The organism is Nocardia kruczakiae NBRC 101016 (assembly GCF_001612965.1).
In the GTDB taxonomy this organism is placed as follows: Bacteria; Actinomycetota; Actinomycetes; order Mycobacteriales; family Mycobacteriaceae; genus Nocardia; species Nocardia kruczakiae.
In genome coordinates this window covers 113895-228625 of sequence record NZ_BDBL01000006.1, presented here as the reverse complement: position 1 = coordinate 228625, position 114731 = coordinate 113895, and the positions used below count along the sequence as shown (strand labels likewise).

Below are 114731 nucleotides of genomic sequence, written 5' to 3'. Positions count from 1 at the left end.
GCGGTGCCGCCCGCCCGTCGAATCTGCTCGGCCGCGGCCGCCAAACCTGTTTCGCCCCTGGCGAGCAGCGCTATCCTGTCGCCTCGCCGGCCGAAGGCCACCGCCGTCGCGCGCCCGATACCGCCGCTGGCACCGGTCACCACAACCACCCGCGACCTATGTTTGCTGTCGGTCATGACACCTCCGTTCTGCCCACCGCCTACCCGGCACCCCGGACAACAAACATCAGCGCGCAATATTTGCGTAAGCGCACGCAAAAGTGGGAACGTCTCCCTCGTGACAGCGCGCGAACCAGACGAACCCGGGGCAGAGCTCGACGCTCAGGTGCACGCGGTCATGCGCGCCGCGCAGGCGCTGGTCGGCATCGCCGTACGTTCGCTCGAGGAGGTCGAAAACCTCCTCTCTATGCAGCAACTGCGGGTCTTGGTCATCGTCGCTACACAGGGCCCGATCAATGTGAACGCCCTCGCCGACGCCGTCGGCATCCATCCCTCCAACGCGACCCGCGCCTGCGACCCCCTCGTCGCCCGCGAACTTCTCAGACGTCAGGAGTCATCCACCGATCGCCGCCAAGTGCAACTGGCCATCACCGAGCACGGCCGCCACCTCTTACAGTCGGTCATGCGACGCCGACACAACGCGATCACCCGAATCCTCGCCCAAATGCCACCCACGCACCGCGGAGACTTCGTCGGCGCCATGGAGTCGTTTGCCGCGGCCGCCGGTGAAGTGGTCGACGACGGCCTCTGGCAGTAACCGCGCCCCAAGCACCTACCAGCACAGCGAATCACCGGCCGCACTCGACGCTGCTGCTGATCAGGCGGCCGGCTCCAAGCCGCAGGCGCCGAGCGAGTCACCGACGATATGGCATGTGTGCCAGCCCGATCGTCGAGACGGGATCCGCGTCGGCTTCGGCGCACGGGCGGTTGCCTCGCTCGCGGGATGTCCGGTGCGAGCCGAATCCCAGTGGTTATCGGCTCGCACCTCATCGTTGGCGGTTCGCGCTCATCCAGTCCAGCGCATGCCCAGTGCCATCGAGCTCAGTCCGTGCAACACGGCGACCGCACCGGCGACCACGTTGCTCCAGATCGTCGCGGGATGGGCGACATTGCCACTGACCACCCAGGGGCTGATGATCATCCACCCGCCGATCAGCGGAGCGGCCCAGACGATGCCGTGTACGCATCCGTACATCCGGATTTCAGGATTGCGGTCCCAGGTGCTCAGGGAGCATCAGCGCAGACAACGCTGACACGCGGTCATTTGGCGGTTCGGCCCAGCGGAATGCCTTCGTTGCCGACGTCGGTGATCTTCCACTCTGCGTTCTTGTCCACCGTGATCTTGTAGGTCACGGTGGTCGTCCCGCCCTCGGGTGTCTGGGCACTCGTGGAGTCGACGGTGAGAAAGGCGTTCACGACGTACACGCCGTTGCTGTCCGACATGACCCTGGCGGCGATGGGTGTGGCGGTAGAGGTCCATCGCAACGGTGTGAGCAGGTCGCGCAGTTTGGGTGCGGTGGCGTCGAATTTCGCCGCCAGCTCGGGTGTGGTGCCGGCCTTCAGCTTGCCGAGCCAGGCGTCGAAATTCCGGTAGTCGATGGTGGACGCGCCCAGCGCGTAGTCGGTGGCCACCTGTTCGGCGCGATGTCCGTCGGCGGCCGCGGCGTCGCGGTCGGCGAGCTCGCCGCGCGCCAGCGCCCACAGCACTCCGACCGTGATCAAGGCCGCGACCAGCAGTGCGCCGACCGCGGCGACGATCAACGTCGACACTCGCACCCCCACGGTCCGGGGGACGGCGTCCGGCTCGCGTCCGGCGGCCGCAGCGGGCGCCTCGGTGGTGGCCTTCTCGTCGACCGCTGATGCCATGGGTGTCTCCTCGTGGTGCTATTTGACGGCGATCCGCAGGTGCAGCGCACCGTCGGCGGTGGTTGCGTGCAGGGCTTGGGATATGAGAGTGCTCAAGTCGATTCGCCCCGCGGCGGCGGTGGCGGATTCGGCGAGCGGCCGCAGCGCCGGCGCGAGCTGTTGCAGCTGCGGGCCGGATTCGTGCAGAAGATCGACGAGCCGATTAAGAAAGGGCAGGATGCCGTCGCCGTGCACATAGTCCTCGGGCATGGTGCCGCCCTCGTGATTGCGGATCATCACGTTCTCGACGACTCCGACCACCTCGCTGACCTTGCCGCCGAACAGCCCCCAGTACGGTCCGCTCGCGGCGACCGCCGGGCCGATCCACTCGCTGTCGGCGGCAACGCGCTGCAGTTGGTCGAGCAGGGTGCGCATTTCGCCCGAGCGCGACATGAGGGTCGCCGCCAGGAGTCCGGTGGACCGGCCGAGTTCGGGAATGATGCGGTCGGTGCCCGCCAATCCCTGCGACAGGGTGTCGATCAGCTCGCTCAGGGCCTGGGGATCGAACTGCTGCAGGAGGCGGGTCACCGCATCGGCCATGTCCGGGATCGAGACCGGCATGCGGATCTGCTTCGCGTCCAGGCGTTGTCCGTCGGTGAGGTACGGCGCCCCGGCCGCGGCGTCGGGCCGGAATTCGAGATACGGTTCACCCATCGCCGACAGTTGTTCGATCACGACCGAACTCGAGGCGGGAACCAGGTAGTCGTGTTCGATACGCAGGTCCACCACGACGCCGCGATCGGCCGGACGCACCGCCGTCACATCACCGACCCGCACCCCGCGATACAGCACCGGCGACTTTTCCAGCAGCCCGGACGAGTTCGGCAGCGCCATGCTGACCCGCAGGTAGTCCCGCAGCCAGTCGACGCGGACCACACCGAAGGCGAGATAGCCGGCGCCGAGTACCAGGACGATCGCGATCGCGCCCAGCGAGGCCGCCGTTTCGCGTTTCATCGCACCATTCCGATCATGCGCAGTGTGTCGAGCATTCGGCCCACCTGCTGGTCGGCGGGCAGCGCGGGAGCGTCGGCGCGGTCGATGCCGGTGATGTTCACCTTCGGCCCGTGTTCGAAGTAGGGAATGATCTTGTCCCGCAACAGCGCTACCAATCGGTTCAGATTCGAGGGTGCGTGCAGATCGAAGGGCCGGCTGCCGAAGACCAGGGGCACGAACGCTTCGGCCGCCACGTCACCGGAGGCGGCCAGCGGCGCCAGCCATTCGATGCTGTGGGCGATACCGCCCAGCCCGCCGATCACGCCCAGCAGTTGGACCACCGAGGCCGAGGCGGCGGTGACCTGTGCGGCCGATTCCGGGGTGAGGAGGTCGGTCAGCTGCGCGGCATTGTCCTGCATGGCCTGGATATCGGTCCGAATTCCATCGCCCAGACTGCTGAGCGAATCGAGGTTCGCGGCGACATCGGCGAGGTCGGCGCCCAGGACACCGGCGACGCGCGACGTCTCGGCCGGATCGCTCGGCATGGCGGCGTTGACCTGGGCGACGATGTCCTGGAATTGGCCTACCGCACCGGAGCCGGTGAACGTCGCCACGCCGGAGAGGATGTCCTCCACCTGCAATGCGGGTTTGCTCTGCGCCAGCGGTATCACACCGTCGGGCGCGACAGTGCGGCCGTTACTGCCTGCGGGAGTGGATAATTCGATGTAGATGTCGCCGAGAAGAGTGTTCTGCCGCAGCTGTGCCGTCGTCGCGGACGACAGCCGCACGGACCGTTGAATCTCCACGTCGGCAACGGCCATACCCGGCGTACCAGCGCCCGGGTTCGTCACCCGGACCGCGGTCAGGCTGCCGACGCGCACACCCGCCGACATCACCTTGGCCCGCGCGGGCAGATTCAGCGCGTTCGCGAACTCGATGCGCACATGGTAGGTGTCCCCCGACACCCCCGTTCCGGGCACCGGCATCGAGCCGGGATCGAGACCACAGCCCGCCGACAGCGCCGCGGCCAGCGTGAGCGGGACGATTCGCCACACCCAGCGGATCCGGCAGGTGCGCCCCGGGCGCGGCGGGCGGAGCCGGTTCATCGCGCCCCTGTCGCCGCTAGGAGGAGCTGCGCGAGGCCGATCGTCGCCGGGTGATCGCCGGATTCGGGACAACCGCCCGGGGTGAGCGCGTTCAGCGCGGCACACACCTGTGCGGAATCCGCAGGCGGCAGCGCCACTTTCGGCGTGGTATAGGTCAACGCCGCATCATTCGGACCGGGGTCGGCGACCCGTCCGAAGGCGGACACGATCGGCGGAATCATGGTGATGATCTCCTTCAGGGATCCGACGCCGGCGGCGAGCATGCGCAGGGAGGGTGCCGCTGCCTTGAGTCCGTCGAGAACGGGCCCGCCGAGGGGGCGAACGATGCTGTTGGCCCAGACGAGCAACTGCCCGACGCGGTCGATGATCGGAATGGCCAGGCCCATGATCGAGTTGTCGATGAACTCGAAACCGGGGCCGAGCCGCCCGATGGCGGCCTTGACGTCGTCCCAGTCGACAGCCAGAGTCTGTGACAGCGCGGAGATCGCGTCGATCAGGTCGCCGAGGTGGCGGGTCGCGGCGTCCGGAGAACGCAGCGCCGCGCCGAGCTCGGTGATCAGTGTGTTGATCGCGGGGCCCGTGCCGGCGGTCGCCGCGCGCAGGGCCGCCACACCGGCGTGGATCCGTGTCGCCGCAGCGGGATCGCCCTTCCCGTCGAGCTCGCCCGCAACTTTGGATACGGCATCGAGGGTTTCGGTGATGCTCTTGGGGGTCAGCGTGCGCGTGATGCACCGGTGCGGATCCCAGGTCGCCGACGCGTTCCCGTCGAACAGAATCGCGAGATCGCGATCTGCCACGAGACTGTCGGATACGGTCGCGGCCGCGACATCACCGCGCAGCGGATGGTCCGCCGCCATCCGGAAATCGACCCGCACACTGCTGGCACCCGGAGTCAGCGCGGTGACCGTGCCGACCGGGATGCCGCGCACCGTCACGTGACTGCCCACGTAGAGCCCGATGGCGTCGGGCATCGTCGCACAGTATGCCCGTGTCTTCTCGACCGGCGCGACGACGAGAAAATAGCCCGCCACGACGACGACGGCCAGCAGCAGCACACAGGCGACGGACATGAATCCACGTCCGGCGAGTAGACGCTTCATCTCAGCACCCCGCTCCCGGCAGCGGAACACAGATCGGGCCGCCGTCGACGACCTGCGCGGACCGGTCGACCGCGACGGTGCCCTGCGGAGAGATCAGTTGGTTCAGCCGTTCCAGCGTCTGCTGGACCGCCGCCAGCGACGCACCGGTGTCGGCGCCGAACCGGCGCAGCTGCGGCACGATCCCGGCGATTTCGTCCACCAGCGGTTTCAGCGAGCTGTCCCACACCGGGCGCAGGGCGGTCAGGCGCGCCAGCAATCGGTCGGTGATGGTCAGACCGGCGATGATCTCGTGATGCTTGGCGAAGACGGTGTCTTCTACGCGACGCAGCGACGAGATCAGGTGGAACGCCTGCTCCTTGTTCCGGTCCATCGCGGTGAGGTACATGTCGGCGACCTTCAGCGCCTGCGAGATGTCGTCGCGCTGGCTGTTCATGATGTTTACCAGTGAGTCCACCGCCTGTCCCAGCCGCCGCACGGCGTCCGGACTGTTCGGCACCGCCGAGGCGAGTGCGGCGAAGTTCGTGCGCAGGGTGTCCCCGTCGATATCGCCGATCGGGTGGGCGGCATCCTGGAATACCTGCATGAGGCTGTAGGGCAGCCGCACTCGGTCCGCCGGAATCACGGTGTTCCCCAGCGGTTTCCGGCCCGCCGGCAGGACTGCCAGATAGTGGCCGCCGATGGCGGTCAGCATGCGGACATCGAGGGTGGTGGCGTCGCCGACGAATACGTTCTCATCGACGGTGAAACTCAACCGCACCCGATCGGCGAGCAAGTCCAGCCCGCGCACCGTTCCGACCGGGATACCCGCCACGCGCACGCTGTCGCCGACAGTGAGTGCGCCGGCTTCCGACAGGTCAGCGTGATAGGTGTGCTTGCCCAGCGGAAGTTCGTAGGTCACCACCGCCGCGGCCAGCAGCACCACCACCAGCGCCAGCCCGAGCAGGCCGAGGCGGACCTCTCGCCGACGGCTGTCACCGGAGGCGAATGCGGCCCGCAGGAGCGCGCGGACGCGGTGCCGCCTCATCGTCTGCACACCGAGATGCGCGTGCCGTTCAGCAGAATCGCGAGTGCGCCGGGAACGTCGGCGTTGCCGTGTGAACAAGTTCGGTCCACCTCCTGACCGGTACGGGGAACGACGGCATCGAGTGATTGCAGTAAGCCGGGAAGCCGGGCGAGGACGTCCGCGGCGGCGTGCGGGTCGGGGAAGGCGGTGCGCACCGCCTGTTCCAGATCCGGATTGTCGCCGGGCGTCAGTCCGAGGGTGGCGGCGAGACTGTCGATCGGGGTCAGCACCGACGGCGCGGTGACCACGAAATCGACCAGTCCGTCCAATTTCTGTTCCAGAGCGCCGAATACGTGATCGATCCCGTCGAGCAGCACGATCGCGTTCTGCGACCGGCCGTCGATGCGATCGGCGACCTGCCGAAGATTGGCGACCAGCACCGCCAGCACCGATTGCCGGTCTTTCACATACGAGGACACCCGCTCGATCGAGTCCAGGGCGGGCCCCAACCCGCTGCCGCCGCCGTCCAGTACCGCGAGAATCGTTTCGGCGAAATGATTCACAGCCGACGGTGACAGCTCGGCGAGGACCGGCTGCAAGCCGTTGAACAGCGCGGTGATGTCGAAGGATCCGAGGGTGCGCCCGATGGGGATGTCCACGCCCGGCGGTTGCGACGCGCCCGCCGAATTCGGTTGCCGCACATCGATATAACGCTGCCCGATGAGAGTCTGGAACCGAATGGCGACGGTGCTCGTGAGATACACCGGATGCCGGGGCTGGACGGTGAAGCGCACCCGTGCGCGGTAGTCACGGTCCAGCGAGATCGACTCCACCTTGCCGACCGCGACGCCGAACATACGTACGTCGTCACCGGTTTTGAGCCCGTTGGCGTCGGTGAACACAGCAGTGTACGTGACATCGGCGTCGGCGACGGGGCGTTGGATCGCCTGCACGACGACGGCCAGCAGCCCGGCCATGGCGAGCGCGAAGGCAACCATGCGCCAAGCGATGGAGGCGACACTTTTCATCGCCCCTCCGCTCCGGCCGGGCCCAGCAGAATCGACGACAGCACGGGAGTCGCGCTGAGGGTGAGGGTCAGATTCAGCACCGGTCCCGCCGGTCCGTCCGGCATGGCCGCCTCCAGCCTGGTCAGCAGTTCGTGCAACTGCGCGCTGGACTGCTCCGGCGTCGAGACCGTGTGCCCCAGAGCCGCCAGCAGCGGAGTCAGGAATCCGGCGTAGACGCCCAGATACTGCTGTGCGGTCGCACTGGTGCGCGAGACGCCGGGAAACAGGTCGTCGGTGATGGCGGCGATGGTCTTGTCGAAGACCGCGCGGTCGCTGCGCAGCGCCTCGATGTGGTTGAGGTTGTACAGAAGCTGGATCGTGCCGGTGAGAAAGGGAGGCAGGCCGCCCAGGATCGCGCCGTACTGGCGGAGCAGATACGACGGGGCGTACCGCTGGGTGTCGGCGATATCGCGCGCGGTGGTCACCATGGCTTGGAAGATCGGCGTGAACGCCTTCAGATCGGTACTCACCTGCCGCAGCGTGTCGGCCAGTTGCGGCGTCAGCACCTGGGTGGTGGTCCGGCTCAGTTGCCGCAGCAGCGCACCCATGGTGGCATCGGTCATCCGGTCGGCCGCGGCGCCGGTCAGTTCGAGTACGGCGCCCGATCGCAGCGCGCGGCCTCCCGTCCCTCGCCGCAGATCGAGTTCACCGATGCCGAACAGGTTGCCGGGCGCGGCCCGCAGCGACACCGTATCGGTGACGCCGCGCAACCGGGAGTTGTTCAGCGCCAGCGTCATTCGAAGCCGATCCGGACCGGCGCCGACGATGTCCTCGACCGAGCCCACCTTCAAGCCGTCGAGCCGCACGTCGGAGCCGGTCACGATGCCGTCACCCACCTGCGTGGCGATCACCTGCACGCGCAGGGTGTCGTCGGTGCGCACGCTCCGATAGCCGCACCACACCACCAGCGCGAGCGCGACAATCACCGCAGCCGCAGCGCCCGTGCGGCGCGAGCTTCGCGAATCCATTGCCACACCGGGCATTCCGTATTTCGGCACAACCCCTCATCCTGTGAATTCGATCGACGAGTGCAGCCCCCACAGCGCGAGCGACAGCACCATGTCCAAGGCGATGATGGCGACGAAACTCGCCCGCACGGCCCGTCCCGAGGCGATCCCCACGCCCTCGGGACCTCCGGCCGCGAAAAAGCCCTGGTAGCAATGGATCAGGATGATCGCGGTGGTGAACACGACCACCTTGATCACCGCCGCGATTACATCCCAGCCGGAGACGAACTGGAAGAAATAGTGGTCGTAGACGCCCGCCGCCTGGCCGTGCAGCGTCACCACCACCATCCGGCACGAGAAGTAGGCCAGGATCAGCGCTACCAGGAAGGTCGGCACGATCGCCACCGCGCCGGCGATCACCCGCGTGGTCACGACCAGCGGAATCGACCGCAGGCCCAGTGATTCGATGGCGTCGATCTCCTCGGAGATGCGCATGGACCCGATCTCCGCGGTCATGCGGCATCCGGCCTGTGCGGCGAAGCCGATACCCGCCGCGATCGGCGCGAGTTCGCGGGTGTTCGCGAAGGAGGACACGATCCCGGTCAGCGGGCCCATACCCAGCATGTCGAGCGTGGCGAAGGATTCGATGCCGACCCCCACCCCCATGGCGACCCCCAGCACCGCGAGCATCGGCACGGTGCCGCCACCGACGATCACCGAATTGCGTCCCCACGTCATATCGGTGATCACGCGCATGGTCTGCGATCCGTAATGGCTCACCGTCAACGGGACGGATCGCAAGACCTGCCAGACGAACCCGAGCACGAAACCCCATTCCTCCAGCACGATCCAGAAACGCTCACGCGACCGGATCAGGCGGAAGAACCAGCGCAGGCCCTTCGGGGCATATTCGGTCGCCACCATCAGGCCAACCTCACCGGCAGGAACATGGCGGTCAGCTGAGTGAGCGCCACATCGGCCACCACGATCCCCAGGACCGAAAGCACCACCGCGGCGTTCACACCGTCGGCGACACCGCGCGGGCCGCCTTTGGCCTCCAGCCCGCGCTGGCACGCCACGATCACCACGATCAGTCCGAACAACACCGATTTGCCCAGCGACACAACCACATCCGCGACAACGGTGAACGATCCGAAGGTCAGCCAGTAGCTTCCGGAAGTCACGCCCTGCGCCGCGACCAGGTAACCGGCGAAGATACCCACGAACATGATCAGGATGTTCACCAGCGGAGCCACCAGCACCATGGCCACCAGCCGCGGAATCACCAGACGGTGGACCGGGTCGACACCCATGACCCGCAGGGCGTCGATCTCGTCGCGGATCGTGCGTGCGCCGAGATCGGCCGCGATGGCCGAGGCCGCCGCGCCGCCCAGGAGCAAGCCGGTGGCCGTGGGCGCCCCTTGTTTGATCACCCCGAGGCCGCCGGTGGCGCCGAGCAGTGAATCCGCGCCGAGCTGATGGATCAGATTGCCCACCTGCACCGACACGATCACCCCGAACGGGATCGCCATCAGGACGGCGGGGACCGCGGTGGCGGTGACGAAGAACCAACTCTGCCGCACCGCCTCCGGCCAGCTCAGCCGCATCCGCACGATATCGGCGACCGCGCCGCCACCTGCCCGCCCGGCCAGCTCCACGAAACGCCCCAGGGTACGCAGCGACGAGACGACCGTGTCGGAGAAGTTGGCGCGAAGTATCCGCACCACGGAGGGTTCCGCGGGCGCTGGCGCGATCCGGGTCACCGGCATGCCCTCGGTCGGCTGGCGCCGATACGGGTGCGGGACGCCGCATCGCGGGCGTCGTGGCCGGTAGGAGTCGTCATCGGCATGCCTCATCGTCGAGTCGTGTACAAGGAAAGTCGTTCGGCCGCAGGCGGTCTCGGGGCGGGTGTGGGCTCGGTCAGGCGGCCGTCGGAACGCGGATGTCGATCAGCTTCCGGAGCTCGGCGGTGACGATCTCGGGATATTCCAGCGGGGCACAGTGACCTCCCGGGACCTGCACCAGACCCGCCGAGTTCGGGAATCTGCGCACCAGGCGTTCGGAGGCCGCGAAGCCCAGCAAACGGTCGTCGGTACTGCCGATCACCAGCGTGGGTACGGTGAGCCACGAAATCCCGAACCGGCCGTCGCGCAGGGCGAGCAGGGTGCGGAAGAACCGTCCTCGGGTGGCGGGCGGAGTCGTCAGCAGCAGTTCCTGGATCAGCGCCCGCGCGGCCGGCGGCGCGCCCGCCCCGATCGCTACCGGCGCCATCATCGCCGTGCGCAAGGGCATGCGTCGCGGGATGGGCACGCCGCCGAACGCGCTGAGCCCGAGCGGACCGAACCGGTCCAGCAGTGTCGACAGCGGCGGTCGCAGACCGCCCCCGGACAGCGTGGAGGCCACGTCCATCGCGATGTCACCCGGGCTGGAATTGATCAGAGCGAGCGAGTCGACACAGCGTGTGACCTGCTCGGGATGCCGGTGTGCCCACGACTGAATCGTGATGCCGCCCATGGAATGTCCCGCGACGAGCGCGCGCTCCCCCGGGCGGATCGTGGCGCCCACCACGGCGGCGAGGTCGTCGGCCAGGCAGTCGACTGTCCATCCGGCACGACCCGGACGCCCGCTACGTCCGTGCCCGCGATGATCGAAGGCGATCACGCGGTAATGCAACGACAGGGCGGCGATCTGATTGGCCCAGAAGCGAATCGCGCAGCAGATGCCGTGGGAGAGCACGATCGGGTAGCCGTCGTCCGGGCCGAACACCTCGGTATGGATCGCGGTCCCGTCGGCCGACCGGACGGCCACGACCCGGCCCGCCGGAAAACCCTCGTACAGCCGAAATTCCCCCGATCCGCGCAACCGTGCGCGATCACGGCGGCTCAACGTACGCCATGCGGCCGACATCGGCTACCGCCTCGTTCCCGGTTCGGCGCGACCGGCGTCCACGCCGACAGCGGCGACGGAAAGCGTGCCGGGGCCGACCCGCGCGCGGACTGTGGTTGCGACTCTCATCATTCCTTCTCCCAATACCGTTCTCTCTGTTCTACTTGCTCCCTCGAGGCAAATGCTTGGCCACTGAGGGTGAACTCGGCGCATCGTTCATACTGAGGGTGTGAATACGCGGTTACGCTCCAATCCTGTGGTTCCCCCGGACATCGCCCCGGCGCTCTACGACGAGTTGCCGATCGCCGAGGACGAAATCTTCGAGACCGTCGCGCGCGAGCTACCGGTGTTCGCCGAGGTATTCGAGGGCGCGCTGGGTGAGCGCGCCCGGGCGGACGTGAATACGATGCTGGCCGGATTCTTGGTACTCGCCTGCGGCGACGGTCCAGGTCGGCGAGCGGTCGACCTGGCCGCCGTGGAGCGCGCGGCCTACGATCTGGGACGGTTCGAGGCGTATTCCGGACGCTCGATCGACGCGCTCAACGCGGCCTTCCGGCTCGGCGCGCGCATCGGCTGGCGGCATTGGAGCAGCACCGCGCAAAACCACGGGATGAGCACTGCGGGGATCGCGCGCCTGGCCGAACTGAACTTCGACTACATCGACAATCTCGCCGACGCCGCCGTCAGCGGGCATGCCGCCGAGCTGACCTCCGCCGGGCAACAACGCCAGCGACGCCGGGAGCGACTGACCGAACATCTCTTGACCGGCGCGGCGGACGACGAGATTCGGGTCGCGGCCGGACTTGCCGCCTGGCACGTACCCGAGACGATGGTCGCGGTCGTCCTCCCGCGCAGCGACGCGCGCAATGCCGTTCCGCTCGTCGATCACCGCACCCTCCAGGCCGACGACGATCTCGTGCCCGGCCCGGCCGGTTCCGGGCTCGCGGTCCTGCTGGTGCCGATCAGCGCGACGACGTCACGCACCACCCTGGTCCGGCGACTCACCGACCTCCGGGCCGCTGTCGGACCCGAACAACCGTGGCTGGAAGTGCGATATTCGGCCGAACTCGCCGCGCGCGCATGGGAATGTCACATCGACGGGCCGTGGCCCATCGATGCCGAGAAGTCGCTGGCGCACTTGGTCGTTCACGCGGATCCGCGCACCAGGCAGCTGCAGCGCGCGGCGGCGCTCGCGGCCTTCGATCATCTGCGCCCCGACACCCGGCAGAGATATGAACAGACTCTGCGGGCCTGGTTGTTGCACCAGGGCAGGCGTGAGGACGTGGCCCGGCATCTGATCCTGCACCCGCAGACCGTGCGTTATCGGATGGACCGGATTCGCGAAATCCTCGGCGACGACCTGAACGACCCCGAGCGCGTGCTCGACCTGGTGATCGCACTTGCCTGACGACGCGACCTCAGAGGTATCACCCAGTGACGCACACCTTCTCGCTGTTCAGTGAGCTCGATCAGGACTCGCCTTTCCGGGCCGCCTCTCGCCTGCCCGGCCGCCAGGCGGATCGCGCGTCGAGCAGATATGCCAGCTGCATCTTCGTATTGGCGTTGACCTCCACCAGCGCGTCGGGATCGTCGCGCCGAGCGGGTTCCGACAACACGTCGAGCGAACTGTCCAGCGACACGATCAGGACGGTGACCAGCAGTGTCGCCAGCATCTTCGTATCCTTGATGGGCCAGTGATTGACCGGCTCGGTCCGGGCGAGCACGGTGGCCATCTGGTTGATCATGACGCGGATCTCGGTACGGATCACGCGCCGCATCGTCGCGCTGCCGGCGATGCGCTCCCGGGCGACAAAGGCGATGTAGCTGTACTCCTGCCGGGTGTAGTCGCCGACGACGTCGACCAGACCGGACAGCAGCGCATTCGCTTCGCCCGGCGCCGGCGGGTCCATACTCGCGAGAAGTTTCTTGAGACGCCGGAATGATTCCTCGATGATCGCAATACCCAGTGCGTCGAGCGATTCGAAGTAGCGATAGAAGGCCGAGGGAGCCAGTCCCGCCGTCGTCGCGATCTTGCGCAGACTCAACGCTTCGAAGGCTTCACCACCCCCGATCAGCTTCAGCGCCGCCTCGATGATCGCCGACCGGCTCTCGTGCCGACGTTGCGCCTGGGTCCGCGGCGCGGTCACCGCGCGGGGCCGCTCACCGAAACGCCCATCCCCCTCTTCAAGTGAACGCTTGTTCCGCTTTTCCTGTGTGCGTCTACTCACATAATCTCCAGAAAACTTGAGTTGATCGACCATTATCCGCCAACATTCGGAACATCTGTTCTCTAAGTTGGAGGAGCATATGAAACTCGCGACCAGGTTACCAGGGGAACGACACCTCGAACGCGCCGACGCGGACCGGATTGCGCAGATCAGAGGGGCGATAATCGCGATCGGCGACTCGTGGCGCGCGCGGCACCCGTGGATCACCGCGCACCAAAATCACATCGGATTTGCGATCTTCCTAGTCGCCATCGCGGGCGTCGTCGCCGACGGTTGGCTGTACTACGACGGCGTCCTGCCGTGGTGGGTGACGATCCCGCTGACCGGCTTCTGGCTCTCGTTGCTGCACGAGCTCGAGCACGATCTGATCCACTCGATGTACTTCCGGAACAACCGTTTCGTTCACAACCTGATGATGTTGGGCGTGTGGTTCTTCCGGCCGAGCACCATCAACCCATGGGTACGCCGTCGCCTGCACCTGCACCACCACGAGGTCTCCGGGACGGATTCCGACCTCGAGGAACGGGCGATCACCAACGGTGAGGGCTGGGGCGCGCACCGGCTCGTCAGCCTGCTCGACTCGGTGCTGGGCATGTACGCCAAACCGTTCCGGATGCGGCGGATCGTGCAGAACTACATCGAACACGAGGCGCGCAGCCCACAGGAGGCTCGTCAGCTGGCCACCGTCAACGCCCTGTCCTATTTCCCGCTGGGCGCAGTCCATTACACGCTGTGGCACCTGTTCCTGGGTATCCACGCCTACCAGCTGGTGATGGGCCCGGCCTCGATTCCCGGCCAGGGAATCCTGGACTTCCTGGCGGTCGCCATTCTGGCACCGAATGCGGTCCGCACGTTCTGCCTGCATTTCGTCAGTTCCAACATGCACTACTTCGGTGATGTCCAGGCGCACAACGTGCTGCAGCAGACGCAGGTGTGGACGGCGAAGTGGCTCAAGCCGTTCCACGCGCTGTGCTTCAACTTCGGCGAGACCCATGCCATTCACCACTTCCTGGTCCGCGACCCGTTCTACATCCGCGAGGCCATCAAGCACGACTGCCAGGCCGTGCTGCGCGACAACGACGTCCGGTTCAACGACTTCGGCACGTTCCGGCGCGCCAACCGCTTCGCGCTCACCTCGGCATCCGTCGAGCCGTAATTCACCCGAGCCCCCGAAATGGAGACGAAATGACCACCGCCACCACAACACAGCTATGGATCTGCACGCGGTGCGGAATGATCTACGACCCCGCCGAAGGCGACCCGGACGGCGGGATCGCGCCCGGCACCGCGTTCGCCGATATCCCCGACGACTGGGTCTGCCCGGTGTGCGGGGCCCGCAAGGTCGACTTCATCCCCTACGAGGACTGATCATGGCCGGCAAACCCGTCGACGGCCAGCACGTCGACATCCTTCTGGTCGGCGGCGGGGTCGCCGCCGCCAACGCGGCCGAGGAGCTGCGCCGCAATGGATTCGACGGCACGATCGCCGTGGCGACGCGGGAAAGCGATCCCCCCTACTACCGCTTCTACCTGACCAAGGAATATCTGCGCGGCAAGGTGAGCCGGGAGGATCTGTTCGTCCACTCACCGGAATGGTGGCAGGACAACGACGTTGCGCTCTGGCTGCGCGCGCCGGTCGCCAACCCGGACCTGGATGCGCACACCGTGCGGGTGGGACGCCGAACCGTGTCCTGGGGCAAGATGCTGCTGGCCACCGGATCCACTGTGCGCCCGCTGATCTGCGAGGGCGCGGGCCTGCGCGGCGTGCACTACCTGCGTACCACCTGGAATGCCGCAGATCTGCGGGACGGGGCGCGGTCGGCGACCCGGGCGGTGGTCGTCGGCGGCTCGTTCATCGCCGCGGAGGCCGCCGCCTCGCTGGCGGCACTCGGCCTCGACGTGACGATTATCTTCCCCGAGAATCTGCCCTTCGCCCGCACACTCGGGGCCCCGATCGGTGCGCTGGTGGCCGACGAGCTGGCTCGGCTCGGTGTGCGAATGGTCCCTCATACCACGGCTGCCGCCTTTCAGGGCACCGAACGGGTGGACGCCGTCACATTGTCGACCGGTGTCCACCTTCCCGCCGACCTCGTCGTCGTCGGCACCGGATCGCGGCGCGAGACCACGCTGGCCACGGCCGCCGGTCTCCCCCTCGGACCGGCCGGCGGCATCCTGTGCGACAGCACTCTGCGCGCTCACGACGCGGTCTGGGCCGCAGGGGACGTCTGCGAATTTCACAACGTCCACCTCGGCCGGGCGACGAATATCGAGCACGACCGCGTCGCCGCGGCCCAGGGTCGTCATGCCGCGCGATCGATGCTCGGAGCGAAGGAGTGCTTCGACGCGCTGCCGTATTTCTGGACCTCGGTCGGTGAGGAACTCCGGATCGACGTCATCGGTTTCCACGGCCCCGGACGACAGCCGCAACCGTTGAACTTGGCACACCACCCCGACCTCGCGGCGCGGTTCACACCCTCCTCCGGCGGTCTTGTTGCCGCACCGGCGGCGTTCCGCTATTCGGCCGAGGGCAGCACCGTCGGGTACGCCTCGGTCAACGGCGCACTCCACCTGCGGGTGGCCGGCCACCACCTCGCACAGACTTCCGCACCGCAAAGTCGCCGGACGCACGGCGGAATCGCGGAAACCGGCGCCGGGATGCGCTGAGCGGACGGAACGCCGCTACCTGCGGCAGCAACGGGACCGGGCACCGCCAACGAGGTCGGTGCCCGGTCCTGTTGTGCCGCACCATCATTCGAGCTGATCCGGGCGCGCGCTGTCGTAGGCGATCAGGGCGGCGCGCAGACGGAACTGCTGCGCCGGATCGCGGGCGTCGAGTCCCGTCAGCCTCTCGATCCGTCGCAGGCGGTAGTCCAGTGTATTCAGGTGAATGTGCAGCAACTCGATCGTCCGTGGCCGGCTGAGCCCGGTGGCCAAATGCGCACGCAACGTGTCGAGCAGGTAGGAGGATTCGACCAACGGCGCGATCACCGCGATTAGACGATCTCGCTCGATGCCGGGGCGGGCGAGCAGCCGCTCGACCGCGAGATCACCGAAACGATACAAACCGCCCGGATAACCGTTGCGGCGGGCCAGTCGAACCAGTTCGTGGCCGGTGTTCGCGGTTCCGCGCAGCGCACGCCGGTCGGCATCCTCGACCACGGCGTGAATCGGGCGGCCGAGCGTCTGTGAGATCAGTTCGGCGACACCCCGGGTATCCGGCTCGGCCAGCTGCGAGGTGGGAACCAGCACCGTCGCGAGATCGCGCCCGACAACGGCCAGTGGGTCCCCGCCGCCGCGCAGCCGACGTTGCCGTACGAGTTCGTGCCGCGTCGAGCGCCACCAGGTGCGGATGCGAGCGCGACTGCCCAGCGGCTCACCGAACGCGATGGCGAAAACCCAATAGTTGTTCGCGAGCGCGATGCCGGCGTCGCGGGCCGCCGCTCGCATATCGCGTCCGGCGAGCACAGCCGACGCGATGCTGTATTCCGCCCCTTCGGGATTGTGCGGACCGCGTGTGAGTTCTCCCATATACGCACTGGAGACGGTGACACTGAGCGTTTTCAGCGCGGAGAACAATACGAAGAGGACGCGCGCGTTGGTCTGTGCGTCGAACGCCGCCGACAGTTCGTCGATGACCATGCGCATGCCCCTGTGCAGACAGGGGGTGATCGTCGACAACTCGACTCCCTGCCGCGCCCACCGCGCCGCGGACTGTTCCAGCGCGCCCAGCGATTCCACGCAGCCGCGGCCGCCGATCACGGCACTGGTGTAATCCAGCGCGATCGCGGTCGCCGCGACGATGGCGCGATCCGATCGGCGATCACGGTCGAGCCGCATCGCGATCAACCGGTCGGATATCGCGCCCGTCAGCCGGGGAAGGTAAACAGCGACCTCACCGAGATCCCGAACCGGCTGATTGCGCAAAGGGGACTCAGTCATTCGGATACTGCTCCTTCTCGCCCGGATTCTGCTACACCCGCCCTCGGTGACCGCCGACCACGGCGGCATCACTCCATATTAGAGAACAGTTGTTCCGTAATAATTTAGTCCAGGCATTATGCACACAAGTCTTCGCACGGAGATGTGACCAACACCACGACATATCGAGAGAACAGGTGAACACTGACTCGCAACCCACGGCAGACTCCGGCGACCGCCACGCGATCCCAGCCACGACCCCGGTTCGGTAGGTTGGTGTCGATGTCGTCATAGTCGATACCGAGGGTGGCCAGCTCGTCGAGCGTCTGTTGGGCTTGCGGTCAGGTGCCGTCGCTGGTGCATCACCAGCATGGGCCTGAACTAGGCCCAAAGCTGGCCCAATCGACCTGCGCCGCACCGGCCGGATCCAACTCTCGAACCGGTCGAAGTCGACGCTCAGTACCGCACCGCTCGAGCTCGGCTCGTACCTCCCTGGCCAAGGCGCTCACCATAGCCCCCAGCATTGCGCAAGCGCGGAGCCACCTGGGTCGAAATGCCGCGTTCGCAGGGATTCGGCAGAGCCGAATGGGCGTCGGCGGATCGGCTACGCCCAATCCGTCGGCAATCTCGTGACGCATACCCGGCGAACAGTGGTAGCAGCGCTCCCAATGTCCGCATACAGACAACGGATGACGGTCGATCGGCACGAAAACCTCGAGCTCGCAGGTGTCAGACCGTCGGGCGAAGTGACACTTGCCGGGGGCGAGCCGGACGCTCCGAGCACAGTGAGGATCGGTATGCGAGCGGGACGGCGGAGAGACGTGCGCTCCTAACCAATGCGTTCGCCGGGTGACCGTACGAGCGGCAGGTAGATGGTGTCGAGTATCTCGATGATGGTGGCATCGGGAATGGTGGTGACGCCACGAACGAGATATTCGTTGCGCAGAAGGTCGACGGCCAGGGTCGCGATACGGGGGGAAAGCGATTCGGGGCGGGCCTCACCTCTGGCGACAGCGCGCCCGAGGACGGTCAGCCAGCGCGTGGCGCCGGTGTCGACGAGCTCGTCTCGAACCTCGCGGAGCAGTTCGGGCTGGTTGCCCATCTCGGCAGCCAGCACTTGCAGAAGTTCACCTTGACGGGACGCGATTCGCCCGGCAGCGGCGCGCAGCATCGTCAGCGCATCCGTTCGCAAATCGCCGGTATCGGGCAGATCGCCGGGCAGCGCGGCATCACGGAATGCCGCGATCGCCAGGGCGGTTCGGCTCGGCCACCGGCGGTAGATGGTGGTTTTGTTCGTGCCGGCGCGCATCGCGACCCGATCGATGCCGAAGCCGCTGTAACCGACCTCTGCGAGTTCCTCGGCCGCAGCCTGCAGAATCGCCCGCTCCAACACCTCACCACGCCGACGCGGTGCCTTACGGTGATCGCCCGCTCGGTCCGGCCCACTCAACGCATCCACTCCTTCAATAGAGGACTTTAAGTACCTTAACACGCGACAATGCCGTATCCTTTCCGATTCATAGAGGACAAACAGTCCTCTATTTATATCGGAAGGGTTTGACCATGGCTTTTACCGAATCAACGGATGAACCGCTGCGGGGAATTCGTCTCGGCGTGACACGGGGCACCACGTACGGCCTCTTCTGTCCGCCGGATCGGTTCGTGCCCCAGGCACGCGAGACGGGCGCGGGCATCGTGCGGGTGAACATCTACTGGTCACAGGCGGAGCCGGAACCGGGGCGGTTCGTCTGGGACGCGGTGGACGCACTGGTCGACCAGCTCGAGGACGACGACGAGGCGTGGGTGACGGTGTGCTCCAGTTCGCAATGGGGTACGCGACATCCCACCGCCTGGCTGCCCGCGTCACCGGCGCTCGACACAGACCGCTATCACAACTTCGTCCGGGAACTCGCCGCGCATCGGCCGGGCCGAATCCGGTTCTGGCAGTGTGAGATCGAACCTTGTTTGCCGCTGTTCTGGGTGGGCACCGCCGGTGAGTACCTGACTCAGCTGCGAAGCTTCCACGACGCTGTGCGGCAGGCGGATCCCGCGGCGCTGGTAGTGCTCGGCGCAGCGGTGCCGGGGGCCATGCTCGGCGACGGACCGGCGGGTGCACATACCTGGGCGCAGTTCTTCGGTGAGGTATTGCGCGACGGCGCAGAGTATTTCGACATCTTCGATCTCCACCCCTACGGCGATCCGTACACGGTTCCGGAACTCGTGCGGGCATGCCGGGGACAACTGGCCGCGCACGGCCACGACAAGCCGGTCGTCGCCAGCGAACACAGCGGACCAGTGCCGACCGAGTTCCCGGAGAATCTGCCGTATCTGGCGGATGTGCTCGCGGCCCATCAACGGCAGTTCCTCGGGCAAGAAGCACTGCCGGACACGTTCGAAGATCTGGTGGCCGCGTCCGACGCGCCGGTGGTCGAACTGTACGAGCGAATGGACGAATTGCCACCGAACCTGCAGATGTTCATGAACGGATGTCCCCCCGAGCTGGAGCAGCGCCGCCACCGGCTGGCCTGCCGGGATCTGGTGATGCGCACCATGTTCGCGCTCGCCGAGGGCATTCAGCGTAACCTGTACTACCCGATCGCCCCCGAGTGGGATTTCTACCGCGACAGCCGAGTCACGGGCGCCCTGATGTTCGGCAAGCTCCAGCTTCTCGACACCGCGCACGGCACCATCGGTCCCCGGCATCCCGCCGCGAACACCTTCGAAGCGATGGCGCGCCTGCTCGACGGCGCCACCCGAGTCCGGCAACTCGACGACACCGGTCATCCCGACCTGTATCTGTTTGCGATCGAACGTTCAGGGAACACATCGGCACTGGTGGTCTGGCAGCGCTGCGACGGAGCCGGCCGGGACCGTCCACCCTACGAATTCGTTCGGGACTGGCCGTATTCGAGGGCGGAGGCCTTCGATGCCGACTGTGCTCGGGTGCCCGTCACTCTCGCGGAGGGCACGCTGCGAGTATCGGTCGGCTCGACACCGCTGTTCATCGACAGCGCCACCGATAACCACACATCGGCGAACGGATGAAGAACGGTCCCGGAACCCGTGGGTTCCGGGACCGCTTCCCGTGGCCGCGTCGCCACGCCGAGACAGATCGAGCGATGGGCACCGGGCATACCAAATCATCTCGGCGGCATCCCGAGCATATTCCCTGCGCGTTTGTACTGGTGAATGATCGGAGCCGTTTCCATGTGCCGCACGGCCGGGATAGCCCCCAGTCGTGCCTCGATGTAGTGGTAGAGATCGTCGATGCCGCGGCAACCGACGATCGCGGCGAGGTTGGTCGCACCCGTGGTCGCCGCCGCGAAGGCAATTTCCAAGTGCCCGGCCAATTCTGTTCCAACAGTTGCCAATTCGGATGGCGGAACCGACAGCCACAGCATCGCCTGGGTGGGGTACCCCAACGCCGCGGTGTCGATGTCGACATCGAAATACAGCGCCTTCGCCGCGCGGAGATGTTCGAGGCGACGCTGCACCGCAGACGTCGACAATCCGGTGGCCTCGGCCAGCACCCGCAGGCTGCTTCGCCCGTCGACCGCCAGCACCGCGAACAACGCCTTGTCGACATCGTCCGGGACGAGGTGTGCTTCAGCGTCGGTGGCACGGTCCGGACGCAGTCGGGCGACCTGTTCCGCGCTCAGCACGCTGGCGCGAGGGCCCCACCCGGTGGCGCCACCGAAAAAGGTGCGGAGAATGCAGTGGGCCGACACCGCCTTCACCTGTGCCACACGCGGCAGGCCGGCGAGCAGGGCGGAATCCTGCCGGCGGTGCCCCGCCGCCCTGGCGAAACAGACGATTTCGGTGCCGGCCGAGGTCAGATTGACCCAGGAGGTTTCCGGCCGATGAGCAAGCCTTTCGGCCAGCGGCGCCGCTGATTCGGGAACGCACTGCAGACGCAGTAGCCACAGCACCTGACCGATTCCTGCGGTATCCGGTAGGCCGACCACTCTCAGCACGCCGCTGGACCGCAGCCGGTTGTACCGCCGGGCCACCGTCTGATCGGAGACTCCGAGTACTTCGGCGACCTGCGCGAACGACACCCGCCCATCCACCTGGAGAGCATGAGTGATCTTCCTGTCCAGATCGTCGATTTCAACGGAATTCACCGACCGGACGATAGCGGACATCGAATTCATGCAAGCACTGCCGCGCGAATGGAACCGGCAGGCCGCACGCGGCACCGTTGGCACCGTTTGCACCGTTTGCACCGGCCACGACACCACGTCCGGCGCGAAACGAAGGGACCTCATCATGACCGAAATCCACTCCGACACCGACTATCTCGATCACTCCGTGGTCATCAACCGCGACTACGCCACCGTCTGGGACGCTTACGAAAGGCTCGGCTTTCTCTTGAGCCCGGAATCCCGGCACAAGGTGACCGTCTCCGACACCGGGGACATGGTTCCGAGCATGACGGGCAATCGCTGCGCCTACTTCGGTGAGTCGTACATCGAACTCATCGGTATCGTCGACGACTCCTGCCCCGACCTATGGGGCGTGCTCTCCCTGATCGACGGCAAGTACGAAGGACTCCGCGGCGTGTCGTTCGGCTTCGGATCCTCGGAATCGGCTCTACAGCGCCTCCGCGACGCCGATCTGGAGTCCGGCGCCGGCATCACCGAGCTACAGCGCCCCGTCGACACCGAAGACGGCTCCCGGCTGCTCCGGGCAAGGGTTGTCCACGTCGCCCGTTCACGTACGCCGGAAGGGATCATGCACATCTCCGAGCACCTCACTCCGGAGTATGCCCACCAGCCCCGCTACCTGTGCCACCCGAACGGCGCGCAGTCGTTGGACGCGATCCTGCTCGCAGTACCCGACAGCGAACTGGATTCCTACGTCGATCGGTATGCCACAATCCTGCGCCGCAGGCCCATCGTGGACGGCGATCGGCGGCGATTCCAGCTTCGAGCGGGCTCGGTCGAAATCATCGCCGGTTCGGCACTGCAGTCCGTCCTGCCGAGACATGCTGCCCCAGTCCTGCCGTTCTTTGCCGGCCAGGCAGTGGCCGTGCCGAACGTCGGCGATACGCGAGATTTGATCGAAGACAACGGCTTTGCCACGATCGACTGCTCCGGTGGCTTCTTCGTCGATGTGGCAGGCAGCGCCGTCATCTTCCGCCAGGCCGCGTGATGATCGTCGAGACCTCCTCCGGACGGATCCGAGGCATCAGTGTCGACGATGTACACCGATTCCTCGGAATCCCCTACGCCGCACCACCGGTCGGCGAATTGAGCTTTGCCGCACCGGTAGCGCCGCGGCCGTGGACCGGGGTGCGCGACACGCTCTCCCCCGGTGCTGCCTGTCCGCAACCGTCCTCACGTCTGGAAGCCATTCTCGGGCCGATGCGTGTGCCGCAAGGTCCCGACTGCCTGAATCTCAACGTGTGGACCCCAGGGCTCGACGACTCCAGGCCGGTGATGGTGTGGTTGCACGGCGGCGGGTTCTCCAGCGGCTGTGGCGGTCAGGACTGGTACGACGGCGCACGACTCGCATCCCGCGGTGACGTCGTCGTCGTCACGATCAACTACCGGCTCGGAGCCCTGGGGTATCTGCACCTGGGAGATCTCACCGATCACATGGGAGAGGGCAACTTCGGATTGCTCGACATCCTGGCCGCGCTGAACTGGGTGCGTGAGGAAATTCATCGGTTCGGAGGAGACTCCGACCAGGTAACCATTGTCGGTCAGTCGGCCGGCGCCCTGTGCGGATTGGTTCTGCTGTCCGCCGACCCCGCCCGTGGTCTCTTTCGGAGGGCCATCCTGCAGAGCACTCCGACAGCGGTCTCCCCCGCGATGCCGGACGAGGCGACCGAGGTGTGCGGGCGATATCTCGCACAACTCGATCTGTCTCCGGATCAGGCGCACAAACTCCGGGACGAACCGTTCGGCCGCCTGTTGGAAGCACAAACCGTTCTCGCCCGGCAGTTGGCAAAACCGCTGCGACTCGCCCCGCCGTTTCAACTCACGGCGAAACCCGGTCTCGTCGTGGCGGATCCGATTGCCTGTATACCGCCCGATATCGATCGTTTCGCCGGTTTCACCGCCCATGAAGCGACGGCTCGGCCCAGCCCCGCCGATATCGACCATCACACGGCCGCGGCGGTGACGGAAGGATTCGGTGGACAGTACGCACCCGACGCCTGCGGCGAGGATGCTTCGCAGGTGCTCGTGCGGGCAGCGACGGACCACTACTTCGCATCAGGAATTCCACGCCTTAGACCGTGTCTTACGTGGTGGTGATTCGGTTGTCCTGCGTCGTATCTGATTGTGCTGCATGATGTTCGACTTGTGGTCGATGAGCTGTCGAAACGCCTTGTCCCGGACGAGTTGTGGGCTTTGGCCGAGCCACTGTTGCCGGAGTTCACTGCGCGTCCGCAGGGTGGCGGCACCGCACCGGTCGATGAGCGGGCGGTGTTTACCGCGGTGGTGTTCGTGCTGACCAGCGGCTGTGCGTGGCGGATGCTGCCGCCCTCGTTCGATGTGACCGTCCCGACCGCGCACCGCCGGTTCACCGTGTGGACCGAAGCTGGGCTCTGGCGGCGATTACACCGCGCTGTGCTGGATGAACTGGGTAGTCGAGGCTTGATCGACTGGTCGCGTGCAGTGATCGACGCGGCGTCGGTGCGAGCGAAAAAGGGGGCGCCATGACCAGGCCGAGCCCGGTCGCCCGCGGCAAGTCGGGCTCGAAGATCCACGTTCTCTCCGATCGTGCGGGAATCCCTCTGTCGGTGGGTATTTCGGCCGCCAACACCAACGACGCACAAGCGCTGCGGCCACTGGTCAAAGCGATCCCCGCAGCCCGGTCGCGGCGCGGCCCACGCCGACGCAAACCCGCCAAACTGCACACCGACAAAGCCTACGCAGTCGCCGATCTGCGGGAGTGGGTGCGTGATCGCGGCATCGGCGTCCGTATCGCCCGCAAAGGGATCGAATCTTGCGACCGCCTCGGCCGTCACCGGTGGGTGATCGAGCGCACGATGTCGTGGATGACCGGCTACCACCGGCTCAATATCCGCTACGACCGCAAGGCCAGCCACTTCCTCGCCTTCCTCACCCTCGGCGCCGCACTGACAGGCTTCAAGAAGCTCGCGAAATCACCCACATGAGACACGGTCTAAGCCTGCCGAGAAGTTCTGCCTATTGGCGCCGGATCGCGGCCTAGCCAAGGTTGAGCAAGTTCGCCGCCGCGCCTATCAACAATTCTCTGGGTACCTGTTACCGCAGAGCAGAACGGCTGGAACACCGCATCGCGGTTTCAGCAACGGAGCCGTGAATTCACGACTCACCTTTGATGGCCGCTTGCCGCTAACGGGAATCGGGTTAATCGACGGAGGTCGAGTTGGCATACGGCGGTCTGGAAGTCCCGTAGTATGTGTTGGTCTCGGTCAACGGCGTTGACTCGACCACTCGTGCGCAGCGAGGTAGTCGGCCCACTCGCTCTGAGCAAAGCGTGCCCACCGCTCGGCTGTGCCGGGATGGATTCCGAGCAGGTCGCTGACTACAACCGATGGCAGTTCGGAGATCGTAGTCATCATCGCCGTGTTGCGCGCAGTGAGGCTGGGCAGTCCGTTGTCGGAAAGCATTTGACGCAGGGAACGCGTGTGGCGGGGCCGGGTGGGCGGAGTGCCAGGGAACAGATACAGCGACTCAGCGTCGGCGGGTAACAGCGCTCGTGTGGCAGGTTGGGCGATCAACTGTTCGATGAGCCGAGCAAGACTGGGCGGCAACAAAACTGGATATTTGTCGATGGTCAGGTACGCGTCGTGCTCGTCAGCGCGTTGGAATCGGTTCTTGGTGAGTTCGACGATGTGGTCTAATGACATGCCGTACAGCCGTATCAACGCCCCGGCGACGCGGACGTCGAGGGGGCTGCTGCACGAAGAGGTGACACCTTGACCTGCCCCACCTTTTAGGTTCCAGGCTCGGTGGCTAACTGACAGCGGGAACGGGTGTCTTCTCGGAGAGTAGTTCGAACTCGATCGGGGTGCGATAGCCCAGGGAAGAGTGGCGGCGTTGCCGGTTGTAGAAGATCTCGATGTAGTCGAAGATCGCGTTCGCGAGTTCGAGGCGGGTCTTCCACTTCTTACGGTCGAGCAGTTCGATCTGCATCGAGGACCAGAACGATTCCATCATCGCGTTGTCCAAGCCATCACCAACGGTGCCGAACGACGGCAGCAGTCCGGCAGATCGAATCTTCTCGCCGAAAACCCATGAGGTGAACTGAGTTCCGTGATCGGCGTGAACAATGCCACCTGCTGCCGGGCGACGGTTGCGGATCGCCATGTCCAGCGCGTTGACGACGAGTGTTGAGTCTTGGCGGGAATCGATGGACCAACCAATGATCTTGCGGCTGAAGGCGTCCAGGACCGCAGCGCAGTAGACCCGGCCTTCCCTTGTGTTGTGGACCGTGATGTCGGTAACCCACAACTCGTTCGGTTTGCCACGATCGAATTTGCGGTTCACCAGATCTCCGGCGGTCACCACACCGCGGAGGTTCTTGCCCCGCGACGAGGCCGGCAGCCCCCGGATGCCGGCCAAGGTCATGAGAACCGACACCGTGCGAGAGCAGACCTTGACGCCCATCGCCATGGTCAGTTCGGCGTGGATTCTGCGGTAACCGTAGGTGCCTCGTGATGCGACATGGATCTCGCGGATCAATCCGGTCAACCATTGGCGCCGCAATTGTGTCGGAGTGGTCGGACGCCGTTTGGCCTTGTAGTAGTTCTGTCGGGCGACTCCCAGGATGCCGCAGCATCGGTCGACCGGTGCTCCAGCTGCGACAAGGCTGTCGATCACCGGGTAGAACCGTCTTTTGGGCCAGAAACGTCCTCCCCGAGGAACTTCGCGGCGTGGCGGATGATCGCGAGCTCGGTTTCGAGTTCTCGTATCCGGCGTCGAGCAGCACGCAATTCTGCCGACTCCGCCGACGGTTTTCCGGGACGTAGTCCGTGGTCGATGTCGTCCTGGCGCAACCATTTCGACAAGGTGACCGGATGGATGCCCAGCTCGACAGCTGTCTGCTTGGCTGGTTTGCCTGCTCGGACCAAAGCGATTGCCCGGGTTCGGAACTCGGTGGGATAGGCGCGTGGCACGCGGGTCAGCCTTTCGGTAAGGCTGTCAGTTAGCAACCGGAGTTGGAACCCAACCGGTGGGGCAGGTCAGTCACCCATGCCACTTCGCCACGCTTTTCGTAGATGACCTTCTCGTCCATCATTTAATCCCTTGCCGATCGGCGATTTTCCGCAGCTCCGTCTTCCTGACTTTCCCGGTCGGTGTCACGGGCAGCGATTGTTCGATATGGATGACCTTGGGCACTTTGTATCCCGCAATGAGTTCTCGGCAGTGGGCGCGCAGCGCCTCCGGATCGGGGATGTCCCGGGCACCGGGACGACGAAAGCGGTGACAGCTTCTCCCCATCGCACACCCGGCGTGCCGATGACGGCGACCATGGCGAACTCGGGGTGGGACTGCAACGCGTGCTCGACTTCGACCGAGTACACGTTCTCGCCACCGGTCACGATCATGTCCTTCGCGCGGTCGACCAGGTAGTGGTGACCGTCGTTGTCGCGGTAACCGAGGTCTCCGATGGCGTTACAGCGCCTCGGGCATACCCGGCACGAACACGATCCTGCGGCCGGCCAGCTCGGCTGTCATGACACTCCATCCTCGGTCGAAAACGCCCTCCTCGACCGCACAGTACAGCCCCGTCGACAACAGGCCCCTTGCATGCGGCAGTCGATTAAAGCTACTGTTATGCAAATGGTCAGTCCTAATGACCACAAATCTGATCACTCACCCCGGAAGGACACCGAAGTCTGATGGCCGAATTCACCGACATCACCTACGAGGTCGACAACGGACTGGCTTGGATCACGATCAACCGCCCCGAGCGCTACAACGCGTTCCGGGCGCAGACGGTCGATGAGCTGGTCATGGCGTTCAAGCGCGCCTGGGCCAGCAGCGAGGTCGGGGTCATCGCGCTGACCGGCGCGGGCGACAAAGCGTTCTGCGCGGGCGGCGACCAGAAGCAGCGCATGGAGACCGGCGACTACGGTCCGTCCGCGAGCGGCCTGTTCGAGGTCGAGGCCCTGCACCGCGTCATTCGCGACGCCCCCAAGCCGGTCATCGCCGCCGTCAACGGGCTCGCGATCGGTGGTGGCCACGTGCTGCACGTGTTGTGCGACCTGACGATCGCCGCGGACACCGCCCAGTTCGGGCAGAACGGACCTCGCGTCGGTTCCTTCGACGCCGGTCTCGGCTCGGGCTATCTGGCCCGCGTGGTCGGCGAGAAGCGCGCCCGCGAGATCTGGTTCATGCTGCGCCGGTTGTCCGCCAAGGAAGCCCTCGACTGGGGCCTGGTGAACAAGGTCGTGCCGGCCGCCGACCTCAAGGCCGAGGTGCGGGCGTGGGCGGATCAGATGCTCGACTTCTCCCCGACCGCGCTCAAGGTCCTCAAGCAGTCGATGAACACCGACACCGAGCACTTCGTCAGCATCGGCACCATGGCCTACTCCACGCTGGCGATGTTCGGCGAGACCCCGGAGGCACAGGAGGGTATCAACGCCTTCAATGAGAAGCGCAAGCCCGACTTCACGCCGTACCGGGGCAAGTGAGTTGCGGTTCGACCGAAACAGCGTGAGTTCCCGGCGGCTGCCGTGCAGCCGCCGGCACGAACCGACGAGGTGCAGTGAATGACCGACACGACCTTCGCACCGACACTGTTGTCCGGCAAGCGAATCCTGATCACCGGCGGCGGGACCGGGCTCGGCCGCGGCGTCGCCCGGCATCTGGTCGAGCACGGCGCCGAGGTGCACCTGTGGGGACGGCGTGACGCGGTGCTGGCCGAGGCCGCCGCCGAGGCCGCGGCATCGCGCCCCGGGGCGGCCCACCACCAAACCGTCGATGTGCGCGACTACGACAGCGTGGACGCGACGATGGACCGGATCTGGAACGACCACGGCCCGCTGACGGGCGTGATCAACAACGCGGCCGCCAACTTCATCGCGCAGACCAAGGACCTCAGCCCCCGTGCGTTCCAGGCGATTACGAGCACGGTGATGAACGGCTCGTTCCACACCACGCACGCCGCAGGCAAGCGGTGGATCGCCGAGGGCCTGCCCGGAAGCGTCCTGTCCACACTCACGACCTGGGTCTGGACCGGATCGGCTTTCGTCGTGCCGTCGGCGATGGCCAAGGCCGCGGTCCACTCGATGACCATGTCGCTGGCGGTCGAGTGGGCCAAGTACGGCATCCGCGTGAATGCGCTTGCCCCCGGGCCGATTCCGACCGAGTATGCCTGGGAGATGCTGAATCCGACCGATAAATCGTCGGTCGGTGCTACGCAGGTCGACCAGATTCCGGCCGGGCGCAGCGGAACGATCGAAGAGCTGGCCAATCTCACGATGTTTCTGCTGTCGGACGCGTGTGACTACCTCACCGGGCAGACCATCGCCATGGACGGCGGCCAGATGCTGGCCGGCCCCGGCACCTTCGCCGGCCTGACAAGTCTCACCGACGCCGACTGGCAGCAAATCAAGGAAACCAGCAAGGCGGCATCGGAGTCCAGCAAGGCTCAGCGAACCGTGTGAGTCCATCCGCGCTCACAGCGACGAAGAGGGCGCGCATCCACAAGATGCGCACCCTCTTCTGCTTTGTGAGCCCAATGACATGGTCGCGCCGCGACCCAACGGAACGTCCGCTCTGGCAGCCACATTCGCGGCGCCGGCAAAGAAATGTCCCGGCCCATCACGGGTCGGGACATTCATCGCGGCAAGGCAGTGCCACCCACGGCCGGACCGCTGCAAGCGTGCGCGCTGGTATCACACCCAGCACCGCCCACGGTGAGCGCATCCGCGCGAACCGGCGGCCGTCGATCAGATCGACGGGCGGTAGTGATACTTGTTGCTGCGCGTGAGAGCGAATTCGAAGATTCCCGACCCGCGGACGTCGCCGAGGATGAAGCCGCACAGCCGGTCGGTCAGTGCCGAGTCCAGCGAGCGCGGGGTCACCGAGCCGTCGAGACGATAGCGGTCGGATTCGATTCGGTCGGCCCCGGACGAAGTGCCGTGGTGGCCGCCGTATCCGGCGCCCGCCATGAAGCCGCCGCCAGCTCGCGCGTCGGCTTGCACGACGTAGTGCTCCCCCGCCGCGGTCTCGACCCGGATTTCCCCTTCGACCAGATCGAGATCCGGCGTGAACACCAGGGCGTGCCGGACATCGGTGATCGGATCGAGCCGGCCGCTTTCGTGCATCACGGCCCCCTCCAGGAGAAGCCGCTCGTGCGAACGGGTTTCGACCAGGAGGAAACCGATGGAGAAGTCCGGGAATTGGGCTTGATACCAGATGTGCAGGCCCTGTCCGCCCGCCATGGTGCGCACGCCGCGGGAGCGATCACGCTGCCCGTACCAGCCGTCCACCGAATGCCGGCGGCCGTCGATGGTCAGCGTGCCCTCGTAGCGACCGGACTGGAAGAGGTGGTCGAACGAGGTGCGCGCCGCCGACGCGTTCGTGACCGCGATCTCGCCGAACCAGGCGGGTGTGCGTGCCCGCCAGGTCAGATCGAATTCGGTGTCGATCTCGTTGGGCCCCAGCCGGAGTCGCCACGTTCGGTTCGGCTCGAGCACCTCGAATCGGAAAGGTCCGGAACCGTCCCGGTTCGTGGCGCCGAGCGGCCCCGAGTAGCGGAGGTTTCGCTGCTCGTGCTCGCCACTGACCACCACGAACCCGTCGACGGTTCCCTTGGGCGGGTAGATACCGAAGCCCATGATGACCGACGGTGCGGTGGCATCGACCGGGTGCGCGTTGAACATGAGCCGGTCGAAGAAGCCGTCCGGTAGATCGGTGACGTCGGGTCCGACCAGCGGATCCCAGAATGTGGTGCCGGATGTGTTCACCATGCGAACTCCTTGTGGTTCGGGCGCGAAGGCCGTGCAGCGCCTATACTTCGGCGCCGACTCCCGCCAGTCCGGCGGCGCGGCGCGCGTCGTCGAGGAAGCTCCGCACCAGCGCGGGGTCGGAGTAGTAGGGGTCGCCGATCCCGTCCAGAACGCGCCGGCGACTGTATTCGTACAGCACCGCCAGCTTCCACAGCGCCAGCGTCGTATACCAGGCGAGAGTGTCGAGATCGCGGCCGGTGCGCGCACTGTAGCGCTGCGCCAGTTGGTCTTTGGACGGATATCCGGGTTCGAGCATCGCGGCGCTCAGCTGTGCGGTCGGGTTCATCGGGCGGCCCGGCTCGGGAACCGTCGCCAGCAGATAACCGACGTCGAGCAACGGATCGCCGATCGTGGCGAGCTCCCAGTCGAGGACGGCCGCGACCCGGCCCGGCGCGGTGGGCGCGAGGACGACATTGCCGATCCGGAAATCGCAATGGATCAGCGTCGCGCCCGATTCCGGCGGGATGTTCGCCTGTAACCAGGCGTCCACGTCGGCAAACTCCGCCGGCGGATTCCCCTCGTCGTCGGCGACCAGGCGGCGCAACCGTTGCAGATGCCGGGCATTGAATCCCTCGGGCCGGCCCATGCGGTCCAAACCCACCGCGCGCCAATCCACTTCGTGCAGATCGGCCAGCGTGTCGATCATGCTGTGACCGACGGCCCGTCGTTGCTCGGGCGCGTCGAGCGGCGCGGGCGTGCGGGTGGTCACCACTGGGCCGGGGGCGAAGCTCATCACGTAGAACGGTACATCGAGCACCTCGTTCTCCTGCGCGACGGCGAGCACCTCCGGTACCGGCACCGTGGTCGGCGACAACGCCTGCAGCAGTGTCGCTTCGCGCAGCATGTCGTTGGCGCCAGGGGGAATCGGCGGTGGTGGCGGGCGCCGCACCACCACACTGGTGGTGCCGTCGCTGACCAGGAAGGTCAGATTCGAATGGCCGTCACCGATCGCCTTCGTGGTGATCGATCCGGATACGATTCCGCGACCTGCCAAGAACTCCGCCAACGCGTTTCGTGTTTCGCGGTCCCACTCCCATGCCATCGCGAGGCTCACCGACCGGAGAACTGTGGTGCGCGCTTCTCCTTGAAGGCAGCCAGCGCTTCGGGCATGTCCTCGGTCCTGGTCAGCAGCGCCTGCCCGCGGTTCTCCAGTTCCAAAGCTGCCTCATAGGAACCGATTTCGGCGTTGCGCTGGATGGCCCGCTTGGACATCCGCACCCCGCCGGGGGAGTTCTGCGCGATCACACGCGCCATCGTGAGCGCCTCGTCCAGCAATCGCTCCGACGGGATCACCTGGTTCACCAACCCGATGCGTAGTGCCTCGTCGGCCTCGAGAATGCGGGCGGTGTACCCGATCTCCGCCGCCCGCGCCGGGCCCACCAGGCGAGCCAGATTGAACGAGGTGCCGAGTTCACCGATCGACAGGCCGACCTTCACGAAGGCCGCGCTCATCTTGAGAGTCGGTGCCGCCAGGCGGATATCGGCGGCGAGCGCCAACGCCAGCCCGCCGCCGGTCGCGGGACCGTGGATCGCGGCGATCACGGGAAACGGGAGATGCCTGATGGATTGAATGCCACCGGTGGCGACCTCCTGGAACTTGAGGAATTCACGCACGCCCATCTCGGTGATCACGTGAATCTCGTCGAGGTCGAAGCCGGCACAGAAGGCGCGCTCACCGGCGCCGGTGACGATGAGCGCGCGCAACCGGATGTCGCGCAGCGCCCGCCCGGCTGCCAGATATTCGTGGAACATCCGCACGGTCTGGGAGTTCATGCGCTCCGGACGATTGATTCGCAGGATGCCGATTCCGGGCTCGGCCTCCTCGAAGGTCAGTGTCTGCAGATCGGGAAAATCGATGGTCATGTGGGCCTCGCCTCGTCGTGTCCAGCCGTGCTATTTGCCCTGGAAAACGGGCGCGCGCTTGTCCTTGAAGGCGTTGAGCGCCTCGGTCATGTCCGGACTGCGCGTCAGCAGCGCCTGTCCGCGGTTCTCCAGCTCGATCGCCGCGGCATAGGAGCCGACCTCGAGATTGGCTTGCAGGGCGCGTTTGGACAGCTGCACACCGCCCGGCGAGTTCGCAACGATCTGTTCGGCGAGGGCGAGCGCATCGGCTACGACATCGCCGGCGCTGACCGAATTCACCATGCCCAGCTCGCCCGCTTCGGTCGCGTCGACAACCCGTCCGGTGAAACAGATTTCGCTGGTCTTCGCGGGTCCGATCAATCGGGTCAGCAGCCAGGATGTGCCCAGATCACCGGCGGAGAGCCCGATGCGAACGAATGCGGCGTTGAATTTGGCCGCGGCGCCGGCCAGGCGGATATCTGCGGCGAGCGCCAACGCCAGACCACCACCGGCGGCCGGACCGTTCACCGCGGCGATGACTGGGACCCGCAGGGAACGAATCGCGGTGAGTGCGCGTGCGGCACGTTCCTGCTGATCCAGCATGCCCAGCGCACCGAGGTTCGGGAGATCGTCGGCATCAGCGAGGTCGTATCCCGAGCAGAACGCCTTGCCCGCGCCGGTGAGCACGAGCACGCGGCATGAGTCCTCGGTTTCGAGGCCCCAGGCCAGTTGCTCGAGTTCGACGAACATGGTGTTGGTCATCGCGTTGTAGCGGTCGGGCCGGTTCAGCGTGACCACGACGATGCCCGGTTTCACCTCCTCGGCGAGGAGGGTTTCGAAACGGTGTTCCAGGGTTTTCATCTGGACTCCTAACGTGAGCGGCCGGGCGATCAGCGGAACTGCGGCTTGCGCTTGCCGACGAAGGCGCTGATGCCCTCGGCGGCCTCCCCGTCCTCGAACAGCGCCTGGATCTGCTCGACCTCGTACCGGGCGCCCTCGGCCAGAGGCAGGTCGAAGGCCGCGTCCACGGTGCGGACCACCGACAGCTGGGCCGGCAGCGAGGGGCCGAGCAGTTCGCGCGCGAAGTCCAGCGCCGCCGCGGTGGCGTCGCCATCGGTGAGGCGGTCGACCAGGCCGATCCGGTAGGCCTCCTCGGCGGCCACCTGGCGGGCGGTCAGCATGATGTCCAGCGCTCGTCCTCTGCCGACGAGTCGCGGAAGTCGTTGCGTCCCACCGGCTCCCGGGATCAGCCCGAGTTTGACCTCCGGCAGCCCGAACCGGCCGCCGGGGCCGGCGACCCGCAGCGTGCACGCCATCGCGAGTTCGAGACCGCCGCCGAGGGCGACCCCGTCTACCGCGGCGACCGACAGCCACGGTGAGGCGGCGAGGCGATCGTTGACCGCACGCATCCGATCGCCGTACGCGGTGAACGTCTCGGCGTCGATCGTCGACAGGTGTTTGATGTCCGCGCCCGCCGCGAAGAATCCGGGCAGCGCGGATCCGATGACCATGACCTTGACGTCACCGGCCTTCTCGGCGGCATCCATGGCGAGGTGCATCCCGTCCAGCAGCGGAATGCCCAGCGCGTTGGCCGGCGGCCGCCGCAGCGTCACCGCCGTGATTCCGGGTTCGACCGTCTCCCAGGTCACCACATCCTGCGCCCGCTCTGCCACGTCGTCCTCGCATTCAGCACATCGTCGACACCGCTGCGGCCGACTTCCTCTTCATTGGAAGCTATCCACCACAGCGCGTCAAGTCAACCATTATTTTGGTACGACCAAATTACCTAACCGTTTCCAGCCACGCAAACTCGCATGGCAGGACTCTTTACTGATAGATTAGGTACGACCAAATACACAGAAGGTAGGTAACTATGCCCGAGTCGCCCTCGTCGAGCACGGTTGCGCGACACCCGGTTCAGTTGCAGCCGATGCAGGTCCCCAAGGCCTCCGACGTTCTTGCCAACGACCTGCGCGAGCGCATCCTGCGCGGCGAGTTCCCGTCGGGTACCGCATTGCCGCCCGAGCGCGAGTTGGTCACCCAGACGCAGATGAGCCGGACCACCGTCCGGGAGGCACTGCGCATCCTCGAGGTGCAAGGGCTTGTCGTCATCAAGACCGGCCGCTCCGGCGGCGCGTTCGTCCAGCAGCCCGGAGGCGCCTCGGTGGCCTCGTCGGTGAGCCTGCTAATCCGCGGGCAGCAGCTGCGCTTGTCCGACCTGCTGGAAACCCGCGAAACCATCGAGCCCGCGTGCGCCGGCCTGGCGGCGAAGTACCGCACCGACGACGACATCGCCGCGCTCGACGCCGCGAACGCCAAGCTGGGCGATCTCGACATCCCGCTCGAGGAATTCCTGCGGGCCAACGTCGACTGGCACCTCGCGGTCGCGGTCGCCAGCCACAACGAACTGCTGACCGGGTTCATGACCGCGCTGGCGAACGCCATCTACAGCTCGACGGAGAACAACGCGTTCGTCGACGACGAGGTGCGCAAAACCACCTACAAGGCGCACAAGACGATCACCGACGCCATCCGCGCCGGCGACCCGGCGGTGGCGACGCGGCGGATGAGCAAGCACGTCCACGGGTACGCCGAGGCCGTCGTTCAGGTCGAGGAACGCACCGAGATCGAGCTGCGCGAAGCCTGAGGCCCCCGCGCGCGTCACACCGCCACCGTGTGCGTGAGATGGGTGCGCAGGCCGGCCAGTATCTCGGCGTTGATCGCCCGGGTTTCGTGATCGCTGAGTCCCCACGGGGGCGCGATCAGGTCGAGGTGATCGAAGCCGTCCGGAATCGCCGCCAGCGCCGCCGGGAACTCGGCCGGGCGGCAGGCGATGGCGATGGTGTCGATCATGTCGTCGGTGACAGCGCTGATCAGCGCCTCGCTGTCGCGGTTGCGGGCCGCCTCGCGAATCCGCTGTTGCGCGGCGCTCCAGCTGTGCAGCGCGAAGAGGCGATCGTAGACCCGCGATGCCGCGTATTGGCCGATCGCGTATGCCGCTTGCCGCCGGGCCAGCTCGACATCGTCGTTGATCGCGCACATCCGGATACCCATGATGGTGACCTCGGCCGGATCGCGGCCCGATAACGCTGCGCCGGTGGCGATTTCGTCCGCGACCGGGCCGCGGACGTACTCGGCGGTGTACATCGGATGGCCGACGAGCCCGTCGGCGAGCTCGCCGGCCGTCCGCAGCATCAGCTTGTTCACCCCCGCGATCCAGATCGGGATCTCCGGCCGGATCGGTTCCGGCACCTCCGAGGTGGGGGCAATGTGCACGTGGTAGAAGCGCCCGTCGTGATGGACCGGGCCCTCGTGCAGGCGCCACAGCGCCTTCAGCACGGTGAGCAGTTCGGCCATCCGGGCGGCCGGCGCTTCACCGGGGACGCCGTGCCAGGCCTCCATCATCTTCGGCGTACCGTTCCCGATGCCGAGAATGATTCGGCCACCGGACAATTCGTCGAGGTCCCGCGCTTCGGCCGCCCACATCAGCGGGCTGCGGCCCACCCCGTAGGCGATATTCGAACCGATGCGGATGGTGCTGGTGCCGGCGGCGAGCGCGGCCATCGGCACGGTGGCCGAGCGGCTGTACAGCTCACTCGTCCACACCGCCGTACAACCGATGTCCTCGGCCTCGCGCGCCAATTCGGTCATGGTCGCGAACCGCTGTGGTCCGCGGCCGACGCCGAAGGCATTGACCCCGAACGTCGTCATCTCGGTGATCCTCTCGCTCTGTCAGGCCCGGCGCGGAAACCGATCGAACTCCGGCCGCCGCTTGGCTTTGAACGCCTCCCGGCCTTCCTTCGCCTCCTCGGTGGCGTAGAACAGCAGATTGGTGTCGTGTGCGAGCTGCTGAATTCCGGCCAGGCCGTCCTCGGCAGCGTGGAAACTCGCCTTCATCAGCCGCAACGCCATCGGTGACAGTTCCATCATCCGCCGGCACCACGCGAGCGTCTCCGACTCCAGGTCGGCGAGGGGCACGACGGTGTTGACCAGGCCCATCTCCAGCGCCTGCGCGGCGTCGTACTGACGGCAGAGAAACCAGATCTCCTTGGCCTTACGCACACCGACCATATCGGCCAGCAGTCCGGCGCCGAATCCGCCGTCGAACGAGCCGACCTTCGGCCCGACCTGACCGAGACGCGCATTGTCGGCGGCGATGGTCAGATCACAGACGATCTGCAACACGTGCCCACCACCGACGGCGTAACCGGCGACCATGGCGACGACCGGTTTCGGCAACCGGCGAATCTGCACCTGCAGATCCGTCACGTGGAAGCGGCCCACCGCGCCCGGATTCTCCGGATCGGTGAGATAGCCCGTATCGCCGCGCACGCGCTGATCGCCGCCGGAGCAGAATGCCTTGTCGCCCTCTCCGGTGAGGACGATGACTCCGATCGACGGATCCTCGCGGGCATGGGTGAGCGCGTCGGAGATCTCCACCAGGGTCTGCGGCCGAAAAGCGTTGTGTACCCCCGGCCGGCAGATGGTGATCTTCGCGATGCCGTCCGCAGTCCGTGAGTAGTCGACATCCTCGTAACGACGGACCGTCGACCACTCCCCCGTGGTGTCGCCCACCGCGGACCTCACGCCATGGTCAGGCCGCCACTGACCGATAGGGTCTGGCCGGTGATGTAGCCGGTCTCGTCGGAGGCGAAGAACGCGACGGCCGCGGCGATGTCGGACGGCAGCGCCAGCCGCTTCATCGGCACCGCACGGGTCATGCCGCCCAGCACCTTGTCGGCGTCCTGACCGGAGTTGTTCGCGAATTTGCGCAGTGCCGGGGTGTCGGTCGGCCCGGGGCACACGGTGTTGACCGTGACGCCCTTGGTTGCGACCTCGCGGGCGAGGGTCTTGGTGAAGGCGATGATGCCGCCCTTGGCGCCCGAGTACACGGCCTCGAGCGACGACCCGACCCGGCCCGCATCGGAACCGATATTGATCACACGACCGAAGCCGCGCTCGATCATGCCCGGAACCACGGTGTGGTTGACCCGCAGCGCGCCCTTGAAGTTGATGTCGAGGATCTTGTCCCAGAACGATTCGTCGGTGTCGAGGAACTTCATGAAGTCGTCCCAGCCGGCGTTGTTGACGGCGATCTCGACCGGTCCGAAGCTGTCGGTGACCTGCTGCACCGCGGCCTTCACCGAGTCGGTGTCGGTGACGTCGATCGGCACCGCGATCGCCTGGCCGCCGGCGGAGACGATTTCCTTCGCGGTATGCTGTGCCACTTCATGATTGAGATCGGCGACGGCAACGCGGAAGCCCGCCTCGCCGAGTTTGCGCGAGATGCCCTCGCCGATTCCCTGGGCGCCGCCGGTGACGAGCGCTACGCGATTGCTCATGGGTGTCGATCCTTTCGATGAAAGATGTTAGATGACAGTTGTTTTCGATGACCTCAGGACGCCAGGCGCGCCGCGCTCGCGAGTTCGTCGCGAAACTCCGGAGCGGCGACATCGATCAAGCGGCGCCGGCGCTCCGCCAGCGGTTGCCCGCGCAGATGTGCGACACCGTGCTCGGTGACGACGCAGTCGACGTCGGCGCGCGCGGTGGTGACCACACCTTCATCGAGCCCGAATTTGATCGACGAGCGTCCGCGCATGGTCGAGCGCAGCGCGATGATCGATCGCTTCCCGGTCAGCGCGGCGGCGCGGGCGAAGTCGACCTGACCGCCCACCGCGCCCAGATACGTGCCGCGGCTCATCTCCGCGCCGACCTGCCCGGTCAGGTCCACTTCGATCGCGAAGTTGACCGCGACGAGCGCGTCGAGCTGCGACAGCACCTGCGGCGCATGGGTATAGCTGGTCGGCCGGAACCGCACGGGCAGTTCGGCGATCCGGGCGTACATGTCGGCCGACCCCAAAGCGGTTCCGGCTACCGACAATCCGGTATCGATCGGCTTGCGCCCGCCGGTGATCACGCCCTTGTCGATGAGCGTCAGCACCCCGTCTGTGATCATGCCGGTGTGCACGCCGAGATCGCGGTGACCGGCCAGCGCGTCGAAAACAGCCGCCCCGAGGGAACCGATGCCCACCTGCAGTGTGTCGCCGTCGTCGACCAGTCCGGCGATATGCGCGGCGATGACGCGGTCGGCATCGCTTGCGGGACGGCGCGCCTCCTGCTGCAGCGGACGGTCGGTCTCACACGTGGCCGCGAAGCGGCTCAACGGGATTCGCGGTGAACCGGGCACGGCGGGCATCTGCTTGTTGATCTCCGCGAACAGCAGCGGCGTATGGCCGATCGCGTCGGCCATGTAGTCGACGCCGATGCCCAGCGAACACATGCCGTCGCGGTCCGGCGGTGATACCTGCACGAGCCCGGCATCGCACGGCAGCCGGTGCTCGGCGAACATCCGGGGCAGTGCCGAATAGTGACACGGTACGACCTCGAGCTGGTCGGTGGCGCCGAGTTCGCGCAACGCACCCAAGCCGCCGTAGGACACCATCGTGTCGGTCGGCGAGATCGCCTGCGCCAGTTGGTCGTTCCAGCTCAATCCGGTGAACAGGCGCAGCGGCCCGAGTGCGGGAGCCTGGGCGAGCAGCTGATCGACGAGTGGGCGTGGCTCGGCGGCGGCCTGGCTCCACCACACCCCCATGTCCCGTCGCAGCAGCCCGCCGAAGTCGACCATCAGTTCTCCCGCTCGATGAGCGTTCCGGTGCCCAGCCCGCCGCCGCAGCACATGGTCACCAGGCCGAGCCGGCTGTCGCGGCGTTCCATCTCCGCGAGAATGGTCGCGATCAGCCGAGATCCGGTGGCGCCCACCGCATGTCCCAGCGCGATCGCGCCGCCGTTGACGTTGACACGGTCCATATCGGGCTTCAACTCGCGCTGCCAGGCGAGCACGACGGAGGAAAACGCCTCGTTCACTTCGAAAAGATCGATATCGGCGACGGTCAGGCCGTTTCGCTCCAGCAGCTTGCGCGTCGCCGGGATCGGGCCGGTCAGCATGATGATCGGATCCACTCCGACGGTGGTCTGATCCGCGATCCGCGCACGGATACGCAAACCGTGCCGCCGCGCGGCCTCGCGCGTGCACAGCAGCACCGCCGCCGCGCTGTCGCAGATGGGACTCGACGTGCCGGCGGTGATCCTGCCGTTCTCGCTGCGGAAGACCGGCTTCAGCTTGCCCAGCGTCTCGAGCGAGGTTCCCAGCCGGACGGTCTGGTCGCCGGTGCGGATCTCACCGTCGAGTTCCAGCTTCACCATCTCGTCGTCGAATCGTCCGGCGGCGATAGCCTCGGTGGCGAGAGCATGCGACCGTACCGCGAATTCGTCCATCTCGGTACGCGAGATGTCCCAGCGTTCGGCGATCAGTTCCGCGCTCTCGCCCTGGGCGACGAAGTCGTAGCGCTCGCGCAGCGCGGCAGGCCAGGGGTCACCGTAGAGTTCGCTGATCTTGGCGGGCGAATTCATCGGCACATGTCCCATATGCTCGACGCCGCCCGCGATCACGATGTCGTGCACGCCCGAAGACACCAGGGCCGCGGCGAAATTCACGGCGGTCTGCGCGGATCCGCAGCGACGATCCAGGGTGGTCGCGGGAACCTCGGCCGGATAGCCGGCCTGCAACCACGCATTGCGGCCGATATTGCGGGACTGCTCACCGAACGGCGCGGTGCACCCGATGACCAGATCCTCCACCGCCGCCGGGTCCAGACCGGTGCGTCCGATCAGTTCCTGGTAGCAGGACGCGAGCATCGAATTGGGATGGATGTCGCGGAACCATCCCTTCTCGGGATGTGATCTGCCGATCGGGGTGCGTACCGCCTCGGCGATGACGACCTCGCGCCCCGACGTCGCGAACGGACCGGATACTCGTGCACTCATCTCAGATCACCGTTCCGCCGTCGACCGGCAGCACCTGGCCGGTGATGTAGCCGGCCGCGCTCGACGCCAGGAATACGAAAGTGGGCGCGATCTCGTCGGGATAAGCCCAGCGCCCCAGGGGAATTCGCGCCAGTGTCGTCGCGGCGAGTTTCTCGTTGCTGCGGATGTTCTCGGTCATCGCGGTCGCCGCGAGCGGCGCCACCGCGTTCACGGTGATCGACTGCTTGGCCAGCTCGCGGGCCAGTGATTTGGTGAGCCCGACGACGGCGGCCTTGGCGGCACCGTAGTTCGCCTGCCCGATCGTTCCGGTCAATCCCGCGGCGGAGGTCACGTTGATAATGCGGCCGGTTCCGTCCTGGGCGAGGTAATCCAGCGCCGCGTGGCTGCAGTGATAGCTACCCATGAGGTGGGTGTCGAGCACCTTGCGGAAGCGGTCCTCGTCCATGTTGGGGAACATCGCGGGTGCGATCACCCCGGCGTTGTTCACCAGGATGTTGAGCTTTCCGTTGCCGAGGCGGGCAGCTGCGGCGACCGCGTCGCGGGCGTTGTCACCGTCGCACACATCCAGCGTGAACGGCTCCGCGACGCCGCCGGCCTTCGTGATGCGCTCGCTCACCGCGGCGGCCGCGTCCTTGTTGATATCGGTCACCAGGACCGAGGCTCCCGCCGCGGCGAATGCCTCGGCGACGGCTGCTCCCACCCCACCGCCCGCGCCGGTCACCAGAGCGGTACGGCCGTCGAGGCCGAACACCTCGATACCGGGTGCGGCGGTGGGGGTTTCGACTGGCTGGTCGGTCATCAGTAGCTCCTCGGGAGGCCGAGCACGTGGGAACCCAGGAAGTTCAGGATCATCTCCTGACTGATGGGTGCGATGCGGGTCAGACGCGCTTCGCGGAAGTAGCGGGCCACGTTGTATTCTTCGGAGTAGCCCATGCCGCCGTGGGTCTGCAGGGCACGGTCGGCCGCTTCGAAACCCGCGTCGGCGCACAGGTATTTGGCGGTGTTGGCCTCGCGGCCGCACGATTTGCCGTTGTCGTAGAGCCAGGTGGCTTTGCGCAGCATCAGTTCCGCCGCGTCGAGGCGGGCGAGCGAGTCGGCGAGGGGGAACTGGATGCCCTGGTTCTTGCCGATCTGGCGGCCGAACACCTCACGGTCGTTGCCGTAGCGCACACCGGCGCGCAGCGCGGCCCGCCCGATGCCCAGCGCTTCGGCCGCGACCAGCATCCGTTCGGGATTGAGCCCGTCGAGGATGTAGGTGAAACCTTTACCCTCTTCGCCGACCCGGTCCTCGACGGGGATCTCGAGATTGTCGATGAAAAGCTCGTTGGAGGTCACCGCATTGCGGCCCATCTTCTTGATGGGACGGATGTCCACCCGGTCGCGATCGAGATCGGTGAGAAACAGCGTCATGCCGTCGGTTTTGCGTGGCGAATCCTCGAACTTCTGGGTGCGGGTCAGCAGCAGAATCTTCTCCGACTCCACCGCCTTGGAAATCCAGACCTTGCGTCCGTTGACGATGTACTTGTCGCCCTCGCGCCGGGCGAAGGTGGTGATCTTCGTGGTGTCGAGGCCGGCGCCTGGTTCGGTCACGCCGAAGCACACGTGCAGATCGCCGCTCACGATGCGTGGCAGCGTGCGCTGCTTGAGCTCTTCGCTGCCGTGCACGATCACCGGATGCATACCGAAGATCGACAGGTGCATCGAGCTGGCGCCGTTCATCCCGGCACCGGAGGCGGCCACCTGTTCCAGCAGAAGCGAGGCCTCGGTGATGCCGTATCCGTGTCCGCCGTACTCCTCGGGCGTGGTGATCCCCAGCCAGCCGCCCTGGGCGAACGCGTTGTAGAACTCCGTCGGGAATTCGTGCTTCTCGTCCTTCTCCTGCCAGTACTGGTCGTTGAACTTGGCCGCCAGTTCGGCGACCGCGTCACGAATCGTGACTTGATCCTCTGTCAGTTGGAAATCCACGCCCGTACTCCATCCATCAATTAAGCCAACTATACCAATGGACTGACCAAAAGTTGCAAGTGTCAGCCTTGCCGGACCGGCTCGTCCAGCAGCGCCGCCGCGATGCGCTCGTTCCAGACCGGCGGCGGGCCGAACAGCGTGCGGTCGAGTTTGGCGCGCTTGTAGAACAGGTGCAGATCGTGTTCCCAGGTGTATCCGATCGCGCCGTGCACGGTGAGTGCCGATTCCGCGAGGTCGGCCACCGTCCGGGTCACCTGAGCCTTGGCGACCGCGGCGATGGTCGCGGCGTCGTCGATTCCCGCGTCGAGCGCGGCCGCGGCGTACAGCGCTGTCGAGTACGACGCCTCCACCGTCACCAGCATCTGCGCCGCCGCATGCTTGACCGCCTGGAACGAGCCGATGAACTGCCCGAATTGCTTGCGCTGCTTGCTGTATTCGACGGCGAGTTCGAGCATGCGCTCGGCGCTGCCCAGCGCATCGGCGGCCACCAGCACCCCGGCCAGCGTCGTGGTCCGCGACAGCGACGCCTCGTCCGCGGGAACGGTGTCGAGGATCGGTGCGGCGGTGAACTCGACGGTGGCCGCGTCGCGCGAACGGTCGAGCAGACGGTCTTCTCCGATTGCGGCACTGGCGGCCGAAACACGCGCTAAGCCGAGCCCTTCCGGTCCTGTCACCGGTACAACGAACACATCTGTCCCGCGGGCGCCGACGACGTGGCGGACGGTTCCGGTGAGCCTAACGCCCTGCGCGACCAGCGGCTCGAAGGCCGGTACACGGTCGGCACGGATTGCCAGGGTGAATCGCTTCGCGCCGGCAAGCTGGTCGCCCAGTTCCTGCCGGGTGAGCGACGGCGCGACGAGGGCGGCCGCCAGCCACCGCGAGTCGGGCACCGCCGCGCGGCCGAATTCCCGTGCGGCCAAGGCCAACTCGAGGACTCCGCCACCTTCTCCCGAGACTTCCTCGGGGTAGCCGACACCCCACCAGCCCTCTTTGATCAGAGCTTCGGTGAACCGATCCGGATCCTCGCCGGCCTGCAGTTTCCGCACGGCCTCGGTCGGGAATTTCGCCGTGAGCCACTCGCGCAGGGATGCGGCGAACAGTTCCTGTTCCTCGGACAGTTCCCAATGCATCGCTTGCTCCTCAGTTGGTCCTCGTGCGATGCACGACATCTCGTATGGCGGTCACGGCCTCGGGATTCTCGGCGCTCGAGAGGTCGCCGGGGTCGGTTCCGATGGCCGCGGCACGCACCGCGCGCCGCAGGATCTTGGCGGAGCGGGTCTTCGGCAGGGCCTCCACCGTCCACACCTTCGCCGGGGCGAACGGTTTCCCCACACCTTCGGCGACGAGTGTGCGCAGCTCGTCGGACACCCCTTCGATGTCGGCGCCCTTGCGCGGAACCCAGAACGCCCAGACGCATTCACCCTTCTTGGGGTCCGGGATGCCGACGGCGGCGGCCTCCGCGACCGCGGGGTGGGTGGTCAGCACGGACTCCACTTCGGCCGGTGCCAGCCGCTTGCCCGCGACGTTCATCACGTCGTCGGAGCGGCCGAGGATGTACCACTGGCCGTCGTCATCCACGCGGGCGTAGTCGCCGTGGCACCAGATGCCGGGGAAGGTGGACCAGTAGGACTCGAGATAGCGCTCCCGGTCGTGCCACACGCCGCGGGTCATCGCCGGCCACGGTTGCCGGCAGACGAGCTCACCGATGCTGCCGCGCAACGAGTTTCCGGTGTCGTCGACGACATCGACATCCATGCCCAGCGACGGACCGCCGAGTGAACAGCTCGGAATCGGTTCCACCGGGTAGGGCGCCAGGAACGAGCCGCCGACCTCGGTGCCGCCGGAGAAGTTGATCACCGGGACCCGGCCGCCGAAAACCGTCTCGGCGAGCCAGTCGTAGGAATCGGGATCCCACGGCTCACCGGTGGATCCGAGAACGCGCACCGAACTCAGGTCGCGGGTCGCGATCTCGGCGGGCGATGTCGACTTGAGCGCACGGATCAGGGTCGGCGATACGCCGAGCATCGTGATGTGGTGGCGCTGCACGAGATCCCACAGCCGGCAGGTGTCCGGTACATCGGGGGAACCCTCGTAGAGCAGCAGCGTCGCGCCGTTGGCGTGGGTGCCGAAGGCCGCCAGCGGACCCATCACCCAGCCCATGTCGGTGATCCAGCAGAAGGTGTCGCCCGCGTTGATATCGAAGGAGTAGGCCACCTCGGTGGCGACCTTGATCGTGAATCCGGCGTGCGTGTGGACCGCGCCCTTGGGCTTGCCGGTCGTACCGGAGGTGTAGCCGAGCATCAGCGTCTGCATGGTCGGGAACGGGCGGAACTCGTACGGCGCGACGTCGGGTCCGACCAGCGAGCTCCATGCCGTGGCCGCGATATCCATACCGGCGAAATCTACTGTGCCACCGATATTTTCGACCGTGATGACCGAACGCACCGACGGCGTCTGTGCGAGCGCCTTGGTGAGCTCGTCCGCCATGCCGACCTTGCGGCCGCGGCGAATCGTGCCGTCCGCGACGAAGACCGCCTTGACCTGCGCGTCGTTCAGGCGCGAGGCGATGGCGGGCGCGGCGAAGCCGGAGAACAGCGGGACGATGATCGCTCCGATTCCCGCCGCGGCATAGCAGGCGACCACGGCCTCGGGGATCATCGGCAGGTAGATGGCCACCGCGTCGCCCTCGCCGATGCCCAGCTCGGTCAGACCGGTCGCGACCCGGCCGACCTGTTCGGCGAGTTCGCCGTAGGTGATCGTGTGGACCGACTGGTCCTCGGCCTCGTGCACGATCGCCGCCCGGTCGGCGTTGTCACCGAGCCAGCGGGTGATACACGCATGGACCGCGTTGAAGGTGCCGCCGACGAACCAGTCCGGGAATTCGACCCCGTTCGACAGGTCCAGAACCGAGTCGTACGGTGTCGCGAACGGGATGCCCAGGTCGGTCACCGCTGCATCCCAGTACCAGGACACATCCGCCGTCGATCGCCGCCGCAGTTCGTCGATCGAATCGATGCCGTGCCCACGCGCCAATCGCAGGACGTTCGCGTGCTCGAGGTAGTCCGGTGTCGGATTCCACACGTAGGTGCTCATCGTGCAGCCTTTCTCAACCGCGGGGCATTCCGAGCACACGCTCGGCAGCGATGTTGCGTTGGATGAACGTCGATCCGCCGGCGATGGCGGTTCCGCGTGCCTGATAGGCCAGCCGCAGCCAGCGCTGCTGGTCGGCGTCCGCGTCCTCGTCGTCCTCGGCCAGGCCGAATTGGCCACCGAATTCGGTCAATTCGAGGCCGAAGTCCGCGATGTCCTCGACCAAGGGGCAGAAAAACAATTTCCCGATCGAGGTGACCGGCCCCGGGGGTTGTCCGGACGCGGCGCCGGTGATGACTCGCTGGCCGATCAGATAGTGGGTCAGCGCGCGGCCGTAGAGGTCGGCGATGCGGTGGCGGATCTCGGACTTGCCGCTCAGCGGATTGCCATCGTCATCGGAGTTCCGCTTGACCTGTGCGATCAGGTCCTCGACCGCGCGCGTGGTGTTGACTCGTCCGGTCGCGATGCCGACGCGCTCGAACGCCAGCGTCCCCATGGCGACCTTCCAGCCGCCGTCGACCGCACCGACCACCGCCTCGTCGGGGAGGAAGACGTCGTCGAGGAACACCTCGTTGAACTCCGCCTCGCCCAGCATGTGCGCGAGCGGGCGCACCGTCACACCCGGCGACGACATCGGCAGCAGGAAGTACGTGATGCCCCGGTGCCGATCGCCGCCGCCGGTGCGGGCCAGCAGGATCGCGTTGTCGGCGATCTGCGCGCGTGAGGTCCAGATCTTCTGTCCCTGAATCTTCCAGCCGCCCTCGACCTTGGTCGCCTTGGTGCGCAGGGAGGCCAGGTCGGATCCGGATTCCGGTTCGGAGAACAGCTGGCACCAGATCTCGTCGCCGGTCAGAATCGGCTCCAGGTACCGCCGCTTCTGCTCGTCGTTGCCGAAGGCGACGATCGTCGGGCCCGCGAAGTCCTCACCGATGATGTTCAGCCGCTCCGGCGCGCCCGCGCGGTCCATCTCCTCGTTGAAGATGGCCTTGGTCTTGGCATCGGCGCCCGCGCCGCCGAACTCGGCCGGCCACGACAGACCGGCGAAGCCGGCGGCGAAAAGCTTGCGCTGCCACACCGACCAGAACGCGCGCTTGTCCTCGAGCCGCGCCGGTTCCGGCCACGGCAAACTCGGCAGGGTCTCGGTCAGCCAGTCACGAATGCGCGTTCGGAATCGCGCCTCGTCCGGCGAATCACTCAGATCCATCTGCACCTCCACGTGTTTACGGACCAACGTTACAATAGGTCAGACCAAAAAATCCAGGAGGTACCCCATGACGAGCCCCACGGCTCGGCAGCTACCGGCCGGCAGCGTCCTCGACGTCGCGTCGTTCGAGGTGGAAGCCGGGAAGATCAGGGAATTCGCCACAGCCACCCACGCGCTCGATCCGGTCCACACCGACACCGAGGCCGCGACCGCAGCCGGATTCACCAACCTCCCGGCGACCCCGACCCATGTGGTCGTCGCCGGCCATCACCGAAACCAGCAACAATTCGTCCGCGACCTCGGACTCGCGATCGAACGCGTGGTGGTGGGATCAGTTGAATGGCACTACATCCGCCCGCCGGTCGTCGGCGACCGCCTCACCGGGACGCGGCGCGTCGTCGACGACACCACGAAGGAGGGCAAACGCGGCGGCACGATGCGCCTGGTCACCCTGGAAACCGAATGGATCGACAGCGCGGGTGACCGCGTGCTCACCCAACGCGAAGTCCTGATCGAAAGAGGCGCATGATGACCCGCACCCCCGTCACCCTGCTACCGGGCGCGCAACTGGAATCCCGCCGCATCGGCCCGATCACCCAGACGGATATCGTCCGATTCGCCGGCGCCGGTGGGGATTTCAACCCGCTGCACCACGACCCCGACTACGCGATCCGAGCCGGCCTGCCCGGAGTCATCTCGATGGGCCAGATGCAGGCCGGCATGCTCGCCGCCTGGGTTTCCGACCTGGTTCACATCGAGCACCTGATCTCGTACTCCGTGCGGTTCGCCTCCCCCTTGCGCATCGGAGAAACGATCGACCTCGGAGGTCAGGTCGATTCGATCGATGCGGCAGCTGGCGTCGCGACGCTGTCTCTGCACGCGAAATCCGATGAGCGGGTGGTTGTCACGGGTGTTGCTCGCGTGCGAACCACAGTGTCGTGATCCGCTGTGCCTGAACTACTCCGTTCGTCTTGTGCTCAATCTTCCCGATGAGCGGCGCACTCCCCCAAGGAAGTCGAGCACCGAAACGCCTTGGGGGACACAGCGGCCCCGGGCCGTGAGGGCTCTGGCGTCGGAGCCGCCGTTGCAATGGCCGATGGTGAACCTCGCCCGGTGTGGTCTCGGATAGCGGGGGTCGGGTTGTCGGAACGCGATTCCATGGGCCAGCTCACGCGCTGCACAAACTTTTCTTGCAAACTTCCACGAAGAATGCGGGAAGCGGGCTGTTGCAAAATGCGCCGAAGGCTCGATAGTGACGTCACAGCGGGACACCAAACGACCTTCCTTGGGACGCGATATTGCGTCTGCTGGCCGGCTGTACCTGTGCTCCAAGTCATGGCAGAAACCCGCCCGTATTTTGCAACAGCCCGGAAGCCTCAAAAGTCGGCGAGGTTTGCACAATTGATTCGGCGATACCGGTCCGACAAGTTCGCCCGCAAAGCAGCGCCAGAACCGCGGCGCATTGCTCGGGCCGTGCGCCCGCTGGCCGGCCGAGGTGCCGACCGCCGCCAGTAACTCACCACGCGGTTGCCTCTATGGAACCAGCACGATTTTGCCGATTGCGTCGCCCGCCTCCAGATGACGATGGGCCTGTGCGGCGTCGTCCAGCGAATAGGTGGCGGCAATGGTCGGCGCGGACACGGCGCCGGTGGAGACGAGGTTCAGCAGACCGCGGAAATCGCCCGGGCCGCCCATGGTCGTGCCGAGGAGGCTGTATTGGCCGAAGAAGAAGCGGCGGACGTCCATGGTCACGTGTTCGGCGACGTTGGCGCCGAGAACCACCACACGCCCGCCGGGCCGAAGGGCTTCGACCGACCTGTCCCACAGGCCGACCGGGTCGAGGATGACGTCGAACCCATTTCCGTCCGGGGACAGCGCTTTTGCCTCTTTCGGCCAGTCGTCGCCGGTATGCAGAACCCCGCCGGCGGCGCCGCTGTTGCGGGCTCGGGCCAGCTTCTCCTCCGACGATGCCGTCACGAATGTCTGGGCGCCGAGGGCCGTCGCCAGCGACAATGCCATCGTCGCGACTCCGCCTCCGGCGCCGATGATGAGCAGCGATTCCCCGGCGCTCAGGCCGGCCCGGGTCACCAGGGCACGGTAGGACGTCACGCCCACGAGCGGTAGCGCAGCTGCCTCTTCCCAGGAGTAGCCTGTCGGTTTGGGGGCCAGGCATTGCTCGGGGACGCAGACCCGTTCGGCATAGGTTCCCGGCACGTGGTCGCCCAGGATCTCGAAATCGGCCGCGGGTGCGTCGTGGCGATCGCCCCAGAACAGCGAGGGGAGGATGACCACCTCCTCGCCGGTGTCAGTGCGTACGCCGGCGCCGTCCGCTCCAGGAGTGTGTGGCAGCGGCGAACGATACTGCCCGCGACGTACCAGCACGTCGTGCCAGTTGAGCGCGCTCGCACGCAATTCGACTGTGACCCAACCTTTGCGGGCGGTCGGCTCGTCGACCTCACCGAACACCAACTGCTCAGGACCGCCGAAGTCCGACATCACGATCGCTTTCATCAGATCTCCCGCTGTACGGTCACGGTCGCCTCGGCGCACGTCTTGCCCGACGCGTTCACGGCGACCACTCGAACCACCGCGAGAGAGCGACCGCGGTGGACTACTTCGGCACGGAAGGTCGTGGTGTCATTCGCGTCGCCCGGCCGGACGAAGACCATATCGATGCTTGTGGTCCGCAGACTTCCGTCGGCTTCGAGCGCCGACATGGCGACGAATTCCGCTCCGCAGAGCAGGATTCCGCCGTGCACATTGCCGATGCCGTTGGCAGCGAAAGCCGACGCGGGCAATTCCATGATGCCGCAAGCCGTTTCACGAACGCCCAAGGCATCGCGGATAGAGACACCGTCCACGGGAGCATCGAACTCCACGGCGGGGTCCGTGGGCGGCCCGTCGACCGTCAGCAGGTGCGAGCGTTGGGTGATCAAGGCGATGACCGTGCCGGCAGCGTCGGTCACCATGCCACGAGTCGTCCCGCCGCGATCGTCACTGCCGATCAATTCACCCGTCACCGCGAGCAGCGATCCGTCCATCGGCGGATCAGCGAGCAGATCGAGCCGGATCCCGAGACTCACGGGCCATCTATCCCACGCCGATGCCGCCGCGACGATGTATCCCGTGACATCATCGAGCGGCACCGCAAGCGCGGCCCGGCTGACACCGCCAACTGGATCCCGCAACCAGGGACCCGACTCGACCGCCATTTCCGCGCGGTCCGACGACAGACCGATCGGCCGCACACGCACCAGCGCCTCAGCGCCACTGATCAGAAATTCGGGCGTGCAGGCCGAACTCAACGGGCACCCGCGGCTGTCGGCTGGTTCAGCTCGGCGGCGACCCGCATCCGCAGCAGGTGCTTCTGGATCTTTCCGGTCGCGGTCATCGGCAGCTCGTCGATGGCGATGACCCGTTCGGGCGTCTTCTGAATGGCGACGCCACGATCGGTGAGATAGGTGCGCAACTGCTCGACGGTCGGCGGGGTGTGCCCTTCCTTGGTGACCACATAGCAACACACCTTCTCACCCAGCTTCTCATCCGGCATCCCCACCACGGCGAGCGCGAGCAGATCGGGGTGGTCGGCCAGCTTGTCCTCGACCTCGCGGACACTGATGTTCATGCCGCCGCGAATCACGATGTCCTTGGTACGGCCGGTAACTCGCACATAGCCTTGTTCGTCCATCACCCCGAGATCGCCGGAACGCGAGAACCCGTCGGGAGTGAACAGCTCAGCTGTCTCCTCCGGGCGATTGAGGTACTCGATCATGTGTTCCGGACCGCGATAGGCGATATCACCCTCGGCTCCGCGCGGCAGCTCGTTCCCGTCGGGACCGACGACGCGAACCTCCGAGCCGGGCAGCGCGGTGCCGTCGGAGGTGATGGCCCGCTGCGGATCTCCATTGATGCGGCACGTCGTCGTCGACAGGTTCTCGCTGCGACCGTACAGCGAGAGCACATTCGTACTCGGCAGCTTGGCCTTGGCGTTCTCGACGACCGCCGCCGGGATCGGCGAACCGGCGCATACCCACACCCGCAGCGACGACAGGTCGAACTCTGGGTGTTCCTCGGCTGCCGCGACCAGGGTCTGCAGGAAAGTGGTCGCGGTGACCGCCGCTGTGCAGCCGAACTTCTCGATCTCGGCCAGGCCCCGTTCCGGATTCCACTCCGCCATCAGGTGCGAGGACGCACCCGCGACCAGTGGGATCAGCACACTGGTCACCAGACCGGTCGTGTGCGTGATCGGTGAGGGCCCGAACTGCACATCCGCCTCGGTGTGCCCGAACGCCACACACAGGGCGCGCGCGCCGGAGGCGTAGGTGTTGAAGGTGTGCAAGCAGCCTTTCGGGCGCGAGGTCGTGCCCGAGGTGTAGACGATGAGGAACGGATCGTCCGGGTGCACGCGCAGATCGAGGGCCGCGTCGACGCTCGCGCAATCATCAGCGGCGATCAGGTCCTCGAGCACCGTGATTCCGCGTTCGGCCAGCGCGTCGCGCGCGTCCTCGGGGGCGCGCACGGCGACGATCGACTCGAGGGTGTCGGAATCCTTGCGGATCTCCTCGAACATCGACAGATAGTCGAACCCTTTGAACTGCGCCGGTGCGATCGCCATCCGGATCGAGGCGTCCGACACCACATGCGACACCTCGTCCTTGCGGTAGATCGGCATGATCGGCACCATCACCGCACCGATCCGCGCGAGCGCCGCCGCGACCAGCACGAAGGCGGCCCAGTTCGGAAGTTGAACCGCCACACGGTCGCCCGTGCGGACACCCCGGCGGTGCAGGCCCAGCGCCAGGCGCTGCGAGGTGTCGTAGAGCTCGGCGAAGGTGAGGGCGTATGTGCCGTCGGTGATGAACACCTTGTCCGGATTCGCCTCGGCGCGTGAGCGCAGCAACTCGGTGAAGTTGACGTCGGCCCACTGCCCGGTCGCGTAGAACTCCTCGATCTGCGCCTGGGTGTATCGGCCGAGATTCCGCTCGCTCGTCATGGTGTCCATCCTCTATCAGTATGTCCCGCGCTTCGTCCAAAGGTTAGAATGGTTGGACCGAATAGCGCAAGCATTTATCATAGTGAAGGTCTCGAATGAAGGACTGTTTTCGCTGCACAGCGCAGGTATCCAACCGAAGAAATAGGCAAAACGGTCACAGCGACGCTCCGCGCCCAGCCATGGAACGCATGATGATGCCGATCACACCGGGGTCCGCTGCCGCGGTGTGATCGGCTCGCATGTTCGCTGCCGGCAAGACGGTGAAACGGCGGCAGCGGTGGGGCGGAGGACATGCCGCCGGCGACCGACCGGGCTCAGGATTCTCGGGTGTGGCCCGCCAGAGCGAGCACTCGCTCGGCCTGCTTCAGATGCGGCAGATCGAGCATCTTTCCGTCCAGCGCAACGGTTCCCACATCCTCGGCGAACGCGTCCACGACCCGCCGGGCGTGGTTCACCTCGTCGCTCGTCGGAGTGAACGCGGCATTGATGGCGTCGACCTGGCCCGGATGGATCGCGATCCTGCCACTGAATCCTTCGGCGCGGGCGCGACGGCACGATTCCGCGAGCCCCTGGGTGTCGCGGATGTCCACATACAGCGTCTCGACGGCCTCGACATCGGCCGCCCGCGCGGCCATCAACGCCAGCGAACGCACGATTCGATAGGTGACCGCCCACTCCCCGGTTGGCTCGAGATTCGTGGAGGCGCCCAACGCCGCGCTCAAATCCTCTGCACCCCAAGTCAATCCGTACAACCGCGCGATCCCGGCGTCGGCGAAATCGCCCAGCCGGAACGGCGCGCGGGCCGTCTCGGTGGCCACCGGCAGCAGCCGGATACTGCCCGCCGGAAGTCCGTGGGCGCACTCGAGCGCCTCGAGGTAGTGATGGACGCGTACGACGTCGGCGGGTCCGTCGATCTTCGGAATCATGATCCCGGCAGGCCCCGCGGCGACGACCGCGGCCAGATCCGCCAGCGCATGCTCGGTTCCGAGCGGATTCATCCGCACCCATAGTTGCGGCCCGTGTGCGGAGCCGGATTCGGCGCTGAGGAATTCCGCGACCAGCTGCCGGGCCATCGGTTTCCGGCTCGCGCTGACGGCGTCTTCGAGGTCCAAAATCACCGCATCGGCCGGCGAATCGGCGATCTTGCCCATCTTTCGCTCGCTGTCGCCGGGGACGAACAGGAACGATCGGATCGGCGCGTTCACTGCGGCTTCCTCCGTTGCAGACCCGATCGCTTACACGAAGCGACCAGTTCGTCGCGCTGGTTGAACGCTTGATGCAAGAACACGACGATTCCCTGATCCGGTCGCGACTTGGAGTCGCGCAGTTCCAGGACTTCCGTCACCACGTGCAGGGTGTCGCCGTGGAATACCGGCTTGGGAAAGCGCACCTCGTCCCAGCCCAGATTGGCGACCGCCGTCCCCAGCGTGGTGTCGCCGACCGAGATCCCGACCATCAGCCCCAGCGTGAACGCGCTGTTCACGATCCGCTGACCGAACTGCGTCCCCTGCATGTACTCCTCGTCGAGGTGCAGCAGCGCCGGATTGTGCGTCATCGCCGTGAACAACACGTTGTCCGTCTCGGTGACCGTGCGCCGAATCGCATGCTCGAACCTCTGCCCCACCGACAACTCGTCGAACCACACACCAGCCACGTTGCCTACCTCCATATCGCCGTAACTGTTATATGGTACGACCATATTATTGGAAGGGTCAATGCCCCGCGTTCCAGCACTCGAGTAGAGGGGCGAAGGCCGACCGAATCTCGGAGTCGACGCTCCCCACATTGGATCAACCGGCATATTCGGACATACCATATACATGGTATTTTGTGCTTTGGGTCACACGGCGTCGTCGTCGACGAATACCGCCGCACGTCGGTGATCTCATTGCGCAAGGAGTGACAGTGACTGTGCAGTCAGCAACGACGCGGACTCGCCCGGGAAGCGACGCCCATGTCGCCGAACAAGCCTTCACGCGACTACTGGAGTTGCTCGGTCCGGATCCCGAGCTGCTGCGGTTGCAGGACTTCAATCCGAGCCTGTCGCTGGTGCGCGACTACGCCAGTCGTGCGCTGCGCATCGGCTTGCCCGCCCCCGAGGTGACCGCCGAGGTCGCGACGATCCTGATGACGGTCGACAAGGCCATACGGGCGGACATCGCCCGCCGCATTCACGTGCACAGCAAGCAGTTCGGCGGCCTGACTCGCGTGGTGCGGGCGATCGACAGTGCTCGCGATGCGTCGCTGTCGAGCGTGCTGACCAGCGAGTTGTGCACCGCCTTGGGCTACGGCAAGGCGATGTACTCGGTGGTCTCGGGGTCGCATTGGTCACCGGTATCGGTCTCGGTGAATCCGGAACTGGGTCATGACTATGATCCGCTGGTCGCCGCGGTCGACGGCCGGTCGATCCCCTTGCGCGATGCGCCTCGGGAGGCGGAGCTGGTCCGGCGCCGTCGCTCGTATTCGGTGGGGCCCGCCGAGGTCAACCGGCACACGTATCGGCCGCTGCTGGACCTGAGCCGCCCGGCGGGCTATCTCGCGGTACCCGTCGTAGTCGCGAATCGAGCGGTCGCGATCGTCCATGTCGACCGTCACGACAATGACCTGAACGAGGCGGATTTCCATCTGATCACCACCTTGGCGCAGGCGTGTGCGCTGTCGGCCGAATCGGCGCAATTGCGTGCGTCGATCACCGAACAGAATCGCCGCACCACGGAGGATTTGAACAAACTTCAGCGCGCGCTGCGCGAGCTAGAGGACACGAAGGTCGCGTTCGACGACCTCGAGGGCAAGCCTGTCGCGCGTTCGACGGAACTCGAATTTGCCACGCGCGCAACACGTTACCCCACAGCGCTCACTGCCCGTGAGCGCGATGTGCTGGCACTGATCGCCAGTGGCGCCACCAACGGCGCGATTTCGCGACAATTGTGCATTTCCGACGGCACCGTGAAATCGCATGTGCAACGCATCTTCAAAAAGATCGGCGTCAGCACCAGAGCCGAAGCCGCCGCCCTCTACGCCGGCCACCGGTCGCCGCCAGGACTTTCGGCATGAGCGGATCCGGGCCGCAGGAGGCGGCGGAGCGTGACCCCGCAGGCCGGGACGCGCAGGATGTCGAGCCGACCGCCGACGCACTCATCGCCGCGATGAGAACGGCGTCAGGCCCTCGCTTGACCGAACTCGGTAGCCAACTCGCCGAGCGCCTCGAACGAGAACAAGCGTTGCGCGACAACGAGATCGACGAGCTTCGCCGCGCGGCTCAGCGCCTCGACCGGGCGGTCGCGGACCTTACCGATGCCTCGTCGGGCACCGTACTACTTCGACGTGCATGCGCGGCATTGGCGGATATCTGCTCCGCCGAGCGGGTGCTGGCCTCCAGTATTGAGGCCGATCGAGCCGTGCCGGTCGCGACGTACGAGTCCGGTGACGCGGCGGCGATCCCGGCGGACTACCCGCTGCTTCCCGGATCGGCGGAGTCGCGCGTCGTCACTGGCGGGGGCGCACCGCTGACCGGCCGGCCGGTGGCGGCGCTGAGGCATCTGTTCCCCCAGGACTGCACGATCATGGCCGTCACCGTCGGCGACACGCCCGCTCTGATCGTTCATGTGGCGGGAACATTCGATGCGGCACAGCATGATTCGACCACGCTGTTGCTGGAGGTGCTCGGCGGATGCCTGCGACGGCTGGGCCTGGCCGCGCGCAGAACCCGGCAGCTCGAGCTTCTTCGATCGAGTGTTGTCGCACGCGAGGGTCACACCGATGTCCCGGCGGGGCAGGCGGTACGAGAGTCCACACCGCCCGCTCCCCCATGGATGGAACCGTTGACCGAACGGGAGAGCGAAGTATTGCGACTGATACTCACGGGCTCGTCCAATACCGCGATCGCCAACGAATTGGTCATCACCGTCGATACAGTGAAATCGCATGTCAAACGGATACTGCGAAAGTTGGGGGCGACCAACCGCAGTGTATTGATCGCCCGCCATTCCGCTGGATCTCTCACGAACCATTCGATTGCGCCACCGTCACGGTGATCGGCTCCATCTCCGCATTCAGCACCAGCTGACAGGCCAGCCGGGAGCAACTGCGCGCCCCGTCGAGGAATTCGAGCAGATCCTGCTCCTCCATGGACGGCTCGCCGAACGCCGCGGCGGACTCATCCTCCACATATACATGGCAGGTGGCGCACGAACAGCTTCCGCCGCATTCGGCGACGATGCCCGGCAGGTTGTTTCGCACGGAGCCGTCCATCACCGTCTGGCCGGCGGGAACGTCGACCGAATGGGCCGTGCCGTCGGGCAGTCGATAGACAACGGTGGGCATGGGGTCCTCCTCCGAAAGGTGAAACGCTGCTTACCAGCGATTCCAGTCTGCGAAGCGCGAAGGTGGGCAGACATCCCCACGACGGTCGATCAACATCGGCCATCGGGGTGATTCCCGCGCCGCAAATCCCCCTTTCTGCCGACACTGTTCCGGCATCGGTGTGATGTGACTCACCTGTCCCGCTGCCACGCTGGGTACCACTTCCCGATCGAGCGAGGAGAGACAATGAGCACCACGGAGCAGGCCACCGAGTTGATCCCGGACACCATCGCCCGGCAGATCGTGCTTCCCGAGGGCCACCGTGACAACGACGCGCTGTTCGAGGCCTACCGCTGGCTGCGGGAGAACAATCCGCTCGGCCGCGCGGTCGTCGAGGGCTACGACCCGCTGTGGCTTGTCAGCAAGCACGCCGACCTCATGGAGATCGAACGCCAGCCCGACATCTTCACCAGCGCGGGCGGCGAGGACAAGGGGTCGGTCAATCCGATCCTGGCCAATCAGGCCGGCGACGCGTTCACCAAGAGCATCAACAACGGCAGTCTGCGGATCCTGGAAACCCTCACCTACCTCGATCCGCCGGAACACACCGAGATCAAAGATATTGCGCTGGACTGGTTTCGGCCGCAGAACCTGGCGCAGTGGGAATCGGTGATCCGTGAGCTGGCCAAGTCCGCGGTGGCGCGGCTGCTCGAGACCGACGGGCGTATCGACTTCGTCAAGGACTTCGCGCTGCAGTATCCACTGCACGTGATCATGAGCCTGTTCGGCGTGCCGGAAAGCGATGAGCCCAAGATGATGTCGCTGACTCAGGAATTTTTCGGCACCGCCGATCCGGACGCGGCCCGCACCGATGTCGAACCGCTGAGCCCGGATGCCGCAGCCCGCCAGTGGGTGGCGACGATTCAGGACTTCTTCGCGTATTTCGAAGCGCTGCTTCAGGATCGGCGCACGAATCCGCGCGACGATCTCGCGACCGTGATCGCATCGGCCCGCAATGCCGACGGCGAGTACTACAAGAACGAGGTCTACTACGGCTATTTCATCGCCATCGCGACCGCCGGCCACGACACCACCTCCAGTACCCTCGCAGGCGGTCTGCTCGAGTTGGCCCGTCACCCGGACCAGCTCGAACTCGTCCGCAACGATCTGTCGCTGGTTCCGCACCTGGTCAATGAGTCGCTGCGGTGGGCCTCGCCGGTGAAGCACTTCATGCGCATGGCGACGCAGAATTACACCCTGCGAGGGCGCGAGATTCACGCCGGTGACCGCTTCATGCTGCTGTATCAGTCCGGCAACCGGGACGCCGACGCCAACCCGGATCCGGACCGCTTCGACCTGACCCGGCGGCCCAACAGGCACATCGCCTTCGGCTACGGCCCGCACATGTGCATCGGGCAGCATCTGGCCAAGCTCGAACTGCGCGTCATGTTCGAAGAGCTACTGCCGCGGGTGAAGTCGATTACTCCGACCGGAGATACGCGGTTCATCCAGACCAATTTCGTCGGCGGGCTCAAGAATATGCCCGTGGCGATCGAGTTCGACCGGTAATGGCCATGTACACCGATCTTCCGACTCACACCGTGGTGATCGTCGGAGCGGGACAGGCCGGCGGCACGCTCGCCGGTCTGCTCCGGCAGCAGAAATTCACCGGTCGCGTGGTGATGTACGGAGCCGAGCCGGTCCCGCCGTATCATCGGCCGCCGTTGTCGAAGAAGTACGACAGCGACGACTACGTGCAGTGGTTGCGGCCCGAATCGTTCTACGCCGACAACGACATCGAACTTCACCTGGCCGATCCGGTCGTCGGTATCGATCGCGCGGCACAGACAGTGACCACCCGGTCTGGACGGACCGTCCGCTACGACACCCTGGTACTCGCCACCGGCGCCGGTCCCCGCACCCTCCCGGTTCCCGGAGCCGATCTCGCCGGCGTGCTCGCGCTGCGGACCCTCGCCGATGCCACCGAGTTGCGGACCGCTGTGCTCGCCGGCGCGCGCATCGCCATCGTCGGCGCCGGCTATGTCGGTTTGGAGGTGGCCGCAGCCGCCCGAGCACGCGGATGCGAGGTGACCGTGATCGAACGTGAGGACCGAGTACTGGCGCGCGTGGCGAGCCCTGAATTGTCGCGCATCCTCACCGACAGTCATCTCGCACGCGGTACCCGCATCGTCACCGGCGCCGACGTGCGCGCAATTCTCGGCCGCGACGGAAGAGTCCGGGGAGTGCGGCTCGGCGACGGCACCGACATCGATTGCGACACTGTGGTTATCGGCATCGGCGCGGCTCCCGAGGACGGTCTCGCCCGCGATGCGGGGCTGGACTGCATGGCGGGCATCGTGGTCGACGCGGCCGCCCGCACCAGCGATCCGAACATTCTGGCCATCGGCGATGTCACCCATCGGCTGCACGAGGGTCTTGGGGCACTGGTCCGGCTGGAGAGCATTCCGAGCGCCACGGAACAGGCAAGACAGGCCGCCGCCGTGATCACCAGCGAACCGGTCCCCGCGCACGAGGTGCCGTGGTTCTGGTCGGATCAGTTCGACCTGAAGATGAAGATGGCCGGAGTACCGGCACCGGGCACCACGGCGGTGCTGCGCGGCGATCCCCGCACCGGTTCCTGCGCACTGTTCCACCTGGACGCCGACGGGCGCGCGCAGTGCGTCGAAACTGTCAACGCCGCAGCCGACTTCATGGCCGGAAAGAAGCTCATCGGCACCGGCGCGCAGCTGGATCGTGCCGCTCTGGCCGATTCGACCACCTCCCTGCGTCATGCCGCGCAGGGCAGCGATCACACACCGGTCGCCGCGAGCGATCGCGCCGAAACACGAAGGATCTGATCATGCAAGCATTCGCCGCGGTCGCCCGCGCCCCGCACAGCGACTTCTCGCTCGAGACCATCACCATCGACGGACCGAAGCCGGGCGAGGTGCTGGTGAAGATCGAGGCCGTCGGAATCTGCCACACCGATCTGGCCGCTCGCGACGGAGCGCTGCCGGTCGCACTGCCCGCGGTGTTCGGTCACGAAGGCTGCGGTCTCGTCGAAGCGATCGGCGAAGGCGTCACCAAGGTGGCGCCGGGCGACCGAGTCGCGATCACCTTCGCCAGCTGCGGATCCTGCCCGGCATGCCGTGCCGATTCGCCGTCGTACTGCCACAACTTCATGCATTTGAACTACGCCGGTGTGCGCGCCGACGGCACCGGCCCGCTGTCGGCGGGAGCCGAGGCGATCACCGGGCTGTTCTTCGGGCAGTCCTCGTTCGCCACCCACAGCGTGGCGTTGGAGCGCAATGTGGTGAAGGCGCCGAGCGACCTCCCGGCCGAGATAATCGCGCCGATCGGTTGCGGCATCCAAACCGGAGCGGGTGCGGTGCTGCGTTCGCTCACGTGCCGGCCGGGCTCGTCGCTGCTGGTCGCCGGGGCGGGATCGGTCGGCCTGGCCGCCGTCATGGCCGCCGCGGTGCGGGAGTGCGCGACCATTATCGTCATCGAGCCCCATGCCTCGCGCCGCGAACTCGCGATCGAACTCGGCGCGACACACGCCATCGACCCTGGCGCGGGTCCGGTCGCGGAGCAGGTTCGTGCCATAGTCGCCGCCGGTGTCGACTACGCCATCGACACCTCGGGCATGCCGGCGGTGATCGACGGTCTGGTCAAGTCGATGACCTTCCACGGAAAGCTGGGCCTGATCGGCGTGCCCGCCGATCCTGAAGCCGCGCTGCCGATTTCGGTGATCGAGACGCTGGTACTGGGCCTCACGGTCGTCGGCATCATCGAAGGTGACAGCGTTCCGGACGAATTCATCCCGGAACTGATCGAGCTGTACCGGGCCGGCCGGTTCCCGATCGACAAGCTGGTGACCACCTTCGACTTCACCAAGATCAACGACGCCGTCGCGGCGCAACATCGCGGCGAGGTCCTCAAACCCGTTCTCGTCCACGACTGAACCGTCCGGAGCAGAAGGCACCATCATGACCATCGATTACACCGACCTCTACCTCGACGGGCGCTGGGTCGCGCCGGCCACGAGTTCGATCATCCCGGTGATCTCACCGGCTACCGAGGAGCGCATCGGCTCCGTCCCCGAGGGCAGCAAGGCCGATATCGACGCAGCGGTCGCCGCGGCCCGGGCGGCCTTCGACGATCCGGCCGGCTGGGCGCAGTGGGACGGCAAACGCCGCGCGGAAGTACTCGCCGAGTTCGCCGAGAAGCTGCAGGAGCGGGGCGAAGACACCGCACGCCGGGTCAGCAGCCAGAACGGTATGCCGATCGGTCTGGCCCGGCAGTTCGAAAGTGGCTTTCCCCCACTGCTTCTGCAGTACTACGGCAGCATGGTCGCCGATCAGGAGGACGAAATCCGGCCCGGCATGCTCGGCGGCTCGACTGCGGTGACGCGGTCCCCGATCGGTGTGGTCGGCGCCATCGTGCCGTGGAATGTGCCGCAGGCCATCACGTTTCTGAAGATCGCGCCGGCGCTGGCGGCGGGCTGTACCGTGGTGCTCAAACCCGCGCCGGAAACCGTGCTGGACGCATTCCTGATGGCCGAGGCCGCGCTCGCGGCCGGACTGCCGGCCGGTGTTCTCAATGTGGTGCCCGGCGGGCGCGAACTCGGCGCCTACCTGGTGGCGCACCCGGGTGTGGACAAGGTGTCGTTCACCGGATCGACCGGCGCAGGGCGAGCGATCGCGCGCACCTGTGGCGAACTGCTGCGACCGGTGACGCTGGAATTGGGCGGCAAATCGGCCGCCATCGTGCTCGATGATGCGAATCTCGCCGCAGACATCGAATCCTTCTTCGGTGCGACATTGCTGAACAACGGGCAGATCTGCTGGCTGTGCACCCGCGTCCTGGCGCCGGCCGCGCGCTATGACGAAATCGTCGACACGATCACCGATCTCGCCAAGAGCATCACGGTGGGCGATCCACTCTCGGACGCCACGCAGATGGGACCGCTGGTCTCCGCCCGGCAACGCGAACGGGTCGAAGGCTATATCGCGGTCGGGCGCAAGGACGGCGCGCGCGTCACCGCCGGCGGCGGCCGGGTCTTCGATCGTGGCTGGTTCGTCGAACCGACGGTCTTCGCCGACGTGCGACCCGACCACACGATCGCCCGGGAAGAGATCTTCGGACCGGTGCTGTCAGTTATCCCCTACGCCGACGAGGACGAGGCGGTGGCGATTGCCAATGGTTCCGACTACGGGCTCGGCGGCACGGTATGGACGGCGGACGCGGACCGCGGCGCCCGATTCGCGCGCCGCATCGCCTCGGGCACGGTCGGAATCAACGGATACTCCAACGACCCGACCGCGCCGTTCGGCGGAATCAAGAACAGCGGCATGGGCCGCGAGCTGGGCCCGGAGGGCTTGTCGAGCTACCAGAACGTGAAGAGTATCTATCTCGACGTGCGGTGAGAACGTGGCGCCGTGGCCCGTGAGCCGGCTGGCCATTGCGTACAGAAGGACCTGACCATATTATGGTCTGACCATATTTGCCACGTTCGAGTGCGGCCTCATCAGAGCAGGCCGCCGCATGAAAGTTTTCGACACGATGCGATCCGCCCCGAGTGCCCATGCCCGATTACAACTGGCGCAACGAATCCGGCGATATCGGCAAACACGCGATCTGCCACGCCGAACCCGCCACGCGTCACCTCCGCACGCCTACAGCGAGACCGACGAGATGGTTCGCCTCGCGGAGATCTGGCTACCCTTCGGCGGACCGCCGGAAGACGAGATCTTCACGCGATTCGGAATCACCGGACGCGCGTTCGAGGCGCGCTTGGCGCAGATCCTAGGCACGGGTCGCACCGCGGCACTCTAGGTCTAAATAAGGACCAATGATAATATTGGTCGGACCTTAAGAGAGGAGGGGCCCGGATGGTGTCCTTCGAATTCGCGGACGAACATGAGGAGTTCCGCAAGACGCTGGAAAGCTTCAGCGAACATGTACTACTACCCGGCTACCGGGACCGCGCCGCATCGGCCGAGTTTCCGTTCGACATCTACAAGAAGCTGGGTGACCTCGGGGTCCTGGGCATCGGCTTGCCCGAAGAGTACGGCGGCACCGGGCACGAAGATCCCGTCCTGCTCGGCCTCGCCACCGAGACCCTCGCCTACGGCGATGTGAACATGGCCGGAGTACCAGTACAGATCGGACTCTCGGGATCTCAGCTGAGTCTGGCTTCGAAGGAGGTCCGCGAGCGGTATCTGCCGCCGCTGATCGCCGGAGAAGAGACGATTGCGATCGCGTTGACCGAACCCGGGTCGGGATCGGATGCGGCGGGCCTGCGCACCACCGCCACCGCCGTGCCCGGCGGGTGGAAACTCAACGGCGAGAAGACGGCCATCTCGTGGGCGATGAACGCGACCGTCGCCCTCGTCTACGCACGGGAAGCGGGCACCACGCGCTCGACCGGCGTGAGCTGTTTCGTCGTCCCGCTGGACTCCCCCGGCGTCAGCCGCAGCCATATGCCCGGTATGGGGTGCCTGCCCTTGGGCTGGGGCGCTTTGCATTTCGAGGATGTCTTCATCCCGTCCTCGCACATCATCGGCGAAGAGGGCCGTGGCTTCCAGTCGGTGATGAACCACTTCGACTTCAGCCGCGCAGCGCTCGGTCTGCTCTGCCTGGGCGCCGCCAAACAGAGCCTCGAGGAAGCCGCACAGTACGCGCAGCAGCGCGAGGCATTCGGTAAGCCCATCGGCGAGAACCAGGGTGTTTCCTTTCAGCTCGCCGAACACGCGACCTATATCGAGGGGGCGCGCTGGATCTGCTATCGCGCGCTGTGGTCGCGCGAGACCGGACGCCCGCACACCTCGCTCGCCTCGATGAGCAAATGGTGGCCGCCGATCGTCGCCAAGAACGCGATCGAGGCGGCGATGCGCATTCACGGCAACCTCGGATACTCGGTGGAATTCCCACTGCAACAACGCTTCCGAGACGTGATGGCCTACCTGGTCGCGGACGGGACCGCGGAGATCCAGAAGAAGATCATCGCCAAGGACATTTTCACCCGCGGGACGGTGTCGCTGTGAGCAAGACGCAACCGTCGGCCGAATCGGGCCGCATCCTCGCTCCGCCGAAGGAACTCGCCGACAGCGGGGCGCTGGTCATCGGCGGAACCGCCGGCATCGGACTCGCGACGGCGCGACAGCTGGCCGAGGCGGGGGTCCCTCGCATCGTGTTGGTCGGGCGAAACGAAGCGCGTGGCGAGCAAGCGAAGTCGCTCGTGGAGAAGTCCGGCGCGCAAGTCAGCTTCGTTCAAGGCAACCCGATCGACCCGGCTGCGGCGAAATCGATTGCCGCGCAAGCCGAAATCCTGCTGAACGGCATCGATATCCTGGTCTGCTCGACTGCGGCCGACGTCAAGCCGGAGCTGTTTTCCAAGATCGCGACCGAGGACATCGCCACCATCTACACCGATCTCGCCTTGCCCTCGATGCATATGGCGAGCACGGTGATGCCGATGATGCGACAGCGGCGCCACGGCGTCATCGTCAACCTGGCGTCCGACGCGGGCAAGACCGCGACTCCCGGCGAGGCGGTGATCGGCGCCGCCAAGGCCGGGATCGTGATGTTCACCAGGACGATTGCCATCGAAGGCAAACGCGACGGGATCCGCGCCAACGTCCTGACACCGTCCCTGGTCAACGAAACCGGTTCGACCGAGCGCATCACCAGCGACGGGTTCAGCGCCAAGCTGTTCGCCAAGGCCGCCCAGCAGGCGCACCTCGGAGTGCCGGTTGCCGACGATATCGCCGCGTTGGCGGTATTCCTGTGCCGCCCGGAGTCCGGTCGCCTGACCGGTCAGGCCATCAGCGTCAACGGCGGCATCTCCGCGGCCTGAGTCCGATGTAGCGCGCCTCACCCACGCGCCCCGTGGGACCGCATCGACACACACGTTGCGGTCCCACGGGGCGTGTTCGTGCGGTGTCCCTGCGCCGAAATTCCCTCCGATGAGGTACAGGCATGCTTCACCAGGGGGACGTGGTGAACGGGCAGATTGCCGGAGCATGGATCTGATACGGAGGAGCCTCGATGAAGCAGCTACCGAGAAGCGTATCAGCGATGCAGGCGGCACGGTGGTGCCCGTCCGACGGGCATGTGCACCTGCGTATCTGGCTGGCCGACGTCGCGCTCGACTACACTGCCACCGCGGAGGCCGCGCGCAATATCATCATGGACTGGGCGCGAAGACGCTGGTGCGCAATCGAATTGGTCCTTACCACGGTGGAGCACTGCGAGCTCATGCCCCGATTGCCGTGTGAGCGCCTCTTTCTCGGCCCCTGAGGCGCTCGCGCTCACCAGCCGCTTCCGCGCGTTTCGTGACCTGGAATCTCGCGCAGCAGTCCGCGGTACGCGTCGGCTACTGTCGCCCCGTGGTTGACTACCGCGTCCACCTCGCGCACGAGGGCGCGTCGACACCCACTCGTTCGGCCAGCCGCTTGACGACGCCCACAGCGCCGGCGCCCTCGGCCACCTGGGTCAGCGTCGCGAGCGCGTCCTCGATCGTCATGCCACGACCGAGCGCTTCACCGAGCCTGCGGTTCCGGCTGCGCGGACTCGTGCAGGTCACGATGAGATCGCCGTTGCCGGCCAGACCACTGAATGTCGCGAGCTCACCGCCCAGCGCCGACCCGAGGGATGCCATCTCGCGCAGCGAACGCGTGATGACCATTGCCTTGGTGTTGTAACCCGCGCCGGCGCCGTCCGCCATTCCCGCCGCGATCGCGTACACGTTCTTCAATGCCCCGCACAGTTCGACGCCGACCACATCGGTACTGGAGTAGACGCGGTATCGAGATGTCCGGAACAGGGCTGCGAGCTGGTCTGCGCAATCCGGCTCGGGCATGGCGAGAGTGGCGGCCGCGGCATACCCCTCGACGATCTCCTGGGCGATGTTCGGGCCGGCGAGCACACCGGCCGGATGCCCCGGCAGCATTTCGGAGACGATCTGTGTCATTCGCCGGTCGGTTCCGCGCTCGAGCCCCTTGACCAGGCTGATGATCGGCACCCCGGGCCGGACGAATGCCGCCGCGTCGCCCAGCACGTCACGGAATACCTTCGATGGAATTCCGGCGACGACGACGTCCGCTGCGGCCAGGGCTTCCTCGACACATGATGTGGCACGCAAGGCCGGGGGCAGCGGCCATTCCCCGTTATAGCGCCCGTTGCGCGAGCGTTCGTTGATTTCGGCGGTGACCTCGGCCGAGCGCGCCCACATCACGGTCGGTGAATTCCACGCCACGATCGATGCCACCGCGGTCGCCCACGAGCCCGCTCCCAGAACCGCGACCACGGGCTGCCGGTTGATGCTTGTCATCGCTGCCTTCTTCCCCGAGTACCACGAGACCGAATCGCCTCACCAGACGGCGTCATCGTGCCTCGACGGCGGGACGGACGAGATGGACAGACGGCGAAGATCCCTCGGAAGGGCTACTCGAGACCACTCGTGCGGGTGAGAAACCCTGACAGCCGGCCAGGTTTGTTATCAGCCGCGCAGGTGGCCGGAGACCGCCCGCCCCGTGCGCTCGGGAGCCTGCAGCCACGGTGCGTGACCCGCCCCGGGAAGCCGGAGCACGCGCACATCTCGCACCGCCACGATCGACGCCGCGGCGGCGAGCGGCCGCAGAAACACATCGTCGTCACCCCAGACGAACTGCACCGGTTGTCCGAGGCGGGCGAGCGTGTCGCCGGCCAGCATCACTTGCGGACGCACCGACGCCCTTTTGACCAGCGCCCGGAAGAAGCCTGCAATACTCGGGGCGTTGCCAGTCCTGGCGCCGATCAACCGCAGCGCGACAACCATTTCCGGCGCGGCGTCACGCAGAGCGTCCCGGCCGAGCGACACATCGTTGGTGCGCTCGAACATCCGGTCCGGCATCGGCCGCGACAGCGCCATCGGGCCGAGTTTAGGTAGTGCGAGCAGGCACATGGCCGGTATCGGTTTCACACCGCGAAGCGCGGCGCCGGGTGCGCCGAGCACCGCCAGTCGTCGCACGCGAGTGCCGAGATCTGCGGCGGCATAGAGCCCGAACTGCCCGCCCATGGAGTGGCCGACGATATCCACTGTGGCGGCGCCGCTCGGTCGAGCAGGTGCGGCGGCTGTATTCGGATACCCTCGCGCACTGGCCCGATTCGGCAACGTCCACGAATCTGGAGGCGCAGTCGTGACCGACCACGCGGGCCAGGGCGCCGAATCCGCGGAGGAGGTGGCCGCCCTGGCGCCGCGCCTCAACCGGCCGGTTTCCGACATCGTCGACGAGATCCGGTCCTACCACCGCGGCATGTGGGCCACCCACAACCAGACTGTGCTGCGGCAGTGGCATGCACTTGGGCGGTGGATGCTGCGCGGCTACGATCGGCTCGTCGACGAGGAGGAATTGGCGAAGCTGCACGCGCTCGACCGCGGGCATTCGCTGGTATTCCTCATCTCACATCGGTCCTATCTCGACGAGTGGGTATTTCCCACTGCGCTGGTGGAGCTCGGGGTGCGGGCGCCTTTCGGATTCGCGGGCGCCAACCTCGACTTCTTTCCGCTCGGGACCATTGCCCGGCGAACCGGCATCGTCCACATCCGGCGCGCGACAAACGATGTCCCGGTATACAAACTCGCCCTGCGATCGTTCATCCGCACACTCGTCGCCGACCGCTCCAACATGATCTGGTCCATCGAGGGCGGCCGTTCCCGGACCGGAAAGCTCCGCCCGCCACGCCTCGGCCTGTTGCGCTACGTCGCCGATGCCGTCGAGGAACAGGAGGGCTCGGACGTGCTGCTGGTGCCGGTCTCCATCCTCTATGACCAGCTTCCGACCCACGAGGTGGAGAAGATGACCGCGGAGGCGGGCGGGCAGAACAAAACGCCGGAGAACGTCCGCTGGCTCTTCGGCTACCTACGTGGCCTGCAGCGCCGGCTGGGCCGCGTGTATGTCGACTTCGGTGAGCCGATCGAGCTGCGGTCCCGGCTCAAGGAACTCAAGAGCGACGATGCCGCCGAGACCACCGCCATCGAACGCATCGCCGTGGAAGTGTCGCACCGGATCAACCGCGCCACACCGGTCGCTCCGACGGCGGTGGTCTGTATCGCGCTATTGGCCGCCGACCGGGCACTGACGCTCGACGAGATGCTCGAGACGGTGGAACCACTCGCCGAGTACCTGCGCGCACGGAATTGGCAGACGGCCGACGCGGCGAATCTCACCGACCGGGCCACGGTCCGGCGTGCGCTGCAAGACCTCGAGAAAACCGGTGTGCTCAGCAGTTTCCGCGGTGATACCACCGTGTCGGGCATCCGTCCGAGCCAGCACCTGGTCGCCGCGGTCTACCGCAACAGCGCGATCCACGCCGTGATCGAACGGGCGATTGTCGAAGTGGCCGTACAAGGTTCGTGCACGACGAACGGCGCAGCGACCGCGCTCGACGACGCACTGCGGCTGCGCGATCTACTCAAATTCGAGTTCTTCTTCGCGGGCAGAACCGAATTCGTGGCGGCGCTGCAGTCCGAACTCGATCTGATCTCCGGTGGAAACACCGATTTGGCATCGATCGACGCGGCCACCGCCGAACGATGCCTCGACCGCGTCGATCTGCTCGTGGCACCGCTGATGCTGCGGCCGTTCATCGACGCCTACGCGGTGGTCGCACACCAACTCGCCGAACTCGGCGACTCGGCGGAGTTCGATGAGCCGTGGTTCATCGAACGGTGCCTCGCGGTCGCACACCAGTGGGCACTACAACGCCGCAATGCCGGCGCCGAATCCACCTCGGCCGCGATGTTTCACACCGCCCTGCGGCTCGCTCGCCACCTGGGCCTGCTGGACGGTGAACAGCCGGGATCGGGGCAGCGCCGCGCGGAGTTCCGACGCGAGATCCGAGCGATCCAGGATCGAATCGAGCAGTTGTCGCGACGGTCGGTTGCCCGCCGCTAGTTCCGCGTCGCGCAACCGAAAGAGGCCGCCGGCATCGATGCCGGCGGCCTCTCGCGGTTCGGATGATCGAACGTTCTCTCGACAGCACGGGTCCGATCTGTCGCTCGGTAGGGCGATCCGATCAGCGGTTGACGCTGGTCATGGTGTTCATCTCGATCGCTCCCGTCCAGCCGCAGGGCAGCCCACAGCGCCCGAGGGGCTGGGTGTCGGACGAACCGTCGGTATAGGTGGTCACCACCACGGTTGCCTCGGCGCTGTAACCACACACCGGGCAGCGGCCGAAGTAATTGAGTACTTCGAAACTGCGCCGCCACAGCACGACCTCACCGTTGCTTACCAGATCCATGATGTCTGCCGTTTCACTCAGTAGGTCACCGATCGCGTGGGCGAGCCGCCTCGCAGAAGATCCCGAATCGGCACATCCGCATCGGCCAGCAGGTCGGGATCCACGGGCACCCGCTCGGAGATCAGCTTCTTGCCGGCCATGAAGTCCTTCGGGCTGTTCGCCGTCTCCACCGCGCACACCGTGCGATCGAGGCGCTGATGGAACAGCGCGAACGATTCGGGCGACTCCCCCGCGCGCACGATGGTGCGGGTCCCCGCCTCCAGGAGACCGGCGATCTTCAACTTCAGATCGAACTGATCCGACCAGAACCACGGTGTTTCGTGGACTCCCCCATCGGTCCCGCAGATCGCGGCGGCGGCGTGTTTGGCCTGTTCGACCGCGCTGGGAATCGATTCCAGGCGATAGAGCCCGTCCAGGGCGTCGTGCGGCCGGCGGGTCACGTCACCGATGGCCATGATTCCCGGCACATTCGTCCGTCCGGCGCGATCCACCAGGACGCCACCGTCGCAGGCAACGCCACACTGCTGTGCCAGCTCCACATTGGGCACCGCGCCGACACCGACGAGCGCATGGTCACAGGCGATCGCCGTACCATCGTGCGCCACAACCGTTGTGAGAGCGCCGTCCGTGGTCAGGAATTCCGCGACGTTGCAATTCACGACCACGCGCGTGCCGCGTGCCGCGTGATACTCGGTCAGCCGGCGTGAGAGTTCGGCGCTGGCGACCCGCGCGAGGATGCGGTCCTCACGTTCGATCACCGTGACGTCGACACCCCTCGAGCGCGCCACCGCCGCAACTTCCATGCCGACGTAACCGCCACCGATCACGGCCAGCGTCGCCTCGGCGTCCAAGGCGGACCCCAATCGCTGCGCATCCGCGATCGTGCGCAACGTCGAAATGCCCGTGGCCTCGGCGCCGGGAACCGGGACCATGCGAGGCGTCGCCCCGGTCGCGATCACCAGCGTTGCGAAGTCGCGATGCTCAGCATCGTCCAAACTCACCCGTCGAGCAGCGACATCGACTGCGGTCGCACGCGCCCCGAGCAGCAGTTCGATGTCGTTGTCGGGGTAGAAGTCCGCGGGTTTGAGCAGTTGCACCATGGAGTCGTCGGTGAACTTCTTCGACAGCGGCGGCCGATGGTAGGGCGGATGCGACTCCTCCCCAATCAACGTGATCGGGCCCGCCCATTTCTGCTGGCGCAGCAGACCGGCGAGCGTCGCCCCGGCGTGCCCGGCGCCGATGATGACGACCGAATCGCTGGGGCCAGTGGTCGCGGTCATTCGCTGCTCACCGCCACTCGAGCAGCGTCCTCACTCCCGGCACCGCCGCGGCGAGCCAGAAAGCGTTCGCGCGCAACGAGATAAACCGGGAAAGCCATGGAGACCCCGATGTAGGACAGCACGATGAAGAACACACCCCATTTGCGGCCCATTCCGATGCGCGCGGTGTCGGTCACCACCCACACCATGAATACCGCCCAGGCGATCAGCATGTCGATACTCAGGAATGCGGCCGTGCCGCCCGCGTCGATCGCGTCGCCGAAGAAGGCGATCGGGTTGAGGATGTTCCCGCCGTCTCGCATCCAGTCGAATGCGTGCGGCCAGGTCAGCAATAGCGCCGCGATACCGGCGATGATGTAGGGAGCATGCCGGATATCTGTCGACCGGTTATTCGAGCTCGAATGTGCAGCCATCACGATCACCGGCTGTCGGCTACGCGAACGTGGATTTCGCGGTCGGTATCGGAGACGATCAGCTGGCACGACAGCCGGGACTCCGGTGTCGCACCATCGAGATAATCGATGAGTTCGGATTCCTCGTCGCTCGGCTCCGCGAACAGATCTTGATACTCGGGGGCGAGAAACACATGGCAGGTAGCGCACGCGCAGCTGCCTCCGCACTCGGCGACGATTCCGGGCAGATTGTTGTTGACCGACCCACTCATGATGCTCTGCCCCGCATCGACGTCGACCTGGGAGGTCGTGCCGTCCGGTAGGTGGTACACGACTTTCGCCATGCGCTGCTGCACTTTCTATTCGATGAAATCATCGGTGCGCCGGGAACTTCGCGCTCCCGGCGCACCGCGACGAGGTCAGGAGAAGGTCAGTCGGACCGGCAGGTGACGCAGTCCACCGACAAAGTTGGTCTGGATCATCTTCGGCGTGCCGGTTACCTCGACCTTCGCGAGCCGCGGCAGCAGCTCTTCCAGCATCACCTTCAGCTCGAGCTTCGCCAGATGCTGGCCGATGCACATGTGCGGGCCGTAGCCGAAGGCGATGTGCTTGTTCGGGCGCCGGTCGATATCGAAGGTGTCGGGATTGTCGAACACCTCGGCATCGCGGTTTCCGGACTGGAACAGCAGCACCAGCCGATCACCGGCCTTGATCTTTTGACCACGCAGTTCGTAGTCCGACAGCACCATCCGGGTGAATTGCTTCACCGGCGACACGATCCGCAGCGATTCGTTGACCAGGTGCGGAATCAGACTCGGGTCGTTCCTGACCCGGTCGAGGATGTCCGGACGAGCGGCCAGGTTGTGCAGGCATCCGGCCAAGGTGCTCGCCGTGGTGTCATGGCCGGCTGTCGCGATCGCCATGAACCAGCCGTAGGCGAAGGACTTCGGGAAGTACTCACCCGTCTCGTCCTTGGCGACGGCGATCAGGGTGGCCAGATCATCGCGCGGATTCACCCGGCGGTCTTCGACGAGGACATCGAAGTAGGCGTAGAAATCCTTGATCGCTGCCGCGAACTGCTGCGCCGCGGCATCCGGTGACAGCGCTTCGACATCGTCGCGGATCGCGTCCGGATCGGCGACCCCGAAGAAGTCCTGGGTCAGGGCGAACATCAGCGGTTCGTCGGCCTGCGGCACACCGAACAGAGTCATGATGACCCGAAGCGGGAAGAAGACACTGAATTCCTGCACCGCGTCCAGCTCCGGCGATCCGGAGGTCAGCCGCTGCACCGATTCCCTTGCGATGGCGCGGATCTGGTCCTCCCACTTCTTCAGATTGGCGGGACGGAACCAGTCGAAGGCGACATCCTTGATGACCGTGTGCTCCGGCGGGTCCAGGTAGGGCAGGGCGTCGAGAATCCGCAGACTCCCACCCAGGAGCTGCTTAGTGAATTCGTCACCGGCCTGATTCGCCAGCAGCGGGTTGTGCGTGCCCTTGTCCGGACCGCCACCGGCGCTGAAGATCTCTGGCTGCCGCTCGATTTCCATGAGGTCGGCATGCTTGGTGACGAGCCAGAGCGGGTCGTAGCCCTCCACCCGCACCTGGGCGAGCGGCTGATTTTCGCGCAGCCAGCGGTAGGCCTCGAATACCTTCGCGTCGTCGGCGTGTCCTTCGGGCAGGACGACGGTGCGTGCGATGTCGTCTGGAACGGTCCCGGTGTCGGATTCGACCGTGGTCATGGTCAACCTCTCTCGGTTGTCTACGCGCGTTCTCGATGCCCTACGGCGAACGCCCGTGCGATCGTCATTCGTTGTACTGCAGTGTGATTCGAGTCTCAGCGATGGCACCCGGTGCGCGCCTCACCACATCGGGGGGTTTTACCCCCACCTGGGAGGGACGTACTCCTCCTCGGTCATGGACTCCAGAATCACGCTCTGCGCGGCCGGCGGCAGGGACGGCAGAATTTCCCGCACCCGGTCCTGCCTTCGCAATTCCCCTTGCCGCAGCGGCATTCCCGGTGTGGGACGCATTTGCGGCACCACCCCGGCGATCACCTCGACTCCGCCCGCGTGGTGGCCTGCTTCTACCAGCGCCCGCTCATGAGCCATCTGTGCTTCGTCTTTTTCTTCCGACATGCCGATCGGCCCGATCATGGTGCCGTTGAGGAATTGCTCGACCACCGGCTCGTCACTGGTCAGCAGCACCTCGCGTGGTCCGAACATCACCAGTTCACGGCGGAACAGCATGCCGATGTTGTCCGGCACGGTGCGCGCCAGGTTGATGTTGTGCGAAACGATCAGGATGGTGGCGTCGATCTGCGCGTTGATATCCATCAGCAGCTGACTGATGTAGGTGGTACGCACCGGATCCAGACCGGAGTCGGGTTCGTCGACGAGGATAATCTGCGGATCCAGCACCAGCGCACGAGCCAGCCCCGCGCGCTTGCGCATACCACCGGATATCTCGCCCGGAAGTTTCGTCTCGGCGCCGGTGAGGCCGACGAGCTCCATCTTCTCCATCACGATGTCGCGAATCTCTGACTCGCTCTTCTTCGTATGCTCACGTAGCGGGAAGGCGGTGTTGTCGTAGAGATCCATGGATCCGAACAGCGCACCGTCCTGGAACAGGACGCCGAACATTTTCCGGATCTCATAGAGTTCTTTGCTCGAACAGCGCAGAATATCCGTCCCGTCGATGACGATCGAACCCTCTTCGGGGCGCAGCAATCCGATCAACGACTTCAGGAATACCGATTTCCCGGTGCCCGACGGCCCCAACAGCACACTGATTTCACCGCGCGGCAGTGTCAGCGACACATCCCGCCAGATCGTCTGCGATCCGAACGACTTCGTCAGCCCCTGCACCGCGACTTCGACGCCACTCATATTCTCTCCAGTTGTTCGATGACGTGATTCGATTGGCGGGTCACACCGGCTGCAGTTCGGAGATCAGCCATTGATCGCCGATGTGATTCAGCCGGATACGCACGCGACTGGCATCCAGGCGCGGCTGTGGGGATTCCTTGCTGCTGGTGGTCTGGTCGATGAACATCAGGACGGTGACCGAATCCGAGGTCGCGTCCACCACCGACTTGCCGGCCACCGACGCCTTGGTCACCGTCTGATGCTCCGTGGCCGCCGGGATGATCGTGTCCTTCACCAGAGATTGGAACCGATTCTTGAAATCGCCGGTGAGCAGATTCGCCGCGGCGTCGAGATCTTGTTCGGCCGAATCCGCCCGATAGGACAAGAGTTTCGGAACGCTGCTATCGGCGGTCGCCAGCGCGCTGGTTCGGGCGGTGTCCACCGAGTCGTTGTGCTGAATGCGAATTCCCATGACCGTGACCGCGGCTACGAGGGCGATCAGCCACATCGCCAGCGGGACCAGAACAAGCGTTTTCCGCCGCCGCGACCAGCCTTCGATCCGAGCTGCGGTGCACAGCGGCACTCGGCGCACGATTTTCGCGATTGTCATGATACGAACTCCACATCCGAGATCAGCCATGTCCCGCCGAGGTGCTGCAGACTGACCTTCATCCGGTACAACCGCTGCTGACCATTCGGCGCGTCACTGTTCTTGACCGTCGAGGTCGACGCCACCAGCACCTGAGCCTGGTTGGGGTCGGCGCTGATCAGTCCGGCTTCGGTCACCTGCCCGGTCGACTCGACGGCTCCCTTCGCCACGACCTGACGGAACGAATCCGCCTGGTGGGAAAATTGATCGCGAAAGGAACCGGTTGTTTCCGACATGATCCGTTTCATATCGCCATCCAGCGATCCCTGACTCAATGTGGTCAGATCGACCACCATCCGCCGCGCCGCCGACACCACCGCGGCATCCCTGTCCTTGGCGGCATCGTCGGCGCGCAGATGCAGCTGCATGAAGGTGGCGACGACCGACCCGGCGATGATCGCCACGCCGAGCAGCGCCACGCCGATCGCCGTAAAGGGAAGTCTCCGAGCGGTTCTCACTTCGGCGGACACTTCGGTGGCTTCCTCGGCCACGGCGACAGACGACGAATCGGCGCTCGGCTCGGTGTCCTCCGTCGCGGGATCGTCACTTCTCAGTTTCGTGTCGGCTCGATCAGGAGCTGTTGCCACGTCATCGCCTCCTTCTGTGTGGTGTCGAACGAAGAGACCGTGTATGCCTTTCCGTCGGGTGCGGTGAAGCGTCCGGTCACCGGGTCGTACGGAACGGCGGCGGGCGCATCGGTGGGTTGAGCGATCGGCGCGGCGGGCGGAGCGGGTTCGGCCGGTCCGGCCGGCGATGGGACAGCGGTCGGCGCCGCCGGCGGCGGGCCTGCCGGGGCGGAGGCCGCGGCACCGCCCGGGTGGGACAGCATCCCGGGCCAGGTCGAAGGTGCGCCGCCGGGACAGTCGGCCTGATATGTGGTGCGCACAGCGGGATTCGAGACGCACGGCATGTTGCGGGAGCCGCGCACCGCCTGGGGATCGTTGTGCGGCAGCATGCATGTCGCATCCGGATTCGCCGGTGCCGGGCTGGTGTCCGACGGGTCGCGTCGCTGGGTGCTCTCGTAGCCCTGGGTGCAGGTCACCGGCCCGAACGTGTTCAGCAACTTGACGTCCAGGGGTGCCTGAGCGCTCAACTGATCGCCGTCCCGCTGCAGACCCTGATGCTGCACGCTGTAGTTGAACGACGCGGTGATCGCCGGGTAGACAACGAGGATCTGTCGCAGCCCCGGGACGTTGACCCGCAGCACCTGACCAACCGTCTGCAGATTCGCCAGCAGATTCGGCAGCGGCGCGGTCAAGTCGGTCAGCGCCGAACCGACGGTGTCCGCGAACCCCTTGCCCTGGTCGAGAACCGTGCGCACATTCGGGTCGTCGCCGGCCAGTTGCGCCGTGAACGAGGCCAGGTCGTGCACCGAGGATGTCAGATCCGAGGACACCGCGTTACCGGTGTCGAGCAGCGGTTCCGCATCCTGGATCAACCTCTTGGTCGGATCCCAATTCTTTTGTGCCAGAGCGATGATCGAATCGGCGGAGTCGATCAGTCGTCCGGCCGGTGACCCTTGCGCGTCGAGAGCTCGCGAGCCTTCGGCCAGGGTCTGGCGCAGATCCTCGGGCGGCACGACCTGCAGGAGCCGGTCCACATGATCGAGCAGGGTCGCCGCGGACGTCGGAATCGTGGTGTGCTCCAAGGGAATAACGCTGCCGTCGTGCAGGTACGGGCCGCGGTCGGCGGTCGGCGTCAGGTCGACGTATTGCTCACCGACCGCGGACACGCTCTTGATCGCGGCCGGGGTGTCGGCCGGGATCCGCTTGTTCGACTTCAGCTGCAGTTGCACCGCGATCCCGTTGTCGCTCAACGAGATCGATCGCACGACTCCTACATCGGAGCCGCGATAGGTGACCAGAGCGTTGTCGTAGAGACCGGCGCCGTCGGCGAAGTGCGCCGTGACGGTGTAGGTGCCGATGCGGGTGGCGTTCTGGATTCCGCAGTAGTTGATTCCCACGAAGACCAAGCTCACCGCCGCGACGACGGCGAACACCGTCAATTGCAGTTTGACCAGGCGTGTCTTGTGCATCAGTGTCCTCCGGCGCTGGGTGCGAGCGGCGCGAACAAACCCGGCAACCCGGGCAACGGCGGAAGTGCCGGCAACGCCAGGGGCTGCGGCGGCACGCCGACTGCCGGCGGTGCGGCGTCTGCGGGCGGGGGCGCCTGGGTCGGCGCGATCATCGGATCCACCACATGACCGATGGCCACCACGCTTTCCAGCAGGCCCTTCGGCATGCTGGGCAGGATCTTGTTCAGCACACCATTGGCGCTCAGGTCGAGCGTCAGGTACAGGTTGATGAAGTCGCCGCGGATCGCACGATCGATCGTCGAAACCGGGAACGGAATCGTCGCGGCCAGGTCGAGCGCCTTCGGCAGATTGACTCCCGCGGCCGCCAATTCGGTCAGGACCGGCCGCAGATTGGTCAGATCGTCGACCAATCCGGTGTGACTGGCCGTCAGCACCTCGTTGGCGACCTGTCCGAAACGACCGAGGCTGGCCAGTGTGTCGGTCAGCTGCCGTTGCTGCTTGTCGAGCACTCCGAATGCGGGCGCCAGCGTGGCGAGCCCCTTGTCGATGGTCGCGGTCTGGGCGCCGAGCGTGCCCGACAACTTGTCCACCGAATCGATGGCCCGGACGATATCGTCGCGCTGGTTGTTCAGGCTGGTGACGAAGGTGTCCAGATTGTCGATCAGGTCGCGCAGGGTTTCCTCGCGGCCGTCGAGCACGGAATCGGCCTCGGCGACGATGGTCCGGATCTGTTCGAGCCCACCGCCATTGAGCACCCCCGACAATGCGGACAGCACCCGATCGGTGGAGGGGTACTCGCCGCTTCGCTCCAATCCGATGACATCGCCCGCCTGCAAGGAGCGCGTCGCGGGCTGCTGTCCCGAGGGGACCGACAATTCCAGGTACTGGGCACCCAGAATGCTGGTCTGGCCGAGCGTGGCCGACACATTCGCGGGCAACGCGGCGGAATCGTTCAATTGAACGGTCAGCCGCGCATGCCACCCGTCCAGTCGGATCAACGTCACGGTGCCGACATCGACGTTGCCGGATTTGACCACCGAATTGTTCACCAGGTTCTGCACATTCGGCATGTCGACGGTGATGTCGAAGCCGCTCCCCTTCGACGCATTCCCCGGCAACGGCAGGGAATTGACGCCGTCGAAACGTCCGCAGCCCGCCAGCACCGTCGTCGTCGCCAAGAGACCGAGCGATACCGACAGGGCCGTCTTCTTCCTGATCTGTTTCATCGAGTACCCCCCGTCAGCGGAGCCAGCAGCCCCTGCAGGTCGGTCGGCGCCGGCGCCGAAGGTGGTCGGGTCCCCGCTACCGCACCGGCCAGCTGGCCCGCCAGCGACTGGGTCGCCGTCCGGCACATATCCGGCGGGGCATTCACCGTGGTGGCGAGCACACACAGCAGCGAGCGGCCATCCGGAATGCCCGGCAGCGCCAGGCCGCCCGTCAGCGACGCGGTCTGCGGGTCGTAGATGTTGTAGAAGTCGCCCAGTGCCGTCGGGGCGCTGTGCAGAATCTGGGCGAGATCGTCTTCCTTGTCCACCAGCAACTGGGTGATGTGCTGCAATGACGACACATCGCTCACGAGTTGGCCGCGGTTGTTCTTCACGAACTCCTGGATCTGCCCCATCTGAGTAGCCAGGCTGTTCAGCAGTGCGTTCAGCTCGGTGCGGTTGTCGGAGAGCAATTGCGACACCGACGACAGCTGCCCGGCGAATCCGACGATCTGTTTGTCGTTGGCCGCCAGCGCGGAGACGAAACTCTGCAGATTGCGCAACGTCCCGAACAGATCCGGGCTGCCCTTGTCCAGCGCGACCGCCGCCGCCGACAGTGCCGCCAAGGTGTTGTTGATGGTGGTGCCGCGGCCGTCCACCGTGCCCGCGGCCGCGCTGACCGCATCCGCCAGCGGCCCATTTCCGTTGTGGCCGTTCGGTCCCAGGGCCTCGAGCAGCTCGTCGACCTGCTTCTTCTCCTCGTCGAAGGAGACCGGCACGGCGGTGCGCTCCAGCGGGATGACCGCGCCGTCGGCGAGCGTCGGCCCGTGGGTATAGGCGGGCGCGAATTGGACGTATCGGCCCGAGACGAGCGTCGGGGCGATGATGGCGGCCTTCGCGTCGGCCGGCACGCGCCGATCGGCGTCCACCGACATCTCGACCCGGACCCGGTCACCGGCGGGGACGACCTTGTCCACCGTCCCGATCTTCACCCCCAGCACATCGACGGAGTCGCCGGGGTAGAGCCCGGTGGTGCTGCGGAAGTAGGCCACCACGTGCTTTGTGGAGGGATGGGCGGCCGCCAGGACCGAGACGGCCACCGCGACGACCGCCACCACACCCACCGCGATCACCGCGAATCGAGGAAACCGTTTCATCGCGGGCCTCCGGAATTGTTGGGCTGCGGATTGTTCAACGTCGCCGGGGTGATGTTGTCCAGCAGCACATTGAAGAAGGGGCCACTGGCGACGACGTCACTGAGCTGGGTCACGAACGTCCGCAGGCCGGAAATCGAATCGCTGACGTTCTTGTAGTTCTTGTTCAAGGTCTCCACTGTCGTGCCCAGTTCGGTCAGTGTGGGCCCGATACTCGCGGTGTTCTCCTGGGCGAGCGCACTCAGTTCGTCGAAGACGCTTTTCGCCTGCACCAGAACCCGGTGAATTTCGTCCGCCCGGGTGTTCAGCGCACCGAACAGGGATCGGCCGTCGGCCAGCAGGAGTGCGAACTGTTCGTTTCGCTGGGAAAGAATTCCGCTGACGCCGTTGGCATGAGCCAGCAGATCGTCGATCGCCTGGTCCCGGCTCGCGACCGTGTTCGACAGCCGGGTTATGCCGGTCAGTGACGATTCCAGGTCGGGCGACACGGTCTTCAACAACGCGCCGGCCTGATTCAACGCGTCGCTGAGGCGCGTCTTGTCGGTCTTCGCCACCGTATCGGACACCTCCGCGAGCGACCGGGAGATGTCGTAGCCGGATGTGGTGCGCTGCAACGGAATAGTCGCTCCGGCCGCGAGGGTTCCCGGTCCCTCGGGGCCGAGTTCGATGTAGCGCTTTCCCAGCAGCGTGCCGACCCGGATCGCCGCCCGGGTGTCGGCGCCGAGCCGCACACCATGGGTATCGGCGGTGAATTCGACTTCCACCCGATCACCCGACAGCTCGACGCTCTTTACCCGGCCCACCACCACACCGGCGACCTGCACGTCGTCCTTGACCGCCAAACCGCTGGCATCGGCGAACTCGGCGCGATAATTCGAATTGTCACTGACGCCGGGAATGGACCGGTACTCGAAGACGACCGCGAGCACGATGACCACCAGCAGTGTGCCGACGACGCCCACGCGCACGCGATTGCGTTCCCGCATCGGCAACCGTCCGCGCCATTTCCATTTCAGTGCCCGCTCTGCGATCCGACCCATTATTTGCACCTGTCTGCTGGGGCTACGACCATCGGCGTATCGGCGCCCCCTTGCGGACCGGGGTACCGGATGGCCAAACCACATACGAAGAAGTTCACGAAGTTGCCGTAACTGCTTGCACGAGAGATCTTTTGGTACGCGTGCGGCAGTCCGCTGAGCAACGCGTTCAGACTGTCGGTCTCGGCGTTGAGATTGGCCGCCGTACGCCCCAGTTGTGTGATATCGGCGGCCAGCGGCGCGCGCGCTTCGGCGAGAACGCTGCTGAGTGCGGAAGTCGCACCGTCGAGCTGGTCCACCGCACCGGTGACCGTCGCCTGGTCCTCGTTGAGACCGCTGACCAATTGCTGCAGGTCGGTCACCGCGGCGGACAGATCCTGCCCGCGTTGGTCGGCGGTGTTCATCACCGCGCCGAGGTTGGTGATGATCGCCCCGATCGCCCGGTCCTTATCGGCGAGCGTGCCGCTCAGCGTCGCGACCTGCCGCACGATATCGGCGATCTTGTCCGACCGGCCGTTGATGACCTCGACCAGCGAGGCGGTCAGCCGGTTGGCGGCATCGGGATCCAATCCTTGTAGCAGGGGGCGGAATCCGTTGACCAGCTGATCCATCTGCAGTCCCGCGCCGGTCCGGCTCGCGGGGATCACGGCACCGGCCGCCAGCGCCGGCGCCGATGGTGAACTGTCGGTCAGCTCCAGATAGCGGTCGGAGATGAGGTTCTTGTACCGGATCTGCAGCTTCGTCGCGGTGGTCAGCGGCCGCTGGGAATCCACGTCGAATTTCACCAGCGCTTCCCGCGGTCCGGTCAATTCGACCGAATGGACCTTCCCCACAGGGATTCCGGCCACCTTCACATCGTCGCCCACCTTCAGACCCGACGCGTCCGTGAATACGGCGCTGTACGAGGTCGCCGGAGTGAATCGGATATTGCCGACGGTGGAGGCGACGAGAAAACCGGCGAGGGTCGTGACGACGACGAATACGAGAAGCTTGATCAGTGGTCCACGTATGGTCATTTCGTCCGTCCAAGCAGTAGTTCGGCGATATTCGCGGCCGGGGGAGAAGGATGGGCGGGGGTCTCATAGGCTCGGCTGCCGTCGTCGAAATCGGTGTGGCCCGGATCGGCCCCCGTCACTCCGTCATGCGAGCCGTAGCAACTCGGCGGATTCGAAACCCCACCGATCTGCGGCAAATTCTGTTGCGTATACGGCGGGTCGCCCATGGGGACCGTTCCCAGAATGTTGAGGCCCGGCCGGGCACCGCCCAGCGTGCGCTTCAAATAGGCGTCGGACTGCACGAGGCCCGACAGCAGGCACTGGTACTCCGGCGAATAGTCGGCCAGCACGCCGGTCACCGGATCGAGCGCGTCGACGGCCCCTGGCAACGGCTTGCGGGCGGCGTCGAAGAAGGTGGTTCCGACATTGCCCAGTCCGGTGAAACTCATCAGGAATGCCGCCAGCATCGACTGCTTGTCGGTCAGTGTCTGCCCGGTCACGCTCGCGTTGTGCAGGACCGCGAGCAGGTCGGGCGCCAGTCCGGACAGGGTGTCGGCATTGTCGGCCAGTTTAGGAATGTCGCGCTGCAATGTCGGCATGGTGCCGTTGAATTCACGCAGGTACGCCGACAGGGTTTGCAGGCTCTCGCCGAGTCCGCCTCCGCGACTACGCACCGCGGCCGCGCTCTGCGTCAGCACGGTGTCGACCTGTGCGGGGTCGACCTGTTGCAGAACACCCATCAGTTTGCCGAGGACGTCCTGGAATTCGACGGTCACCTGCCGCGCGTCGATGACCGCGCCGTCGGCCAGCCGCTTCGGCGACGGATCGGCGGGACGGACCAGGGAAACGTATTTGCGGCCGAACAATGTCGAGGTGCTGAGATCGGCACCTACATTCGCGGGTATCCATTTCAGTTGGTCCGACCGGACCGCCATGTCGATGGTGGCGCTGCTGTCGTGAAAGGACACTGCGGTCACGCGACCGACGACCTTGCCGCTCATTTCCACCTGGGAGCCGACGTCCATCATCAAGCCGGTCCGGCCGGTTCGGATGGACACCTTCGCCGTGGAGGTGAACGCGTCCTTGTACACCGCGACCGCCAATGCCGTCAGTGCCAGCAGGAGGGCGATCATCGCGACACCGACGCCGGCGTCGTGGATGCGCGATCGGTTGAGTGTGTTCGTCATATCGTCGTCACCCCGAAATGTGTGCGCCGGAACCGGGACCGCCGAATACCGCGATGCCCACCAACAGGTCGATCACCATCACCGCGATCAGCGAGGTCCGGACCGCCCGACCCACGGCGACGCCGACGCCGGCCGGACCGCCCGAGGCGTGAAATCCGTAGTAGCAGGTGACGCACATGACCACGATCGCCATGACGATGACCTTGACCAGCGACCACCAGACATCCGCCGGAATCAGGAATTCCTTGAAGTAGTGGTCGTAGGTTCCGCTGGTCTGGTCGGTGAAGACGAGGGTTACGGCGCGGGTGGAGAAATATCCCATGATCAGCGCGATCGCGTACAGCGGGATCACAGCGATGACACCGGCGATCAGTCGCGTGGTCACCAGGAACGAAATCGGCGGCACCGACATCACTTCCAGTGCGTCGATTTCCTCACTGACCCGCATCGCGCCCAGTTCGGCCGTGAATCCGGCGCCGACGGTGGCGATCAAGGTGAACGCGGTCATCAAGGGGACCGCTTCGCGGGTGTTGAAGAATGCGGAGACGAATCCGGAAAGCGCCCCGATGCCGATCCGGCCCAGCGATGTATCGCCCTGCTGACCGACCTCGTACGCGCCGGCCATCGCCATGAACCCGAGAATGACCATCGTGCCGCCGACCCGCGCCAGCGCGCCGGTCCCCATACTCACCGCGGCAATGAGTTTCAGCACTTCCCCCCGGTATTGCCGGAATGTGTGCGGGGCGTAGGAGATGCTGCGCCCGTAGAACTTCAGTTGCCCGCCGAGATCGGCGAGACTGTCGACCGGTGCGTTCGCGACACCGGCAATTTTGGTTGCCACCCGAGCCTCCTACGCCTGCAGGGAAATAGTCGTGATGATCGAATTCGTGAGGAAGAGCAGGACGAAACTCACGACAACGGTTTGGTTGACGGCCTCGCCGACACCTTTGGATCCACCTTTCGCCCGCATTCCGAGGTGACAACCGACCAGGCCGGCCAGCAGCCCGAAGACACCGGCCTTGATCTCGCCGACGACGAAGTCGCCGAGACCGGTCAGCAGCGACAGGCTGTTCACGAACTGTCCGGGCGTGGCGCCCTGGACGTAGACGCTGACGACGTAACCTCCGGTGATGCCGACCGCGGTGACCACGCCGTTCAGGAACACAGCCACCACCGCGGCCGCCGCGACGCGTGGAACCACCAGTCGCGCAATGGGATCGATGCCCAGCACCTCGATGGCGTCAAGCTCCTCGCGGATCTTCCGCGAGCCCAGGTCCGCGCAGATCGCAGTCGCGCCGGCGCCCGCGACGACCAGTACCGTCGTCATGGGGCCCATCTCGCGGATCACGCCGACACCGGCGCCACTGCCGCTGAGGTCGATGCCTCCGATCTGATCCAGAATGAGATTGATCTCGAAAATGATCATCGCGCAGAACGGAATCGCCATCAATATCGATGGCGCGATCGAGATACGGCAGATGAACCACGCCTGATGAATGAATTCGCGCCACTGCACCGGCCGCTGGAACATACACCGGAATGTTTCCCAGGCGGTGACATAGAATTCACCGAGCGCGGTGGCACCGCCTTTCACAAAGCGCAGCACTTCGGCGGCAAATTTATTTCTGCCGCGCGAAGGTGCACGGCCATCTATTACGGCCATTTCTTCCTCACGTATCGGATAGGCGGGCGATCATCGAACGCGGCAACCGACCGGGGCCGAGCACGGCCGGGTGGTGGAGCGTCGTCGAACGACCGACGTCCACCACCCCGGCTCACACGCGTGACTTCGATCGACCCGGAACTCGGCCCTCGAGGGACCGAGCACACCGTGTCGATCAGAGATAGATCGACTTCGTTTCCAGATAGGCGGACAGCGCCTCGGGACCGAGTTCGCGTCCGAGCCCACTGGCCTTCACGCCGCCGAAAGGCGCGGTCGGATCGGGCAGATAGCTGTTGATGCCGATGGTGCCGGATTTCACGCGCCGCGCGACCTCGACGCCGCGGTCGTGGTCGCCGGTCCACACGCTGCCACCCAACCCGTAGGCACTGTCGTTCGCGATCCGGATCGCATCGTCGTCGCCCTCGTACGCAATCAGCGACAGCACCGGGCCGAAGATCTCCTCCTGAGCGATCGCGGAGCGATTGTCCACGTCGGCGAAGATCGTGGGCTGCACGAACCAGCCCCGATCGAGCCCCTCGGGCCGACCACCACCGACGGTGACACGCGCCCCGTCGCCGATGCCCTTCGCAATGTAGGACTCCACGCGCTCGCGTTGCCGGGCGCTCGCCATCGGCCCGATCTGAGTCTGCGGGTCGAGCGAATCGCCGACCTGCAATGAACCCGCCAAAGCGGTGAACACGTCGACGATTTCCTGATACCGCGATTTCGGTGCAAGCACGCGGGTCCCCAGGAAGCAGGTCTGCCCGTTGTTGAGCAGGGTGGCGCCGAACAGCTGCTCACCAACCGCGGCCAGATCCAGGTTCGCGTCGTCGAGGATGATCGCGGCCGACTTTCCACCGAGCTCCAGGGTCACCGGCCGCAGGAGCCGCCCGCAGGCCTCGGCGATATTGCGGCCCGCCCCCGTCGAGCCGGTGAACGCGACCTTGTCGATATCCGGGTGCTCCACCAGGTACGCGCCGAGTTCCCGGCCGCCGGGCACGATATTGATCACGCCCGCGGGGATACCCGCCTCCTCGATCGCCTCGGCCAGCACATAGCTGTCGAAAACGGTCTCCGGTGAGGGCTTGATGACGAAGGTGCAGCCGGCGGCGAGCCCGGGTGCGTATTTGAATGCGGCGAGCGCCTGCGGGAAGTTCCACGGGACGATGGCGCCGACGACACCGATCGGGGTGCGGCCCACCAGCGTCGATCCGCCGAGCAGTCCGGGCCTGGTTTCCTCGAACAATGCTTCCCGCAGCATCCCCGCGTAATAGCGCAGCAGCAGCTGGGGAAAGACTGCCTCCAGCTTCTCCGACACCGCGACCGGCATGCCGTTCTGGGAGCTGACCGCCTGGACCATATCCGGGACACGCTTGTCGAGCGCATCAGCAAGGCGGTCCAGGGCGTCGGCCCGCTGCGCCGGAGCCCACTGCGACCACCCGCTGGGGTCGTCGAATGCCGCCCGTGCCGCGGCGACGGCGGCGTCGATGTCACTGGGTGCGCCGGCGGGTACTTGGCCGATCACCTGCTCGGTGTTGGGCGAGATCACCGAGATTTTCGCCGACGACGCCGGGGTGCGCCACGTACCGCCGACGTAGAAACGATCGCGTTGAACAGTCATGATGTGAATCCTTTGCGCGCTTTGGTATTTCGAATCAACGGGTGGTCAGGACGACCTTGACGGCCTCACCGCGATGCTGCGCCTCGACCGCCTCGTTGATCTGCGCCAGCGGCATCGTGGTGATCAACTTGTCGAACGGGAACCTGCCCTCGCGGTGCAGGTCGAGCAGCTGCGGAATGAAGGCGTGCGGATCGGCGTCGCCCTCGGTGATGCCGCGGACCGACAAGCCCTGAAGCAGCAGCGGGATAACCGGGACCGGCAGCGCCGCCTCCGGATCGGAAGGCACGCCGATCATGCCCAAGACCCCCTGAGCACCCAGCGACAACACCAACTGCACCAGTACGCCCTGGATCGCGGTCGTGTCGATCGCGTAGTCGGCGCCCTCGGGCACGATGGCGCGGATCTGCTCCGACACCGGGCCCGCGCTCGGATCGATCGCATGGGTGGCACCGAGATCGAGAGCGAGCTCGCGCCGGCTTTCATGGGGTTCGACGACGATGATGACGCGGGCTTCCCGCACCACCGCCGCGAGCACGGCCGACAGGCCCACCGCCCCGCCGCCCGCCACCACCAGCGAGGAACCGGCCTGCACGTCGAGTGAATTCATCACCGCGCCCGCGCCGGTCTGGATGCCACAGCCGAGCGGTCCGACGATCTCCACCGGGGCGTCGTCCGGCAACTTCACCACATTGCGCTCGTGCGCGACGGCGTGCGTCGCCAGCGACGACTGGCCGAAGAAGTTGGAGCCTAATGTCTTTCCGTCCTGCGCCAATGCGGAGGAACCGTCCGGCCGCACGCCGCCGAAGTTGTATGCCATGAAGTTCGCGCAATAGGCCGGCGCTCCGTCGTCGCACTGCACGCACGACCCGCAGCTGTTGAAACTGACGGCGACCGCATCGCCGACAGCGACCGAGCTGACTTCCGCGCCGACCGCGACCACGGTTCCGCTGCCTTCGTGTCCGACCACACCGGGAAGCGGGAACGGCAGGTGACCATCCCGGATGGCGAGATCGGTATGACAGATGCCGACGCCGACGATCTCGACGACCACCTCGTCGGCCGCAGGGGCACCGAGTTCGACTCTCTCGACGCTGAATTTTTCGCCTACCCCACCCAGCACAGCGGCCTTGATTTCCATGTCCTACTCCCTGACGGTCTCGATGTTCGGACCGATGTTAGGAAGCGCACAGCGGGAAAACCGCAGTTCAGACGGTAAATCACTCGAATACCCCCCACCGCTCCCCCTTCAGGGGGAGAATCCGTGCATCGGGTCGGATTCCGCCCAGCAAATGTGAACAGCACGTGTGTTTGACGTCACAACGAGCTTGATTTACGGTCTAACCATTCAGTGTTTATCAGGGTCATCGCCGACCCGAGGGTGTGCAAGGAGGCCTCCGTGGTGCCAATTGCATCTTGGACTTCGGCCGTGGACAAACCGTTCGCCGGAGCAACACGGGAGGTGGTCGAGCATGCGAGCGATCTCGTCGGAACGCAGTGCGATGTCGATTTCCCCCTGTCACGCGACGTGCGGCTCACGACTCTGCGGACTCGCCTGCTGGATCTGATCAACAGCGCCGAAACCCCCGCCGCGCGCCGGACCGAGGCGTGCGCGGTCCTCGCGGCTCTGCATCGGTTGCACCACGATGAACTGGAAACCGCGCTGGCACAGCAACTGTCGTCTCTTTCCGAAATTCGCGACAGCATCAGCGCGCTGGCCGGACTGTCGCCGCGGCAACTGATCGATACGGTGCCCGCTCAGGTCTGTCGCGACCTGTCGCTGGGCCGGGCAATGATCTCGACCATCAGTGGTTCGGTCTGGCTGCCCCAGCACCTCCACATCGAGGAGCGCACCCCCGAATCCGCCACATTCGAGCAGTTCGTGGACGGCGCGCGAATTCCGTTGTCGGACGCGCCGCTCGAGACGGAGCTGCTGGTCCGCCGGCGAACTGTCGCGCTGGTCCCCGACCCCGTCTCGGACAAGCGGACCTACAAGCAGATCGTCGACGCCGCGCAGACGCGCGCCTACGTCGCGGCCCCGATCACGGTCCGCGGCAGGACCATCGGGATGCTGCATGCGGACCGTCCCGAAGATCCGAACAGTCTCAGCGACGACGGTCTCGAATTGCTCGTCGCGTTCGCCGAATGCCTGTCGACGGTGTTCGAGAGTGCGTGCCTGGCCGATCATATGGCGAAACAGTTCAAACGTGCCGCCGACACCTATGCCGAGGTGGTGGCCATGTTCGACAAATCCGGCGACGCTGCCGCCTGGAATTCGCCACAACCGGCCGCGACGGCTGTGCACCGGCCGGTACGGCAGCTGCATTCGGTGCCCACGGGCGCGGCATCGCTGACCTTCCGGGAGCGTGAGGTTCTCGGTCACTTGGCGACCGGCGCGACCAATATGCAGATCGCACGTAATCTCACCGTCTCCGAGGCAACCGTCAAGTCACATCTGAAGCAGATCTCGAAGAAGCTCGGCACCTCGAATCGTGCGGCCGCTGTCGCGGCATACGCGCGGATGACGCAGGAATCCTGCGGAATCGCGCAATGAACACCAGCTCGGCGCACCGTGCATTCGAAACCCTCGTGGCGCTCGACCGCGAGCTGCGCGACACCATGGATCTCGGCCGGCAACCCAACGTGTCGACGCTGGCCGAAGCGATCGTCATGTCCGACAAGACAATCGACGCCGCGTTGACGGCACGGCCGATACCGGATTCGTCCGCCGACATCGCCCGCGCCGGCTTGATCGCCGCCGTTCTCGACGCTCAAGCGCAGGTTCGCGAGCTCATCCTGCGGGCACGCTCGCGCCGGATACCCGCACTCGCACGAGCGGTGACCCGCATGCGCAGCGCCGCTTCGGTGGAGGCGCTGATTCGGCAGACCTGCTCGGAACTCACCGGCACGCTGGAATTCCGGCGTGCGAGCTATTCGGTCATCGACGGTGCCGGTTGCACCCTGCGATACGTGCATCCCGGTATCGAATCGTCCGCACCCGCTCGCGAGCCCCGGAAACCGACTGCGGCAGAACAGGTTTGCTTCACAGAGCGCCGGTCCGTGCTGGTCGACGGCAGCACCGGGGAGCCGAGCGACCACATGGCCGAGATATTGGACACCTCGCATTACGTGGTGGCACCGGTCATCGTCGGTTCCGAGGTCGGTGCGCTGATACACGCCGCCCGGCACCTGCCCTGGGCCGTCGACAGCACCGATCTCCAGCTGCTCGATATCGTCGCCGCGACGTTCGCGGTGATTCGCGAGCGCGAGGTGCGAACAGATCGGATGCAACGGCAGCGGCAGAGCATTCTCGCCGCGGTGCGGCAGCTTGCCTCCGAGACCGACTCGTTCGCCGGTCTGGACGTGGACCTCGGGCTCGAAGGAACATCGATACGCCCGGGCAGCCCCGCACAGCCGATACGCGCGGCAGTACACGAATTGCTGACACCGCGTGAGGCCGAGGTACTGGGCCTGATCGTCGACGGCGCGTCGAACAACGAAATCGCCGAACAATTGGTGATCACCGTCGAAACCGTCAAGTCGCACGTCAAGCAGGTACTGCGCAAACTCGGCGCGGTCAACCGATCGGAAGCCATTTCGCTGTATCTGGAGGAGCAGCGCCAGGCTGGAAAAACGCCATAGTCCTCGAATAGCGGGCTGTCTTCCACAATCCCTCCAACTGCCCCCGCCACCACCCGTCAGGGGGATGTCACGACGGCGGCGCCGCACCACAATCGTTTCCTGAGGGGATCAATTGTCGGCATATCGCCGAATTGTTGCGGAAGCGAATGTAGAAGGGCGGCTCGCGATGTCGGACCCGATCACCGTGATTTCCACCATCGTCTCGGTCGCGACCGGCGCGGTCGACAACTCCGGATTGCCGGGCCCGGCCACGACCTCCGCCCACACGGCGGTCGAATCCACGGGCGAGACAGCCAAATCCCTCACGGTGCAATTGGACAACGCGATCGCCCGACTTCCCGAGCCTGCCCAGCAGGCGGCGCGGCAAACTGTCGATGACACGTCTGAACGAGTGGCAAACCTGCTGCCCGCGAAACCTTCTGCCGCGCAACCCGATACCGGGTACAGCGACGTAGTCCCCGGAACGGCGACACAGCCCGGCCACAACAGCGAGGCGACAGTGCAATCGCCTCCCCGAGCCGACGTCGATTCGACACCTCGATACTCCACCGCCCCACAGAGTTTCGCGATCATCCCGGTGAGCCCGGCCGCAGCGGTTCCCGCGCCCGTCACCGGTGACATCGCCGTCTTCGTCCCGTGGTTCCGGCAGGCCGGCGCCCTGTGCTCGGGTATTCAGGCATCGACGCTGGCAGCGTTGTATCAGGCCGAGAACGGGTTCCGTTACGGACCGAGCGCCCCGATCTCCCCCGCCGGGGCCATGGGCCCCGGGCAATTCATGCCCGCCACGTGGGCGAAATACGGCCGGGACGTGCACGGTGACGGGGTCCCCGACATCTTCGACGTCGGGGATTCGGTGATGGCCTCGGGTCATCTGCTCTGCGACACCTACCAGCAGATCGAGGGCTGGAAACACGCGGGCGTCGTCTCCGGCGACACCCTCGCGCTCACGCTCGCCGCGTACAACGCGGGAGCCGGAGCCATTCTGCGGTCCGGCGGAATGCCCAGCGGCAGCCCCGCCTACGAGCTCGAGACGAAACCATACGTCGCGCGAATTCTGTCCGCTCGCAAACAATTCGAGTGGTTGTCGGCGAACGATTACAACTTGCCGGCCGCTGATCATCGACCTCTGGAAGACCTTGGCCGGCGAATCATCGCGCAGGCATTGAAATATCTGGGACTGCCTTATGTTTGGGGCGGAGGCGACGGCAGCGGCCCGTCCTCCGGAGGTTTCGATTGCTCAGGACTGACCTCTTTCGCTGTGCACGCCGCGACCAGCGGCGCAGTGACATTGCCGCGAACCTCTCAGAACCAGTGGCACGTCGGCACCGAAATCCCCTTGTCACAGGCAGTTCCCGGTGACCTGCTCTTCGGAAACTTCGACGCAGACGGGGACAATCCTGGGCACGTCGCCATCTACCTCGGCAACGGCCGAATGGTTCACGCACCGACAACCGGCGATGTCGTCCGAATCAGCCCGGTTATGACGGGCATGCGCGCCCGCCACATCGTCGCCGAGCACTCGGCTCCCAACTGAAAGCTGTTTCGCGCCGGGGCTTTCCCGATGAATGCCCCGGCGCGCAAACCGAATGCGGGTTACGGCCTGTTCTGGACAAGTCCGCGCAGTCGGTACTTCATAATCTTCCCACCGACCGTTTCCGGGTATACGGTCCACCACCACAATCTGTTTCGGAGCCTCGTGTCCGGCGAGCGGGGCCCTCGCGAAGGCCAGCATTGCTTCCACATCGCGGTGTGGCCGGGGCGCAGCGTGACGACTGCGGTCACCCGTTCGCCCCAGGTATCGTCGGGTACGCCGATCAACTCACGCCAGCTTCCGGTCGATCCATGCCTGCAGATCGGCGAAGACCTCGTCGCGGTTGATCTCGTTGAAGATCTCGTGGCGAGCGCCGTGCCACACCTTCAGCGTGACGTCGGTCAGACCGGCATGCTCGTATCGCTGCACCAAGGCGTTCACCAACGCGAGTTCGCCGTTCACCGGATCTTTGTCGCCCACAGCGATATACAGCGGCAGATCCGAGCGGATCGAGGCGACGCGTTCCGCGGCGGCGACCGCCACCGCCCCGCCGACCATGCCCTTCATTCCCGCGATATCGAGCCCGAACCCGCACAGCGGATCGGCGAGATAGGCGTCCACCTGCGCCTCGTCGCGGCTGATCCAGTCGAATTCCGTTCGCGGCGAGGGAATTCCCGCGTTGAACATCGACAGGTCGACCGGTGCGTCGAGATCCAGCAGGAGCAGGTCCAGCGCGGCGGTGCCCGACAGCGCCACCGCATCGACCTCGGCGCTGTGCTCGGGCAGGAATTGCTGGGTGGCGAACGAGCCGAGGCTGTGCGCGATGAGCACCAACTTCAGTCCCGGATTCGCGTCACGGGCGTTGCGCCCCATCCGGCCGACGTCGGCCACCAGCTCGGTCCAGCCGTCGGCGCCGATGACTCCGGGTTCCTGGCCGTCGAGCAGCGTCGCGCCGTGGCCGCGATGATCGTGCGCGTAGACGACGAAGCCGCGGGCGGCCAGCACCTCCGCCAACGGCGTGTAGCGCAACGCGTGCTCACCCACGCCGTGCACGATCTGGGCGATCGCCCGAGGGGTCCCCTGCGGGTCCCAGCGATAGGCGGCGACGGTCAGCCCGCCGCTTCTGGGAAAATCGACACGGGTGGGCTGCTGAGACATGTGCACTCCTCTCGAGCCGAGCACTCGGCTCGGTATTCCTGGCAGCCGCGCACGCGACCGGGATGAAAACGTCTGGCCGACAACCGATATCGGTCAGCGGTCGTAGTGCGCCGCATACGCCGGCAGCGGTTTCTCGGCGGGAACCCAATTCCTGGTATCGAGCAGTCCGAACATCAAGGCCGACACCGTATTGGTGAACTTCGTGTAGCCCGCCGGGTCGAATCCGGGCAGTGTCGCCTGCGCGCACACCCCACGGTCCACCCGACTCGGGTCGGCGGGGCCGGGATGGCCGAGCGCGTCCAGGACCAGGGCGTAGGCCACCGGATCGAAGACCAGCATGCCGTGATCGGCCAGATGGCCGGGGCACACCTGCTGAACCATGATCGTCGGTCCACCGCGCATCGAGCCGGCCTGCGGCTGCGGCAACACAAGTTCGTCCTGCATGGTCTGGATGGAGGTGAACGCAGGTCCGTCGGGCACGGGAGCATTGGCGAAGGCCCGCGTCACATGCGAGCGAGTGCCCATTTGCCAGGCGATCGGCGCACACGCGCCGCCCGCGCACAGACTGTCTGCCACCGCACTGCCACCCAGCGGCCCGGCGATCGGGATCACGTCGGACGTAACGGCGGCGACCTCCGGCCAGAATTTCGCGATCCACGCCGCCATCGCACCGCCCTGGCTGTGCCCCACGATGCCGATCGGCCGGCCGGAGACCCGATGAGCCTGCAGCGCCGCATAGGCCGCGTACTCGGCCGAGATCGCGAAATCGCCCAGCGCCCGATCCGGTAGCGCGACCGTGCACCATCCATAACCCGCTGCGGGAAGCGCCTTTTCATAGTTCCACTACCAGATCTCGTCGGGCGTGCCACCGGTGCCGGGAATCAGCAGCACAGTCGGCCGCCCGGACCGGGCACCGGAGTCGCACTGGACTGCGGCGGCCAACTCGTCCTGGTCGACAGTGAACTCGTGCGCCGCCACCGCGGGGAACCCGCCCCCCCGGTTCGTCGGCCGAACCCGGCGGAGTGGTCACCCAGAGCATTCCGAGCCCCGCGGCCACAGTGGCGATGACACGAGCCCCACGCATATTCACTCCACACCCGTCGGTCGGACCGGCGACGACCTTCGATCGAGCTCAGAACGCCTCGCCCGCCGTGACCGGCGTCGCATATTTGTCCTACTATATGTATGGTCAGACCGAACAGTCAACGTTTTGCGTGCAGCCGGTTCCGAGGCCCGGAACAACCAATGGCAAACCCGCGCGCCCATCGCCACAGTGGGGAAATATCCGATCCGAGGAGAACCGCCGTGGTTGATGTCCCCGCGGCCGATGTTCCCGCCACGATCAGAAACTCCGCCACGCTGCCAACATCCGCGCTACGGTCAAATGGTCAGCTCGAATTCGTTACCGGCGCCAAGCCCGACAACGGGGGCACTGACTGTCGACGGTTTCCGACGGAACCGGTGCCCACGTCTGAGGCGCTGCCCGGAATGATGGGCGCGCATCGGTTCAAATTTCCAGTGCTAGTCGGCGGTGTTAGGGTGTGGGCGCGGTGCGGCGGTCCATTTTTCTTCGATTCGGCCGTAGCGCCAGGTGAGTAGCGCGATCGCCCAGGTGAGGGCGAACATGCCGACGATAAGGTAGCCGGCCAGGTTCAGGTCCCACCCGGCGATCCAGTCCCACACTCCGCCGTTCCAGCCGAATTGGTCGGCGACCAGCCCCAGCAGCTCGATGGTGCCGATGATGAGTGCGACCGCGACCGACAGGGCGGTGATGGTGATGTTGTAGTACACCTTGCGTACCGGTTGGGCGAAGGCCCAGCCGTAGGCGAAGTTCATGAAACTGCCGTCGATGGTGTCGAGCAGGCTCATCCCGGCGGCGAACAGGACCGGCAGGCACAAGATCGCGTACCAGGGCAGCCCGGCCGCTACGCTGGTGCCGGCCAGCACCAGCAGCGCGACCTCGGTGGCAGTGTCGAAGCCGAGGCCGAACAACACGCCGATCGGATACATCTGCCACGGTTCGGTGATCGAACGCATGACCGGTGCGAGGATCCGGTTCATCAGTCCGCGGTGTGCGAGGTGGTGTTCGAGTTCGGCCTCGTCGTAGTCGCCGGCGCGCATACGGCGGAAAACCCGCAAGATGCCTATCAGCACAACCACATTGATGGCCGCGATCAGATACAGGAATGTGCCCGACACGGTCGTGCCGATCAGACCGGTGTAGTGGTGCAGCACCGAGGAGTCGTCGTCGACCGGCCCGACGATCGCCTTCACGCCCACGGATAGAAGCAATGCCAGTGCGAATACGACCGTGGAATGGCCGAGGGAGAAGAAGAACCCCACCGACAGCGGCCGTTGCCCGTCGTTCATCAGTTTGCGGGTGGTGTTGTCGATCGCTGCGATGTGGTCGGCGTCGAATGCGTGCCGCAACCCGAGGGTGTAGGCGGTCAATCCGACCCCGATCCCCAGGGTCTTGTCGCCGAGGCTGAAGTTTCGCGGTGCGACGAACGCGACGAGGGTGAACCAGCCCAGGACATGCAAAACGATGATCACGCCCACGATCGCGGCCAGCCGCAACCATTCGGCACGGCTCAAACGTATCCGCTCGGCGAGCGCTCGGACGGGACCACGCAGGCGCACTGTCGATGCCACGTTCTGCCCTCTCCACCCGACCTGGACACCATGACGGTAACCCAAGCCGACCCCGGGCACCGGTCGATCGACCAGGGTTGCAAACCTCGGTAACCCAGGTGAGCTGGGAAAGCAGGGCGGCCGAAGCGCGTGGCCTGCCATTCTCCTCGCCCATCACCGGGAACGAAACTAGATTCTGAGGCATGGCGATCTGCAGGGTTCACGCAGTGGCCCGGACAGCCACACGCGCACCACACCGAAACCGCGCCGGAACCGGCCGAACCCGGGCCAGTTCCAGGCGCGGGGTGTTCTGCTCACGCGCCGCCCGAGGGGTGTTTCGCCCGGTAGGGCACTTCGCTGTGATGTCGATTGCCCACACGGCAGCACTCGGTAGGCGTGAGGGGATTCTGGACACATCCGAGTTCGCTGGAGCGCTCGCGAAAACACTCAGGATTCGCTGCCCAGCATTCAGCGGTCGAGGCTGACGGTCTCCTGACGCCCTCGCGGAGCGACGTCTTCGCGCCCGCTTTCGGGGTCGCCGTGCCGGTGGTGTTGCCGGTGTCGCGTTCGTCGTAGTACCGGTGGGTTTGCGCAGGTGTTGACGACCAATCCGGTGGCGTCCAGTGCGCTGGCGATGAGCCGTGCGCCAGCGAGAGCGCCGACGTCGACGTCGACGCCGACGTCGACGTGGTAAAGGTAGCGGGTCGGTACGACGATGCCCACCCCGCTGGCTTTGACATGGATGCCCGGGCCGGTAACCGCCAGCTCGGCGTGCAGGTGGGGCAGATTGATCGTTGCGGTGAGTCCGAGGCATGCGCAACAGCTTTGGCTGCGGATATGGCGTGGATCACCTCGGTTGACACCGATGCCCTGGGGACGCACAATTGCTCGGTCAGCACCTCGCTAGGCGAGGCTCCTGTATGAACACAGGCCACTGATCCGACGACGTCGAGAGACGCCCAGGATTAGGACAGATCTTTCCGGATTAAGGGATGATCCGAAGTGGCTTCTCCCGCAAGGGGATACGTCCTACAGTGCCGAAGCTCTGACGAGAGGGGTGCCCATCGCTCGCTCTCGCGACGATGCATCCCTGGCTGTTGTTTCAGAAGTTGTGACGTGCGCGTGCGTCCTGGCAGCAAGGAGGTGAGGGACGAGATGCCACCCGGAGATAGTCCGTATCCGAGTTCGGTTCGAACCGTTGTTTCGTTCCCAGCTTGCTGCGGCGCCACCATCGCCTGAGCCCACCGCACCCGATCGTGTCGGGCACGGCAATCCGCCGTGCCCGAACAGCCTGTGCGCGGCTGGTGTGTGCCGGTTGCCGCTGTAGCTCGCTGGCTCTTCTTGTCAAGGAGCATGTCATGAGCTTCACCGCTTTCCTCACCGATTCGGCCCGTCGAGTCCGCGCCCGCTACCACCTCACCCCCGAAGAGCGGCACAACCTGCGACTCGCCCACACGCCCCCCGCCGTGGTCACCGCATCCCTGGGCGCGCATTCCTACCACCGGTAGCAGGCACGTCCGGTGGAACGACGAAACCTGTTCCGCCGCAACATTTCACCGGGCGCACGGGCGCTCTCCGCCGGTGCGCCCGCTCACCAGTTCGTCCACCCGCCCTGCGCTCGACAGCGTCGTGCGTCCACGATGTTCGAAACGAGGAACGGCGATGGCCTTCTTCCCTGGCAGCTCGACCCGCCGCACCCCCACTATCTCCACCGGTACCGCTATCGCCGACAGTGCTCATGTCGGCGATATCGTCGGCGCGCTCGGCCGGATCGGGCAGCACGAGAGCGCCGACGGCCGCACCCGCCGGCAGCGATTCACCATGCTGCTGGCCGTCCTCGGCCCCGGGTTGATCGTCATGGTCGGTGACAACGACGCCGGCGGTGTCGCGACCTACGCCCAGGCCGGGCAGAACTACGGCATGGCGCTGGTATGGACTCTCGCGCTGCTGATTCCGGTGTTGTATGTCAACCAGGAGATGGTCGTGCGCCTCGGCGCGGTCGCCGGTGCCGGGCACGCCCGGCTCATCTTCTCCCGGTTCGGCAAGTTCTGGGGCGCCTTCAGCGTCGGCGACCTGTTCGTGGTGAACGCTTTGACGATCGTCACCGAATTCGTCGGCGTCACAATGGCTTTGAACTACTTCGGGATACCTCGCGCGATCTCGGTTCCGCTGGCCGCGGTGCTGCTGTTCGCGGTGGTCGCGGGCGGGTCGTTCCGGCGCTGGGAACGGTTCCTGTTCGCGCTCATCGCTGTCGACATCGTGATGTTCCCCCTGGCCTTCATGGTCCACCCGAGCGTGTCGACCACCGCGGCGGGAATCGTTCCGTCGTTCCCCGGCGGCCTGAATTCGACTCTGCTGCTGTTGATCGTGTCGATCGTCGGTACCACCGTCGCGCCGTGGCAGTTGTTCTTCCAGCAGTCCAACATCGTCGACAAGCGCATCACCCCCCGCTGGATCCGCTACGAACGCATCGACCTGTGGGTCGGCATCGTCGTCGTCATGGCCGGAGCCATCGCGATCATGGCCGCAGCCGCGTTCGGGCTCGCCCCCGAAGCCGCCGGCAGCTTCACCGACGCCGGCGCGGTCGCCCGAGGCCTGCACGACCGTATCGGTCCGGCCGCCGGGGCGTTGTTCGCGATCCTGCTGCTCGACGCCTCACTGGTCGGCGCCAACGCGGTCGGCCTGGCCACCACCTACGCTCTCGGTGACACCCTGGGCCGGCGGCACTCGCTGCACTGGAAGATCAGCCAAGCACCTTTGTTCTACGCCGGTTACGCATTCCTCCTCGCCATCGCCGCGGCGGTGTCGTTCAGCCCCGACCACGTACTCGGGCTACTGACCCAGGGCGTGCAGGCACTGGCCGGTGTGCTGCTGCCGTCGGCCACCGTGTTCCTGGTGTTGCTGTGCAACGACAAGGCCATCCTCGGCCCGTGGGTCAACACCACCCGCCAGAATGTTGTCGCGGCCGTCATCGTCTGGTCGCTGGTGTTGCTGTCGCTGGCACTGACCGCGGCGACGTTGTTCCCCGACATTTCCACCGCCACCCTCGAATTCGGTTTCTGTGCCGGCGCGCTCGTCGGTGTACTCGGCGGGGGCGCGCTCGCGCTCGGCAAACGCCGCGCCGATCGCGCCGCGGCCGAACGCACCGCCGCGGAACTCGGTGGTGTGGATCCCGACCAGATCGAAGAACTCGACGACACCGCCCTCACCCGCGCCGAACGCAACCAGATTCGCGACCACGACCGCGGCACATGGCGCACCCCCGCCCTCGACACCCTCCCGCGACCGGCGTTCTCCCCACTGCGCGCCGCGGGCATGATCGCCCTGCGCGGCTACCTGCTCATCGCCGTCGCACTCGTCGGAGTCAAGATCTTCCAGCAAATCACCGCCTGACCGATACAGTCCGGGGGTGGTGGGCGTTTCGACGTTCACCACCCCCGGCCACATCGACTCGCTGCGGGGACGTCCAGCCCGGCCGTCACGAGCGTCTGTACACACCGCGCCGGGGACGCTTTGCGGGGTGTGCACGCCGAATGATCCAGCCGATCGTCGCGAGCATCGCCACCACTATCAGCAGGACCACCCCGGTCCCGATCCATACCTGCATCGTGCTGTACACCGGAACATGGCCCGGCGCCGCCGTGAGCGCACCAGCCCACTGCGCCCCGGCCCCGCCCGCGAAATACCAAGCCATCCTCACCACCGGGCCTTCCGCGCTCCGACAGCACACCGCCATCCGGTCACTCCCCGGCCGCCGCTCGCACGCGACCATCTCTCCCACCATCACAACAATTCTCGTCACCGGCGGCGATAAGAACCGCGCAAAGGTCTCCGCCCACGCCCGTCGATTTCCGTCAATGGGTCTCCCGGCGGCCCTGCACCCGGCCGATGCTCAGAAAACGAAACCCACCCATATCGACGATGAAGAGGTCGAGATGTCCGAGCACGCATATGGGCTGGAGCTCAGCGAGCTGCGGCTACCCGCCGAACGACCGTTCGCGCTGGAATCCTTGGAGGCTCTGTCCACGGCGTCGCTCACCGTGACCGAACTCGCCCAAACGCTGCGATGCTCCGGACGTACGGCATCGCTGCCCCTGCGCCCCGTCGCCGCGTTCGGACTGGTGATCGGCCACGACCCCGGAAGCTGGGACAACCACTGCACCCGTCAACGCTTCACACTCACCACCCGAGGCCGGCGCGCTGTTACCGCGCTGTCGCACTTCCCGGTATGGATCGCACTGCACGAATCCGCGCAGGCCCCCGGTTGCACCGATGAGGTCCTTCTGTAGAAGTGCGCAAAGCCGGACGGGCCGAGGAAGCAGGCGCGGTCCACGGCGCGTGCGTTGCCCAACCGCGCCTGAGCGACCATTCTTGCCACATGGATACCGCGATCGCGATCGTCATTATTGTCGCTCTCGTCGCGCTGCTCGTGGTCATGATCGTCCGATCCGAATCTCGACGTCTGCGCCAACTGCGCGGTGACAGCACCCTGGATCACGCCGCGTGGAACGCCCAGTCCGGCAACACCGCCAGCACCGGCCGCGCCGACACCTTCAGCGCCGGGCAATGGGTAGCATTTTCGATGCTGGCCGACCAGACCCACCACCACCACGACCCGGACGATGGGCAATCGCCGGGCTCCGGAATTCTCGGCGACGACAGCAGTTACGGGGACGCCCTGACAGGCACGGCTGACAGCGATGACGGTAGTCGGGACGGTCACCGAAACAGCGGCCTGTTCGGTGACACCGATATTCCCAACGGCGGCGACTCCCCGAACGGCGCCTTCTGACGGGCCACCGCCGCGTTGATTCGTACCAGACCCGGTGCGCGGTATCGTCCGACGGGATTTCAGGGTGGTGTGGAGGAGCAGGATGGCAGGCGCGAAAGGCACCATCGGCGGCGGACCGGCATTCGAAGTAGAGGAGGGCCCTCACCCCAGCGGCCGCGATACGGCGCGGTGGAGTGTCATGATCGGCGCCCTGGGAGTTGTCTTCGGCGACATCGGAACAAGCCCGATCTACACACTGCAGACGGTCTTCGACCCGGGCGATCCGCACCCGGTACCGGTGAACACCGACAACATCTTCGGCATCGTGTCGGTGGTGTTCTGGTCGGTGATGATCATCGTCACCGTCACCTACGTGCTGCTGGCGATGCGCGCGGACAACGACGGCGAGGGCGGGATCATGGCGCTGATCACTCTGCTGCGCCGGTGGAGCTCACCACACGGACGGAAAACGGCCGTCGGTCTGGCCGCGCTCGGAATCTTCGGCGCCTCACTATTTTTCGGCGACAGCATGATCACGCCCGCGATCTCGGTGCTGTCGTCGGTCGAGGGCATCAAGGTTGTCGAACCGGCATTGAAGGACGTGGTCATCCCGGCGACGGTGGTGATCATCGTGGCGCTGTTCCTGGTTCAGCGTCGTGGCACCACGGTAGTCGGGCTACTGTTCGGCCCGATCATGATCGTCTGGTTCGTCACGATCGGTGCCTGCGGGATCGGTGGCATCGCGCGCGAACCGCGCATCCTGCAAGCACTGTCACCCACATATGCGCTGGGATTTCTGGCCGGGCATTTCGGCACCGCGTTCTTCGCACTCGCCGCAATCGTGCTCGCGGTCACCGGCGCCGAAGCGCTCTACGCCGACATGGGCCATTTCGGGCGGCGCTCCATCACCCGCGCCTGGATGATCCTGGTGTTTCCCGCCTGCACGCTCAGCTACCTCGGACAGGGCGCACTGATTCTCGAACATGCCGAAAACATCAGCAGCCCTTTCTTTCTGCTCGCACCCGGCTGGGCACGACTGCCGCTGGTTCTGCTGGCCACCGCCGCTACGGTGATCGCATCGCAGGCCGTGATCACCGGGGCCTACTCCGTCGCATCCCAAGCCGCCCAATTGGGATACCTACCTCGGCTGCGCATCGCCCACACGTCCGAATCCACGATCGGCCAGATCTACGTTCCCTGGATCAACTGGCTGTTGATGGTCTCGGTGCTCACCCTCGTCTTCGCCTTCCGCAGCTCCACCGCCTTGGCCTTCGCCTTCGGCATGGCCGTCACCGGCACCATCACCATCACCACTCTGCTGTTCTTCTATGTCGCGCGCGCCCGCTGGCACATCCCCCGCTGGATTCTCGCCGCCGCGGCCCTGCCCTTGCTGTCCGTCGATATCCTGTTCGTGGCAGCCAATCTCACCAAGTTCGCGCACGGCGCATGGCTGCCGCTGCTGATCGCGCTGACCGCGTTCACCGTGATGACGACCTGGCAGCACGGACGTCGTATCGTGACCGCCGAACGCCTCCGGCGGGAAGGATCGCTGCGACGATTCGTCGACGAACTCACCGAAGGCACTCCCCCCACAACACGAGTCACCGGCACCGCAGTCTTCCTCAACCGCGGTAAGGACACCGCGCCGCTCGCGTTGCGCGCCAACGTCGAACGCAACCACGTTCGTCACAGCCACATCGTGATCCTGTCGATCGAGACCGAGCCGGTGCCGCGCATCTGCGACGACGAGCGGATCGCGACCGACCCGCTGGGACCGCCCGACGACGGCATCACCCACGTCACCGCCCGCTACGGCTATATGGAAACCCCGGACGTACCACGGGCTCTCGCGCTCGTCGACGAACGAGACACCGAAGGCCCCCTCGATCTCGACAACGCCACCTACTTCCTGTCCACGATCGAACTCCGCCGCGGCACCGCCCCCACCATGGCCCCGTGGCGCAAACGCCTGTTCATCGCCACTTCCTACATCACCGCCGACGCAGCCGACTATTTCGGCCTCCCCCGCGACCGCACCATCATCATGGGATCCCAAATCGAGGTATAGACCACGACCCCGCGATATCCACCTCGCACAAGCATCGCCGGAATCACCTGATATTGGTGGCGACCACTGCCCAGAACGTGGCACGGTCGATAGCGTCGAAGTCCCAATCCCCGACCAAGGCCTGCAGGGTCACCACGATGCGGGCAACATCGAAATCGCAGGCTCGGGCGCAGCCGGTGGACTCGACGAGTCCGATCACGTCCTTGGTGGCGACTTCCATCGTGAACACGCGTTCTCCAGATCCGTGCGGCGCGAACACCGGTGCCCGCGTCTACGGTGCCCCGACCTGGCGAGCCGACATGCCCAACCGACCAACACGCACTCTCCGACCTCGCCGCGGCAAAGCACCGCTTGACGGAACGAAAGAACATGCGCCCCACATTTTTACAGCACAACCCGAAAGGTGAGAACGACATCAGCGACAATGTGCACCGCTCGTAGCGAGCCGCAGGGCAGCGTCATTGGATGGCGTCGGCGGACGAGTTGATGCCGGATTCTCTGCGGGATCGAGCATCCGCTCCAGTCGGTGACCTCGCGCGGTGTGCGAGTTAGGAAGCTGCGCAGTCGAACTCACTCCGCAGGCTGCGCTGGATAACAGTCCGCCAGTCGACCAGGAAGTCACGAGTAGGTCACCCCTGCGAGGCGTTCGGTCGGTCCGGAACAGCAGCAGCACTCGTCCAGGGCCTATTACGACGTCGATCGCGCCCTGACCGGATTCGGGCGGTGACTACGTGCCGCTTGCCGCTTCGAGTGAGCAGGCGGCGGGTGTCGAACTGAGCACCGTCACGGAGATCAAGCAGAACGCACAACGAATGCTGTCGACACACGACGACAGATCGACCCGATGGACAAGAGTGTCGGCGCACCAAACGACGCGCGCCGCGACGCTGCAGGCTGCCCGCAGTCCCTGCCTGGTCAGTAGGTTCACCAGTCCCCCTCCCACGATTGCGACGCCACCGAAAGTGATGAGAGCGATCAAGTCGACCCCATTGGCGACCCGGAAGTGGGCCCGGCGACCGACCCCGGGCCGGCTCAGCAACTGTCATCGGCCACCAACTCAGCATCGACACGCGCGGTCCAGCAACCCTGCGCGGCACCACCCTCACCGTTAAGCTCGTCGGCGGACAACTGCTTTCGGATCTGCTGCCGGATATCGCACGCGGTGCACGTCATCGAGAACAGGATCTCGGTATGCGACTACCCCTGCTCGTCGCGACCGCAGCGGTCGCGGCAAGTGTAGCCGCGCTGGTGTTGTGGTCCGGCCGCGCTGAACTCGGCCACGCCCAGCAACCTGGAGGCGACCTCTCCGATAGAGGAATCCACCTGACGGCCTCGGTCGACCATATCGGGGTGAATCCGCCGGGTGACCGGACTCCCAACTACCTGATGACCTTCTCGCACGCGGTGCAGGTATCCGGCGATTATTCGGTCTCGGTCGACGGCGGCTCGATCGCATCCGGTCAAGCCGTGGCGGGGTTTCTCCTCGGCTGCGGCATCAACGTGGCCGGGGGTGTCAGCGTCGGCATCTCACCGAACCAAGGACTGAACCTCAGCATTTCCCCGTCGGCGAGCCCGCCGAGCGCCAGCGTCGCCGCGCCCAGCGCCGCAACCTCTCCCACGCCCACTGCGGCCGGCACCCCCAGCCCGCCGAGTCTCACACTCACCCCGCCGAGCGTGTCGGTCAGCCCGCCAAGCGTCAGCCTGGGCCCGAGTTTCGGTGGGTCGCTGGGCCTGTCGGAGAGCCTGTCGGGCACCTTGACACCCGGACAAGTGACCACCGTGAGCACGGCGACGGCCACTCTGGACGGCAAAGCCGCCTTCCCCTACCACATCACATTCAACGACGCCGCACTGAACATCTCCCAGTGCGCCTCACCGGTGTCGGCCGTCCCATTCGTCACCGCATCGATGTCCACCGCCCACGGATTGGCTCAGACCACCGCATACGGCACCCAGTTCCCCTTCTGAACTGCCCCAACGGGCTATAGCCATTGGTGCGCGCGATCAGTCCTCGAGGGCCAAGGGCAGGCCGACGACGACGCGAGTCCCGCCGTAGGGTGAGTCACCGATGGTGACTGTGCCGTGGTGGGCAGCAACGATTTCGGCGACGATCGCCAGCCCGAGGCCGGTGCCGCCACTGTCGCGGCCGCGGTCGTCCTGCAGGCGGACGAATCGCTGGAAGACACGTTCACGTTCGGCGACCGGGATGCCCGGTCCGTCGTCGTCGATGATCAGCTCCGCGCGTGGCGGGGTCCGGGATGTATGGATTTCGACGATCGAGTGGGTGTGAATGAGCGCGTTGCCGAGAAGATTTCGTGCGACCCGGGTCAGTGAGCGGGCGTCACCGCGGATCCTCACCGGACGCAGATTCTTGGTTATCGTCACGTGGTCACGGCCCCCGACAGCGTCGAGTGCGATGGCTGCGACATCGTCGAGGTCGACATCGGTGGCGTGGACGGGGAGACCGTTTTCGTCGGCGGCGGCGAGGGTGAGTAGGTCGTCGATGAGGTAGCGCATGCGTTCGGCCTCGGGGAGGAGGGTCTCGGCGGCGAGATCGGTGTCGAAGGCCGCGGGATGGTCGCGGGCCAGTTCGAGACCGCCGAGGACGGTGGTCAGAGGGCTGCGCAGCTCGTGGGAGGCATCGGAGAGGAAGCGGCGCTGGGCGAGGTGGCCGGCCTCGATGCGGCCGAGCATTTCGTTCATGGTGACGGCTAACTGGGCGACCTCGTCACGCGCCGGTGGCACCGGCACCCGTTCGGACAGGTCGGTGCTGCCGATCCCCGCGACCCGGGATCGGATCGCCTCCACCGACCGCAGCGAACGGCCGACCAGCGTATAGGTTGCTCCTGCAGCGACCGCTACCACGACCGGGGCACCGACAGCCAGCGCGATCGCTACCTCTGCCAGTGTGTCTTCCACCGGTTCTATATCGGCCGCCACCGCTACTGTGATCCGCCCGGCCGGTGAGTCGACCCGGCGTGCGGACAGTCGTAGGTCCGAATTACCCCCCAGCGACTGACCGACCACGGTCTCCGCGTTCGGTACGAGGGCCGGATAGTCACCGGCGCGGGGGGAGGATCGAAGCACTCGCCCCGACGAGTCGATGATTTCGACGATCTCGACGTAACCATTCGGTGCAAGCAACGCCGGATTCAGTGCGGCGGGCGCGGTGGTGCGCAGTTGTGCGGTGATGTCGTCGAGCCGGGCGGTGGCTGCGGTGTCGACGGTGCCGATCAGCGATCGATACAGCAGCCACAACATGATTGCGGCCCCGAACCCGAGCACCACGGTGATGACCGCGGTGGCGACCAGAGCCGAGCGCAGCCGCAAACCCCACCGCGTCGGCGGCCACAACGCCTCGAGGCACTCGCTGACCCACCGTGGCCGCCGCATACCGACTCCGTCCGTCTTGGTGACACCCTGACCTCCGCAATTGTGGGTGATCGATCCAGGTTCTCGCGCCTCGCTCTCAGCGTGATCACAGCCGATCGCTGGCACTCTGGCGTCGACACCGCATCCGGTGTCGGCCCATCGCGCCGGGCGGGGTTCGTCCGCGCTGGCGTGCCCCGACCGACTTGTGTCTGCAGAAAGCCCCCTGTTCGAATGCAACATCTGATCCTCACCTACGGACTCGTCGCCATCGTGGTGCTGATGGTGGCCGAATCGGCGTGCATTCCGATCCCTTCGGAACTGACGATGCTGCTCGGCGGCGCGCTGGCAGCCGGCGCGGCCGGCGGTGCGCACCTCAATGTGGTGGCCGTGATCGTGGCCGGCACGCTCGGCAATGTCGCGGGAAGCTATCTCGCCTGGCTGGCGGGCCGTTGGGGTGGCCGTCCTGCCCTGCATCGGTGGGGACGCTACGTACTGCTGCGCACCGAAGAAGTTCAACGGGCGCAGGATTGGTTCGACCGGCACGGCCGCGCGGCCGTGTTCTGGGCCCGGCTGCTACCCGGAATTCGCACGTTCATCTCGCTGCCCGCCGGGATCGCGGAGATGCCCGCGATGCGGTTCGGGATCTACACCGTGGCCGGCTGCCTGCCGTGGACCGCAGCCCTCGCGATCGCCGGCTACTTCGCGGGCGCAAACTGGCACCACGTCGAAGATCTCCTGCGCGGCCCGAGCTATGCCGTCGCGTCGGTCGCCGGTGCCTCGATCGTGACTGCGGCCATGCTGTATCTGCGACGCCGTTCACGCCGGCAAGCCGGTTCGGTCGGCGCCGTCGACGCGCGGCCGGACCGAACCGCCCGATGAGAGATCACCGGCGCGCCACGGCCTCTCAGCGATTCCACAGCCGCCCCGCGCCACAGTGGTGGCCATGACCTCGGTTTCGCACGATCTGATGTGGCTGCTGCTCGACGACGACACCGGTCGATTACTGGTCGACAGGCATACCGCCAGCCGCGCCTTGGCCGTCGCTGCCTTCGCCGACAACGCCCATGGCTCAGCGAACTACCGGCCGACGGTGCCACCGCGGCGGCTTCGCCGGCGGTCGCTGGACGCACTGCACGCCGCCGGCCGGGTGCGCCGCGACCGGATCCGGTTCGGCGGCGTGATCTGGCGCACGACATGGCCCACCGCCGACCTGCCCGGCAAGCAGGCGCTGCGCTGTTCACTGCAACGCGCGCTGTTCGACGCCCAGCCCGCCGAGGACTCCACGCGCGCATTGATCGCGATCCTGCACACCGCGGGCGCCTTGGCCATCCAATGCCCGCGATGGCGCAACCGTGAAACCATCTGTTGGGCACAGCAATTCATCGCCCAGCACCACGACTGCACTCACCTCGCCGAATCGCTGACTCATATCGAACGCCAGACACACGCCGACTCCTTGAGCTTCGGAGCTCGACCGTTGTTGCCCACCCGATCACTCTGATTCGCACACGACCTCCACCGCCGTGCCATCTTTACAACGTCTTCTCAGCAGGGCCGTGCAGACTGTGCGCCCCGGATGCCCGCCACGATGAAGGAAACGCCACCTCCATGACAGCGCAGACCGACAACGCGTTCACCCACTACAAACTGCCGCAGATCACCGTCATGTTCTGGGTGCTCAAGATCGCCGCGACCACCCTGGGCGAGACCGGCGGCGACATGATCTCGCAAACCTTGAAACTCGGCTACGTCGCTGCCACGGTGGTGTTCCTGGCGATCTTCGTCGTCAGTCTGCTCGCGCAGTTGCGGGCCCGCCGCTTCCATCCCGCCCTGTATTGGACCGTGATCGCCGCCACCAGCACCGCGGGCACCACGATGTCGGATCTGATCAACCGCGGGCCGAGCCACGGCACCTCCACCGACGGCGGGCTCGGCTACGGCGCCGGCGCGGCCATCCTCATCGCCGGACTGGCGATCGTGTTCATCATCTGGAAATTCAGCGGCCAAACCTACGACGTCACCAACATCACCACCTTCCGCGGTGAACTGCTGTATTGGGCCGCGATCCTGCTGTCGAACACCCTCGGCACGTCGACCGGCGATTTCCTATCCGACAGCTCCGGACTGGGCTACTGGGGAAGCGCCCTGCTGATCGGCGCCATCATGGCCGCCATCCTGGCTGCGCACTACTTCACGAAAATTCCTGGCCCGCTGCTGTTCTGGATCGCGTTCATCCTCACCCGCCCCCTCGGCGCCACCGGCGGCGACCTGTTGTCCAAACCGCGCACCTCCGGCGGGCTGGGCCTGGGCACCTACGGCACCTCCGCGGTCCTGCTCGTGATCCTGGTTCTCGGTATCGCCTTCACCCACTGGCAGCAACACCGCGACCGGTCCGCCAACGAATTCGAACCGGTCCTGACCGCAGACCGCGAACAGGCCCCCGCACGGGAGCCGGAGCCGGCCGCCGAGCCCACAACGCACCCTCACAGATGATCGCGTTCCAGATGGTCAGGGTCGGTACGACGGGCTCGAGACCCGCCCCGGCCCGGGCTACTGTTCCCGAAGCCGGTAGCCGACACCGCGAACAGTTTCGATGCTGCTGCGGCCGAACGGTGTGTCGATCTTGCGGCGGAGGTACCCGATGTAGATCTCGACCACGTTGGCGTCACCGTCATAGTTGGTGTCCCACACCGCACGCAAGATGTCGCTCTTGCTGACGACATGACCGGGATGGCGCATCAGGTATTCGAGGACCGCGAATTCGCGTGGGGTGAGCTCGATGTGCTGCTCCCCACGATGCACGCGATGACGGCCGGGATCCAGCGACAGATCACTGACGGTGATCACCGGCGGCCGCTCGGTGCTGCCCCGGCGGTGCAGCGCGCGCAGACGAGCGGTCAACACGATAGGGGAGAACGGTTTGGTCAGATAGTCGTCGGCCCCCAGATCGAAGGCATCGACCATGTCGTAGTCGCCGTCTTTGGCCGACAACATCAACACCGGCGTCCAGATACGCCGTTTCCGCAGTTCACGCACGACCTCGTAGCCGTTGAGCCCCGGCAGCATAATGTCGAGCACAACCACATCGAACCCCCCGTTCACGGCGAGATCGAGGCCCTCCACACCGTCATGGGCGACTGCCACCACGAACCCCTCCGCCCGCAATCTCCGACGCAAGGTCTCGGCCAGCGATATCTCGTCGTCGACCACGAGAACACGCACGAATCAGCTCCCTTCCTCGGCCCCTGCGCTGCCGGACACAGCCAGCTCACCCTGAACGCCATTTCGCACACCAGGGACACCGTCGCGTCGCCGATCCGGCGAAGCGATGGGCCCTGTGTCCTGTCCAGACCGCCGGCACCGCCCACCTGCAGTGGTGGGAGACAACCAGAGCAGCACTGTCGTCGCCGCCAGTGTGACAGCCGTCCCGAGGACCGCGCCCCCGACCACGTCGGTTGAGCCAATGAACTCCCAGATACAACCGTGTGGCCGCGACCACCGCCACGATCACCGCGGCCGAGACACTCGCCAGCGCCGTGCGCGCACGCCTGGGCCGGGCCAGCACATACAAGACCAGCACGGCACCGACCAACACCGTGGTGCCCGTGGTGTGCCCCGAAGGGAACGAGAAATCCGATTCGGCCATCAAATGCAGCACAGCCGGCGGCCGGGCACGACCGACCACATCCTTCGTCACCGTGCTCACAACGGCAGCGAAACCGACTGCGCCGACGACGAATACAGCCGGAACAGCACTTCGGCTGCGCCAGGCTGATACCCCGGAAACAACCACCGCCACAGCGGCCACACCGACTGGACTGCCGAGATCGGTGATCACGCGCGCAAGTGCGGTAGCGGTGCCGTCGCGGTGGTCGACGAACCACTGCAACGTCGCCGTATCGGCACCGGTTAACCATCCAGAAGCCGCGACCTGCACCCCCATTACCACGAACAACGCCGCAACCACCGCCGCCCGCAACGCAGACCACCCGACCCGGCTCCCCCAGACCGACGAATCGCCACCCCGGCCGAGGAGGACCGACACGACGAGGACCGCCGTTGCGACAGCGGCCGCACCCACCCCGACTTCCGCGCTCGATGATTCGGTGCGGACCTCATCCACCAACCCACGCAGGACATCGACAATCGCAGACACACGCCCAGTGTCACGAAACATTGCTGTGGAAACGCTGAGCGCCACACAACCTACCCGCACCGGCTGTCTCGGCGCCCGCCCGCCGCGCGGCTGAGCCTCCCGACGCAGTCCGGGCTCTGCCCGAAGAAATGACGCGTACGGCGCCGAGCTCCCACTCGCACCGGCAGCTGTCGGCCACAGTGCAGCGGCTCGGCTCTCGCCTCCTCCTGGAACCGAGGCGAAATAGGCACCAACGCGTGGGCGAGCCACACCAAAACTTCGGCCGCCGCGACGCACCGCCACGAACGTCCGCAGCGTGAGGTTCACCCGCTTCAGGTGAGGCCCCCACAGCACCATTTTCCCAGAGTTGTATGTGCACGATGCGGCTGGAACGGAGGTGCAGCACGATGGAAGCCCACAGATACGAGTTCGTCATTGACGGTGCGCTGTCGGAGCGCGCGTGTGCCGCTTTCCCCCAACTGCGGGCCACCGTGTCCGAACATCCCGAGCTCACTCATTTGGTCGGCCCGGTCTCCGGCCGAGCGGCACTGCGCACGATCCTGGGGCTCATGGATGACATGTGCCTGAAATTGCACGGGCTGCGCCAACTTCCCGACTGACACCGGATAAGGCTAGCCGTGCGGGATTTCCCGTAGCGTCATCGCGAGGGGACGGAGGCAATCGTGAGCAGGTCCGCGAGTCGAATAGATTGATCGTTGAACGCCCTCGTCACCGCAGCCGGAGGAGTGGAATAGTCGCTCTATGGGGAATGTGTTCGCGCTCGGCGATGTGATCGAGTGGTGGGCCGATCGCCACGGCCGCCCCGCCACACCGCTGGCCCCCGACGCGATTCGGCTCACCGGCACCGTCGCCGCCCTCATCCACGACCGGCACCATCGCGGCCGGGTCGTGGCCTACTTGGTTACCTGCCGCAGCCGCCTCAACGGCACCTATACCGAAACCGTCTACCCCGACCTGCACCACCCCACCGCCGCCCTCTAAACCCAGCCACCACGGCCGGCCGCTGTGGGTGGTGTGTTCTTGGTTCAATGTGGATCGCAGCGGACGCGGGTGTGGGCGGTCAGCAGCAGATGATCGAACTGAGTGAACGTCTGCGTTTGCGTTTCCGGCAGGGTGGGCAGTTCGGTGACGAGCCGGGTAGCCAGATACCAGATCTTGGTGTTGGTTTCCTGCGACCGCGACGCCAGCACCTTGAACACCTGCGCCGCGTCGGTGCGATACATGCGCATCAACACACCTTTCGCTTGCTCGACCACCGCACGATGCTCGAGCCCATCAGGCAACAGCGCCGCCAAAGGTGTCGCGTTCGTTCTCGGCGAGAGTATCGGTCAGATCGACGTACAAACCCGCGGTCCCGACCACCGCCCGGCTGTCGTCATAGATGCGGCCGGCGACCAACATCACCGAGTGAACCACACCGGCGGTGTCGAGCACGCGGTGCCGACTGGAAAACGACTGCCCGACATCGCCGGCCCGCACGATCCGGGCGACGAGATCATCATGGTCATCGGGATGCCGATGCGAGTCCAGCAGCTCGGTCGTCGGCTCCACCGCCCCCGGGCTGTAGCCGTGCATCCGATACATCTCTTCCGACCACTCCCAATGCCGCGTGGCGAACCAGAACCGGAACGACTCCACCGCAGTACCGACTGCGCCGCTGTGTCGTCGCTGTCAAGACCCTGTCCATGCACAAGCAAATCTTGCCGACGCTCCGGCCCTCACCGGCCGGGCGTCCCCGATGGAAACAGCGTTGTCCACAGCCACCGCAGGCCTCTTAAGGGACGGTCTTGTCGAGGCGCGGGAACAGTATTTCGCGTACGAGCAGCAGAACGGCGGCCGCCACGGGGATCGCCAGTAAAGCGCCGAGCACTCCCAGCAGGGCGCCGCCGATCACCACGGCCACGACCGTCACCACACCGGGGACCTCCACGGTGCGTCCCATGATGTGGGGGACAAGCAGGTAGTCCTCCACCAGTCGCAGTGCCAGGAAGAACCCGAGCGTGGCGCTCGCAACCGGCAAAGACACTGTCAGCGCGACTGCGGTGATGATGACTCCGGCGAGGGTGGATCCAATCAGAGGGATGAGGTCGAGAATGGCAACCAGCACGGCCAGCAGCACCGGGTAGGGGACGTCGAAGATGGACAGCCAGATGAAGGTGAGCACGGCTGTGATGACCGAGATGACCAGGTTACCCAGGACGTAACCGCCGACTTTCGTGAAGATAGCGTCGCCGATCAAAATGGCGCGGGGGCGCCGCTGTTGGGGGAAGAGCCGGTAGAGGTTGGCGCGTAACAGCGGGAAGTTCGCCGAGAAATACACCACCAGCACCGCGACGATTACCGTCGCAGTGACAGCACCGAAGACAATCTTCCCGGCGCCCAAAACTCCCTGCGCCAAGTCCGCGCCGCCGTTGCCGCCGATGCCTTGCTGCAGTTTCTCATCAAGATGAAATCGCTCGCCCACAGAGCGCAGCTGAGGATATTTGCTTTCCAGGCTGCGCACACGTGCTGGCGCGTTGTCGGCCAACGCGCGCCCCTGGTCGATGAGTGCGGGGATGGCGGCAGCGAGGAACCCGGCGACCGCGGCTGCGACCGCCAAGCCCACCGTCGCGACGGCCAAGCCTCGCCGGAACCGGTGTTTAACCAGCCACGACACCGCCGGTTCCATCCCGATCGCCAACACCAGGGACGCCAGCACCAGAAGAAGTTCCTGGCGCACGGCCAGGATCGTCTCCGCGGCAGCGACAGTGACCAACACCCCTGCGGAGGCCAGCATGCCCATCATGAACGGGGATCGGCGGTCGATGCGGGCACCGATCCGGCCCAGCGGATGGTTTTCGCTGCGGATCGCCGACGCTTGGGCCTCCGCTTCGGCGATGACGTTCGGCTCGTCCTGTGGGTGAGGCTGGCCGACCCAATCGCTGTGGGCCGTATCCTGTTTGGAGCGGGAGCTCGAGTCGTGCACCGTCACTGTCGTCCTTTGCCGTCTACGAAACACCGAGTCATGCCAGCTCGGTGCAACGCCCCCGAATCCGGCCTCGCCGTCGCTCGGCAGGTGCTCGGGGCGCACCATGGCGAAGCTTCGAAACGCGGAGTCCTGTCAACGCTGTCGCGGTGAACCCGTGCACAGCCGTTCCTCCAGCTCCAGTGCTAGCCACCACGGCGAGCTATACCCTGGATACCTGCAGGTCAAACAGAACAGTGCACGAGTGTTGGGGGACAGATCACACGACCCTCCACCGTCGGCCGCTGGTGTACGACAATCACCATTACATCCCCACTCAGGGGCGCCCCAGGGAAGGCCTCTGACAGCAGCCCACGGCTTTCTGTGAGCCTGTAAAAGGTTCCAGCCGAGACACTGACAGTGCACCAGGTCGTACGCATTCGGACTCGGTGCGGGCCACGCGCTGCTCACCTACGAGGACGGTGCCTGCCCGCACGTCGATATGCACAGTCCACGATTCGTGGGATCGCCCGACTGGCTCGCGACGAGCCGGGTGCGGATGTGCAGTCGGTCATCACAGGAATCTTGGTGGAGGTGAAGATTGCCCTACCCATCACCGAATAGGCGAAATGACCCCGATGGGGAGTCGGCGCCGATCCTCGCCTATGCGGATCGCATAGCTCACGTGCCGTCGATCAGCAGTGTCCGCTGCATCAGTGTCATCGCTGCTGCGCACGGATCGTCGGGATGGGTTGTGTGCGAGTGGTTTCGCACCCACCAGGTGACCGTACCGGTATCAGCGGCAGTGGCGCCGCAGTTGCCGGGATCGCGGGAATCGTGCCAGTAGAAGCCGGCAAAGCGTTTCACCACGAATTTCTCCACCTGGTAACCGGACCGCTGCGCGATCTGCAGTTCGCGGGCTAGTGTGTCACTGGAAAGCCAGGCGTAGGTCACATCGACGGTGTCGGTATCGGGACCCGGTGCGACCCAGGCACAGATGGTCGGCGAGGACTGCTTCGTCGCCGTCAATCTGTTGACAGCCTGCGCAATGGCAGGCTCCCCCACCGGCCCGCACCCGGCAAGAAAATTCGGGTCCACAGCTTGTGTCGCTTCCGCCTGAAGACTGGATCTGGCACAGACTTCGTGATTGACCAGCTTCGGGATGCGAAGGGGCGGTTGATAGTTCATGATGTCGCGGGTGCTCTGATCTTGGTCCGATGAGTGTCCTGTTTCCGCATCTGGATGGTCTGCGGGTCGAGGTGATCCGTGCGGCCGGTTCGACAGTGCGGATCGACGTCGTCACCGGTGGCGATCCGGTCGGTTGTCCGGGCTGCGGGATGCTGTCGGGCCGGGTGCACAGCCGGTATCAGAGGCGGTTGTCGGATACCTCGATCACGGGCCGGGAAGTCGTGATCGGACTGCGGGTCCGCAGGCTGTTTTGCGATAACTCCGACTGCGGTAGAACAACTTTCGCCGAACAAGTACCACAGTTGGCGGCTCGCCACGCCCGCCGCACGCTGATCCTGCAACGTGCGTTGTGCGCCGTCGGGTTGGCATTGGGCGGCCGCGCCGGAGCACGATTGACCCGTCATTTGGCCGCCACTGTGAGCCGGATGACGCTGCTGCGCCAGATCCGGGCTCTGCCTGATCCTCCGGTCACGGTGCCGCGGGTGCTGGGTGTCGATGATTTCGCTCTGCGTCGCGGGCACAACTACGGAACGATCCTGATCGACATGCAGACCCGCCGCCCGATCGACGTGCTTGCCGACCGAACCGCCGACACTCTCGCGGCGTGGCTACGAGAGCACCCGGGAGTCGAGATCGTCTGCCGTGACCGCGCCGGCGCATACGCCGAAGGCGCCGCGGTAGGAGCGCCGGACGCGGTGCAAGTCGCGGACCGATGGCATATCTGGCGCAACCTCGGCGAGGCGGTCGAACGCACCGTGGCACGCCACCGCGCAGTCTTGCCCGCCGCGGTCGTCACACCCGAGCCCGAACCGCAGGAACAGTGCGACATCACCGAGCGAATCACCGAAATACATTGCGGGCCGGTCGCACCCGAGCAGCGGCAGGATCGCACCGCGGTGCGGACACGCCAACGCTGGAGCGAGGTCCACGCACTGCTGGCGCAGGGGGCGAGCATCCTGGCCATCGGCCGCGAGCTCGGGCTGGCTCGCGGCACCACCCGCCGTTTCGCTCGTGCTGCCTCGCCCGAGGAACTGCTGGTCAACAACCGAACCGGATACCGCGTCAGCATCCTCGACCCATACAAACCCGAGCTACGCCGACGCTGGAACGAGGGCTGCACCAACGCGACCGAATTGTTCACCGAAATCCGGGAGCGCGGCTATGAAGGGAGCGAGAAACTGGTGCGCAACTACCTGCAGCCCTTCCGCGCCTTCACCCATGTCCCGGTCACGCCTGCCAAGCCGCCCGCAGTCCGCAAGGTCGTCGCTTGGATCATGACCAACCCCGCCACCCTCGCTACCGAGCATCAAGTAGTCCTCGACCGGATCCTGGCCGCCAGCCCGGACCTTGCCGCCCTGACCGGGCACGTCCGCGCCTTCGCCGAGATCATGACCAAACGGCGCGGTCGAGACCTCGAGCAGTGGATGGCCGCCGTCGACACCGACGATCAACCGGCGCTGCACTCATTCGTCCGAGGACTGCGCCGCGACCAGGACGCGGTCACCGCCGGCCTGACCATGAAGTGGAGCAGCGGAACCGTCGAGGGGCACGTCAACCGCATCAAGATGCTCAAACGACAGATGTTCGGCCGCGCCAAAACCGACCTTCTGCGAAAACGAATCCTGTTGAGCGAGTGAACAACCGACCTCCACGATCACCAAATTTGTGCCAGATCCACCATTCAACCGAAGTTGACAGCTTGGCGCACCTCTGCCTGCGGCGTATGGCTCGAACAGCCGGTCAGCAAGACCACTGCGGCCGTTGCAGCGACACCGAACCGGACCATCCGCATCCCGCGCTCCTGTTTCGACATAATCACCCATGGTCTAACAGATCCGATGACCGATCAGGTCATTCGGGGACATCCTGCACAACCGCGCCCGCGGGCCGGCCCCTCACAGGGTTTCTTTACGCGTTTCCTACAGTCCCAGCGATCAGGTGTTTGCCAGCGCCCCATCACGACGGGGGTCTTGTGCTGGGGTGACCCACTGCACCTAAGCCGCGTTGAAATGCGTCGATCTCGCCGTCATGGCCCTCGACCCCGCCGACGCAGGCCAGAACGCTGGATCACCCGATGGACAGCGTATGGATTGTTGCCCAGCACTTGTCATATTCGGGGGGCGGCGGCATGGTGCCCGGTATGCGAAGGATCCGGTTGGCGGTCGCTGGGGATGCCGTGCACGATCACCATCAGCACTTGCACGACGACGAATCCGGCGAAGGCGCACAGCCCGAGGAAAGGTATACTGCGTACACCCTGCTTGCCGCCGAAAAGTTTTCCGTACCAAGGGAATCAAGCCAGTACCGCAGGTGACATTGCGGCGCCGGAGGCGATTTGAAGTGGTGCGAGCACGAACACGACGGCGCAGTAGGCGAGCTTTTGCGCTGCGCCGAACGGTTCTCCCGGCAGTTGCAATGCCAGCTGGAAATGCAGGTAGGTGCCGATGTCGCGGACGGCCTGCGGGAAGATCGCCCAGTCGGTGGGGATCAGGTAGCGCCAGTATCCCGATGCGAATACTGCCAGTACGGAGACGCCGGCGGTGAGTATCCAGAATTGCACGGTCAAGAAATGCCAGTGCCGGCCCGATCCGAGGTTGCTGCGCCCGGGGAGTGCGATAACCGGATTCCATTCTTCTTCCTCGTCGAGGGAGGTCCACGCCCGCCGCGAGTCGGCTCCGTACTGTTTCGCCGAGAATCGTGAACACTCGCGGCCCGGGTGGCATCCGTCGTTCCAGTACAGCGTGGACATCGAGGAGAGGAGGCTGACCGTCGCCGATTCCTTCGGCGGAGGCCGCGTCCGGCTGGCCGGTGACGCCGTCCATCAGGTGCCGCCGACGGGCGGCTATGGCATGACCACCGGTGCCGGCGACGCGGTCGGTCTCGAGTGGACGCTTGCCGCACAGATCCACGGCTGGGGAGCGCCAAAACTCTTGGCGGCGTCCGGCGCAGGCAGACCCGCCAAGCAGACAGCCTCGTCGCCGCCGGGGCACCGGTCGACCGATGCTGCCGCATCGCCGAACGCCGCGCGATCGCCTTCCGCAACCGGACCGCCGCCGCCCGGCACTTCGCTGTGCGCGGCGCGATCATGACCAGCGACTGGACCGGCATGCACAGTGAGCGCTGGTTCGGTGACAGAACTCGGCGTCGCCTGGGGCGTCATATCTGCGACCTCGGCAACCTGGAAAATGAGGCGCTGGGAATCGAACTCGGTTACCGGTACGACAAATCACCTGTGATCTGCTACGAAGCGGGCGGACAACGTCCCGCCCAGCGGATGGATGTCTACACGCCGGGCGCGTGGCCCGGGACGCGTCCACCAAGCGTCTTCCTCCAGGACGGGAGAGCTCTGTTCGATCTGTTCGGCTCCGGCTTCACGCTGCTCCGCTTCGCCGATCGGGATGTCGAGGGACTGACCGAAGCTGCCGCCGATCAGGGTGTCCCCTTCGAGGTGGTCGATGTTCGCGACGACCACGCGCACGCCCTCGACGAGCGCGATCTAGTGCTACTACGTCCCGACCAGCATGTCGTTTGGCGGGGCGATGCCGCGCCGACGGACCCGGTCTCCCTGATCGGTCGCCTGCGGGGACATTCGACCGAGTCGCATGCACCCGTCTCCGTGCACTGAAACCGGTCG

114 protein-coding genes, 1 pseudogene and 1 riboswitch (1 of these 116 only partly in view) are annotated in these 114731 nt (G+C 65.8%); of the genes and pseudogenes, 41 read left to right on the top strand and 74 right to left on the bottom strand.

Annotation, left to right across the window (positions count from 1 at the left end):
• Positions 1-176 carry the start of an SDR family oxidoreductase gene (locus NK1_RS07015; protein ID WP_063007732.1) on the bottom strand. The gene continues 856 nt to the left of window position 1, outside the view, so only the first 176 of its 1032 coding nucleotides appear in the window; its start codon is at positions 174-176; its stop codon lies beyond the left edge, outside the window.
• A 100-nt stretch (positions 177-276) separates the two neighbouring features.
• Between NK1_RS07015 and NK1_RS07010 the strand changes: the two genes are divergently transcribed.
• Positions 277-756, top strand: a complete 480-nt coding sequence (locus NK1_RS07010) for a MarR family winged helix-turn-helix transcriptional regulator (RefSeq protein ID WP_063905920.1) — start codon at positions 277-279, stop codon at positions 754-756.
• Between the two features lie 249 nt (positions 757-1005).
• Here NK1_RS07010 and NK1_RS07005 read toward each other — a convergent pair whose 3' ends face one another.
• From NK1_RS07005 to NK1_RS06955, 11 genes are all read right to left on the bottom strand, one after another.
• Entirely contained in the window at positions 1006-1194 is a 189-nt protein-coding gene (locus tag NK1_RS07005) for an SPW repeat protein (RefSeq protein WP_063007731.1), read from the bottom strand.
• A 65-nt stretch (positions 1195-1259) separates the two neighbouring features.
• Positions 1260-1865 (bottom strand): hypothetical protein, encoded by a 606-nt coding sequence (locus NK1_RS07000; RefSeq protein WP_063007730.1) that lies wholly within the window; start codon positions 1863-1865, stop codon positions 1260-1262.
• Positions 1866-1883: 18 nt separating this feature from the next.
• On the bottom strand, positions 1884-2858 hold the full coding sequence (locus NK1_RS06995; RefSeq protein ID WP_063007729.1) for an MlaD family protein: 975 nt from the start codon (positions 2856-2858) through the stop codon (positions 1884-1886).
• A complete protein-coding gene (locus NK1_RS06990) occupies positions 2855-3943 on the bottom strand; it encodes an MlaD family protein (protein WP_063007728.1) in 1089 nt (362 codons plus the stop codon). The genes NK1_RS06995 and NK1_RS06990 overlap by 4 nt, the downstream gene beginning before the upstream one ends.
• Complete coding sequence (locus NK1_RS06985) at positions 3940-5043, bottom strand: MlaD family protein (protein WP_063007727.1); 1104 nt, start codon at positions 5041-5043, stop codon at positions 3940-3942. Before NK1_RS06985 ends, NK1_RS06990 begins: the two co-directional genes overlap by 4 nt.
• 1 nt (position 5044) lies before the next feature.
• The gene (locus tag NK1_RS06980; RefSeq protein WP_063007726.1) at positions 5045-6067 is read right to left on the bottom strand and encodes an MlaD family protein; all 1023 of its coding nucleotides are present in this window, start codon (positions 6065-6067) and stop codon (positions 5045-5047) included.
• A complete protein-coding gene (locus tag NK1_RS06975) occupies positions 6064-7074 on the bottom strand; it encodes an MlaD family protein (RefSeq protein WP_063007725.1) in 1011 nt (336 codons plus the stop codon). The genes NK1_RS06980 and NK1_RS06975 overlap by 4 nt, the downstream gene beginning before the upstream one ends.
• A complete protein-coding gene (locus NK1_RS06970) occupies positions 7071-8081 on the bottom strand; it encodes an MlaD family protein (protein WP_157104121.1) in 1011 nt (336 codons plus the stop codon). Before NK1_RS06970 ends, NK1_RS06975 begins: the two co-directional genes overlap by 4 nt.
• 36 nt (positions 8082-8117) lie before the next feature.
• Positions 8118-8984 (bottom strand): ABC transporter permease, encoded by an 867-nt coding sequence (locus NK1_RS06965; RefSeq protein ID WP_063007723.1) that lies wholly within the window; start codon positions 8982-8984, stop codon positions 8118-8120.
• Positions 8984-9829 carry an ABC transporter permease gene (locus NK1_RS06960; RefSeq protein ID WP_063007722.1) on the bottom strand — a complete coding sequence of 282 codons (846 nt, stop codon included), beginning with the start codon at positions 9827-9829 and terminating at the stop codon, positions 8984-8986. Before NK1_RS06960 ends, NK1_RS06965 begins: the two co-directional genes overlap by 1 nt.
• Before the next feature lie 151 nt (positions 9830-9980).
• On the bottom strand, positions 9981-10967 hold the full coding sequence (locus NK1_RS06955) for an alpha/beta fold hydrolase (protein WP_084460648.1): 987 nt from the start codon (positions 10965-10967) through the stop codon (positions 9981-9983).
• Between the two features lie 235 nt (positions 10968-11202).
• Between NK1_RS06955 and NK1_RS06950 the strand changes: the two genes are divergently transcribed.
• The gene (locus NK1_RS06950; protein ID WP_063007721.1) at positions 11203-12354 is read left to right on the top strand and encodes a helix-turn-helix domain-containing protein; all 1152 of its coding nucleotides are present in this window, start codon (positions 11203-11205) and stop codon (positions 12352-12354) included.
• Positions 12355-12415: 61 nt separating this feature from the next.
• Here the strand turns inward: NK1_RS06950 and NK1_RS06945 are convergent, their stop codons facing one another.
• Complete coding sequence (locus NK1_RS06945; RefSeq protein WP_167354238.1) at positions 12416-13174, bottom strand: TetR/AcrR family transcriptional regulator; 759 nt, start codon at positions 13172-13174, stop codon at positions 12416-12418.
• Positions 13175-13253: 79 nt separating this feature from the next.
• Between NK1_RS06945 and NK1_RS06940 the strand changes: the two genes are divergently transcribed.
• From NK1_RS06940 to NK1_RS06930, 3 genes are read left to right on the top strand one after another with little or no spacing between them, the layout of a single operon-like run.
• Complete coding sequence (locus tag NK1_RS06940; protein WP_063007719.1) at positions 13254-14330, top strand: fatty acid desaturase; 1077 nt, start codon at positions 13254-13256, stop codon at positions 14328-14330.
• Between the two features lie 29 nt (positions 14331-14359).
• On the top strand, positions 14360-14542 hold the full coding sequence (gene rd, locus NK1_RS06935) for a rubredoxin (RefSeq protein WP_039779734.1): 183 nt from the start codon (positions 14360-14362) through the stop codon (positions 14540-14542).
• Positions 14543-14544: 2 nt separating this feature from the next.
• Complete coding sequence (locus NK1_RS06930; protein ID WP_063007718.1) at positions 14545-15837, top strand: NAD(P)/FAD-dependent oxidoreductase; 1293 nt, start codon at positions 14545-14547, stop codon at positions 15835-15837.
• An 84-nt stretch (positions 15838-15921) separates the two neighbouring features.
• On the opposite strand, the gene NK1_RS06925 is transcribed toward NK1_RS06930, so the two are convergent.
• Positions 15922-17112 carry a PucR family transcriptional regulator gene (locus NK1_RS06925; RefSeq protein WP_167354237.1) on the bottom strand — a complete coding sequence of 397 codons (1191 nt, stop codon included), beginning with the start codon at positions 17110-17112 and terminating at the stop codon, positions 15922-15924.
• 808 nt (positions 17113-17920) lie between these two features.
• A complete protein-coding gene (locus NK1_RS06920; RefSeq protein WP_084460645.1) occupies positions 17921-18484 on the bottom strand; it encodes a TetR/AcrR family transcriptional regulator in 564 nt (187 codons plus the stop codon).
• Positions 18485-18753: 269 nt separating this feature from the next.
• Between NK1_RS06920 and NK1_RS06915 the strand changes: the two genes are divergently transcribed.
• Positions 18754-20136 (top strand): hypothetical protein, encoded by a 1383-nt coding sequence (locus tag NK1_RS06915; protein ID WP_157104120.1) that lies wholly within the window; start codon positions 18754-18756, stop codon positions 20134-20136.
• A 95-nt stretch (positions 20137-20231) separates the two neighbouring features.
• Here the strand turns inward: NK1_RS06915 and NK1_RS06910 are convergent, their stop codons facing one another.
• Positions 20232-21215 carry an Lrp/AsnC family transcriptional regulator gene (locus NK1_RS06910; RefSeq protein WP_218023070.1) on the bottom strand — a complete coding sequence of 328 codons (984 nt, stop codon included), beginning with the start codon at positions 21213-21215 and terminating at the stop codon, positions 20232-20234.
• Between NK1_RS06910 and NK1_RS06905 the strand changes: the two genes are divergently transcribed.
• The 3 genes from NK1_RS06905 (at position 21175) to NK1_RS33495 (ending at position 24220) form a co-directional block, all read left to right on the top strand.
• Positions 21175-22245 (top strand): VOC family protein, encoded by a 1071-nt coding sequence (locus NK1_RS06905; protein ID WP_157104119.1) that lies wholly within the window; start codon positions 21175-21177, stop codon positions 22243-22245. The two genes, NK1_RS06910 and NK1_RS06905, sit on opposite strands and share 41 nt — an antisense overlap.
• The gene (locus tag NK1_RS06900) at positions 22245-23354 is read left to right on the top strand and encodes a carboxylesterase family protein (protein ID WP_063007714.1); all 1110 of its coding nucleotides are present in this window, start codon (positions 22245-22247) and stop codon (positions 23352-23354) included. Before NK1_RS06905 ends, NK1_RS06900 begins: the two co-directional genes overlap by 1 nt.
• A gap of 48 nt (positions 23355-23402) precedes the next feature.
• Positions 23403-24220, top strand: a protein-coding gene (locus NK1_RS33495; protein WP_218023069.1) for an IS5 family transposase whose coding sequence is annotated in 2 segments (ribosomal slippage) — positions 23403-23750 and positions 23753-24220 — 816 coding nt in all. Because the reading frame shifts where the segments join, the coding sequence is not laid out codon by codon here.
• A 279-nt stretch (positions 24221-24499) separates the two neighbouring features.
• Here the strand turns inward: NK1_RS33495 and NK1_RS06885 are convergent.
• The 3 genes from NK1_RS06885 to NK1_RS36155 form a co-directional block, all read right to left on the bottom strand.
• Positions 24500-24937: a hypothetical protein gene (locus NK1_RS06885; RefSeq protein ID WP_157104117.1), complete on the bottom strand. Its 438-nt coding sequence runs from the start codon at positions 24935-24937 to the stop codon at positions 24500-24502.
• 106 nt (positions 24938-25043) lie between these two features.
• Positions 25044-26206 (bottom strand): IS3 family transposase gene (locus NK1_RS06880; protein WP_439955933.1). Its coding sequence is split into 2 segments (ribosomal slippage): positions 25044-25933 and positions 25933-26206, totalling 1164 coding nucleotides; the frame shifts between segments, so codons are not numbered across the junction.
• A 183-nt stretch (positions 26207-26389) separates the two neighbouring features.
• Positions 26390-26563, bottom strand: a complete 174-nt coding sequence (locus tag NK1_RS36155; RefSeq protein WP_369689803.1) for an AMP-binding enzyme — start codon at positions 26561-26563, stop codon at positions 26390-26392.
• A gap of 369 nt (positions 26564-26932) precedes the next feature.
• On the opposite strand from NK1_RS36155, the gene NK1_RS06870 reads away from it, so the two are divergent.
• Together NK1_RS06870 and NK1_RS06865 are read left to right on the top strand one after the other, a co-directional pair.
• Positions 26933-27727 carry an enoyl-CoA hydratase-related protein gene (locus NK1_RS06870; RefSeq protein WP_063007708.1) on the top strand — a complete coding sequence of 265 codons (795 nt, stop codon included), beginning with the start codon at positions 26933-26935 and terminating at the stop codon, positions 27725-27727.
• Between the two features lie 78 nt (positions 27728-27805).
• Positions 27806-28702, top strand: a complete 897-nt coding sequence (locus tag NK1_RS06865) for an SDR family oxidoreductase (RefSeq protein WP_063007707.1) — start codon at positions 27806-27808, stop codon at positions 28700-28702.
• Between the two features lie 285 nt (positions 28703-28987).
• Here NK1_RS06865 and NK1_RS06860 read toward each other — a convergent pair whose 3' ends face one another.
• Genes NK1_RS06860 through NK1_RS06840 form a run of 5 tightly spaced genes read right to left on the bottom strand, consistent with a single transcriptional unit; the run spans position 28988 to position 33564 of the window.
• Positions 28988-30010 (bottom strand): Rv3169 family protein, encoded by a 1023-nt coding sequence (locus tag NK1_RS06860; RefSeq protein ID WP_063007706.1) that lies wholly within the window; start codon positions 30008-30010, stop codon positions 28988-28990.
• Positions 30011-30050: 40 nt separating this feature from the next.
• Positions 30051-31091: a phosphotransferase family protein gene (locus NK1_RS06855; protein WP_063007773.1), complete on the bottom strand. Its 1041-nt coding sequence runs from the start codon at positions 31089-31091 to the stop codon at positions 30051-30053.
• 8 nt (positions 31092-31099) lie between these two features.
• On the bottom strand, positions 31100-31912 hold the full coding sequence (locus NK1_RS06850) for an enoyl-CoA hydratase/isomerase family protein (RefSeq protein WP_063007705.1): 813 nt from the start codon (positions 31910-31912) through the stop codon (positions 31100-31102).
• A gap of 30 nt (positions 31913-31942) precedes the next feature.
• Positions 31943-32752 (bottom strand): enoyl-CoA hydratase/isomerase family protein, encoded by an 810-nt coding sequence (locus tag NK1_RS06845; protein WP_063001596.1) that lies wholly within the window; start codon positions 32750-32752, stop codon positions 31943-31945.
• A 29-nt stretch (positions 32753-32781) separates the two neighbouring features.
• The gene (locus NK1_RS06840; protein ID WP_063001597.1) at positions 32782-33564 is read right to left on the bottom strand and encodes an enoyl-CoA hydratase/isomerase family protein; all 783 of its coding nucleotides are present in this window, start codon (positions 33562-33564) and stop codon (positions 32782-32784) included.
• Positions 33565-33764: 200 nt separating this feature from the next.
• On the opposite strand from NK1_RS06840, the gene NK1_RS06835 reads away from it, so the two are divergent.
• Positions 33765-34538 carry a FadR/GntR family transcriptional regulator gene (locus NK1_RS06835; RefSeq protein WP_084460643.1) on the top strand — a complete coding sequence of 258 codons (774 nt, stop codon included), beginning with the start codon at positions 33765-33767 and terminating at the stop codon, positions 34536-34538.
• Between the two features lie 14 nt (positions 34539-34552).
• On the opposite strand, the gene NK1_RS06830 is transcribed toward NK1_RS06835, so the two are convergent.
• From NK1_RS06830 to NK1_RS06785, 10 genes are all read right to left on the bottom strand, one after another.
• The gene (locus NK1_RS06830) at positions 34553-35602 is read right to left on the bottom strand and encodes an LLM class flavin-dependent oxidoreductase (RefSeq protein ID WP_063007703.1); all 1050 of its coding nucleotides are present in this window, start codon (positions 35600-35602) and stop codon (positions 34553-34555) included.
• A 21-nt stretch (positions 35603-35623) separates the two neighbouring features.
• Positions 35624-36466 carry a 1,4-dihydroxy-2-naphthoyl-CoA synthase gene (gene menB / locus NK1_RS06825; RefSeq protein ID WP_063007702.1) on the bottom strand — a complete coding sequence of 281 codons (843 nt, stop codon included), beginning with the start codon at positions 36464-36466 and terminating at the stop codon, positions 35624-35626.
• A gap of 8 nt (positions 36467-36474) precedes the next feature.
• The gene (locus NK1_RS06820; protein ID WP_063007701.1) at positions 36475-37233 is read right to left on the bottom strand and encodes an SDR family NAD(P)-dependent oxidoreductase; all 759 of its coding nucleotides are present in this window, start codon (positions 37231-37233) and stop codon (positions 36475-36477) included.
• A gap of 53 nt (positions 37234-37286) precedes the next feature.
• The gene (locus NK1_RS06815; protein WP_063007700.1) at positions 37287-38516 is read right to left on the bottom strand and encodes an acetyl-CoA hydrolase/transferase family protein; all 1230 of its coding nucleotides are present in this window, start codon (positions 38514-38516) and stop codon (positions 37287-37289) included.
• Positions 38516-39715 carry a thiolase family protein gene (locus tag NK1_RS06810; protein WP_063007699.1) on the bottom strand — a complete coding sequence of 400 codons (1200 nt, stop codon included), beginning with the start codon at positions 39713-39715 and terminating at the stop codon, positions 38516-38518. Before NK1_RS06810 ends, NK1_RS06815 begins: the two co-directional genes overlap by 1 nt.
• Position 39716: 1 nt before the next feature.
• On the bottom strand, positions 39717-40514 hold the full coding sequence (locus NK1_RS06805) for an SDR family NAD(P)-dependent oxidoreductase (protein WP_063007698.1): 798 nt from the start codon (positions 40512-40514) through the stop codon (positions 39717-39719).
• Complete coding sequence (locus NK1_RS06800) at positions 40514-41680, bottom strand: acyl-CoA dehydrogenase family protein (protein ID WP_063007697.1); 1167 nt, start codon at positions 41678-41680, stop codon at positions 40514-40516. The genes NK1_RS06805 and NK1_RS06800 overlap by 1 nt, the downstream gene beginning before the upstream one ends.
• A gap of 62 nt (positions 41681-41742) precedes the next feature.
• A complete protein-coding gene (locus tag NK1_RS06795; protein WP_063007696.1) occupies positions 41743-42810 on the bottom strand; it encodes an acyl-CoA dehydrogenase family protein in 1068 nt (355 codons plus the stop codon).
• Positions 42811-42820: 10 nt separating this feature from the next.
• Complete coding sequence (locus NK1_RS06790) at positions 42821-44773, bottom strand: AMP-binding protein (RefSeq protein ID WP_063007695.1); 1953 nt, start codon at positions 44771-44773, stop codon at positions 42821-42823.
• A gap of 13 nt (positions 44774-44786) precedes the next feature.
• Complete coding sequence (locus NK1_RS06785; protein ID WP_063007772.1) at positions 44787-45974, bottom strand: acyl-CoA dehydrogenase family protein; 1188 nt, start codon at positions 45972-45974, stop codon at positions 44787-44789.
• A 67-nt stretch (positions 45975-46041) separates the two neighbouring features.
• On the opposite strand from NK1_RS06785, the gene NK1_RS06780 reads away from it, so the two are divergent.
• Positions 46042-46503 carry an FAS1-like dehydratase domain-containing protein gene (locus NK1_RS06780; RefSeq protein WP_063001607.1) on the top strand — a complete coding sequence of 154 codons (462 nt, stop codon included), beginning with the start codon at positions 46042-46044 and terminating at the stop codon, positions 46501-46503.
• A complete protein-coding gene (locus NK1_RS06775; protein ID WP_063007694.1) occupies positions 46503-46916 on the top strand; it encodes a MaoC family dehydratase in 414 nt (137 codons plus the stop codon). The genes NK1_RS06780 and NK1_RS06775 overlap by 1 nt, the downstream gene beginning before the upstream one ends.
• 591 nt (positions 46917-47507) lie before the next feature.
• On the opposite strand, the gene NK1_RS06770 is transcribed toward NK1_RS06775, so the two are convergent.
• The 5 genes from NK1_RS06770 to NK1_RS06750 form a co-directional block, all read right to left on the bottom strand.
• Complete coding sequence (locus tag NK1_RS06770; RefSeq protein WP_063007693.1) at positions 47508-48485, bottom strand: quinone oxidoreductase family protein; 978 nt, start codon at positions 48483-48485, stop codon at positions 47508-47510.
• On the bottom strand, positions 48485-49057 hold the full coding sequence (locus NK1_RS06765) for a PaaI family thioesterase (protein ID WP_369689802.1): 573 nt from the start codon (positions 49055-49057) through the stop codon (positions 48485-48487). The genes NK1_RS06770 and NK1_RS06765 overlap by 1 nt, the downstream gene beginning before the upstream one ends.
• A 218-nt stretch (positions 49058-49275) precedes the next feature.
• Positions 49276-50967, bottom strand: a complete 1692-nt coding sequence (locus NK1_RS06760) for an AMP-binding protein (RefSeq protein WP_063007771.1) — start codon at positions 50965-50967, stop codon at positions 49276-49278.
• A gap of 314 nt (positions 50968-51281) precedes the next feature.
• Positions 51282-52172 carry an HpcH/HpaI aldolase/citrate lyase family protein gene (locus tag NK1_RS06755; RefSeq protein ID WP_084460642.1) on the bottom strand — a complete coding sequence of 297 codons (891 nt, stop codon included), beginning with the start codon at positions 52170-52172 and terminating at the stop codon, positions 51282-51284.
• Positions 52169-52621 carry a MaoC family dehydratase gene (locus NK1_RS06750; protein ID WP_063001721.1) on the bottom strand — a complete coding sequence of 151 codons (453 nt, stop codon included), beginning with the start codon at positions 52619-52621 and terminating at the stop codon, positions 52169-52171. Before NK1_RS06750 ends, NK1_RS06755 begins: the two co-directional genes overlap by 4 nt.
• Before the next feature lie 131 nt (positions 52622-52752).
• Between NK1_RS06750 and NK1_RS06745 the strand changes: the two genes are divergently transcribed.
• Positions 52753-54021, top strand: coding sequence for a helix-turn-helix transcriptional regulator (locus NK1_RS06745; protein WP_245660375.1), 1269 nt, complete (start codon positions 52753-52755; stop codon positions 54019-54021).
• A complete protein-coding gene (locus NK1_RS06740; protein WP_063007690.1) occupies positions 54018-55001 on the top strand; it encodes a helix-turn-helix transcriptional regulator in 984 nt (327 codons plus the stop codon). The genes NK1_RS06745 and NK1_RS06740 overlap by 4 nt, the downstream gene beginning before the upstream one ends.
• On the opposite strand, the gene NK1_RS06735 is transcribed toward NK1_RS06740, so the two are convergent.
• Positions 54967-55290 carry a 2Fe-2S iron-sulfur cluster-binding protein gene (locus tag NK1_RS06735; RefSeq protein ID WP_063001613.1) on the bottom strand — a complete coding sequence of 108 codons (324 nt, stop codon included), beginning with the start codon at positions 55288-55290 and terminating at the stop codon, positions 54967-54969. The genes NK1_RS06740 and NK1_RS06735 overlap by 35 nt on opposite strands.
• A gap of 225 nt (positions 55291-55515) precedes the next feature.
• Here NK1_RS06735 and NK1_RS06730 point away from each other — a divergent pair, with 225 nt between their 5' ends.
• From NK1_RS06730 to NK1_RS06695, 7 genes are all read left to right on the top strand, one after another.
• Positions 55516-56838, top strand: coding sequence for a cytochrome P450 (locus tag NK1_RS06730; protein WP_063007689.1), 1323 nt, complete (start codon positions 55516-55518; stop codon positions 56836-56838).
• Positions 56839-56843: 5 nt separating this feature from the next.
• Complete coding sequence (locus NK1_RS06725) at positions 56844-58127, top strand: NAD(P)/FAD-dependent oxidoreductase (protein WP_063001615.1); 1284 nt, start codon at positions 56844-56846, stop codon at positions 58125-58127.
• Positions 58128-58129: 2 nt separating this feature from the next.
• Positions 58130-59233: an NAD(P)-dependent alcohol dehydrogenase gene (locus NK1_RS06720; protein ID WP_063007688.1), complete on the top strand. Its 1104-nt coding sequence runs from the start codon at positions 58130-58132 to the stop codon at positions 59231-59233.
• A 25-nt stretch (positions 59234-59258) separates the two neighbouring features.
• Entirely contained in the window at positions 59259-60698 is a 1440-nt protein-coding gene (locus NK1_RS06715) for an aldehyde dehydrogenase (RefSeq protein WP_174552699.1), read from the top strand.
• Between the two features lie 465 nt (positions 60699-61163).
• Positions 61164-62318 carry an acyl-CoA dehydrogenase family protein gene (locus NK1_RS06705; RefSeq protein WP_063001619.1) on the top strand — a complete coding sequence of 385 codons (1155 nt, stop codon included), beginning with the start codon at positions 61164-61166 and terminating at the stop codon, positions 62316-62318.
• A complete protein-coding gene (locus NK1_RS06700; protein ID WP_245660374.1) occupies positions 62315-63130 on the top strand; it encodes an SDR family NAD(P)-dependent oxidoreductase in 816 nt (271 codons plus the stop codon). The genes NK1_RS06705 and NK1_RS06700 overlap by 4 nt, the downstream gene beginning before the upstream one ends.
• Positions 63131-63321: 191 nt before the next feature.
• The gene (locus NK1_RS06695) at positions 63322-63573 is read left to right on the top strand and encodes a hypothetical protein (protein ID WP_157104115.1); all 252 of its coding nucleotides are present in this window, start codon (positions 63322-63324) and stop codon (positions 63571-63573) included.
• 11 nt (positions 63574-63584) lie between these two features.
• Here NK1_RS06695 and NK1_RS06690 read toward each other — a convergent pair.
• A pseudogene (locus NK1_RS06690) lies at positions 63585-64606 on the bottom strand (NAD(P)H-dependent glycerol-3-phosphate dehydrogenase).
• 168 nt (positions 64607-64774) lie between these two features.
• Positions 64775-65539 carry an alpha/beta fold hydrolase gene (locus NK1_RS06685; protein ID WP_084460640.1) on the bottom strand — a complete coding sequence of 255 codons (765 nt, stop codon included), beginning with the start codon at positions 65537-65539 and terminating at the stop codon, positions 64775-64777.
• On the opposite strand from NK1_RS06685, the gene NK1_RS06680 reads away from it, so the two are divergent.
• A complete protein-coding gene (locus NK1_RS06680; RefSeq protein ID WP_063007684.1) occupies positions 65454-67211 on the top strand; it encodes a 1-acyl-sn-glycerol-3-phosphate acyltransferase in 1758 nt (585 codons plus the stop codon). The genes NK1_RS06685 and NK1_RS06680 overlap by 86 nt on opposite strands.
• A gap of 121 nt (positions 67212-67332) precedes the next feature.
• On the opposite strand, the gene NK1_RS06675 is transcribed toward NK1_RS06680, so the two are convergent.
• The 18 genes from NK1_RS06675 to NK1_RS06590 form a co-directional block, all read right to left on the bottom strand.
• Positions 67333-67557, bottom strand: a complete 225-nt coding sequence (locus tag NK1_RS06675; protein ID WP_063001626.1) for a hypothetical protein — start codon at positions 67555-67557, stop codon at positions 67333-67335.
• Positions 67558-67574: 17 nt separating this feature from the next.
• Positions 67575-68837 carry an NAD(P)/FAD-dependent oxidoreductase gene (locus NK1_RS06670; RefSeq protein WP_063007683.1) on the bottom strand — a complete coding sequence of 421 codons (1263 nt, stop codon included), beginning with the start codon at positions 68835-68837 and terminating at the stop codon, positions 67575-67577.
• Positions 68834-69250 carry a DUF2834 domain-containing protein gene (locus tag NK1_RS06665; RefSeq protein ID WP_063007768.1) on the bottom strand — a complete coding sequence of 139 codons (417 nt, stop codon included), beginning with the start codon at positions 69248-69250 and terminating at the stop codon, positions 68834-68836. Before NK1_RS06665 ends, NK1_RS06670 begins: the two co-directional genes overlap by 4 nt.
• 5 nt (positions 69251-69255) lie before the next feature.
• A complete protein-coding gene (locus NK1_RS06660; protein ID WP_063001628.1) occupies positions 69256-69573 on the bottom strand; it encodes a 2Fe-2S iron-sulfur cluster-binding protein in 318 nt (105 codons plus the stop codon).
• 75 nt (positions 69574-69648) lie between these two features.
• On the bottom strand, positions 69649-70968 hold the full coding sequence (locus NK1_RS06655; RefSeq protein WP_063007682.1) for a cytochrome P450: 1320 nt from the start codon (positions 70966-70968) through the stop codon (positions 69649-69651).
• 138 nt (positions 70969-71106) lie between these two features.
• Positions 71107-72114: an ABC transporter ATP-binding protein gene (locus tag NK1_RS06650; protein ID WP_063007681.1), complete on the bottom strand. Its 1008-nt coding sequence runs from the start codon at positions 72112-72114 to the stop codon at positions 71107-71109.
• A 40-nt stretch (positions 72115-72154) separates the two neighbouring features.
• A complete protein-coding gene (locus tag NK1_RS06645; RefSeq protein ID WP_063007680.1) occupies positions 72155-72703 on the bottom strand; it encodes an Rv1363c family protein in 549 nt (182 codons plus the stop codon).
• Positions 72700-73233: an Rv1363c family protein gene (locus NK1_RS06640; protein WP_063905917.1), complete on the bottom strand. Its 534-nt coding sequence runs from the start codon at positions 73231-73233 to the stop codon at positions 72700-72702. The genes NK1_RS06645 and NK1_RS06640 overlap by 4 nt, the downstream gene beginning before the upstream one ends.
• A gap of 59 nt (positions 73234-73292) precedes the next feature.
• Complete coding sequence (locus tag NK1_RS06635; protein ID WP_063007678.1) at positions 73293-74777, bottom strand: MCE family protein; 1485 nt, start codon at positions 74775-74777, stop codon at positions 73293-73295.
• The gene (locus tag NK1_RS06630; RefSeq protein ID WP_063905916.1) at positions 74777-76003 is read right to left on the bottom strand and encodes an MCE family protein; all 1227 of its coding nucleotides are present in this window, start codon (positions 76001-76003) and stop codon (positions 74777-74779) included. Before NK1_RS06630 ends, NK1_RS06635 begins: the two co-directional genes overlap by 1 nt.
• Entirely contained in the window at positions 76000-77139 is a 1140-nt protein-coding gene (locus NK1_RS06625) for an MCE family protein (protein ID WP_063007677.1), read from the bottom strand. The genes NK1_RS06630 and NK1_RS06625 overlap by 4 nt, the downstream gene beginning before the upstream one ends.
• Entirely contained in the window at positions 77136-78176 is a 1041-nt protein-coding gene (locus NK1_RS06620) for an MCE family protein (protein WP_245660373.1), read from the bottom strand. Before NK1_RS06620 ends, NK1_RS06625 begins: the two co-directional genes overlap by 4 nt.
• Positions 78176-79189 carry an MCE family protein gene (locus NK1_RS06615; protein WP_063007676.1) on the bottom strand — a complete coding sequence of 338 codons (1014 nt, stop codon included), beginning with the start codon at positions 79187-79189 and terminating at the stop codon, positions 78176-78178. The genes NK1_RS06620 and NK1_RS06615 overlap by 1 nt, the downstream gene beginning before the upstream one ends.
• Positions 79186-80355 carry an MCE family protein gene (locus NK1_RS06610; protein ID WP_063007675.1) on the bottom strand — a complete coding sequence of 390 codons (1170 nt, stop codon included), beginning with the start codon at positions 80353-80355 and terminating at the stop codon, positions 79186-79188. The genes NK1_RS06615 and NK1_RS06610 overlap by 4 nt, the downstream gene beginning before the upstream one ends.
• 7 nt (positions 80356-80362) lie before the next feature.
• A complete protein-coding gene (locus tag NK1_RS06605) occupies positions 80363-81196 on the bottom strand; it encodes an MlaE family ABC transporter permease (protein WP_084460638.1) in 834 nt (277 codons plus the stop codon).
• A gap of 9 nt (positions 81197-81205) precedes the next feature.
• Positions 81206-82018, bottom strand: coding sequence for an MlaE family ABC transporter permease (locus NK1_RS06600; RefSeq protein ID WP_063007674.1), 813 nt, complete (start codon positions 82016-82018; stop codon positions 81206-81208).
• A gap of 175 nt (positions 82019-82193) precedes the next feature.
• Positions 82194-83639, bottom strand: a complete 1446-nt coding sequence (locus NK1_RS06595) for an aldehyde dehydrogenase (protein ID WP_063007673.1) — start codon at positions 83637-83639, stop codon at positions 82194-82196.
• 34 nt (positions 83640-83673) lie between these two features.
• Positions 83674-84777: an NAD(P)-dependent alcohol dehydrogenase gene (locus NK1_RS06590; RefSeq protein ID WP_063007672.1), complete on the bottom strand. Its 1104-nt coding sequence runs from the start codon at positions 84775-84777 to the stop codon at positions 83674-83676.
• A 261-nt stretch (positions 84778-85038) separates the two neighbouring features.
• Here NK1_RS06590 and NK1_RS06585 point away from each other — a divergent pair, with 261 nt between their 5' ends.
• The 3 genes from NK1_RS06585 to NK1_RS06575 all read left to right on the top strand — a co-directional run bounded on the left by NK1_RS06585 (position 85039) and on the right by NK1_RS06575 (position 88812).
• Positions 85039-86190 (top strand): LuxR C-terminal-related transcriptional regulator, encoded by a 1152-nt coding sequence (locus NK1_RS06585; protein WP_167354234.1) that lies wholly within the window; start codon positions 85039-85041, stop codon positions 86188-86190.
• Entirely contained in the window at positions 86187-87278 is a 1092-nt protein-coding gene (locus NK1_RS06580; protein ID WP_063007670.1) for a LuxR C-terminal-related transcriptional regulator, read from the top strand. The genes NK1_RS06585 and NK1_RS06580 overlap by 4 nt, the downstream gene beginning before the upstream one ends.
• Positions 87279-87444: 166 nt before the next feature.
• Complete coding sequence (locus NK1_RS06575) at positions 87445-88812, top strand: C40 family peptidase (RefSeq protein WP_063007669.1); 1368 nt, start codon at positions 87445-87447, stop codon at positions 88810-88812.
• A 285-nt stretch (positions 88813-89097) separates the two neighbouring features.
• Here the strand turns inward: NK1_RS06575 and NK1_RS06570 are convergent, their stop codons facing one another.
• The 5 genes from NK1_RS06570 to NK1_RS34245 all read right to left on the bottom strand — a co-directional run bounded on the left by NK1_RS06570 (position 89098) and on the right by NK1_RS34245 (position 93480).
• The gene (locus tag NK1_RS06570; protein ID WP_063007668.1) at positions 89098-89967 is read right to left on the bottom strand and encodes an alpha/beta fold hydrolase; all 870 of its coding nucleotides are present in this window, start codon (positions 89965-89967) and stop codon (positions 89098-89100) included.
• Positions 89968-90060: 93 nt separating this feature from the next.
• Entirely contained in the window at positions 90061-90657 is a 597-nt protein-coding gene (locus NK1_RS06565) for a hypothetical protein (RefSeq protein ID WP_157104113.1), read from the bottom strand.
• Positions 90658-90810: 153 nt separating this feature from the next.
• Positions 90811-90945: a hypothetical protein gene (locus tag NK1_RS36010; protein ID WP_281189142.1), complete on the bottom strand. Its 135-nt coding sequence runs from the start codon at positions 90943-90945 to the stop codon at positions 90811-90813.
• A 543-nt stretch (positions 90946-91488) separates the two neighbouring features.
• Entirely contained in the window at positions 91489-92619 is a 1131-nt protein-coding gene (gene nicT / locus NK1_RS06560) for a Nickel transporter NicT (protein WP_063007666.1), read from the bottom strand.
• Between the two features lie 447 nt (positions 92620-93066).
• Entirely contained in the window at positions 93067-93480 is a 414-nt protein-coding gene (locus tag NK1_RS34245; protein WP_157104112.1) for a hypothetical protein, read from the bottom strand.
• A gap of 10 nt (positions 93481-93490) precedes the next feature.
• A riboswitch (M-box (ykoK) riboswitch) is annotated at positions 93491-93662 on the top strand.
• A gap of 294 nt (positions 93663-93956) precedes the next feature.
• On the opposite strand from NK1_RS34245, the gene NK1_RS34920 reads away from it, so the two are divergent.
• From NK1_RS34920 to NK1_RS06530, 5 genes are all read left to right on the top strand, one after another.
• Positions 93957-94106, top strand: a complete 150-nt coding sequence (locus NK1_RS34920) for a hypothetical protein (RefSeq protein ID WP_167354233.1) — start codon at positions 93957-93959, stop codon at positions 94104-94106.
• Positions 94107-94260: 154 nt separating this feature from the next.
• Complete coding sequence (locus NK1_RS06550) at positions 94261-95991, top strand: NRAMP family divalent metal transporter (protein WP_063007664.1); 1731 nt, start codon at positions 94261-94263, stop codon at positions 95989-95991.
• Between the two features lie 140 nt (positions 95992-96131).
• On the top strand, positions 96132-96887 hold the full coding sequence (locus NK1_RS34240; protein ID WP_157104111.1) for a hypothetical protein: 756 nt from the start codon (positions 96132-96134) through the stop codon (positions 96885-96887).
• 89 nt (positions 96888-96976) lie between these two features.
• Positions 96977-97390: a hypothetical protein gene (locus NK1_RS06535; protein ID WP_063007661.1), complete on the top strand. Its 414-nt coding sequence runs from the start codon at positions 96977-96979 to the stop codon at positions 97388-97390.
• Between the two features lie 178 nt (positions 97391-97568).
• Positions 97569-99437, top strand: a complete 1869-nt coding sequence (locus tag NK1_RS06530) for a potassium transporter Kup (RefSeq protein WP_245660378.1) — start codon at positions 97569-97571, stop codon at positions 99435-99437.
• Positions 99438-99480: 43 nt separating this feature from the next.
• On the opposite strand, the gene NK1_RS06525 is transcribed toward NK1_RS06530, so the two are convergent.
• Complete coding sequence (locus NK1_RS06525) at positions 99481-99666, bottom strand: hypothetical protein (RefSeq protein WP_063002717.1); 186 nt, start codon at positions 99664-99666, stop codon at positions 99481-99483.
• Between the two features lie 962 nt (positions 99667-100628).
• Here NK1_RS06525 and NK1_RS06520 point away from each other — a divergent pair.
• Positions 100629-101405, top strand: a complete 777-nt coding sequence (locus NK1_RS06520; protein WP_063007660.1) for an MspA family porin — start codon at positions 100629-100631, stop codon at positions 101403-101405.
• A 36-nt stretch (positions 101406-101441) separates the two neighbouring features.
• Here NK1_RS06520 and NK1_RS06515 read toward each other — a convergent pair whose 3' ends face one another.
• Positions 101442-102830: a sensor histidine kinase gene (locus NK1_RS06515; protein ID WP_063007659.1), complete on the bottom strand. Its 1389-nt coding sequence runs from the start codon at positions 102828-102830 to the stop codon at positions 101442-101444.
• Between the two features lie 210 nt (positions 102831-103040).
• On the opposite strand from NK1_RS06515, the gene NK1_RS06510 reads away from it, so the two are divergent.
• From NK1_RS06510 to NK1_RS06500, 3 genes are all read left to right on the top strand, one after another.
• Entirely contained in the window at positions 103041-103688 is a 648-nt protein-coding gene (locus NK1_RS06510; RefSeq protein ID WP_063007658.1) for a DedA family protein, read from the top strand.
• Positions 103689-103752: 64 nt separating this feature from the next.
• Positions 103753-104310: a GPP34 family phosphoprotein gene (locus NK1_RS06505; protein ID WP_063007657.1), complete on the top strand. Its 558-nt coding sequence runs from the start codon at positions 103753-103755 to the stop codon at positions 104308-104310.
• A gap of 107 nt (positions 104311-104417) precedes the next feature.
• Positions 104418-105302, top strand: coding sequence for a COG4705 family protein (locus NK1_RS06500; protein ID WP_063007656.1), 885 nt, complete (start codon positions 104418-104420; stop codon positions 105300-105302).
• A gap of 57 nt (positions 105303-105359) precedes the next feature.
• On the opposite strand, the gene NK1_RS06495 is transcribed toward NK1_RS06500, so the two are convergent.
• A complete protein-coding gene (locus tag NK1_RS06495; protein ID WP_063007655.1) occupies positions 105360-106031 on the bottom strand; it encodes a response regulator transcription factor in 672 nt (223 codons plus the stop codon).
• A 46-nt stretch (positions 106032-106077) separates the two neighbouring features.
• The gene (locus NK1_RS33485) at positions 106078-107010 is read right to left on the bottom strand and encodes a phosphatase PAP2 family protein (RefSeq protein ID WP_157104110.1); all 933 of its coding nucleotides are present in this window, start codon (positions 107008-107010) and stop codon (positions 106078-106080) included.
• Positions 107011-107351: 341 nt separating this feature from the next.
• Here NK1_RS33485 and NK1_RS06490 point away from each other — a divergent pair, with 341 nt between their 5' ends.
• On the top strand, positions 107352-107564 hold the full coding sequence (locus NK1_RS06490) for a DUF8691 family protein (protein WP_063007654.1): 213 nt from the start codon (positions 107352-107354) through the stop codon (positions 107562-107564).
• Positions 107565-107706: 142 nt separating this feature from the next.
• Positions 107707-107946 (top strand): hypothetical protein, encoded by a 240-nt coding sequence (locus tag NK1_RS06485; protein WP_063007653.1) that lies wholly within the window; start codon positions 107707-107709, stop codon positions 107944-107946.
• A 44-nt stretch (positions 107947-107990) separates the two neighbouring features.
• On the opposite strand, the gene NK1_RS35585 is transcribed toward NK1_RS06485, so the two are convergent.
• The 4 genes from NK1_RS35585 to NK1_RS06470 all read right to left on the bottom strand — a co-directional run bounded on the left by NK1_RS35585 (position 107991) and on the right by NK1_RS06470 (position 111097).
• Complete coding sequence (locus NK1_RS35585; protein WP_245660372.1) at positions 107991-108194, bottom strand: hypothetical protein; 204 nt, start codon at positions 108192-108194, stop codon at positions 107991-107993.
• A 46-nt stretch (positions 108195-108240) separates the two neighbouring features.
• Positions 108241-108540, bottom strand: coding sequence for a hypothetical protein (locus tag NK1_RS35580; RefSeq protein WP_245660371.1), 300 nt, complete (start codon positions 108538-108540; stop codon positions 108241-108243).
• Between the two features lie 199 nt (positions 108541-108739).
• The gene (locus tag NK1_RS06475; protein WP_439955932.1) at positions 108740-109936 is read right to left on the bottom strand and encodes an AI-2E family transporter; all 1197 of its coding nucleotides are present in this window, start codon (positions 109934-109936) and stop codon (positions 108740-108742) included.
• Positions 109937-110590: 654 nt separating this feature from the next.
• Positions 110591-111097, bottom strand: a complete 507-nt coding sequence (locus NK1_RS06470; RefSeq protein WP_084460632.1) for a DUF3558 family protein — start codon at positions 111095-111097, stop codon at positions 110591-110593.
• Positions 111098-111126: 29 nt separating this feature from the next.
• Here NK1_RS06470 and NK1_RS06465 point away from each other — a divergent pair, with 29 nt between their 5' ends.
• A complete protein-coding gene (locus tag NK1_RS06465; RefSeq protein WP_063007651.1) occupies positions 111127-112734 on the top strand; it encodes an ISL3 family transposase in 1608 nt (535 codons plus the stop codon).
• A gap of 656 nt (positions 112735-113390) precedes the next feature.
• Here NK1_RS06465 and NK1_RS35575 read toward each other — a convergent pair.
• Positions 113391-113846 (bottom strand): cytochrome b/b6 domain-containing protein, encoded by a 456-nt coding sequence (locus NK1_RS35575; RefSeq protein ID WP_063007650.1) that lies wholly within the window; start codon positions 113844-113846, stop codon positions 113391-113393.
• On the opposite strand from NK1_RS35575, the gene NK1_RS35570 reads away from it, so the two are divergent.
• Positions 113839-114186 carry an FAD-dependent monooxygenase gene (locus NK1_RS35570; protein ID WP_245660370.1) on the top strand — a complete coding sequence of 116 codons (348 nt, stop codon included), beginning with the start codon at positions 113839-113841 and terminating at the stop codon, positions 114184-114186. The genes NK1_RS35575 and NK1_RS35570 overlap by 8 nt on opposite strands.
• Positions 114183-114722 carry an aromatic-ring hydroxylase C-terminal domain-containing protein gene (locus NK1_RS06455; protein ID WP_157104109.1) on the top strand — a complete coding sequence of 180 codons (540 nt, stop codon included), beginning with the start codon at positions 114183-114185 and terminating at the stop codon, positions 114720-114722. The genes NK1_RS35570 and NK1_RS06455 overlap by 4 nt, the downstream gene beginning before the upstream one ends.
• Positions 114723-114731 lie beyond the last annotated feature (9 nt).

Bases quoted from the DNA above. Each gene is read 5' to 3' on its own strand.
- NK1_RS07005 (WP_063007731.1), bottom strand. From the start codon at position 1,194: ATGTACGGATGCGTACACGGCATCGTCTGGGCCGCTCCGCTGATCGGC.
- NK1_RS07000 (WP_063007730.1), bottom strand. From the start codon at position 1,865: ATGGCATCAGCGGTCGACGAGAAGGCCACCACCGAGGCGCCCGCTGCG.
- NK1_RS06995 (WP_063007729.1), bottom strand. From the start codon at position 2,858: ATGAAACGCGAAACGGCGGCCTCGCTGGGCGCGATCGCGATCGTCCTG.
- NK1_RS06990 (WP_063007728.1), bottom strand. From the start codon at position 3,943: ATGAACCGGCTCCGCCCGCCGCGCCCGGGGCGCACCTGCCGGATCCGC.
- NK1_RS06985 (WP_063007727.1), bottom strand. From the start codon at position 5,043: ATGAAGCGTCTACTCGCCGGACGTGGATTCATGTCCGTCGCCTGTGTG.
- NK1_RS06980 (WP_063007726.1), bottom strand. From the start codon at position 6,067: ATGAGGCGGCACCGCGTCCGCGCGCTCCTGCGGGCCGCATTCGCCTCC.
- NK1_RS06975 (WP_063007725.1), bottom strand. From the start codon at position 7,074: ATGAAAAGTGTCGCCTCCATCGCTTGGCGCATGGTTGCCTTCGCGCTC.
- NK1_RS06970 (WP_157104121.1), bottom strand. From the start codon at position 8,081: ATGGATTCGCGAAGCTCGCGCCGCACGGGCGCTGCGGCTGCGGTGATT.
- NK1_RS06965 (WP_063007723.1), bottom strand. From the start codon at position 8,984: ATGGTGGCGACCGAATATGCCCCGAAGGGCCTGCGCTGGTTCTTCCGC.
- NK1_RS06960 (WP_063007722.1), bottom strand. From the start codon at position 9,829: ATGCCGGTGACCCGGATCGCGCCAGCGCCCGCGGAACCCTCCGTGGTG.
- NK1_RS06955 (WP_084460648.1), bottom strand. From the start codon at position 10,967: ATGTCGGCCGCATGGCGTACGTTGAGCCGCCGTGATCGCGCACGGTTG.
- NK1_RS06940 (WP_063007719.1), top strand. From the start codon at position 13,254: ATGAAACTCGCGACCAGGTTACCAGGGGAACGACACCTCGAACGCGCC.
- rd (WP_039779734.1), top strand. From the start codon at position 14,360: ATGACCACCGCCACCACAACACAGCTATGGATCTGCACGCGGTGCGGA.
- NK1_RS06930 (WP_063007718.1), top strand. From the start codon at position 14,545: ATGGCCGGCAAACCCGTCGACGGCCAGCACGTCGACATCCTTCTGGTC.
- NK1_RS06925 (WP_167354237.1), bottom strand. From the start codon at position 17,112: ATGACTGAGTCCCCTTTGCGCAATCAGCCGGTTCGGGATCTCGGTGAG.
- NK1_RS06900 (WP_063007714.1), top strand. From the start codon at position 22,245: ATGATCGTCGAGACCTCCTCCGGACGGATCCGAGGCATCAGTGTCGAC.
- NK1_RS06885 (WP_157104117.1), bottom strand. From the start codon at position 24,937: ATGTCATTAGACCACATCGTCGAACTCACCAAGAACCGATTCCAACGC.
- NK1_RS36155 (WP_369689803.1), bottom strand. From the start codon at position 26,563: ATGGTCGCCGTCATCGGCACGCCGGGTGTGCGATGGGGAGAAGCTGTC.
- NK1_RS06870 (WP_063007708.1), top strand. From the start codon at position 26,933: ATGGCCGAATTCACCGACATCACCTACGAGGTCGACAACGGACTGGCT.
- NK1_RS06865 (WP_063007707.1), top strand. From the start codon at position 27,806: ATGACCGACACGACCTTCGCACCGACACTGTTGTCCGGCAAGCGAATC.
- NK1_RS06860 (WP_063007706.1), bottom strand. From the start codon at position 30,010: ATGGTGAACACATCCGGCACCACATTCTGGGATCCGCTGGTCGGACCC.
- NK1_RS06855 (WP_063007773.1), bottom strand. From the start codon at position 31,091: ATGGCATGGGAGTGGGACCGCGAAACACGAAACGCGTTGGCGGAGTTC.
- NK1_RS06850 (WP_063007705.1), bottom strand. From the start codon at position 31,912: ATGACCATCGATTTTCCCGATCTGCAGACACTGACCTTCGAGGAGGCC.
- NK1_RS06845 (WP_063001596.1), bottom strand. From the start codon at position 32,752: ATGAAAACCCTGGAACACCGTTTCGAAACCCTCCTCGCCGAGGAGGTG.
- NK1_RS06835 (WP_084460643.1), top strand. From the start codon at position 33,765: ATGCCCGAGTCGCCCTCGTCGAGCACGGTTGCGCGACACCCGGTTCAG.
- NK1_RS06830 (WP_063007703.1), bottom strand. From the start codon at position 35,602: ATGACGACGTTCGGGGTCAATGCCTTCGGCGTCGGCCGCGGACCACAG.
- NK1_RS06820 (WP_063007701.1), bottom strand. From the start codon at position 37,233: ATGAGCAATCGCGTAGCGCTCGTCACCGGCGGCGCCCAGGGAATCGGC.
- NK1_RS06815 (WP_063007700.1), bottom strand. From the start codon at position 38,516: ATGGTCGACTTCGGCGGGCTGCTGCGACGGGACATGGGGGTGTGGTGG.
- NK1_RS06810 (WP_063007699.1), bottom strand. From the start codon at position 39,715: ATGAGTGCACGAGTATCCGGTCCGTTCGCGACGTCGGGGCGCGAGGTC.
- NK1_RS06805 (WP_063007698.1), bottom strand. From the start codon at position 40,514: ATGACCGACCAGCCAGTCGAAACCCCCACCGCCGCACCCGGTATCGAG.
- NK1_RS06795 (WP_063007696.1), bottom strand. From the start codon at position 42,810: ATGCATTGGGAACTGTCCGAGGAACAGGAACTGTTCGCCGCATCCCTG.
- NK1_RS06790 (WP_063007695.1), bottom strand. From the start codon at position 44,773: ATGAGCACCTACGTGTGGAATCCGACACCGGACTACCTCGAGCACGCG.
- NK1_RS06785 (WP_063007772.1), bottom strand. From the start codon at position 45,974: ATGGATCTGAGTGATTCGCCGGACGAGGCGCGATTCCGAACGCGCATT.
- NK1_RS06780 (WP_063001607.1), top strand. From the start codon at position 46,042: ATGACGAGCCCCACGGCTCGGCAGCTACCGGCCGGCAGCGTCCTCGAC.
- NK1_RS06775 (WP_063007694.1), top strand. From the start codon at position 46,503: ATGACCCGCACCCCCGTCACCCTGCTACCGGGCGCGCAACTGGAATCC.
- NK1_RS06770 (WP_063007693.1), bottom strand. From the start codon at position 48,485: ATGAAAGCGATCGTGATGTCGGACTTCGGCGGTCCTGAGCAGTTGGTG.
- NK1_RS06760 (WP_063007771.1), bottom strand. From the start codon at position 50,967: ATGACGAGCGAGCGGAATCTCGGCCGATACACCCAGGCGCAGATCGAG.
- NK1_RS06740 (WP_063007690.1), top strand. From the start codon at position 54,018: ATGAGCGGATCCGGGCCGCAGGAGGCGGCGGAGCGTGACCCCGCAGGC.
- NK1_RS06735 (WP_063001613.1), bottom strand. From the start codon at position 55,290: ATGCCCACCGTTGTCTATCGACTGCCCGACGGCACGGCCCATTCGGTC.
- NK1_RS06730 (WP_063007689.1), top strand. From the start codon at position 55,516: ATGAGCACCACGGAGCAGGCCACCGAGTTGATCCCGGACACCATCGCC.
- NK1_RS06725 (WP_063001615.1), top strand. From the start codon at position 56,844: ATGTACACCGATCTTCCGACTCACACCGTGGTGATCGTCGGAGCGGGA.
- NK1_RS06720 (WP_063007688.1), top strand. From the start codon at position 58,130: ATGCAAGCATTCGCCGCGGTCGCCCGCGCCCCGCACAGCGACTTCTCG.
- NK1_RS06715 (WP_174552699.1), top strand. From the start codon at position 59,259: ATGACCATCGATTACACCGACCTCTACCTCGACGGGCGCTGGGTCGCG.
- NK1_RS06705 (WP_063001619.1), top strand. From the start codon at position 61,164: ATGGTGTCCTTCGAATTCGCGGACGAACATGAGGAGTTCCGCAAGACG.
- NK1_RS06695 (WP_157104115.1), top strand. From the start codon at position 63,322: ATGAAGCAGCTACCGAGAAGCGTATCAGCGATGCAGGCGGCACGGTGG.
- NK1_RS06685 (WP_084460640.1), bottom strand. From the start codon at position 65,539: ATGTCGGAAACCGGCCGGTTGAGGCGCGGCGCCAGGGCGGCCACCTCC.
- NK1_RS06675 (WP_063001626.1), bottom strand. From the start codon at position 67,557: ATGGATCTGGTAAGCAACGGTGAGGTCGTGCTGTGGCGGCGCAGTTTC.
- NK1_RS06670 (WP_063007683.1), bottom strand. From the start codon at position 68,837: ATGACCGCGACCACTGGCCCCAGCGATTCGGTCGTCATCATCGGCGCC.
- NK1_RS06665 (WP_063007768.1), bottom strand. From the start codon at position 69,250: ATGGCTGCACATTCGAGCTCGAATAACCGGTCGACAGATATCCGGCAT.
- NK1_RS06660 (WP_063001628.1), bottom strand. From the start codon at position 69,573: ATGGCGAAAGTCGTGTACCACCTACCGGACGGCACGACCTCCCAGGTC.
- NK1_RS06655 (WP_063007682.1), bottom strand. From the start codon at position 70,968: ATGACCACGGTCGAATCCGACACCGGGACCGTTCCAGACGACATCGCA.
- NK1_RS06650 (WP_063007681.1), bottom strand. From the start codon at position 72,114: ATGAGTGGCGTCGAAGTCGCGGTGCAGGGGCTGACGAAGTCGTTCGGA.
- NK1_RS06645 (WP_063007680.1), bottom strand. From the start codon at position 72,703: ATGACAATCGCGAAAATCGTGCGCCGAGTGCCGCTGTGCACCGCAGCT.
- NK1_RS06635 (WP_063007678.1), bottom strand. From the start codon at position 74,777: ATGCACAAGACACGCCTGGTCAAACTGCAATTGACGGTGTTCGCCGTC.
- NK1_RS06630 (WP_063905916.1), bottom strand. From the start codon at position 76,003: ATGAAACAGATCAGGAAGAAGACGGCCCTGTCGGTATCGCTCGGTCTC.
- NK1_RS06625 (WP_063007677.1), bottom strand. From the start codon at position 77,139: ATGAAACGGTTTCCTCGATTCGCGGTGATCGCGGTGGGTGTGGTGGCG.
- NK1_RS06620 (WP_245660373.1), bottom strand. From the start codon at position 78,176: ATGGGTCGGATCGCAGAGCGGGCACTGAAATGGAAATGGCGCGGACGG.
- NK1_RS06615 (WP_063007676.1), bottom strand. From the start codon at position 79,189: ATGACCATACGTGGACCACTGATCAAGCTTCTCGTATTCGTCGTCGTC.
- NK1_RS06610 (WP_063007675.1), bottom strand. From the start codon at position 80,355: ATGACGAACACACTCAACCGATCGCGCATCCACGACGCCGGCGTCGGT.
- NK1_RS06600 (WP_063007674.1), bottom strand. From the start codon at position 82,018: ATGGCCGTAATAGATGGCCGTGCACCTTCGCGCGGCAGAAATAAATTT.
- NK1_RS06595 (WP_063007673.1), bottom strand. From the start codon at position 83,639: ATGACTGTTCAACGCGATCGTTTCTACGTCGGCGGTACGTGGCGCACC.
- NK1_RS06590 (WP_063007672.1), bottom strand. From the start codon at position 84,777: ATGGAAATCAAGGCCGCTGTGCTGGGTGGGGTAGGCGAAAAATTCAGC.
- NK1_RS06580 (WP_063007670.1), top strand. From the start codon at position 86,187: ATGAACACCAGCTCGGCGCACCGTGCATTCGAAACCCTCGTGGCGCTC.
- NK1_RS06575 (WP_063007669.1), top strand. From the start codon at position 87,445: ATGTCGGACCCGATCACCGTGATTTCCACCATCGTCTCGGTCGCGACC.
- NK1_RS06570 (WP_063007668.1), bottom strand. From the start codon at position 89,967: ATGTCTCAGCAGCCCACCCGTGTCGATTTTCCCAGAAGCGGCGGGCTG.
- NK1_RS34920 (WP_167354233.1), top strand. From the start codon at position 93,957: ATGAGCTTCACCGCTTTCCTCACCGATTCGGCCCGTCGAGTCCGCGCC.
- NK1_RS06550 (WP_063007664.1), top strand. From the start codon at position 94,261: ATGGCCTTCTTCCCTGGCAGCTCGACCCGCCGCACCCCCACTATCTCC.
- NK1_RS34240 (WP_157104111.1), top strand. From the start codon at position 96,132: ATGATCCAGCCGATCGTCGCGAGCATCGCCACCACTATCAGCAGGACC.
- NK1_RS06535 (WP_063007661.1), top strand. From the start codon at position 96,977: ATGGATACCGCGATCGCGATCGTCATTATTGTCGCTCTCGTCGCGCTG.
- NK1_RS06530 (WP_245660378.1), top strand. From the start codon at position 97,569: ATGATCGGCGCCCTGGGAGTTGTCTTCGGCGACATCGGAACAAGCCCG.
- NK1_RS06520 (WP_063007660.1), top strand. From the start codon at position 100,629: ATGCGACTACCCCTGCTCGTCGCGACCGCAGCGGTCGCGGCAAGTGTA.
- NK1_RS06515 (WP_063007659.1), bottom strand. From the start codon at position 102,830: ATGCGGCGGCCACGGTGGGTCAGCGAGTGCCTCGAGGCGTTGTGGCCG.
- NK1_RS06510 (WP_063007658.1), top strand. From the start codon at position 103,041: ATGCAACATCTGATCCTCACCTACGGACTCGTCGCCATCGTGGTGCTG.
- NK1_RS06505 (WP_063007657.1), top strand. From the start codon at position 103,753: ATGACCTCGGTTTCGCACGATCTGATGTGGCTGCTGCTCGACGACGAC.
- NK1_RS06500 (WP_063007656.1), top strand. From the start codon at position 104,418: ATGACAGCGCAGACCGACAACGCGTTCACCCACTACAAACTGCCGCAG.
- NK1_RS06490 (WP_063007654.1), top strand. From the start codon at position 107,352: ATGGAAGCCCACAGATACGAGTTCGTCATTGACGGTGCGCTGTCGGAG.
- NK1_RS06485 (WP_063007653.1), top strand. From the start codon at position 107,707: ATGGGGAATGTGTTCGCGCTCGGCGATGTGATCGAGTGGTGGGCCGAT.
- NK1_RS35585 (WP_245660372.1), bottom strand. From the start codon at position 108,194: ATGCGCATGTATCGCACCGACGCGGCGCAGGTGTTCAAGGTGCTGGCG.
- NK1_RS35580 (WP_245660371.1), bottom strand. From the start codon at position 108,540: ATGCACGGCTACAGCCCGGGGGCGGTGGAGCCGACGACCGAGCTGCTG.
- NK1_RS06470 (WP_084460632.1), bottom strand. From the start codon at position 111,097: ATGAACTATCAACCGCCCCTTCGCATCCCGAAGCTGGTCAATCACGAA.
- NK1_RS06465 (WP_063007651.1), top strand. From the start codon at position 111,127: ATGAGTGTCCTGTTTCCGCATCTGGATGGTCTGCGGGTCGAGGTGATC.
- NK1_RS35575 (WP_063007650.1), bottom strand. From the start codon at position 113,846: ATGTCCACGCTGTACTGGAACGACGGATGCCACCCGGGCCGCGAGTGT.
- NK1_RS06455 (WP_157104109.1), top strand. From the start codon at position 114,183: ATGACCAGCGACTGGACCGGCATGCACAGTGAGCGCTGGTTCGGTGAC.